Below are 114997 nucleotides of genomic sequence, written 5' to 3'. Positions count from 1 at the left end.
TGATGATGGACGACCCCGCGGCGGTCGCCCGCGCCGTGCTCGGGGAGTCGCCCGCTTGGGACATCGCGGCGGAGAGGACCTAGCCTGACCCCGGGGACGAAACGCGGCAGAAACGCCGTCACGTGATACTGAACGGGCCACAGCGCGGTGGCGCACCCGAGAAGCTCCAGAGCAAGCCGTCTGACCTGCGAGGATAGGGATCATGGATAAGCAGCAGGAGTTCGTGCTTCGGACGCTCGAAGAGCGCGACATCCGCTTCGTGCGCCTGTGGTTCACCGATGTGCTCGGGTTCCTCAAGTCGGTCGCGGTGGCACCCGCCGAACTCGAGCAGGCCTTCGACGAGGGAATGGGCTTCGACGGCTCGGCGATCGAGGGCTTCGCCCGGGTCTACGAGTCCGACATGATCGCCAAGCCGGACCCGAGCACGTTCCAGATCATCCCGTGGCGCGCGGAGGCGCCGGGCACGGCCCGGATGTTCTGCGACATCCTCATGCCGGACGGCTCGCCCTCGTACGCCGACCCGCGCTACGTCCTCAAGCGCATCCTCGCCAAGACCTCCGACCTCGGGTTCACCTTCTACACCCACCCCGAGATCGAGTTCTTCCTCCTCAAGAACAAGCCGGTCGACGGATCGCGGCCCACCCCGGCCGACAACTCCGGCTACTTCGACCACACCCCGCAGAACGTCGGCATGGACTTCCGCCGCCAGGCGATCACCATGCTCGAATCCATGGGCATCTCCGTGGAGTTCTCGCACCACGAGGGGGCGCCGGGCCAGCAGGAGATCGACCTGCGGTACGCGGACGCGCTGTCGACCGCCGACAACATCATGACGTTCCGTCTGGTGATGAAGCAGGTCGCGCTGGAGCAGGGCGTGCAGGCGACGTTCATGCCCAAGCCGTTCTCCGAGCACCCCGGCTCCGGCATGCACACCCACCTCTCCCTGTTCGAGGGCGACCGGAACGCCTTCCACGAGTCGGGCGCCGAGTACCAGCTCTCCAAGGTCGGCAAGTTCTTCATCGCGGGCCTGCTGCGTCACGCGGCCGAGATCTCCGCCGTCACCAACCAGTGGGTGAACTCCTACAAGCGGATCTGGGGCGGCTCGCAGCGCACCGCGGGCGCCGGCGGCGAGGCCCCCTCGTACATCTGCTGGGGCCACAACAACCGCTCCGCGCTGGTCCGCGTCCCCCTCTACAAGCCGGGCAAGACCGGCTCCACCCGCGTCGAGGTCCGCTCCCTGGACTCGGGCGCCAACCCGTACCTGGCGTACGCGGTACTGCTGGCGGCCGGCCTGAAGGGCATCGAGGAGAGCTACGAACTCCCGCCGGGCGCCGACGACGACGTGTGGGCGCTGAGCGACCCGGAGCGCCGCGCGATGGGCATCCAGCCGCTCCCGCAGAACCTCGGCGAGGCGATCACGCTGATGGAGCGCAGCGAACTGGTAGCCGAGACGCTGGGCGAGCACGTCTTCGACTTCTTCCTCCGCAACAAGAAGCAGGAGTGGGAGGAGTACCGCTCGGAGGTCACCGCGTTCGAGCTGCGGAAGAACCTGCCGGTGCTGTAAGGCGGTTGAGCGGCTTCGCGCCGCATCCACGGCTCCGGGCCGGCGGCCATGTGTCGCCGGCCCGGAGCCGTTTCGGCTGCCCTGAGAGGCGCTTCGGACCGGGCCGCTACGACGGGATGAAACTGGCCGAATCCTGTGTAGACCGGATAGATGCCTGAGGCATGTAGTTGGGGGACCGGGATGTCGGGATCTTTCGGAAGCGAGGACTTCATGGCGCAATCCGTCACCTTCCCTCAGGACCGCACGTGTCCGTACCACCCGCCCGCCGCGTACCAACCGCTGCGCGAGAACGGGCCCTTGGCGCGCATCACCCTCTACGACGGCCGCACCGCGTGGAGCGTCACCGAGCACGCGACGGCGCGCGCACTCCTCGTCGACCAGCGTCTCTCCACCGACACCACGCACCAGGACTTCCCCTCCCTCAACGAGCGCTTCGCGGTCGTGCGCAGGAGCCGCCGGGCCGCCCTGCTGGGATTCGACGATCCCGAGCACAACACCCAGCGCAGGAAGCTCATTCCGAGCTTCAGCGTCCGGCGGATCGCCGAGATGCGGCCGCGCGTCCAGGTCGTCGTGGACCAGTTGCTGGACGCGATGGTCGACCAGGGGCCGCCCGCCGATCTGGTGAGTGCCTTCGCCCTCCCCGTACCGTCGATGATCATCTGCGAGCTGCTGGGAGTCCCGTACGCCGATCACGACTTCTTCGAGGAGCAGTCCCGCCGGCTGCTCCGCGGGCCGACCCCTGCGGACGCGGAGGACGCCCGCGAACTGCTCCGGGCCTACCTGGGCGATCTGGTCGAGCACAAACGCCGGGAACCCGGCGACGGACTGCTCGACGACCTCATCGCGCAGCAGATCGCCGACGGAGGCTTCGACCGGGAGGAGATGGTCGACCTGGCCTCGGTCCTGCTGATCGCGGGGCACGAGACGACGGCCAACATGATCTCGCTCGGCACCTTCACCCTGCTGCAGCACCCGCAGCAACTGGACGACCTGCGCGCGGATCCGTCCCTCCTGCCGGCCGCCGTCGAGGAGCTGCTGCGCTTCCTGTCGATCGCGGACGGGATGGTGCGGTTCGCCACGGAGGACATCGAGGTCGCCGGGGGCGTGATCCGGGCCGGCGACGGCGTCGTCTTCCCGACGTCGATCATCAACCGCGACGCCGGCGCGTACGCGTCCCCGGACGAACTCGACTGGCACCGCTCGGCCCGGCACCACGTCGCGTTCGGCTTCGGCATCCACCAGTGCCTCGGGCAGAACCTCGCGCGGATGGAGATGGAGATCGCTCTCGGTACGCTCGTCCGCCGCTTCCCCGGACTGCGGCTCGCGGTGCCCGCCGCCACGATCCCCTTCAAACCCGGGGACACGATTCAGGGGATGATCGAACTCCCCGTGGAGTGGTGAGGCCGGTGACCGTCCACATCGAGGTCGACAAGGACACGTGCATCGGCGCGGGGCAGTGCGCGTTGACCGCCCCGGACGTCTTCACCCAGGACGACGACGGCTTCAGCGAGTTGCTGACCGGCAGCGAGGACGGGGGCGGCGACCCGCTGGTCCGCGACGCCGCCCGCGCCTGCCCCGTCCAGGCCATCTCCGTCACGACCGACTGACCACCCGTCCGCACGCGAGGAGCGCGGGGCGGTTGGCTTCCGCCCGCCACCCCGCGCTCGCCCGGGGCCCATGTCTGGCCGGTCGCTCCGCCCTGTCAGTCCACCTCGGTCACCGGCTCGGTCACCGGCTCGGTCACCGTCTCGGCCCCGCGACGGCGTAGGCCACGGTGCCGGCGACCGCGAGGGCCAGGGCCGTCCAGGTGCCCGTCGCCGCGCCGGGCGGCAGCAGCATCCAATGCGCCGTCTCCAGCGCGACGTTCGTGGGGGACGGGGCGACGAGCGAGAACGACAGCCAGGCGATCGGCACCGTCCACGCGTACTGCGCCCCGCACACCGCCGCCCCGAGGGCGACGAGTCCCATCAGCCCCGCGCCGTCGCGGACGATGAACGCGGTGGTGGCCAGGTCCTCTCCCACGGCCTGCACCGTCAGCAGCACCGACACCACGACCGTGCCGCTCAGCAGCACATGCGCCGCCCGGCGGGGCGCCCAGCGAATCGCGGCCGTCCGGTCGAGCGCGAGGTCCTGCCCGCCGAGCCCGATCGAGACCGCCGTCGCCGCCGCGGTGAGGGCGAGCAGGGGCACCTTCGGGTCGACGGCCCCGCCGCCGGCCCGGGCGAGTGCCGCCACCGCCAGCGCGCTGATCACCACCGCGGCGAGCGAGGCGGGCACCTGCCGCGAACGCGCGTACAGCGTCAGCCACCTCACCGGGACGCACCGCCGGACAGTACGTCGAGCGCGTTGCCCTCGCAGGAGAGCGCGGCGGCGTGCGTCGCGCCGATCCGCGCGCGCTGTTCGGCCCGGGGCAGCGCCCTGAGTTCCTTCCACACCGGTCCGGCATGGGCGAGTTGCTGGGACGCCTTGTGGTCCGTCCCGCCGAGTGGTTCGAGGCTGCCGAGGACCCAGCCTGCCGCGGTGATCTGCGCGGCGATCTCGTCGGGCCTGCCGCTCCAGCCGGAGCCGCGGGGGGAACACGACGGCGCCATGCCCACGGCCACCAGGGCACGGGTCAGCTCCTTCTCCTCGGTGGTGGCGAGGATCCCGTCGTCGAAGTCGACGAGCACGGCCGTGCTCGACCGTTCCGGGGTGGCGTCGCTCGGCTTCAGGGCGGTGCTCTCACGGATGGAGGCCGGCGCCCGGCCGCCCAGGGCGTCGCGCAGAAGACGCAGCGCCTTCCGCCCGGGGCCCGCGAGGTCGTCCAGGCGCGCCTGGTGCGCCTTCGTCACGCACACCGGGCCGTCGCACACCATCGCCGCGGCGGCCTCGTCGACGACGTACGTCCGGCGCGGGTCGGAGGGGAGGACGAGCACTGCGATCAACGCGCCCGCGAGGACGGGCGTCAGGGCGAGCAGCCGGGTCCGCGGGGTCGCGGCGACCAGCAGCCAGAAGCCCGTAGCGGCCATGCCGAGCAGCCAGACCGTCTGCCCGAGGTGTACGGAGGCGGAGAGCGTGAGGAGTATCTCGTGCACCTGCGCGACCGCGGGCGACAGCAGCGAGACGCGGTTCCCCACCGCGGCCTCCGGCACCGCCGTACTGTCCGACACCCGCAGGACGTTGGTGAGAACGAAGGCCGCCACGGCCATCGCGGGCGGAGTGAGAGGGGACGGCAGGGCCCGCCCGGCCCCCATGCCCAGCAGGGCTCCCGCGACGAGTGAGAACGCCCCCACCAGCGAGATCGGCACCCACCCGAGATGTGTGTACGCGGTGTCGCCGAGCACCTGGACCGAGCCGACGAGGACGAGGAGCGCAAAGGCCGAGACCGACGTGAGCGCCGTAGCGCCGGCCGGCACGGCCACGCGGTGCCGGGCCGGCCGCGGCGTGGTCGTCAGCAGTTCGTGCATCCCCGAGCGGCGGTCGCGCAGTCCCTGGAGAGCGCCGAGGCCGACGGCGAGCGGCCACAGGATGATCAGCAGCATGCGGGTCCACATGGCCATGGACGTCCACTGGGCCGTCCACCGCGCGGTGCCGCTCCACCACGCGCCGGGAAGCCCGTAGAGGAATGCCAGCGCCGTCCCGAGGACGACGAGGCCGGCCCACGGTGCGACGGAGCGCTTCAACTCGGTACGCAGCACACGGGTGTTCACCAGGTGCCCCTCTCCTGCTCCGAGCCCTTCAGCAGCGCGGAGTAGCCGCGCTCCAGCGGGCTGTCGCCCACGTGCTCGGGGCCGCCCGCCGCCGCCAGCGAGTCCGGGGTGCCCTGGAAGACCAGCCGGCCCTCCGCGAAGAGCACCACGTCCGTGCAGGCGGCGCCCACGTCCTCCACGAGATGGGTGGAGACCACGACGCATGTGTCCTGGCCCAGTTCCTGCAGCAGTTCGCGGAAGCGCAGCCGCTGTGCGGGGTCCAGTCCGACCGTCGGTTCGTCGAGCAGCAGGAGCGTCGGGTCGTTGACGATGGCCTGGGCGATGCCGACCCGCCGCACCATGCCGCCCGACAGGGCCTTCATCCGCTCGTCGGCGCGGTCCGCCAGGCCGACCCGCTCCACGGCGCGTTGCACCGCCGCTGGGATGTCGGCCTTGGGCACTTCCTTGAGCCACGCCATGTACTCGACGAACTCGCGCACCGTGAAGCGCTTGTAGTAGCCGAACTCCTGCGGCAGGTAGCCGATCCGGCGGCGCAGCGCGCGGTGTTCGTCCAGGCCGGTGGCGGGTTCGCCGAGTAGTTCCAAGGAGCCCTCGGTGGGGCGCAGCACGGTGGCCAGCGTCCGGATGAGGGTGGTCTTGCCGGCTCCGTTGGGGCCGAGCAGACCGTGTACGCCGGTGCCCAGCGACAGGTCGAGCCCGTCGACGGCCATCCGGTTCCTGCCGACTCTCACCTTCAGCCCCGTGGCCCGGATCTCCCAGGCGTAGGACGTCGGTGCGAGGTCGGCCGCGTTCACCGCGGGCATGGTGGTGTGGTCCTTTCCGGTGGTCAACGATGGGCTCCCAGCACGGAGTACGCGCCCCTGCGGGCGATCACGACTCCCGTGCCGAGCGCGAGGATCAGCCCCCACACCGGCAGGCCTGCCGTCTGCAGGGCGAGGGGGGTACGGCCGGCGGCCAGGGTCGGCGCCACGATCACGGCGGCCCACACCGTCACCAGCGCGACGGCCGCGCGGGTCACGCCGACGGCTCCGCCGAGCGCCAGGGTCGCGGAGGTGAAGGCCAGGCAGGGCAGCAGCCACTGCGCGGCCGTCACCCCCGTCAGCCATCCGCCGGCCAGCAGGGCGGGGACGACCACGGCGAGCACGGACGCGGTGCGCCGCAGCACCAGGTGGAGGCCCGCCCTCGGCGCGGAGGCCGTCAGCTCGTAAGCAGGGTCCAGACCGCGCGACCAGGACGCCGCGACGCCGAGCACGGGCAGGACCGGAGCGAACAGCAGGACGAGCGACACCTCGCCCCGGCCCGTGAAGGCGGCCGGGCCGGCCAGGTCGAGCAGGAGCGCGAGCAGGGTCACGCTCGTGACCATGGCCAGCCACGGCACCATGGTCGGTGTCAGCCACCTCGACAGCCGTGCGGACCAGCGCCGTTGACGCCTGATCGGGGTGGCGTCCAGCCGTGGGCCGAGGCCGGACCACACGGTGTCGACCAGCGCCGCCACGTCGGGCGCCTCGGACGTCACGGCGGCCGACAACCGGTCGCGGCACACCCGGCACGTCTCCAAGTGGGCCTCCAGGGCCCAGACTTCGTCGGTGGCGAGGTCCGTGTCACCGCGTGCGTAACCGTCGATGATCCGCCTCGACGCGTGTTCGCCGTTCATGACAGCGCCTCCCTCATCGCGATCCGGGCCCTGCGGGCACGGGTCTTGACCGTGCCTTCGGGCAACCCCAGCAGGACCGCGGTCTCCCGGACGGACAGCCCGTCGAGCACCATGGCCTGGAGCACTTGGGCGAGTTCCGGGGCCAGGCGCCGCAGCGCGTCGCCGACGTCACCGCCGACGGTCGCCGCGAGCGCCTCTTCCTCGGCGGCAGGTGCCACCGGGCGCGGGGCGGCCGCGGGCGGCGGCTCCGCGTGGTGGGCCCTGCGCCGGAAGGCGTCTATCAGACGGCGCGCCGCGATCGTCCACAGCCAGCCGACGGCCGTCCCGCCGACCGCGGCCCCCGCGAAGGCGCCCGCCGCCCGCCACACCGCCAGATACGTCTCCTGCATGACCTCGGCGACGATCTGCTCGTCCGCGCAGCGGCGGCGCAGCCGCACCGCGAGCCACGGCGACGTACGCCGGTACAACTCCTCGAACGCGGCCCGGTCGCCTTTGGCCACGAGCCGGACGAGACGCTCCTCGTCCAGGTCGTGCGGCGCTGCCGCCCTGACTGATCTCACGCCTGGTAGACGTGCGGCCCGTACGGCTGGTTTTGCTGCGGATGTGATCTGCGCCACGGGAGTTGGGGGTTCGGTGCGGGCCGGGGCGACCCGGGGCCGAGGGGCGGTCGTGGGGCGCGCGGCGGCGCCGTGGACGCGGCGACGCGGGGGCGCCGCCGCGGAAATCCGTCGCGCCGCGTGCGGGCGAGCCGTTAGCCTCCGCCCGGGCGGAGCGAGGCACGTGACCCGAGGGAGCCAGGCATGGAGACCGAACGCGTACGGACCGACCGTTTGGGCGTGTTGCTGGACCAGTTCGACTGCGCGAGGGAAACGGCCCAGGTGCGGCTGACGGGCCTCACCGACGAGGAGTACCTCTGGGAGCCGGTGCCGGGCTGCTGGTCGGTCAGGCGCCGCGGCGAGGCGGTGACGCCGAGGGCGTTCGGGCCGGGGGAGTGGGTGCTCGACCAGGGCGCCCCGGAGATCCCGGCGAGCGAGTACGCGGAGGTCGCGCGGCAGGTCGCCGGCGGCATGAGCGTCGCCAAGGTCGCGGAGGACTGGAGCGTGAGCGTCGAGCGGGTCGAGGAGGTCCTCGCCCACACCGGCCCGCCGGAGCCCGACGAGACCCCGGTCACCACCATCGCGTGGCGGCTGGCGCATCTGCACTTCTGCTTCGCGGGCGGATGGGAGTGGACCTTCGGCGAGAAGCGGCACGAGCCGAAGCAACTGGTCGACTTCACACCGTCCGCCGCCGTGGCGCTCGAGCGGTTCTGGGCCGACCTGGACCGCTGGCGCGACAGCGTCGGCACCGTGACCGAGGAACAGCTCGACACCGTCGGCTTCTCCCAGTACCCGTACGGCTCCGATCCGGACGAGCCGTTCATCGGCGTGCTGTGGGGAGCCAACCTCGAACTCATCCACCACATGGCCGAGATCGCGCTGCTCCGCGACCTCTGGCGGGGCCGCTTCGGCACCCGCGCGTAGGCCCTGGCGCGCGCTGTGCCGGATGCTCAACGGGCCGCGGGTGCCCGGGAGTTCGGATGCCTTGAGGCGCGGAGGGTGCGCAGGGCCGCGCGGGCGTCCTGCGGCGTGAGCCAGGTGGCCCACGGAAGATCCGTACGGCCGTCGGCACGGTCCTCCAGCAGGGGGAGCAGCACGTCGCAGTCGCGCTCCGGTGTCCGGAGGGACACCAGCCGCTCGGGGCCCCAGCGGACCTCCAGGTTTCGGGTGTCGGTGCTGATCCAGGGTCCGTACTCGAAGAAGCGCATGCGGTACCACCGGCCGGAGAGCTGTCGTAGGGAGAGCGGGACGGTGCCGCGAGTCCCACGGATGCGCGAAGTCATGCACGGGCACGGCACGTTGGCTCGCGTCCGCGGCCATCCGGCGCCAGGTGCGGGGGCGATGAGGGGGCGGGCCGCCGCAGGAGGGCAATGTCGCGTGGCCGCCGCGTACCGGGGTATGCGGTGCGGGAACGACGCACCACGAGAAGGGACCCCCGCCGTGCTCATGGCTCACCCCGCGGTTCTGACCGATCTCGTCGCCCAGTACGAAGCGCTCGAAGCACTGCGCGCGCACGAGGGCGTTCCCGAGGCGCAGCAGCGGCTCGACGACGTCGTCCGCAACTTGTGCGTGGCGACGGGCGCCCCGGACGTCGAGGCGGCGCTCGTGGTCGCACGGCAGCAGCTCCGTGAGGAGCGTGCCCGGAGCGGGACCCTGGTGGCCGGCTGAGCCGTGGCCCGCGCCGCACGGTGAACTGGCACGCACTCCAGGGCCGTTGAGCGCGCCGGGCCTGACGATCCCTTCCCCGGGCCGACGGTCACCGACCGTCGGCCCGGAGTCGTCAGCGAGGTGTCCGGGGACGGGTGGCGATGGCGCGGAGCCGTTGATCCTGTCGCTTCGCGACGGCTGCCGAGACCGGGTTGGGGTCGTTGGGGGCCCGGCGCATCAGGTACGACGTGAGGGTGCCGCAGGTGCGGACGTCGGTCATCACGCCTCCGGGCGAGGGCCGCCTTCCGCCGGACCACGCGCCGGTGCGGCAGCGGGGGACGGACGGAGCGGTACGGGGCGGGGCACGGCGGCGGTACGGGGCGGGGCGCGCGGCGCCCGGAGCGGTACGGGTCCCGCCCCGAACCGTCATCGCCGTCTCCGGTCCCTGCCCTGTGCCGCCCAGAAGTCGCAGGCCCCCAGCCTCGGGCCCGAAGTCCCGGGCCCCCAGCCCCGGCCCCCCAGGACCGGGGCCCGCCGAGCCCGGGGCCGGCCCGCACCCGGCCTCTCCCTGAGCCCCGCCCCCACCCCGCCCGCAGCGCCTCACGCCGCTGAGCCCGAGCGCCACGCCCGGTGGCCGCGCGTCCGGTCGCCGGGGACGGCTAGGCTCGGCATCGGCCCGTGATCGACAGGAGGCGGCGGTATGTCAATGTCCGTGCCGCAGGGACGCCGGAGCAGCACGTTCACGCAGATGCTCCGGCACGGGTTCACCGACCCCTCCGCCGCGGTCCGGCTGCTCGACACCCCGGAGATCGCACCCGTCCGCTCCGACCCCGTCCTCCTGGACGCGCTCGGCACCACCGCCGACCCCGACCTCGCCCTCCTCGCCCTCGTGCGCCTCGTGGAATCGCTGCAGGAGCACGGATCCGAGGCCCAGAGCCTCCTCGACACGCTCGTCACCGCCAAGCCGCTGCGCGACCGCCTCCTCGGGGTGCTCGGTGCCTCCGAAGCCCTCGGCGACCATCTGGCCCGTCACCCGCTGGACTGGCACGCCCTGGTGACGTACGAGGCGGCTGATCTGCACCCCGGCATCGAGGAGTTCGAGAATCTGCTGGACGGGGTGCCCGATCCGGACGCGCTGCGGGCCGCGTACCGCCGCTGCCTGCTCACCATCGCCGCCCGCGACGTCTGCGGCACCACGGACGTCGCCGACGCCGCCGCCGAACTCGCCGACCTGGCCACCGCCACCCTCCGCGCCGCCCTCGGCCTCGCCGAGGCCGCGGCACCCGAGGACGCGGCTGCCTGCCGGCTGGCCGTCATCGCCATGGGCAAGTGCGGCGGCCACGAGCTCAACTACGTGTCGGACGTGGACGTCATCTTCGTCGCCGAGCCGGTGAACGGCACCGACGAGGCCAAGTCCGTCCAGGCCGCGACCCGCCTCGCCTCCCACATGATGAGGATCTGCTCGGACACCACCGCCGAGGGCACCATCTGGCCCGTGGACGCGAACCTGCGCCCCGAGGGCCGCAACGGGCCCCTGGTCCGTACGCTCTCCAGCCACCTCGCGTACTACCAGCGGTGGGCCAAGACCTGGGAGTTCCAGGCGTTGCTGAAGGCCCGTCCGGTCGCCGGTGACCTCGCCCTCGGCCGCGCCTACGTGGACGCCGTGTCGCCGATGGTCTGGCAGGCCGCCGAGCGCGAGAACTTCGTGGCCGACGTCCAGCAGATGCGCCGTCGCGTCGTCGAGAACATCCCCGCCTCCCAGGTCGAGCGCGAGCTCAAGCTCGGCCCCGGGGGCCTGCGGGACGTGGAGTTCGCCGTGCAGCTCCTCCAGCTGGTGCACGGCCGTTCCGACAGCTCCCTGCGCAGCGGTACGACCCTCGACGCCCTGTCGGCCCTGGCCGCGGGCGGCTACGTGGGGCGGTCCGACGCCGGCGCGCTGGACGCCGCGTACCGATTCCTGCGCACCATGGAGCACCGCATCCAGCTCCACAAGCTGCGCCGCACCCACCTCGTGCCCGAGGAGGAGGCCGACCAGCGCCGCCTCGGCCGCTCCCTGGCCCGCAGCTACGGATGGCCCGTGGGCAAGGAGCCCGTGGCGACGCTGCACGCCGAGTGGCGGCGGCACGCGCGCGAGGTGCAGCGGCTGCACGAGAAGCTTTTCTACCGCCCGCTGCTCAGCGCCGTCGCCGAGCTCGAATCGGCCGAGGCCCGGCTCAGTTCGAGCGCCGCCCGCCAGCGCCTGGAGGCCCTGGGCTACGCCGATCCGGCCTCCGCGCTGCGCCATCTGGAGGCCCTGGCCTCGGGCGTCACCCGCAAGGCCGCCATCCAGCGCACGCTGCTGCCCGTCCTGCTCGGCTGGTTCGCCGACTCCTCCGACCCCGACGCGGGGCTGCTCGGCTTCCGCAAGGTGTCCGACGCCCTGGGCAAGACCCCGTGGTATCTGCGGCTGCTGCGCGACGAGGGCGCCGCCGCGGAGAACCTGGCCCGCGTGCTGTCCGCCGGGCGCCTCGCCCCCGACCTGCTGCTCCGCGCCCCCGAGGCGGTCGCCCTGCTCGGCGACCCCGAGGGCCTGCGGCCCCGCGACCGGGCGCACCTGGAGCAGGAGGTGCTCGCCGCGGTGGGCCGCGCCGACGACGCCGCGCAGGCCGTCACCGCCGCGCGCGGGGTGCGCCGCCGCGAGCTGTTCCGCACCGCGGCCGCCGACATCGTCGGCGCGTACGGCACCGAGGCGAGCCCCGCGGAGGCCGACCAGGGCACCGTGGTCGACATGGTCGGCAGCGCCGTCACCGACCTGAACGCCGCGACCATCGCGGGCGCCCTGCGCGCCGCCGTACGGGACAAGTGGGGCGACGAGCTGCCCGCCCGCTTCGCGGTCATCGGCATGGGCCGCTTCGGCGGCCACGAGCTGTCCTACGGCTCCGACGCCGACGTGCTGTTCGTCCACGAACCGCAGGACGGCGCGTCCGAGCAGGAGGCGTCGCAGGCGGCCTTCGCCGTCGCCAACGAGATGCGCCGACTCCTGCAGCTGCCCACCACGGACCCGCCGCTGCTCATCGACGCCGACCTCCGCCCGGAGGGCAAGTCCGGCCCGCTGGTACGGACCCTGGCCTCGTACGCCGCCTACTACCGGCGCTGGTCGCTGGTCTGGGAGAGCCAGGCCCTGCTGCGCGCCGCTCCCGTCGCGGGCGACCCCGGCCTGGGGGAGAGGTTCGTCGAACTCATCGACCCGCTGCGCTACCCCGAGCAGGGTCTGACGGAGGAGTCCGTCCGCGAGATCCGGCGTCTCAAGGCCCGGATGGAGTCCGAGCGGCTGCCGCGCGGCGCCGACCGGACCCTGCACACCAAGCTGGGCCGCGGCGGGCTCTCCGACGTCGAGTGGACCGTGCAGCTCCTCCAGCTCCAGCACGCCGGAAGCGAACCCGGGCTGCGCACCACCCGTACCCGCCCGGCCCTGCGCGCCGCCCACGCCGCCGGGCTGATCGGCGCCGAGGACGCCGAGGTGCTGGACGAGGCGTGGGTGCTCGCCACCCGGGTGCGCAACGCCGTGATGCTGGTCCGCGGACGGCCCGGCGACACCTTCCCCACCGAGGCAAGGGAACTGGCAGCCGTGGGCCGCTACCTCGGCTACGAACCGGGCCACGTCGGCGACATGCTCGACGACTACCGCCGGGTCACGCGGCGCGCGCGGGCGGTCGTCGAGAAGCTGTTCTACGGGACGTGAGCGCCGAGGTGAGCCCCGTACGCGGGGGAGAGCGGGGGCGAGGGGTCAGACCACGGGCCGCAGTTCGAGCTCCGGTCCCCCCGGGGCGGCGACCCGCCGCGGCAGCCGGTAGGCGACCTTGCCGTACCAGAGGAACGACAGCCCGTACCCGAACGCCAGGCACATCAGCCCGCCGACCGCGTCCAGCCAGAAGTGGTTGGCCGTCGCCACGATCACCAGCAGCGTGAGCGCCGGATACGCCACGCCCAGCGCCTTCGCCCACATCGGCCGGGCCAGCATCGCGATGGTGATGCCGCACCACACCGACCAGCCGATGTGCATCGAGGGCATCGCGGCGTACTGGTTGGACATCGCGGCCAGGTTGCCCGACGCCATCGAGCCCCAGGTCTCGTGCACCAGCACGGTGTCGATGAAGCCCTCGCCCGACATCAGGCGCGGCGGCGCGAGCGGGTAGAAGTAGTAGCCGAGCAGGGCAACGCCCGTGGTGGCGAAGAGAACCAGCCGCGTCGCCGCGTAACGCCCCGGATGCCCGCGGTAGAGCCACACGAGCACACCGATGGTGACGATGAAGTGCAGCGTCGCGTAGTAGTAGTTCATGCCGATGATCAGCCACTCCACCGAATTCACCGCGTGGTTGAGCGTCCTCTCGACGGCGATCCCGAGAATCTCCTCCACCCGCCAGATCCAGTCGGCGTTCCGCAGGGCTTCCGCCTTCTGCTCCGGAACGGCGTTACGGATCAGGGAATACGTCCAGTAGCTGACGGCGATGAGGAGGATCTCGAACCACAGACGCGGTCTGCGGGGGCTGCGCACTCCGTTGATCCAGGCGCGCCGTGACTGTGCCGGGCGGTCCTCGCGCCCCTCGATGGGTGACGGGGTGACCGTCCGTCCCTCCAGAGTCTCCACAGTCGCTTCACCCATAGCGCGACAGTCTGCCAGATGGCGACCTGCTCCCGATCATTCGGCGGTCTACGGTCCCTCTCACTCCACGCTACGCCTGGCGGCCGCCGGCTGCCCTGTCGGTCCCGCGGCCGTCGACCCGCGTACGACCAGCTCAGGCAGGAACACGAACTCGCTGTGCGGCGCCGGGGTGCCCCCGATCTCCTCCAGCAGCGCACGGACCGCCGCCTGCCCCATCGCCGGCACCGGCTGCCGGATCGTCGTCAGCGGAGGGTCGGTGAACGCGATGAGCGGGGAGTCGTCGAAGCCGATGACGGAGACGTCGTCCGGCACCTCCAGGCCGTGCTGCCGGGCCGCCCGGATCGCGCCCAGCGCCATCATGTCGCTGGCGCACACGATCGCCGTGCAGCCCCGGTCGATCAAGGCGGACGCCGCCGCCTGGCCGCCCTCGAGGCTGTACAGCGAGTGCTCCACCAGGGACCGGGCGTCATCGGCGGTCAGACCGAGCTGCTCCTGCATGCTCTGCAGGAAGCCCTCTATCTTGCGCTGCACCGGGACGAACCGCTTCGGGCCCAGCGCCAGGCCGATCCGCTCGTGGCCCAGAGCCGCGAGATGGGTGACGGACAACCGGACCGCGGCCCGGTCGTCCGGCGAGACGAACGGCGCCTGCACCTTGGAGGAGAAGCCGTTGATGAGGACGAACGGCACACCTTGCGCGCGGAGCTGCTCGTACCGCTCGGTGTCCGCCGAGGTGTCCGCGTGCAGCCCGGAGATGAAGATGATCCCGGAGACACCGCGGTCCACCAGCATCTCGGTGAGCTGGTCCTCGGTGAAGCCGCCAGGCGTCTGCGTGGCCAGGACGGGCGTGTAGCCCTGCTGGGTGAGGGCCTGCCCGATGACCTGCGCGAACGCCGGGAAGATCGGGTTCTCCAGCTCCGGGGTGATCAGCCCGACCAGGCCCGCGCTGCGCTGCCGCAGCCGCACCGGGCGCTCGTACCCCAGGACGTCCAGTGCGGCCAGGACGGACTGGCGGGTGGCCGCGGCGACGCCGGGCTTCCCGTTGAGCACCCGGCTGACCGTCGCCTCGCTGACACCCGCCTGGCCTGCGATGTCGGAGAGCCGTGCGGTCACGGGGGTGGACTGTACCGGTCGCATCTCAGACTGCCCACCAGACACAGGTGTCGGCCGGAATGTGGACGCTGCCGCCCGTGAAGTGCAGGGCCGCGGTGGCGAGCACCGGCCGCCCCGGCACGGGTAGTTCGACCTCCCGGTCCAGGGTGTTGAGCGTGCACACGAAGCCCGGGCGGGACACGGCCAGCACCCCGTCCGGGGCGTCCAGCCAGGTCATCGGCCCGTCGCCGAGACCGGGCAGCCGGCGACGCAGCGCCAGCGCCGAGCGGTACAGCTCCAGGGTCGAGCGCGGGTCCCCGGACTGGGCCTCCACCGACAACTCCCGCCAGGCGGCGGGCTGCGGAAGCCAGCTGCCGCCGGGCCCGAACCCGTACGGCGCCTCCTCGCCCGACCAGGGGATCGGCACGCGGCACCCGTCGCGCATGCCGTCCTGCCCACCCGCCTGCCCACCACCACCCTCATCCGATGTGTTGCGCACAGCCGCTTCGTCCCTGCCACGGAAGAACGCCGGGTCCTGGCGCACCTCGTCGGGCAGGTCCGTCACCTCCGGCAGGCCCAGCTCCTCGCCCTGGTAGAGGTACGAGGACCCGGGCAGCGCCAGGGTGAGCAGCGCCGCCGCCCGCGCCCGCCGCAGGCCGGCCTCGCCGCCGCCGTAGCGGGTGGGGTGGCGGACGACGTCGTGGTTGGACAGCACCCAGGTGGTGGGGGCGCCGACCGAGGTGGAGGCGGCCAGCGACTCGTCGATGACGCCGCGCATCGCGTCCGCGTCCCAGGCGCAGGTCAGGAAATGGAAGTTGAACGCCTGGTGCAGCTCGTCGGGGCGCACGTACAGCGCGAGCCGTTCGGAGCTGGGCGCCCACGCCTCGGCGACGCCGATCCGCCCGTCGCCGTAGGAGTCGAGCAACTGGCGCCAGGAGCGGTGGATCTCGTGCACCCCGTCCTGGTCGAAGAACGGCAGCACCTGGGCGCCGATCATCTTCGCCTGCTCGTTGCGGCCGATCGCCGGCAGCCCTTCGGCCTTGACCATGCCGTGGGCGACGTCGATGCGGAACCCGTCGACACCGAGGTCCAGCCAGAACCGCAGGATCGACTCGAACTCCTCGCGGACCTCGGAGTTGTTCCAGTTGAGGTCGGGCTGCTCGGGCGCGAAGAGGTGAAGGTACCACTCGCCGGGCGTGCCGTCCGCGCCGGTCGTACGCGTCCAGGCCGGGCCGCCGAAGACCGACTCCCAGTCGTTGGGCGGCAGTTCGCCGTCCGCGCCCTGGCCCGGCCGGAAGTGGTAGCGGTCCCGGGATGCCGCGCCCGCCCCCTCCGCGAGCGCGGCCCGGAACCACTGGTGCTGGTCGGACGTGTGGTTCGGGACGATGTCCACGATCACCTTCAGGCCCAGCTCGTGGGCGCGCCGCACCAGGTCGTCCGCGTCGGACAGGTCGCCGAACAGCGGGTCCACGGCGCGGTAGTCGGCGACGTCGTAGCCGCCGTCCGCCTGCGGCGAGGCGTAGAAGGGCGTCAGCCAGACGGCGTCGACGCCCAGCTCCGCCAGGTACGGCAGACGGTCGCGGATCCCCCGGAGATCGCCGATCCCGTCGCCGTCGCTGTCCGCGAACGACCGCACGTACACCTGGTAGATGACGGCGTCGCGCCACCAGTCGGCGCACCGCTCGCGTGCGGCCTGCTCACGGACGGACGGGGCGAGGTCCTGGGTCATGTGGTACGTCCCTATCGGGTGGGCCCAACCGGGCTACGACAAGCGGTGGTCTGGTACGGACGGCCTGCGCGATGTGGCGCGGACCGGTGGCGGCGGTCAGCCCTTGGTGCCTCCCGCGGTGAGCCCGGCGACCAGGTGCTTCTGCGCGAAGAAGAACAGCGCTCCGGCCGGCACCATGATCAGTACGGACGAGGCGGTCATCAGGCCCCACTCGGCGCGGTGGGGGCCGACGAAGGTCTGCAGGCCGACGGCGAGGGTGTAGTTCTCCTCGCTGCTCATGAACTGCGTGGCGAAGGCGACTTCGCTCCACGCCGTCAGGAAGGTGTAGAAGGCGGTGACCGCGAGCCCGGGCCGGGCCAGCGGGACGACCAGCCGCCAGAACGTGCCGAACGGGGTGAGGCCGTCGACCCGCCCCGACTCGTCGATCTCCGCGGGGATGGTGTCGAAGTAGCCCTTGAGCATCCAGGCGCAGAACGGCACGGACACCGAGCAGTAGGTGAGGATCAGGCCCCCGTAGGAGTCCAGCAGGCCCAGCTGTCCCAGGATGTTGTAGAGCGGCACGATCAGCACCGCGACCGGGAACATCTGGAAGAGCAGGAACGACCACATCAGCGGCCCGTGCCCGGGGAAGCGCATCCGGGACAGGGCGTAGCCGGCGCTCGCGGCGATGAGGACGCCGACGAGCATGGTGCCGCCCGCGATGACGACCGAGTTGACGAACCAGGTGACGAACTCGGTGTCGTTCAGCACGTGCGTGTAGTTGGTGAGCGTGAACCCGGACATCTCCATGGGGTGCGTCCAGCCGTTCTCACCGCGCAGCGAGACCAGCACGATGAACACGACCGGGAAGAGAGCGACCATCGACGCCAGCACGAGCGTGGTGTGCAGGGCGGCCGACGCGCCCTTGGAACGCTCACCGCGGCGCCGTACGCGTGCCGCCGCGGCAGGTGCCGCGGCCGGTGCGGTGGTCACGGCGGCGGGTGCAGAGGCGGGGGCGCTCATCGGACGGCCTCCTGGCGGTTGAGCATCCTGCGGTAGAAGACGGAGAAGACCAGCAGCAGGGAGAGGATGACGATCCCGTACGAGGCGGAGGCCGCGTAGTCGCGGACGCCCTGGAAGGCGAGCCGGTAGGCGTACGTCACCAGGATCTCGCTCTCGGTCCCGCCGGCCTGGCCGATCACCAGGTAGATGATCGGGAACATGTTGAACGTCCAGATGGTGCCGAGCAGGATGACGGTGCTGCTCACGGGGCGCAGTCCGGGCAGGGTGACGTTGCGGAAGCGCTGCCAGGGGCTTGCGCCGTCCATCTCGGCCGCCTCGTGCAACTCCCGCGGAATGGACTGCAGTCCGCCGAGGATCGCGACCATCATGAAGGGCACACCGAGCCAGGTGTTGACGGTGATGACCGAGATCTTCTGGACGAAGGGATCGCCGAGCCAGTCGACCGCCCCGATGCCCACCTTGCCGAGCAGGGCGTTGAGCACGCCGTTGTCGGAGTTGTACATCAGCTTCCAGGCGAAGGCGGCGACGAACGCGGGGACCGCCCACGGCAGGATCAGCAGGACGCGGTAGAGCGAGCGCCCCTTGACCTGCCGGTTGAGCAGCATGGCCAGGCCCAGGCCGATGGTGTAGTGCAGGAAGACGCAGCTCGCGGTCCAGATCACGGTCCAGGTGAGCCGCGGGTAGAAGGAGCCCTCCTGGCCGGAGAGGATGTTCCAGTAGTTCTCGAGGCCGACGAACTTGTACGTGGACGGGACCTCGAAGTCACCGATCACCCGGCCGATGTTGGCCTCGTTGGCGTCGGTGAAGGACAGGTAGATCCCGCGGCCGAGCGGATAGCCGACGAGCACCCCCAGCACCACCACGACGGGCAGCACCATCGCCCACGCGTACCAGTGGGTGTCGAACGAGCGCCGGGCCCGGGTGAGCAGCGACGGGCGCGGCTGCTTCCGGTCCGGGCCTCCGGCGCCGGCGCTGCCGGAGCTTGCCGGGCTCCCGGGCTTGGTGACGGCTGTGGTCATGGCTCCACGGCTTTCTGCGGGTCGCGGGTCGCGGGTCGCGGTCTACGGGACGGGGGCGGCGGTGCCGGGCCGGTCACCTTCCGGGGCGCCGGGCCGCGGGCGGTGAACTCGCCCCCGTCCGGCGGCCGGTGGGACCGGCCCGGTCCGGCCGGGCGGCGCGTGGGCCGCACCCGCTGGGCGGGAGCGGCCCTCCCCGCTGACGGGGGAGCCCGGGCCGGACCGGGCCGGAGTCGGTGACCCGGCCGCGGATCGCTCGCCTATCCGGCGATCTCGTAGTCCTTGATCAGCTTGGACTTCCACTCCTCGGCCAGGGCGTCGAGCCCGGCCTTCGGGGTGGCCTGCCCGCGCAGGATCTTCACGTAGTGCTGGTCGAAGGCGACGAACAGGTCACCGACACCGGGGATGACCGGGCGCGACTTGGAGGTGGCCAGGGCGTCCTGGAAGGCCTTCTTCGCCGGGTCGGCGGTGACCTCCGCGGTGTAGGCGGACTTGCGCGTCGGCAGGGTGTTGATCTCGGTGGCGGTGAACTCCTGGCTCTTGGCGGAGGACATGAACTTCACGAAGAGGTAGGCCGCGTCCTTGTTCTGCGAGCCGCGGTAGACCGAGTAGTTGTGGCCGCCGATGGGTGCCGCGGCCTTGCCGGAGGAGCCCGCCGGGATCGGGGCGATGCCCAGGTTCTTCTTGTCCTTGAACGCCTTGCCGGTGTAGTCGTCGGCCACCGACCAGGGGCCGTTGACGACCATGGCGACCTTGCCGTCCTTGAAGGACGTCTGCGCCGCGACGTAGCCGTCCGTGGAGGCGGGCTTGAGGGAGACACCGGACTTCACCATGCCGACGGCGGTCTCGATGCCCTTGACGGCCTCGGGCGCGTTGACCGTGATCTTCTTGCCCTTGGTGTCGAGCATGTCGCCGCCCTCGCCGTAGAGGAACGGCAGGGAGAAGTAGCCCTCGGGATTGAGCTGGGTGCCCGCGACGCCCGTCTTCTTCTTGACGGTCTTCGCGGTCCTGACGAACTCCTCCCAGGTGGCCGGGGGCTTCTTGATCCCGGCCTTCTTGAGGAGCTCCTTGTTGTAGAGGAGACCGAGGGTGTCGGTGACCTGGGGGACGCCGACCGTCTCGCCCTTCCACTTGGCGGTGGAGAGGGGGCCTTCGAGGAAGTCGCCCGCGTCGTCCAGTGCCGGGGTGCCGTCCAGGGGCTGGAGGTAGCCGAGGTTGGCGAACCCGGCCGACCAGCCGACGTCGGTGCGGATGACGTCGGGGGCGCCCTTGCCGGACTGGGCCGCGGTCTTGAACTTCTGTTCGGCCGCGTCGAAGGAGACCGGGACCCGCTTGACCTTGATCTTGGGGTACTCGGCCTCGAAGTCCTTGACGAGCTTCTCGTACGTCGGGCCCTCGGCCTCGTTGGAGGTGTCCCACCACGTCACGGTGCCGGTCACGCTGCCCGGGTCCTCGGCGGCCTTGGAGCCGTCGCCTCCGCCGCCCCCGCTGTCCCCACCGCACGCGGTCGCCGCCAGAGCCAGCACGCCGGCCAGGGCGGCGATCGATATGCCTCGACGCATAGTGATCTCCTCATTGAGTGAGGCCCGGCCTGGTCCGTCAGTGCCATCTGCTGCGGCTCGCCTCTCCCACGGCGGCCCCGGGCTGGGAGGAAGCTAACAGGGCTGCAATCTCTTGCGAAAGAGCTTGCAGAAAGAAAACGACGGGATTCCCGGGCTGTTACCTCTTCGTGTCCCGGGGGTTGACCCGGATGTTCGAGGCTCGTACGGTCTCCGCGGCGGCAGGCTTCTGACGGCTTGCTGCAAGAACCATCAGAACAATGGCCTTACGGGCATGGCGCGTTGCCACGAGGCTGCACCGTCACCCGCACCTCCCCCCACAGGAGGATTCATGGCCATATCCGTCGGCGGAACGGCCGGCAAGTCCCTCGTCGTCACGGTCGCCCTCGCGGCGGGCGCCGCGGCCGTCCTCGCCTCACCTGCCGCGACACCCCGGGCCTCGGCGTCCCCGCCCGGGAGCAAGGACGTCACCGCCGTCCTCTTCGAGTGGCGTTTCGACTCGGTTGCCCGGGAATGCAAGGATTCGCTCGGTCCGGCGGGCTACGGGTACGTCCAGGTCTCGCCGCCCCAGGAGCACATCAAGGGCGACCAGTGGTGGACCTCGTACCAGCCGGTCAGCTACAAGATCGCCGGACGGCTCGGCGACCGCGCGGCCTTCACGAACATGGTCGACACCTGCCACGACGCCGGGGTGAAGGTCGTCGCCGACACCGTCATCAACCACATGGCCGCCGACAGTGGCACGGGCACCGGCGGCTCCTCGTACACCAAGTACGACTACCCCGGGATCTACTCGGGCTCCGACATGGACGACTGCCGGTCGGCCATCGACAACTACAAGGACCGGGCGAACGTCCAGAACTGCGAACTCGTCGAACTCGCGGACCTCGACACCGGCGAGGACCGCGTCCGCTCCCGCATCGCCGCCTATCTGAACGACCTGCTCTCCCTCGGCGTCGACGGCTTCCGCATCGACGCCGCCAAGCACATGCCCGCGGACGATCTGCGGGCCGTCAAGGCGAAGTTGAGCGACCCGGACGCCTACTGGAAGCAGGAGGCCATACACGGCGCGGGCGAGGCGGTGTCACCGTCCGAGTACCGGGACACGGGTGACGTCCAGGAGTTCCGCTACGCGCGCGACCTCAAGCGGGTATTCGGCAGCGAGCGGCTGGCGTATCTGAAGAACTACGGCGAGGGCTGGGACTTCATGCCCAGCTCCTCCTCGGCGGTCTTCGTCGCCAACCACGACACCGAGCGCGGCGGCGACACCCTCAGCTACAAGGACGGCGCCGACTACACGCTCGCGCACGTCTTCATGCTGGCGTGGCCGTACGGCGCCCCCGACGTCCACTCCGGCTACGAGTTCACCGACCGCGACGCCGGGCCGCCGAACGGCGGGACGGTGAGCGCCTGTTACCAGGACACATGGAAGTGCCAGCACGCCTGGCCGGAGATCGAGCGGATGGTGGCCTTCCGTAACACCGTGCGGGGCACCGAGGTCACCGACTGGTGGGACAACGGCAACGACGCGATCGCCTTCGGGCGAGGCGACAAGGGGTTCGTCGCCCTCAACCACGAGGGGGAGTCGCTGAAGCGGACGTACCAGACGTCGATGCCGGCGGGGGACTACTGCGATGTGCAGTCGGGCCGCTCGGTGACGGTGGACGGCTCGGGCCGCCTGGAGGCCACGCTGGCCTCGAACACGGCGCTGGCGATCCACGCGGGAGCGCGCTCCTGCGGGTGACGCCGTGACGGCCGCCGCGGCCGATGGCTGCGGCGGCCCGTCCGGGGAAGTCCGCGGGCGGCGTGCGCCGTTCAGGGCGACCGCTGCCCGCCGTCCCGGCAGCGGTACGGACGGCTGATGGGGGTGGCCGGGGGAGCCCGCTGTGTCTGCGGGCCCCGCGGGGGGCGCCACGCAAGGGGCCGGGGGCGCGGCATCGGTCCACGCAGGTGTGGTGAGCGGCGGGGGAGCTGCTGCTCGCGTCGGCTGCGTCGGTCCGGTGATGAACCGGGGCGGTCGGTCGCGCGGGGACGGTCGGTTCGCGGTGCGCTCCCACGCCCACGGGGGCCGCGTGCCAACTCCCGCCCAGCCGCGCCGATATGGGCGGCTCAGGTGGATGCCCGGCGCCGGGGGTGCGCCGGTTGCCGGAACCACCGGTCTCGGCGGGGTTCGGTCGCGGCGTCCGTGGTCGCGGTCGCGGTTGCGGGCCGTGGTCGCGGCAGGTCCGGCGCCGCGGGCCGGCGACAGCAGGCGTTCCGCCCCCGGCGCTCAGCGGCGGTCGTGAAAGTCCGGCGCGCAGCGCCGGTGACGGGGCCGCGGCGAAGGGAAGGTCCGCCGCGGCGAGAGGAAGGTCCGCCGCGGAGAGCAAGGTCCGCCGCGGCGGAAGCAGTGAAGCCAGCAACTCCCCTCCCTCCGAAGGAGATGTCACGCCGATGAGACGCATCCGCACGACCGGGCGCGGAACCGCGCTCGCCACCGCCGCGGCAGCACTGCTCGCCCTGCTGCCGTCCGGCGGGCCGCCCACCGCGCAGGCGGCCGTCTCCGCGCCACCCCCGCCGTCCGATGCCGCGCTCGCCGCGCAGCCCGCCCGGCACGACCTCACGCGCGAGCAGTTCTACTTCGTCCTCCCCGACCGCTTCGCCAACGGCTCCGCCGCCAACGACCGCGGCGGGCTCACCGGCGGCCGTCTCGACACCGGCTTCGACCCCACCGACAAGGGCTTCTACCAGGGCGGCGACCTCAAGGGCCTCACCGAGAAGCTCGACTACATCAAGGGGCTGGGCACGACCGCCATCTGGATGGCGCCCATCTTCAAGAACAAGCCGGTCCAGGGTGAGGGCAAGGACGCGAGCGCCGCCTACCACGGCTACTGGATCACCGACTTCACCCAGGTCGACCCGCACTTCGGGACCAACGCCGAGCTGGAGACGCTGATCGAGACGGCCCACGCCAAGGGCATGAAGGTCTTCTTCGACGTCATCACCAACCACACCGCCGACACCGTCGACCACGCGGAGAAGGAGTACGGCTACCGCCCCAAGGGCGCGTACCCGTATCTCGACCGCGAGGGCCGCCCGTTCGACGACCGCGCCGGGATGCGGCGCGTGGACGAGGACTCGTTCCCGTACACGCCGAAGCGGCGGACAGATGAGACGAAGGTGCCCGCCTGGCTCAACGACCCGGCGCTCTACCACAATCGGGGCGACTCCACCTTCGCCGGGGAGAGCAGCGAGTACGGCGACTTCGCGGGCCTGGACGACCTGTGGACCGAGCGTCCCGAGGTCGTGTCCGGGATGGAGAAGATCTACCAGCGCTGGGTCCGCGACTTCGACATCGACGGCTTCCGCATCGACACCGTCAAACACGTCGACCTCGACTTCTGGACCCAGTGGGCCACCGCCCTCGACGCCTACGCCGCACGCCACGGCCGCGAGGACTTCTTCATGTTCGGCGAGGTCTACGCGGCGGACCCCGCCGTCACCTCGCCCTATGTGACGCGCGGCCGGCTGGACGCCACCCTCGACTTCCCCTTCCAGGACGCGGCCCGCGCCTTCGCCTCCCAGGGCGGCCCCGCGGCGAAGCTGTCCGGCGTCCTCGCGCAGGACTACCGCTACACCAGTGACAAGGCCAACGCCTATGAACAGGTCACCTTCCTCGGCAACCACGACATGGGACGGATCGGGACGTTCCTGAAGCAGGACAACCCCGAGGCGAGCGACGCCGAACTGGTGCGCCGGGCGCGGCTGGCCAACGAGCTGATGTTCCTCGGCCGCGGCAACCCCGTCGTCTACTACGGCGACGAGCAGGGCTTCACGGGAGCGGGCGGCGACAAGGACGCCCGGCAGTCCCTCTTCGCGTCGAAGACCGACGACTATCTCGACGACGACCAGATCGGCACGGACCGGACGCACGCCACCGACGCGTACGACCCCCGTCACCCGCTCTACCGGTCGATCGCCGCGCTGGCGAAGCTCACGACGAAGCACCCGGCGCTGCGCGACGGTGTCCAGACCGAGCGCTACGCGGCGAAGGGCGCGGGCGTCTACGCCTACTCGCGTCACGATGCGCGCGAGCGGACCGAGTACGTGGTCGCGGTCAACAACGCCACCGAGGCGCAGCGGGCCGACATTCCCACCGGCGCCGCCGGGATGAGGTTCCGCCCGGTCTACGGCGCTCAGGGCGAAGGCTCCACGACGGGGCAGGACCGGAAGCTGTCCGTCGAGGTCCCCGCGCTGTCCGCCGTCGTGTACAAGGCGGAGAAGAAGCTCCCGGCGCCGGCGTCGAACCCGTCGGTGAGCCTGGACGCCCCGGCCGACGGAGCCACCGGCACCGTCGAGGTGTCGGCCGATGTGGACGGCGGCGGCCTGAACCGCGTCGTCTTCGCCGCCCAGGTCGGCAACCGGAAGTGGAAGGTGCTCGGATCGGCCGACCACGCCCCGTACAAGGTGACCCACCACATCGCCGGCAACGTCTCCGCCGGAACTCCCGTGCACTACAAGGCCGTTGTCGTCGACAGCGCGGGCCGCACCGCGAGCGCGCCCGCCTCGACGACGACCGGGCAGGCCCCTGAGCCGCCGAAGCCGGGCGCCGTCCAGCGCGCGTACGCGATCGTCCACTACCAGCGCCCGGACGGCGACTACGACGGCTACCGGTTGACGACGGGCGGCTCCACGGCGGAGTTCACCGGCCGCGACGCGTACGGCGCCTTCGCCTGGGTGAAGGTGGAGGACGGTGCCACCGAGATCCCGTTCACCGTCGAGAGGAACGGCACGGCCGACGGCCCGCAACGTAACCTCGACCTCGCGCGCACCGGCGAGGTGTGGATCGAGCAGGGCAAGGACGGGCTGGAGGAGAAGGCCCCCGACGGCGCCTATCCGCCGCAGGACACCAAGACAGCCGTCCTCCACTACCACCGCGCCGACGGGGACTACGACGGCTGGGGCCTGCACACCTGGACCGGTGCCGCCGAGCCCACCGACTGGTCGGAGCCGCTGAAGCCGGTGCGCCGGGACGCGTACGGCGTGACCTTCGAAGTGCCGCTCGCCGAGGGCGCGAAGTCCCTCAGCTACATCGTCCACAAGGGCGACGAGAAGGACCTGCCCGACGACCAGTCGCTGGACCTGGCGACCTACGGCCACGAGGTGTGGCAGCTCTCCGGCGAGCAGCAGTATCTGCTGCCGAGCACGGGCCGCGCCCCCGACCTCGACCTGGACAAGGCCGAGGCGCAGTGGATCGACCGCGACACCGTGGTGTGGAAGACGAAGACCACCGGCGCCGCGAGCACCCAGCTCGTCCACGCGCCCGAGGGCGGCATCACCGTCGAGGACGGGGCGCTGAGCGACGAGGGCCACTGGCTGCGGCTGAACCCGTCGGAGCTGACCGGCGCCCAGAAGAAGGCGTATCCGCATCTGAAGGACCACCCCGCCTTCACCGTCGACCCGCGCGACCGGGACCGCGTACGGGACGCGCTGCGCGGGCAGATCGTGGCGACCCGGCGCGCCGCGACAGGGGCGCTCCTCGCCGCGACCGGCGTCCAGACCCCGGGGGTGCTGGACGATCTCTACGCGAAGAAGGCCGAGCGGGCGAAGCTCGGCCCGGTCTTCCGCGACGGCCGTCCCACCCTGTCCGTCTGGGCGCCGACAGCCCGCACGGTCTCCCTCGAACTCGACGGCAGGACCGTGCCGATGCGGCGTGAGCGGGGCAGCGGCGTCTGGAGCGTCACCGGCGAGCGGAGCTGGACCGGGAAGCCGTACCGCTATGTGGTCGACGTCTGGGCCCCGTCCGTCGGGAAGCGGGTGACGAACAAGGTCACCGACCCGTACGCGACCGCCCTGACCGCTGACTCCCGTCGCAGCCTGGTCGTGGACCTCGCGGACCCCGCCCTCGCGCCCCAGGGCTGGAACTCCCTGAAGAAGCCCGCCGTGACTCCCTTGCGCGGTGCGCAGATCCAGGAGCTGCACATCCGCGACTTCTCGGTCGCCGACCGGACGTCCGGGCACCGCGGGCAGTACCTCGCCTTCACCGACCGGGGTTCGGCCGGGATGCGGCACCTGCGGAAACTGGCCCGCTCCGGCACCTCGTACGTCCATCTCCTCCCGGCCTTCGACGTCGGCACGATCCCGGAGCGGAAGGCGGACCAGCAGAAGCCCGGCTGCGACCTGGCGTCGTACGCGCCGGACTCGGAGAAGCAGCAGGAGTGCGTGGGCAGGACGGCCGCGAAGGACGCATACAACTGGGGCTACGACCCGCTGCACTACACCGTCCCCGAAGGCTCCTACGCGAGTGATCCCGACGGCACGCGCCGCACGGTGGAGTTCCGGCGGATGGTGCAGGGCCTCAACGGCTCAGGGCTGCGGGCCGTGATGGACGTCGTCTACAACCACACCGTGGCGAACGGCCAGGACGACAAGTCCGTGCTGGACAGAATCGTCCCCGGCTACTACCAGCGCCTGCTGGACGACGGCTCGGTCGCCACCTCCACGTGCTGTGCCAACACCGCGCCCGAGCACGCCATGATGGGCAAGCTCGTCGTCGACTCCGTCGTCACCTGGGCCAAGCAGTACAAGGTCGACGGCTTCCGCTTCGACCTCATGGGCCACCACCCCAAGGCCAACCTCCTCGCCGTCCGCAAGGCCCTCGACGCCCTCACCCCGGAGAAGGACGGCGTCGACGGCAAGAGGATCGTCCTGTACGGGGAGGGCTGGAACTTCGGGGAGATCGCCGACGACGCCCGCTTCGAGCAGGCCACGCAGAAGAACATGGCGGGCACCGGCATCGCGACCTTCTCCGACCGGGCGCGCGACGCGGTGCGCGGCGGCGGGCCGTTCGACGACGACCCGCGCGTCCAGGGCTTCGCCTCCGGCCTGTTCACCGACCCCAACGGGTCGAAGGCGAACGGCACCCGCGAGGAGCAGAGGGAGCGGCTGCTGCACTACCAGGACCTGATCAAGGTGGGCCTGACGGGCAACCTCGCCGGGTACTCCTTCACCGACAGCAGCGGGAAGAAGGTCACCGGCGCGGACGTCGACTACAACGGCGCCCCGGCCGGCTACGCGGCCGCACCCGGCGACGCCCTCGCCTACGCCGACGCCCACGACAACGAATCCCTCTACGACGCGCTCGCGTTCAAGCTCCCGCAGTCCACGCGGGCGCGGGACCGGGCCAGGATGCAGGTCCTGGCGATGGCCACGGCCGCCCTCTCGCAGGGCCCGGCGCTCTCCCAGGCGGGCACGGACCTGCTCCGCTCCAAGTCCCTGGACCGCAACTCCTACGACAGCGGCGACTGGTTCAACGCCGTCCACTGGACGTGCGGGGACGCGGGCAACGGCTTCGGCCGCGGACTGCCGCCGTCGGCCGACAACGAGCCCAAGTGGCCGTACGCGGCACCGTTGCTGGCCGACCCGGCGCTGCGCCCCGGCTGCGGCACGGTCACCGCGGCCTCGGGCGCGTACCAGGACATGCTGAGGATCCGTACGACGGAGAAGGCGTTCGACCTGGCGTCGGCGGATGCCGTGCAGTCGGCGTTGTCCTTCCCGCTCTCGGGCCAGGACAACGGGGAGACGCCGGGCGTCATCACGATGCGGCTCGGCGACCTGGTCGTCGTCCTCAACGCGACACCGGACCGGCAGAAGCAGCGGATCGCCTCGCTCGCGGGAACGCGGTACGCGGTGCACGCGATGCAGGCGCGCGGATCGGACGCGGTGGTGAAGTCCTCGTCCTACGCGGAGGATTCGGGCACCTTCACCGTCCCGGCGCGCACGGTGGCGGTCTTCGAGCGCCGCTGAACGGAGCGGCGCCCGCCCCGGCGGGGCGCCGCTCAGCCCCGGCCGCCGTTGCCACGGCCGGACGGCCGGGTCCCGGGAAGCTGCTCATGCGGCGGACGGCCTCATGGGCGTGGACGGCGATCGCGGCCGAGATGCCCGGGCGCCCTTCGGCGGTCCGATCCGTCATGGGTGCTCGTTCAGCCTCCGCGTTTCACATGCGCCGGGGTCCGGCTACGGGGTCGTCTCCTGCTCGTCACGCCGCATGGACGGTCAGGCGAAGAGGAGTGTCGGCTCGGCGAGAATGTCGCGGCTCAGCTCGCTCCTGTAGATGAGGTCGATGCTGCCGAAGCGGGCCTCGGCGTAGTCCAGTCCGAGGGCGGACACGGCTCGGCGCACGTCTTCCTCGGACGTGCTCTCGATCTCCAGAAAGGTGGGGAGATCGGGCCAGGTGTCGAAGTCGTAGGTGACTCCCTTGAGTTGCCACTCCTCGCGGTAGTTCTGCTGGAAGCGCACCTGGCGGAGGCCGAGGGCCTTGAGGAGTTCAGCGGTCTTCTCCAGGTCGCTGACCTCGATCTCGATCTCGGTGGTGCCGTTGATGTGAGTGGCGTCGGTGACCTGTTTGAGGGTCAGCGTGGTTTTCCCGCCCTCGTCCCGGAGGCGGAGCCACTGCTCGCCCTGGACGGCGTCGTTCTCGAAGATCAGACGTGTGAACAGGGTCTTGGGGAAGACCTGCTCGGCACCCTCGCTGCGCAGCCGGTCGCGTACGGCGGCGACGTCGATCTCCAGGAATGTGGCTTCGTATTCGTGCTGCGCCATGACTCTCCTCTGCTGGGTACTTGCCCGGGTACTCGGGTCGTGGAAGTCCTGCTCGCGCCATCATCGGACCTCGCTGCAGCCGCCGCTGCGCACGAACTGTTCCACGGGAAAGCAGAGGTCCGTGCGCCGAATGCAGACGCCGACATGAAAGGTGCCTTGGGTTCGCGACAGAGCCGGAGTTCCGGAGCAATCCTCCTTGCGGTCAACCGCGTTGTTGTCCCGGCGCAGTCCTGACGGGCGGACGTTGTGCCCGTCCAGCAGTACGTCGATGGCGTCAAGCGGTTGCTCTCCGCCCGCCAGAAGTGATCCGATCGGTGCGTGTCACCCGAGCATGGTCGGTGACCACACGACGGAAGAGGGCGTGCCCCGTCCGACCGGTATGCCGTAGGCACCAGTCCTGAGCCCCTTCCTGCTCACCCTGGCCGCCGGAATCCTCACCGCAGCCGGGTGCGGCGCAGAACGCTTCGAAGGTCACTCCTCCGTCCGGCGCGTGCCGGATGCTGTGCTCGACGAAGCGCATGACCGCGCGACTCATGCGCGTCCCCCGTGCACGTGGTTGCGGATCTCGATGTTGAGGTCGGACACGCGGGAGAAATCCCCGCGCATCCTCGCTTCGGTGCGCTGGCCGTCCAGGGCCAGGCACACACCGCAACCGGCCGTAGGCGTCGGATCCGGTTCCAGCCCCAGTGGCAGCTCGACCGGCGCTGTCGTGTACCTCGTCGGTTCGCTCACGTGCCACCCCTGCATGACTCGGCTGGGCCGTCTTTCATCGGACGGCCAGTCAACGGCTGGAGGCGCGTTCAGCTCTCGCTCATCACCTCGGCCGTCGATGATCTGACACGACGGACACCGGCTGTTTCACCCGGTGCGTGATCGCCGGAGGCCCGGGAGCCGGTGGCCCGGGAGCCCGGGGAGCCGGGGAGCCGGGGAGGCGGGGAGCCGGAGAGCCCGGGGAGCCGCGCGACTATCGCAGACGCCGGTGCCCGTCGGCGGAGACCTTCTCCGTGACGCCGTGGTGGTCGAGGTGTTCCAGCAGGGGGACGACGACGCGTCGCGGCGCGTCGAGGGCGGCGCGTGCCTCGCTCACCCGGAACGGCGGGGCCAGCCCGCGGAGTACGGCGACGGCCCGCTCCACCGCGTCGGGGGTGAGATGGACGCCCTGGGCGAGGCGTACGAGTACGCCGTGCCGGTTCAGCGCGTGCAACTCGTCCCTGCTGACGCCGAGTTCGCGCCAGCGCTGCTCGGTCGGCGTGCGGGGGCCCGCCACGGCGAGTTCCCGGCGGGCGATGTCCGCGGCCCGGCGCAGACCGGCCGGGAGAGGGGCACCGGCCAGGGCGATGCGGCCGTGACGCTCCGTCAGCCGGGGTGAGGTGAGGAGGTCGATCACCCCGGCGTCGGGGAGGCCGAGCGCGTCCCGGACCCGGGCCCGCGTCAGCTCCGGGGCGCCGGCGGGCTCCTTCTCGTGAGCCTGGACAAGGGCCAGCAGCCTTTCGGTGAGGGTGTGCCGGTGCGCGGGGTCGATCCGCCATTGCGGCTCGTCGGGGTCCTCCGGCAGCGGGACGCCGAGCCGCCGGAGGTCCGCACTGCGCGCCAGGCCGCGGTGTGCCAGTTCGTCGGACAGCACCGGCCGCCCGGTCGCGGATTCCAGGACCGTCCTGCGCCGTGCGGCGGCCCCGCGGCCGGAGAAGGGGGCGGGCATCGGGTCCAGGACGGTCGCGCCCAGCACCACGCGCGAGGACGGGTCGCGCACCGCCAGCCGGTCACCCACGTGCAACGGCACGGGCGCGGACAACCGGAGCCGCGCGAGGTCGTCGGCGAGCCGGCGCAGCCGGGCCGGGCGGCGGGCCGTCCCGATGTGGCACATGACCGCCTCGGGCAGTGCCGGTGGCTGCGCGTTGCCAGTCCCGTGCAGCCGTATGTCGGTTTCTGTGGTGGTGACCCAGGCGTCAGGAGTGAGCAGGGCGGTGCCGCGGGGCACCGCGTCGAGCGTGACGCGCCGCAGGTTGACCGCGACCCGCGTGGGCCCCGTGGCGTCCGCCACCGCCCGTTCGCACACATGGAGTTCGCGTACGACTCCGACCGAGTCCTGCGTACGCGCGGGGCACAGCTCGACCCGGTCCCCGGCGCGGAGTGTTCCGGTGGGCAGCGTGCCGGTGACCACGGTGCCCGCCCCGGGGAGGCTGAACGCCCGGTCCACCCACAGCCGTACCGGGCCGGGGGCGGGCGGGAACGCCGGGGCGAGCCGGCCGAGCGCGGTGCGCAGCGCGTCGAGGCCGTCTCCGGTGCGCGCGCTCGTCGCCACCGTGGCCGCGACGGGCAGGCCGCGCGCCCGCAGTCGGCGGCGGGCGGCGGCCGCGGCGGGCTCCGGATCGGCGAGGTCGCTGCGGGTGATCACCAGGATCAGGTGCGGTACGGCGAGAGCGGCCAGGACGTCGGCGTGCTCCGCGCTCTGCGCGGCCCAGCCCTCGTCCGCCGCGACCACGAGCAACGCGGCGCGTACGGGGCCGAGTCCGGCCAGCATCGTGTGCAGATAGCGCTCGTGGCCCGGCACGTCGACGAAGGCCGCGCGCGGTCCGCCCGGCAGGTCGCACCAGGCGAACCCCAGGTCCAGGGTCAGTCCCCGGCGCCGCTCCTCGGCGAGCCGGTCCGGGTCACGACCCGTCAGGGCACGGATCAGGGAGCTCTTGCCGTGGTCGACATGCCCGGCCGTGGCGACCACGATCATGAGGCGGCCCGTACCGCGTCGACGACCCGCTGGTCCTGGAGGGGATCGATCGTCCGCAGGTCCAGGAGGCACCGTCCGTCCGTCACCCGGCCGACGACGGGCGGTGTCCCGGTGCGGAGCGGCGCGGCGTACGACGCCGGCAGGCTGAGGGCCACACTCGGCAGCGTGACCTCCGGCGCGCCTCCGCCGCCGACCCTGGCCGAGGAGTCCACCACACGGGCGTCCGCACCGGGGAGCCGGTCCGCCATCCGGTGGGCGCGGGCCCGCAGTTCGGCCGGATCGGCGCGCAGCGCCTGTACGACGGGTGGGTGCGGGCCGCGGAGGGTCGCCTCGAGGGCGGCGAGCGTGAGTTTGTCCGTACGGAGCGCGCGGGCCAGCGGGTTGCGCGCCAACTGCTGTACGAGAGTGGCGTCCCCGAAGATCAGTCCGGCCTGCGGGCCGCCCAGCAGCTTGTCGCCGCTCGCGGTCACCAGCGCCGCGCCGCACCGCAGGGCGCTCTGCACATCCGGCTCCCCGGGCAGCACCGGCGCGGGCCGCAGCAGGCCCGATCCGACGTCGACGACGACCGGTGCGTCCAGCGCGGACAGGGCGGCCACGCCGACCGACCGCACGAAGCCCGTCACCACGAAGTTGGACGGATGCACCTTCAGGACGAAGGCGGTCTCGGGCCCGATCGCGGACGCGTAGTCCTCGGGCGTGGTCCGGTTCGTCGTGCCGACCTCGCGCAGCCGGGCGCCGGTGCTCTCGATCAGCTCGGGGAGCCGGAACCCGTCGCCGATGGCGACCAGTTCACCCCTGCTGATCACGATCTCCCGGCCCCGGGCCAGGGTGAGCGCGGCCAGCGCCAGCGCCGCGGCGTTGTTGTTCACCACGTGCACGTCGCCGGCCTCGGGCACGGCCGCCAGCAGCGCCTCGCGTACGCCCCGGCCACGCCGGGCCCGGGTGCCGGACGCGAGATCGAACTCGACGTCGGTGCACCCGGCGGCCGCGACGACGGAATCGACGGCCGCCGGTCCCAGCGGTGCTCGGCCGAGGTTGGTGTGCACGATGACGCCGGTCGCGTTGATGACCGCCCGCAGGCGGCTCACCGTCTCCGGCAGGGTCCGCAATGCCTCGGCCAGCGCCTCGTCCGGTGCGATCTCGCCTTGCCGCACCCGCTCCTGCGCCGCCCGCACGACGGACTTGACCGCGGCCCGCCCCAACCGGTCGACGGCGGGGCGCAGTTCGGGCGCCGCCAGCAGCGTGTCGGTGCGCGGCACCCGGCGCCTCGGGTCAGCCATGGACGCCGCCCGGGGCAGAGGTCTGGCGGAGGCGGACGGGAATCGAACCCGCCTGGCCGGGAACCCCGGCCACGTCGGTTTTGAAGACCGCGGGCGCCACCAGGCGCCGTACGCCTCCCTGTTGAGAATATACCGCTATACGGAGAACATATGGTTGTGTGGGGGTATGGAGTCGATGGACCGAACCCCGATCCGCCTGACGCAGTACGGGCGCGGCGGTGGATGCGCCTGCAAGATCCCCCCGGGAGAGCTGGAGGAGGTGCTCTCCGGACTGCCCCAGCTCTCGCAGAACCTGGTGGTCGGCGCGGAACACGGGGACGACGCGGCCGTCGTCGCCCTCGACGCGTCGACCGGCGTGGTGGCGACCACCGACTTCTTCACGCCCGTCGTCGACGACCCGTACACCTGGGGCCGTATCGCGGCGGCCAACGCGCTCTCCGACGTCTACGCCATGGGCGGCCGGCCCGTGCTGGCGGTCAACCTCCTGTGCTGGCCCCGCGAGACGCTGCCCATGGAGTGGGCCGCCGAGGTACTGCGGGGCGGGGCGGACGTGGCGCGCGCCGCGGGATGCCCCGTCGGCGGCGGGCACAGCGTCGACGACGCGGAACCCAAGTACGGCATGGCCGTGACCGGTGTCGTCGACCTCGACCGCCTCATGCGCAACGACGCCGGCCGCGCCGGCCTGCCGCTCTCGCTGACCAAGCCGCTGGGCATCGGGGTGCTCAACACCCGCCACAAGGCGACGGGTGAGGTCTTCCCGCAGGCGATCGCGGCGATGACGGAACTCAACGACCGCGCCGGTGCGGCGGCGGTCGAGGCGGGGGCTCGGTGCGCCACCGATGTCACGGGGTTCGGTCTGCTGGGGCATCTCTACAAGCTCGTCCGGGCGAGTGGGGTCTCGGCGGTACTGCACGCCGATGCGGTCGGTTATCTGGAGGGGGCGAGGGACGCGGTGGAGGACGGGTTCGTGAGCGGTGGCACCCGGCGCAACCTGTCCTGGGTCGAACCCCACGTGGACTTCGGGTCCCTGGGCGAGGACGACCGGCTGCTGCTGGCCGATGTGCAGACCTCAGGAGGGCTCCTTGTCGCCGGAGAGGTGCCGGGCGCGCCGGTGATCGGCGAGTTGGTGCCCGCCGGTCCCGCCGCGATCACCGTCCGCTGACCGTCCGGCATCCGCGAGCAGCGGCAGCCCGACCACGAGGACGGCCGCCACCACCAGGCCCCCGGCCGCGACGGTGATCACCCATACGGACGCCGGGACGGGGGCCGGGGTTCCGTCCCTGCTCGCGGCGGCGGTCAGCAGGCCGCCGAGGCCGCCGGAGCAGATCGCCGCCGCACGCACGACGGTGTGCGGGCCCAACCGGTCCCGGCTGTCCAGACAGCCGCAGCGCGGGCGCCGGCCACGCGCGAGCTGCGCCCCCGCGTACGCGGTGAAGACCGCGCCCAGCAGGACCGTGCCGAGCGCCGGCACCTGGAGGGGCAGCGGACCGGGCCGGGCCGACGGCGGCAGCAGATGCATCAACACGCCCAAGCCCAGGGCGAGTTCGACGAGCGGTACCGCCCACGCCAGGCGTCCGGCGTGGGCGGCGACGACACGTCCGTGCTCGGCCAGGGTCAGGGCGAACGCCGGGCGGTGGCGCAGCTTCCACCCCCCGGCGCTCAGCAGGACGAACCCGCTGCCGGTTGCGCCGACGGCGCCGAGCAGCGTCCAGTCCATCGTCCTTCTCCTCTGTTCCTCTAGGTGAGCAGCGGAAGGACCAGAACCGCCTGGCCCGCGGCGAAGGCGAGCACGAGCGTGGCCTTCAGCCACCGCTCCCAGGAGATCCAGGCCAGGTCCCAGTCACCGCTCTCGACTCCGTAGTACTGCGAGCCGATGGTCATCACGGCCCGGCCGAGACCGAACGCGGCACCGGCCGCGAGCGCCGTGAGGGGCCCGGCGAGCCCCGCCACCAGCACGAGAGCCGCGTAGGGCAGCCCGGACGGCACATAGGTGCGCATCCCTGTGCCCATTTCGATCCCGAACTGCAGTGGGCCGAAGAACCGGCCGTGCCGGAACACGGTCTCGGGGACCAGCCGAGCATTCTGCGGCAGGGAGAACGCCGGCCACCCGAACTCCCGGGCGGCCAGGACCACCAGGACGACGACGGTGGCCACGGCCACGGCGGTCACCGGCAGCACCGCGCGCAGCACGGAACCCACCAGCATCACACCGAGACCACTGATCACTCCGCCCAGCACGAGGCCGAGCGAGAACGCGTACGGGGGAAGACCTCGCCAGACCGACGAGCTCAGCACGGAGGCCGAGTTGCGGCTTCACGTGGAGCCGCTGGTCGCGAACCCCGCCGCGGCGCCGATCAGCAGCCAGGGCCACACCGCGTCCGTCCCGCCGGAGGGCAGCGGCAGTGACGTGGCGACACCGGCGACCGCGGCGGTCACGAGCACCGCAGCCGCCGTCGCCGGGTGCCATGTCAGACGGGCCGGAGTCATGACACCTTCGCCCGGCAGATGCTGAACACGGCCCGGGTCTCCTGGCCGTCGACCGTCACCGTCATGTTGCCGTCGGAGCACCGGTACACGCTGCCGTCCGGCGTCTTCCACTTCCAGGCGTTCTTGTACCCGACGCCCTCCGAGCCGCAGGACGTGGAGACCGGCGTGTACTGGGTGACCTTGTTGCCCTCCGTCACCTGGTCCGCGCGGTACCAGCCGGCGGTGTCGCAGTAGTCGTTGGAGATCTCCTCACCACCGAAACAGGCACCCGGGGCGTCCTTGAACTGGCCGCCCGAGTCCGCCTCTTCCGCGTAGCCGCCGTCCGGGTACGCGTCGGAGCAGTCGTTCTTGTCCCAGCCCTGCAGTCCGCCCGGACCCTCCTCGGCGAAGGCCCGTCCGCTGTTGCCCCAGGTGAGGGAGAGCGCCCCCACGGTGAGCGCCGACGCGGCCATGCCGCGCAGCACGCTCCTGCGGGAGGCGGGCTTCTTCAGGCCGCTCAGGGCCGCGGTGGGCCGCGGCGGCTCACCGTCGAAACTCTGGTGGGCCAAGGGTATTTCGGCCAGGGATGACGTCATCACGACGACCTTTCCAGTTCGGGGGAGGGGGCGCCGACCGCGAGCGCGGCGGCGATGTCGCGCTCGTTGCTCGGCAGGTGCAGCGAACCGACACTGCCGTCGGCGCCGACGGTGAGGATCACGGGCGGGCTCAGGTGGGCCAGCGAGGACCACGCGTCGCGGTCCTGGACGACCTCCACGGCGCCGGGCAGCGACGACCACGTGTCCGGCGGCTCGTAGGTGAGAAGCACGGGCCGGAACTCCGGTGTCGCGCGCTCCGCGAGGACCGCGGCGGCGTGCCGGCACAGGGGGCAGGTCGCGTCGGCGACCAGAACCGTCCGCTCCCGGCCCGGCGCGGCGACGCGTTCCACGAACGACGCGGGGAGCACCAGCTCGGCGGGTGGCGCGGCGGTGGCGGCCCGTTCGTCGAGCCGCCTCCGCAGCATCCGCACCTCGCGCAGCACCGCGGCGAGAGCGAGATACAGGATGACGATGGCGATCCAGCTCAGGATCACCAGGGCAAGGGTGGGAGACATGAGCAGCGCTTCGCCTCAGCCGGTGGCCCAGGCGGCGTCGATGCCGTCCATCCAGTCGAGCAAAGCGGAGGTGCCGAGCGAGGATCCCGGGTCGATGCGCACCTCGGCTGCGCCCTTCTTCCCGGCGACGACGTACAGGTAGTCGTGCTCGCTGGCGGAGCCGGAGCGCCCGGGCAGCGGAACGCGCCACAGCTCGCCGTGCCGGGTCGACTTGCCGCGGTGCCCGGGCACGATCCGCCGGGTCTGCCGCGGACCGGGGACGACGATCGTGCCCCGGTCGGCCACGACGACGGCCAGCTGCTCCAGCGCGGTGTCGCCCTGGGTGAAGCGCTCCGGGCGCACCCGCAGCCCGCGCGGGTGGTCCTCGATCTCCAGCGTGCCGAACAGCCCGATCAGCGTCCGCCGGCTGGGCGGGGGACCGGTGAAGACCGTCATCAGCTCGTGGTAGCGCTCCTTGAGGGTGACGATCGTGGTGTTGCCGTCCGGGCTTGCGGCGACGACGGTCTCCCGACCCTTGACGACGAACCGGTCCGTCGGGGCCGCTTCGATCACATGCTTGCGCACGAAGTCGTGATGGCCGCGCTTACCGATCTGGAACGCGCGGCTGTACGCGCCGCCGACGAATCGCACGTTGGACGCGACCGCCCGTACAGGCGCGTCGTCGGTGAGACGCAAGGACAGTCTGTCTCCACTCGGAGCCATGAGTTGCATGGTCGAACTCGGCACTGGGCCACCTCCAATGACATGGGCGGCGGAAGAGTCATTCACCGTGTGGAAGCGCGGAATGCCGCCGCTCGATCAGCTTCCACGGCGCGGCTCTTCGGTGCCTCTCGGCGGGTACCGAAGTATTTTCCCGTCGTGTGTGCGCGGGATCGGGATTTCCTTTTCGGTTGCCCGGAGCGGGGATGAGATAGATCACAGCCGGTGCGGTGTGAACGGCTCAACTGAGCAATGGCCCGGTGCATCCATTCAGAAGAGAACCGCCGACTCGGAAGAGAACCGCCGACAATTGCCGTCAGGATGTGGCCCATTGATGCGCCGGGAAACAGAATCCGTGTATCTCGCGGGCCGTGAGGACGCATGGTGCGCGATCGACGACCTGCGGGCCGGCGCCTGGGACGGACACGGCACGGGTGTCCTCGTCCAGGGCGCACCGGGCGTGGGCAGGACGGCGCTGCTCCGCGCCGTGTGCGAACGGGCCCAGCGCGCGGGGGCGTTCGTCGTGGAAGCCGCGGCCGATCCGCTCGAGGCCGACTGCCCGTTCGGCGTCGTACGGCAGTTACTCGGCGGCGACGACGGACCCTGGTCCGCGGCCGGACCGGCGGAGCTGTTCGAGCGGACGATCGGGCTGGCCGCGGGCCGGCCGCTGGTCGTCGCGGTGGACGATCTGCGCTGGGCCGACGACGCGTCGGCACGCTGGCTCGCGTATCTGCTGCGCAGGATCCGCCGCCGGCAGGTCCTCGTCGTCGCCACCGCGAGCCTGCCGGCGGGGACCATCGACGCCGAACTGCTGAGCCGCTTCGACCGGGAGATCACCCTCGGCGGACTGGGCGCCGGAGCGGTCACCGACATCGCCGGCGAGCTGCTGGGCACCCCGGTCGAGAAGGAGTTCGGCGAGGCGTGCCACCGGGCCACGGACGGCAACCCGGCCCTGCTGCTTGGCGTCCTGCGTGCGCTGCGCCGGGCGGGACGGCCCGCGTCCGAAGAGGGCCTGAACGACGTCCTGGCGAGCCCTCGGCCGGAAGCGCTGACCTGGCTGCACCGGACCCTGAGGCACTGCGGTCAGGGCGCCCGCGAACTGGCCGAGGCGGTCGCGGTGTTCGGCGAGCCGGTCGACCTGGACCTGGCCGCCGCCACCGCCGGGCTCCCGGTCGCACGCGCGGCGGCACTGGCGGACGAACTGGCCGCGGCCCGGCTGCTGTTCTGGTGCGAGAACCGTGTGTCGCTGCGTCCGCCCCTGGTCCGGGCGGCCGTACGCGGCGGACTCGCCCCCGGCACCCGTCGGCTGCTGCACACCAGGGCGGCGCGGCTGCTGCACGCTCAGGGGGCGCCCGCCGGGGACATCGCGGACCAGCTCCTGCGGTCCGATCCGCTCGGCGAGCCCTGGGCGGCCGACGTCCTGTGCGCGGTGGCCGCGCAGGCCACGGCCGAGGGCGCGCCGGACCGCGCGCTGGACTGTCTGCGCTCGGCGCTCCGCGAGCCGGTGGACTCCCGCAGACGTGCCGAACTGATGGTGCTCATGGGGTCGGTGCAGCCCCCGGGAGACATCGGATCGGCCGTCGGCTATCTGCGCCGGGCCCTGGACGTCACCTCCGACGTCGCGGTGCGGGCCGGTGCCGCACGGCGGCTGGCCGGACTGCTCTGCCTGAGCGAGCGGTACGGGGAGGGCATGAGCGTCCTGCGCACGGTGGCCGCACCGACGCGGGAACACGCCCCCGACGTGGCGCTGGACCTGGAGGTCGAGGAGGCCCTGCTGAGGGTCTTCCATCTGCCGTCGCCGCACACCGCGCTGGACCGGCTCGCCGACCGCGCCGGGGCCGCGGACGGTCGCGAGACGGACGATCGCTCCGATCGCTCCGACCGCGTCGACCGCGCCGAAGTCGCCGACCGCACCGACCCGGCCGGGGGGCCGGAGCACGACGCGCTGGGCATCGTACGGTCGGTCCGCGCGATGATGTCGGGACGGCAGCGCTCGCAGGCCGTCCGCCTCGCGTCCCGGGCCCTGGACCTGGGCCTCCCGGTGGTGAACGAGGCCTCCCTCCACCACCCGATGAACGTTCTGACGCTCGCCGTGGCAGGCGAACTCGACCTCGCCGCCCGCCACGCCGACGCCGCGGTCGCCCAGGCACGGCGCACCCGTTCCGCGCTGGGCGGCGCCCGGGCGCTCGCGGTGCGCAGCGAGGTGAACTACCGGCTGGGGCGGCTGGACGAGTGCCGGAGCGACGCGCAGGCGTGCCGCGAGACGCTGCGCCAGTTCGGCCCGCCCCGTGCGGACGGCCTGGCGATGGCGGCGTCCGCACGGCTGGTGGACGTCCTGGTGGACAAGGGCGACCTGGACGGGGCGGAGCGGGTGGTCGCCGACGAACTCGCGGGGAACGCCGTGACCGAGAGCCTGCTGGGCACCTGGCTGCTCGCCGGGCGCGGCCGGCTGCACCTGGCCCGGGGCCGGTTCCGCGAAGGGGTGGAGGACCTGCGGGAGACGGGCCGCCGGCTGGACTCCTGGCAGGTGACCAACCCGGCGGTCATCCCCTGGCGGTCCCTGGCCGGAGCGGGGTACGCGGCCCTGGGGAAGCCGGGGGTGGCCCGCGACCTCATCGACGCGGAGCTGGCCCTGGCCCGCCGGTGGGGCAGTGCGCGGGCCGTCGGCGTAGCGCTGGGAGCGGCGGGCGCCGTGGCGAAGGGGAACGCGGCGGTCGTCCCGTTGCAGGAGGCCGTGGCCGTGCTGGCCCGTTCCGATGCGGCGCTGGAGCACGCGCGTTCCCTCGCGGACCTCGGCACCGCGCTGCGCAGGACCAACCGCCTCGCCGACGCCCGTCACCATCTGCGGCATGCCGCGAGCTCCGCGGAGCAGTGCGGCGCGACCGCGCTGGTGCGGCACGCCCGCGCGGAGCTGATCGCGGCGGGGGCCCGGCCGCGCAGCCGGTCGCACTTCGGACTCGACTCCCTCACCCCCACCGAGCGCCGTGTGGCGACGCTGGCGGCGCGGGGGTTGAGCAACCGGGAGATCTCCGAGCGCCTCTTCGTCGTACGCCGCACCGTGGAGCTGCACTTGAGCAGCGCCTACCGCAAGCTCGGCATCCGGGGGCGCGCCGATCTGCCGGCGAGGATGCCCGCGGACCGGGCCTGAGCCTCACGGACGCGGCCGAGGAGCCGGCCCCACCGAATATCCCCGTCCCGTCGCCGAATTCGCGGTCGGGCGGTCTCTCGCGGCGCACCGTCTCCTCGTTTCCGGTGGCGGCGGTCGTGCACGACGGCACGGCCGGAATAAGTTACCGATTGGTTCGGGGAACCCGCGGGAACGCGCCTCCCTCTCATGAGCCGTCAGCGGGGAATGGGGTTCCAAGACGGTATTTCTGTCGCGGTCACATCAAGAAATGCGGGGCGTCGCCGGAGGGAACACGGAATCCGGCCGCGGCCCCTCGCCGGTGTCCGAAAACAAGCATCGGAAATACGTCACCGGGCGAGACCGGCACCGGTGGTGGGCCATTGCTCCCGGTGAATCCGCGCACGAAGGGTGTGCGGCCCGCCCCTTCCCGCCGTGCCCGCGAAGCGCGGAGCGGGGCGCCAACAGCCCTGTGGGTGCGGGGTGGACAGGGCGGTACGGAACCGTGGCCGCCGTCGAGGTGACCATCGGAGGATTCGCTCGTTCTGCTGAACGTGACGTCACCGGAAGCGACAGCCACGCCCTCATCCGTCCCGTCCGGGCCCGTGGGGCTCGAGCAGGCCGAGGCCGCGCTCGTCGGGCACTACCCGCGGCTGGTGCGGATCGCGTATCTCGTCCTGCCGCCCGGTGCCGCACGGAACCAGCGGCTGCTCACCGCGCACGCGCTGGTGCAGCGCGCCCTGCCGCGGGGGCGCGCCGCCCGCGGACTGCCCGTCGCGCCGGAGGAGGCCGGGCTTCCCGCGCCGCGCACCGAGGGGGACGGCGCGACGGAGCCGCCGGGCTACGCCTACGTACGGCTGCGGGTGCTGCGGGCCGCGCTCAAGGCCGGACGGCCGCGGCGGCGCTGGGGGCTTCCGCGCCTCACCGACCTGCCTCCGCTGCTGCCGCACGTCTGGGGCCTCCGCCTCCACCCCCGGCCCGGAGGGGCCGATGAACTCGCCCTGGACCAGGCACTGTCCTCGGTCTCGGCCGCCGCCAGGGCCGCGCACGTGCTGCGTGGCCTGGAGCGGCTGACCGACCCCGAGGTGCGGCGGCTGCTGGAGTCGGCGGGTGCCGAGGACGCCGGGGCGGCGCTGGCCGAGGCCGACCGGATGCCGGCGCCGGGCGGCAGCAGGGACGAACTGCTCCTGGAATCACCGGAGTTCGATCCGTGCTCCCTCCAGGCCCGGCCCACCGATCTGCTCCGCCGCCGCCAGCATCTGCGCGCCGCCGTCGCCGCCACCGTCGCCGTCGCCGTGTGCGGCACACTCCTCGGTCTGCCGGGCGAGGGCTGGGGCCCGGACGGAGCGGCGGCACCGCCGTACGCCCGTAACCCCGCCTCGGAGAAGGCGCTCGACGCGGCGGCGCTGACCAAGGCGGCGCCCGGCGCATGGCGGACGGCCGACCGTACGGACTTCACCGCCTGGCCCGCCCGCGGCGACCGCGTCGGCGACCGCGGCCTGTTGCGGCGGGCGCTCGCCGTCTGGGCGCGCCCGGGCCCCGAGGTGCGGGTGTCCGCCACCCCGGGCACCCCGTCGGGACCGCCGCCGGGCCCGGCCCAGTTGCTGTACGCGGGCGAGGTCGACCGGGCCGCGGTGGTGCTGCTGTACGACGGGCTGCGGGTGGTGCGGTACGCCGAGGCCGGGCAGGGCGGGGGCGGCGGCGCGGTCCTGGACTTCGCGCGGGCGGACGGCGCGGCGTCGGCCACCGCCGCGGCGCTCGTCGTCGGCCGCAGCGAGCACAACGTCCGCTATCTGACGGCCCCATGGGTCTCCGGGGCGCGGCTGCGCGATCTGCTGCGGCCGCGGGACGACGGGCGGTCGCTCGGGCGCACCGGGGACGGGGTCACCGACGCGATGCCCAGCCCCGCGGCCGCGACCACCTGCCGCACCTGGCCCGCCCTGGAGTTGCGCACCCCGGACGCGGCCGGTGGCGGCCGCGTCCCCCATCTGCTCACCGACCTCGGGGAGCTGGCCCCGGCGCGCCTGACGTACGGCAGTCCGCAGCGGCCGGCGCGCGATGTGTCAGGGCACGCGGCGCGCGCGGCCTGGGCGCGTACGGCCTGCCACCTCCCGGCCGTGCGCGCGACGGGGGTACGGGCCGTGAACTCCTGGCAGTTCGCGGAGCAGCGGCTGCCGGACGGGGGCGGGACGGCGGCGTGGGTGTGCACCCGCGCGGAGACCTGGCGCGGAAGCGGCAGCCGCGTCATGGCGCAGTTCCAGCCGCCGGCGCGGGCGGTGGGCGTGCCGAGTGCGGTGACCGCCCAGGCGGAGGACACCCCGGCCTGCGGCCCGCACGCCCCGCGCGTCCTGTCCGGTGTGCTGTGGCAGTCGCGGAAGGGGACGTGGTACGTGCTGGCCGCGGGCAGCGAACAGGTCGCGTCCATCGCGGCATCGGGCGGGGTGAAGGGGCGCGCGCGGGGCAACGTCCTGGCGCTGACGGCGAAAGCGGGCGCTCGCTCGGAACTCGACGCGCGCCTCGAGAACGGGGAGCGGCTGGGCGCCCTGCGCTGATTCCGGCCAACTGCCGCTGAACTGCGCACTTTGGGCCGCATGGCTCAAGCAGGGGTGTTCCGGTCGTAGATTGGCTCCCCTGCCGCTGGCGCCGGGAGGGCGGTTAGGGTATGCGCATGACGACTGGGGTGGCGCGCCGACGCCGAATGGGCGTGGAGGAGCGGCGCGAGCAACTGATAGCCGTGGCGCAGGAGCTTTTCAGCCAACGGCCCCCCGGCGAGGTCTCGATCGACGACATAGCCACCGCCGCCGGAATCTCCCGGCCGCTCGTCTACCACTACTTCCCCGGCAAGCACAGCCTCTACGACGAGGTGGTGCGCCGCGCGGCCGGTGAGCTGACCGGCCGGTTCGCCGAACCGAACGACGGCCCGCCCGGAGCGCGTCTGCTGCGTGTCATCCGCCGCTTCTTCGACTTCGTCGACGAGCACGGGCCGGGCTTCGAGGCCCTGTTGCGCGGCAGCAGTTCCACGGTCGGCTCGGAGCGGACGACCGCGATGATCGACGAGGTGCGCCGCTCCGCGTACGACCACATGCTGGAGCACCTCGACGTCACCGACCCCGGTCCCCGGCTCGCCCTGGCGGTCCGCTCGTGGATCGGGCTGTGCGAGACGACGGCCCTGACATGGCTCGACGGGCGGCCCATCCCGCGTACGGAGCTGGAGTTGCAGCTCGTCCACGACTTCATGGCACTCGTCGTGGTGAGCGCCGCGCACGACGACGAGTGCGGCGAACTGGCGCGGCGGATCGTGGAACAGGAGCCCGACGGCACCTTCGCGGCCCTGGTGCAGCGGCTGCTCTCCCTGCTGCCCGCGCCCTCCGAGGCTCCGGCCGCACCCCTGGGCTGAACCGGCCGGCACGTCGGCGGTACGGCCGCCGGAGTGCCCGGGGTTCGGCGCAACCCGGGGAACCCGGGCGCCCGTTGCGGGGCTGTGTGCTCAGGGCTGCGCGAGCAGTTCGATCGCCACCACCGCCACGCCGATCGCCGTGTCGACGACGCCGCTCACCACCGCCGTGGCCGGGCGGGCGCCCATGCGCCGCCCGCCCGGATACCCCCAGCAGAAGCGCGAGACCGACCCGCACAAGCGGAGATATGCGGCGCCGACTCCAGCGAGAGGGCGCCCGGCGCCGAGAGGCCCGTCATCACCAACGGCCGACCGCGCTCAGCATCAGCGGGCTGGTGACGTACAGCATCCGGGCCGCTCGCGCCGGTCCGCCGCCCGGCCGTGGACCGCGCGGTGCGCCTGGTCGTCCGCGACGAGGGTGGCCGGCCAGAGGGCGGCGGCCGTGGCGATGACCACGGCCGCCGCGTCCCAGCGCGAGGCGTCCTCGGTGCCGGCGAGCGCCACGACCACCGCGAGCATGGTGATCGTGGAGCAGATCCGCTCCTTCAGCCACTCCGCCGCGGCCCCCTGTCTCCGCCGCGGGCCGCGGCAGTTCGCCGGGTTGCGGTGCCGGGAGGTCGCCGGGCGGAGGGGGTTCATCCGGTGGAGCCCGCGGCGCCTCCCGCAGGACCGGTCCTCCAGCCGCTGAACTCCACCGTCCCGCGCGTCCCGTTCCCGCCGTTCGCCGCCGACATGAACAGACCCACGTCCTGCGACGGCGCCGCGCCGGGCACCGCCACCGTGCCGACCGTGCGCCACGCCGCCCCGTCGTCAGCCGAGCACTCGCCCGTGTACGCACCGGAGTCCGGGTCGCGCGTCAGCCGCAGCATCACCGGTGCCCGCACCCCCGTGAGGCGCTGGTAGGTGTCGAGCGTGCCGTCACCGTTCGCGTCGTACGTCAGCACCACGCCGTTGGCCGGTGTCACCGACAGATTGAGGAAGCCGGGGGAACCGGCCGTGGCCAGGCTGTTGCGGACGACGATGCCGCACCGCGCCCACGGCCCGGTCACGGTCTGCGTGTCGACCCGTACGGTCACCGTCGTGCCGGCGGTCAGTGCGCCCTCGCGGTACGCGGCGCCGAACTCGGCCGTGCCCTTCCACAGGTCCGCGCCGGCCCCGTCGATGCCGATGCGCTCACCGAGCTGCCCGAACACCGCCGCATTGGTTGTCACCGTCCGCCAGCCCGCCGCCAGCGGTCCCGCCACGAACAGCGTGCCGGGGCGGACGACCCGGACCCGCTCCTGGCCCTCCGGCCCGTAGACGGTGGCCAGTTCGTACGGCAGCGGCTTCAGCGGCCGGTCCAGCGGGCCGGCCGGGGCAGCGGCCTGCCAGCGGACCGTGCCGCTGCCGCCGGGCTCGACCCGCGGCAGCGACGTCGCCCCCTCGGGCTCGGCGTCCACCCCGCTCAGCCGGAAGTCCACGCGCCCGGTTGCGGCGAGGCCGTTGACGTTGCGGAAGTCGGCCGAGACCCGCGCGGTGCCGCCCGGCGGCAGCGTCGACGGCTCGGCCGTGACCGTCACCAGACCCTGGTACGGGGCGGCGGCCAGCACATCGCGCACATGCCGCGCCGTACGGTACGCGTCGCCCGTCGGCCGCAGCGGATAACTCTTCCGCTCCCGGGTCCACGGCTCCTCGATCGCGTACCAGTCGAAGGACTTCGGCGGGCGGTTCGCGGCGAGCGCGTCCTCCAGCTCCTCCAGGAAGGCCCGCCACTGCGGGAGGTGGAAGTCACCGATGAGGCCCTGCCAGTCGCGGTTGGCGTAGTTGGCCAGCCGCCCGCCGTCCGCCGTTCCCCGGTCCGCCCACGTGGTGACGAGGACCCGCGCCGTCCGCTCCAGCACCGCCGATTCCGCCTCGCCGGACGCCATCCGCTTGGCGTCCTCCAGCCAGGGCCCGAGCAGGAACATCCGGTGCGACCCGGTCACTTCCTCGCTGAGCGCCATCAGCCGCAGCCACAGCCGGGCCAGGGCGCGGAAGGTGTCCCGGTCCCCCAGCTCGAACGCCGTCCGGAGCTGGGGGAGGAGCTGCCACGAGCGGTTGGCGAGCGCCTGCCGCGCGGCGTCGGCCAGGTCGTAGCGGTACGCGTCCGAGCCGCGCAGCCCCGCCCGCACCCCCAGCAGCGCCGCGAACGCCGCGTCGAATCCGGCCGGGTCGAAGGCCGGGGTGTGCGTGGCGTAGTGCGTTCCGGAGGCGGCGGTGAGGCTGGGGCGGGAGGCGAAGACGGAGTCGTGCGGGCGGCCGTCCCGGCTGCTGATCTCGTACGCGGTGCCGCGCAGCGCCGCGAACGCCTCGCGCGCCCGCGCGTCCCGCCCGCCGTACCGCAGATCGGCGTAGCCGTCGAACCAGGCGGCGCGGTCGACCGGTTCGTCCCGCCAGGCCAGCTCGCTGAACAGCTCCAGTGCGGCCGGGTCCCGCTCCACGGCCTCCGGCATGTACGCGACGCCCCGCAGCATGCTGCCCGGCTTGTCCCGCCAGACCGTGAACCGCTCGGCCCACCGGTGGGTCTTGGCGCCGATCGTCGTGCGCCCGCCGAAGTTGGGGATGGTGCCGAACGCGTACGGGGTGTTGCCCCAGTCCTCCTCGCGGTCGGTGACCGAGTCCAGGTCCGACAGCCCGTCGACGACCAGCATGCGGTCCTTGTCCACCGCGTCGAGGAGGTCGCGGCGCGGGTTCTCCTGCCAGCCGAGGATCATCCACACCGCGCCCGGCCGGGACTCCTGCAGCGAACGCTCGACGGCGCGCGCCGCGTCCGGCACGGGCACGTCCCCGGGGTTGCCGCCCTCGTGCAGCAGATCCATCTTGAAGTGGCCCGCCGGGCCGAAGAGATCTTCCTGGTGGCGGTAGAAGGCGGCGGCCACCCGGCGGAAGACGTCCGTCCGCGGGTCGAGCCAGTCCGGCCGCTTCAGCCCCTGCCAGTTCCCCTGCGGGATCGTCCTGCCCCTGGGGTTGCGGTCGGCGAAGCCGTCCGGGACGGTGCCGAAGTAGCCGGGGAGCACGGGCGCCATGCCCAGCTCGCGCAGCCGGGCGCTGATCCTCCGCCCGAGGTCGGCCCGGCGGGCGAGGAGTTCCGGGCTGAGCGGCCCGCCGTAGGCGCTCATGTTCTGCAGCAGCCACCACGGCTGGTGGGACGGGGCGGGCAGCCAGGTGCGGGCCTCGGTGTCGGAGTAGCCGAAGTCCTTGAGCAGCCGGTGGTAGACGGCCTCCTGCCCCGGGGTGACCAGGAGCTGGTTGAAGCCGTGCAGCGCCATGACGTCGATGAGCCGCTCCCAGCGCGGCCAGTCGGCGTACGGCGCGGTGTAGCCGTCGTGGGTGTCGTTGAACGCGAAGCGACTGGGCACCGTCGCCTTGCGCTCCAGGGGGCGCCCGGGCGCGGGCAGCCGGTCCGGCAGGTCGAGCTGGGTGCCGGCCCAGGAGATGTGCGCCCCGCACACGTACTTGAGGTACCAGTGGACGCCCGTCAGGAGCACCGCCGGGCTGGTGCCCGCCACCTCGATACGGCCTGCCGAGCCGGACACCCGGAACCGTTCGCCCGTCCGGCCCCCGGTCAGCGCCGTCAGACGGAACTGGTCGGCGTGGTGCGGGAGCAGACGCCCCAGCGAGGCGCGCGCCGGGGCGGTGGAGAAGGGGCCGGGGGCCGCGGCGCCCGCGGGCGGGGCGGCGCCGAGTGCCGCGGCTGCGCCGAGCGCCCCCGCGGTCCCGAGAAGTGTCCGTCTGGCCACGGTGCGGCGATGCGGATCGGTCACGTGCGCTCCCCACTGTGCGTAACGATGCGGGTGGTGCGGCGTCATGTGCATGCGGGGTGCACGTTAATGAGACGGGCCGAGGGGGAGCAACGGGGCGCGCGAAGGGACCACTCCGCGGAAGACTGAGCAATCCGCCGGTCATTCCCGTACGGGGTGGTGGCGGCGTGTGCCGCCGTCCGGAAGTGGTCCTGTCAGGAGGTCATCGATGCGAGCACCCAGGCGTTTGTCGAGCCGTGCCGCCGCCCTGTCCGCTGTGCTGCTGCTGTCCGCCGGGTGCGGACTCATGGACGACGGCGACAAGGTGCCGAAGACGGCGACCGGGTCCGTGGAGCAGCTGGCGAAGAAGGCCGAGTGCAAGCCGGACATCCAGGTCGACGCGAAGGATCTCCGGCAGGGCTTCTGCAACGCCGGGAACAAGAGGAAGTACGTGCTGGCGACGTTCACGTCGAACGAGGGCCAGCAGAACTGGCTGAGCAGCGCGCAGGCGTACGGCGGCTCGTACCTCGTCGGTCCCAAGTGGGTCGCCGCGGGAGACGCGGACGTCATCGGCGACCTCCGCGGCAAGCTCGGCGGCAATGTGGAGAAGGCGCCCGACCACGACGAGCACGGCGGCGGCGCGGAGCACGGCGGGAAGGACCACGGCGGCAAGGCCGAGGAGCACGGCGAAGGCGACCACCACTCCGGTTGACCATTCCCCTCCCGCCACGGCCGCGTGCCGCGCGGGGCGGAAGCCCCGCCGGGCGCCAGGACCACGAGAAGCCCCCCGCACCTCTCAGGTGCGGGGGGCTTCCTCCGTTGCTGCCGGCACGTCCTGTCGGCCGGGGGTCAGGGGATCAGTTGCAGTCGCGGCCTTCGTTGATGCAGGACACGGCCTCCGCCATCAGGTCCTCGGAGAAGACGTTGATGAAGTCGTTGTGGTCCGTGATCGGATTGTGCAACTGCTCAGGGAAGGAGTCGACAGCGAAGTTCGGTTCCGGCGCGACGTCGTAGACGAGCCGGATCTGCAGCTGCGGAATCGCCTGGAAGCCGTTGTTGCAGGAGCCGTCCTCGTTGGCGAAGTCGACGTGCGTGCGGTGGTTGGCGCTGTCGGTGTTCTGGCCGTCCCAGCAGCTCTGGAACTTGGCCGTGCGGACCACCTGCTCGCCCTCGGGGCAGAGCGGGTACTTGTCCTTGAGCTGGACCTTGTCCTCGAAGCCCGTGCAGCTCCATGAGGCGTTGGCATTGGCGTCGCCGTTCGTCAGTGCCTTGGCGTCACCGGTGATGATGCGCAGGAAGCGCGGCATCTCCACGACCTCGCCGGACGCATTGCCCGTGAACTTGATCTCCGCCTGGGCCGGCGTCTGGATCTCGCCGATGTTGCCGTCCGCACCGCCACCGGGTTCGTTCGCGTCGGCCTCCTGCTGACCGTTCTGCACACGCAGCACCGGCCAGTAGTACGTGGACTGGTCGTCCTGGTTCTGGCAGCTCGTCTCGCCGTTGGCGAGATCGTCGTCGGAGATGAAGCCGCCGGTCTCCTGGTTGCCCACGTAGTCGTGCGTGTGCTGGGCACCGTTGCTCACGCCGGGCGCGGCGATCACGTTGTCCGAGTTGCGGTTGCCGTTCTCGTTGACGCCGCATTCGGTGGTGAAGGTGCCGGTCGACGCGCCTTCCTGCTCCTGCGGTGCCTGGACGTTCGGCTGCACCTGGGTGATGTCGACGAAGTCCTCGGGGGAGGGGCCGCCGGCCTGCTGGCCGCCGTCCTGTCCGTCACCCTGGTCCTGACCGTCACCTTGGTCCTGGCCGTCGCCCTGGTCCTGGCCGTCGCCCTGGTCCTCGCCCTGGTCCTGGCCGTCCTGCGGGTCGGTGCCGCCCTCCTGGACCTGGCACTCGGCCATACCGCCCAGGTCCTCCGGAGCCTGGCCGTCGTTGTTGTTCATGGACTGCGAGATGCGGTCGATGGCGGCCGCACGCTCGTCCTCCAGGGGCCCGAGAACGGAGTTCTGTACCCAGCTCGGGTCCTCCTGGGCGGCCTGCCGGTTCTGCACCATCTTCTGGTACGCCTCGCCGACCTGGCGGTCCATCAGCGCGAGATTGCGGTCGACCTCCTCCCGCGACTGCTGCGGCACCTCGGTGATCTGGTCCCGCACTTCAGGACAGTCGATCGTGGAGGCGTTTCCGACAGGCTGTTCCTGAGCGGAGTCGCCCCCCTGGCCGGCATTGGCCGAGACATTGATGGCGATCAGTCCGCCACCTCCCAGCAGAAGGGCGGCCGCCGCGGCGACGGCCCTTCCAGCCACTGGGGAGCGTTTGTGCGATGTGAGTTTCATGGAACCCCTCTACGTCGTTCCGGAAGATGGGGGGCCTCCCGGTTCGGAGAAGCTCCGTTTCATACGGGCCCGCACTCGACCGTGTTCAGTGACGTATGAGGTTCGTGGGAATCGCCAACAGCAAACTCCCGCAGGGCAGGTCAAATCCCGGCAGCCCGCCTACCCCTGGTCGAGATAGGCGAGAACGGCCAATACCCGGCGGTTGTCGTCGTCCGACGGCGGCAGGCCCAACTTCCCGAAGATGTTGGAGGTGTGCTTGGCCACCGCCCGCTCGGTGACGAACAGCTGTGTCGCGATCGCGGCGTTCGACCTGCCCTGCGCCATGAGCTGCATGACGTCGAGCTCCCGCGGAGTCAGCCCGCCGACCGGCCGGTCCTGGCTGCGCCGTGACAGCAACTGCGAGATCACCTGGGGATCCATCGCCGTGCCGCCCGCCGCCACCCGCCGCACCGCGTCGATGAACTGGTCCGCGTCGAACACCCGGTCCTTGAGGAGATACCCCACTCCGCCGTTTCCATCCGCCAGAAGCTCACGTGCGTACAACTGCTCCACATGCTGGGAGAGCACGAGCACCGGCAGCCCGGGGATCCGCCGCCGCGCGGCGAGCGCGCACTGCAGCCCCTCGTCGGAGAACGACGGCGGCAGCCGGACGTCCACGACCGCGACGTCCGGCTTCAGCCGGTCCAGGGCCTCGGTCAGCTCGGGGCCGCTCTCCACGGCCGCCGCGATCTCGAAGCCGTACGCCTCGAGCATGCGCACCAGCCCGTCCCTGAGCAGGAACAGGTCCTCCGCGACGACTACCCGCACGGTGATCTCCCCCGGTCCGTCCTTCTCGTCCTGCTGGTCCCGAGCGGCCACGGTAACCGCAGCCGGCCGGTCCGCCCCCGGGACGGGATCACTCAATCAGTACTACTCAGCCGCACCGGTCGGGATCACCCGGTGCGGGTGATGCTCCCGGAGGGCCCGACGGCGTCCGCTGGGTGGGACGGAACACCGGAGACCGGGGACCGCCGGAAGCGTCCGGGATGCCGGAAGCGACCGGGGACGCCGGAAGGGAGAGTTCGGATGGCGCAGAAGATGACGCCCCAGGAGGGCATCGGCGGTCTCGCCGCGGGCGACGTGCCGGTGCTGGAGACCCTGGCGCAGATGACGGTCGACACCTTCGAACGCTCGGGCCTGGACGTGGAGGAGTACCTGCTCGCCAGGATCGCCGCGCTGGTGGCCCTGGACGCCGCCCCGGCCTCGTACCTGCTCCACGTCGGCGCGGCCGGTGAGCTGGGCGTACCGCTGGAACGGGTCCAGGGCACCCTCACCGCCATCGCGCCCGTGGTGGGCAGCGCCCGGGTCGTGTCGGCCGCGGGCAAGATCGCCGAAGCCTTCGAACTGCCCATGAACGGTGGCCGCAAGGCCGCCTAGCGAGGGACCGCGGTCCGCAAAGCCGCGGACCCGGAGGCAGCCGGGGGTGCGACGCTCCGGCAGTCAGTGCAGCTCGCACGGGATCTCCATCGTCACCATCGTGGGGCCCCCGGGCGGGCTGCTGACTGCCAGGACACCGTCGAACGTGCCCAGCCTCCGCTCCACCCCGGCGAGCCCGCCGTCCGGCGAGAGGCTCGCCCCGCCGCACCCGTTGTCGGTGACGGCCATCCGCAGCATGCCCGACGGGGCGTCGTGGTGGATGTCGATCCACACCAGGTCCGCCTCCGCGTGCTTGGCCGTGTTCGTCAGGACCTCGCTGACCGCGAAGTACGCCGCCGACTCCAGCGGCGCCTCCGCCCGGCCCGTCAGCTCCACCGACACCTCCACCGGGACCGGCATGCGCAGCGCCAGCGCCCGTACGGCGTCGCCGAGGCCGCGTTCGGCCAGCACCGGCGGGTGGATGCCGCGCACCAGATCGCGCAGCTCGGTCAGCGCCTCCGCCGAGGACTCGCGCGCCTTGGCCAGCAGCGCCTTCGCCTGCGCCGGATCCTTCTCCAGCAGCGCCTCGATCGTCCCCAGGCTCATGCCCATGGCGACGAGCCGCGCCTGGGCGCCGTCGTGAAGATCCCTCTCGATGCGGCGCAGTTCGGCCGCCGAGCTGTCCACCGCGTCGTGCCGGGTGGCGGTGAGATGCTCCACGCGCTGGGCGAGCGACGCCTTCGTCGGTGACAGGAGGGCGGCGCACAGCCGGAAGTGCAGCCGCAGCAGCGCCGGGTTCACCACGAGGCTCAGGGCGACGAGACCCGTGCCGAGGGCGGCCGCACCGACCGCGGACGCCTGGTCGGTGACGTGGACGAAGCCGTACCAGTTGCCGCCCCAGTCCGCCCACACCTGCCACAGGCCGGCGACCACGACGTAGCCCAGGACCCCGTAGGACAGCAGGGCGGCCGGGAGCAGCGACGTGACGTAGCCCGCCGTCATGTCGACGAGAAGCCACTGCAGATCCCGCCAGGTCGCCGGGTCCTTCAGCAGGTGGATGCACCGCTCGACCTGCCCGACGACACCACGCCGCAGGTCCGCGGGCATCGGCCGGTACGCGGCGGGAACGCGGATGCCGGCCCAGTGGTGGGCGAGCGAACGGCGCTGATCGGCCCACAGGCGAACGGCGGCCAGCGCGGGCGGGGTGGTGAGGACACCGACACCGAGGAGGATGAAGGAGATCGAGAGGACCGCGAGGACGAACAGCGTGATCGACACGACCAGCGTCCCGATCGAGACCACCAGCCCCTGGAGCGCCGCCAGCAGCGACTCCCGCACTCGCCTCATGCCCCTCATGCCACCGACTCCCGCACCGCGCCCCGCGCCCGTCCCTCGGGCGGCCCCTCAGTCTGACCTCGGAGGGCGGGCCAGGTCACGGGGTCGTTCCCCCCTTCCTGGGGTGTAGCCAGCACCACCTTCCGCGGGCCGCCGCACCTCGATGCCCTGAGGCGGGGCGGTCCCGGGGGGAAGTTCCTCCCCTTACCCGGGGGAACTCCCTCCACTTAGCGGGGCAATTCGTCCCGGCCGCCCCGCCGGTGCCTCCGGGGTGGCAGCATGTCCGGCCATGACGCACGCCCGGTCGCCCGTGCGACCCGTACGCGCCGCGGTCTTCGCGGCGGTGTGCGTGGTGCTCGCCGGGACCGGACACGCTGTGACCTCCGGTGATCACATTCCGTGGCAGGCGCTGCTCGCTGCCTTCGGCGTCATGACGGCCGCCGCCTGGCTCGCCGCCGGACGCCGCCGCGGCCTCCTGTCCATCGGCGGCGGACTGCTGGCCGTCCAGGCAGCCCTGCACCTGGCCTTCGCCGAGGGGCAGCGGCCACGGCACGCGCACACCGCGGACACGATGGGCAGCATGCCCGGCATGAGCCGCGCGGCGGCCGACGGCGTCGGCGGGACCCTGGCGGCGCACGGCGCCGGAGCGGCAGGCCACATGAACCATGACGCCGCACCCGGCCCCCTGGCCGAGGGATCGACCGCCATGCTCGCCGCCCACCTGCTCGCGGCCGTGTGCTGCGCCCTGTGGCTGTGGCGGGGAGAGGCGGCGTTCTTCCGTCTCCTGCGCTGCCTGGACGCCCTCGCCTTCACACCGCTGCGGCTGCTGACCGCGGCGGATGCGTGGCGTACGGCCGTACGCCGTCCCGTACGCCCCCGGCCCCGTGCCCGGAACGCCCGGCGGCCCGTGGACGTCCTGCTCGCCCATGTCCTCTCCCGGCGCGGGCCGCCTCACCGCGCGGTGCCCCGTGACACCGCGCCCACCCGCCTGCCCGCGGCCGCGATCTGACCCGATCCGGCGGCCCGTTCGTCCGGCAGGCACGACCGGTGGGCGTGGCACCGCCGTACCCGGCAGAGACCACTGCCGGGAGCAGGCCCGCCCAACGGCCCGGTCCCTCCGTCCGTCGCCGTGGCGCGCCTCCACCTGCCACTGCCGCGTACCCGCCTGTGCGGAACGCGGCCGCCACACCGAAGGACACCCATGTCTGTCGACGACCCCGTCCAGGGGACCGAGAGAACCGTTCCTGCTCCGGCCGACGATCCCGCTGCAGGACCTGCCGACGCTCCCGCCGAGGGCCCTCGCGGCGGCTGGTCCGTCCTGCGCCCGCTCGTCCTGCGGCTCCACTTCTACGCCGGGCTGCTGGTCGCACCCTTCCTCCTCGTCGCCGCCGTGACCGGCCTCCTCTACGCCGCCTCCATCCAGATCGAGAAGGTCGTCTACGCCGACGAACTCACCGTCCCCGTAGGGGAGTCGACCGTCCCTGTGGCCCGTCAGGTGGAGTCCGCGCTCGACGCGCACCCCGACGGGAAGCTCACCGCCGTCTGGCCGTCCGCCGAGGACGGCGCCACCACGCGTGTCCTGCTCAGCGCCCCCGGCGTGGAGGAGGGCAAGTCGCTCGCCGTCTTCGTCGACCCGTACACCGCGGAGGTCCGCGGCTCACTGGAGAGCTACGGCAGTTCGGGAGCGCTGCCGTTCCGCGCATGGGTCTCGGAGCTGCACCGCCACCTCCACCTCGGCGAACCCGGCCGTGTCTACAGCGAGATGGCGGCGAGCTGGCTGTGGGTGGTCGCCCTCGGCGGTCTGCTGCTGTGGATCGGGCGCCGGCGCACGGCACGCGGAAGCCGCGGCGTCCGAGGTCTCCTGCTGCCCGAACGCGGTGCGACGGGGCGGCGGCGCACCCTGTCCTGGCACGGGGCGGTCGGCATCTGGGCCTTCCTGGGCCTGCTGTTCCTCTCCGCGACCGGTCTGACCTGGTCGACGTACGCCGGGGCGAACATCGACGTCCTGCGCACCGAACTGCGCGGCGCCACCCCGGCGATCAACGCCTCGCTGGACGGCGGCACGGCGGGCGCCGGGCACGGCGACCACGCGGGCGGACACGGCGGAGAGGGGGACGGCGGGCAGGACAAGGGTCCGGACATCGGCCTCGACCGCGTCCTCGAGATCGCCGACGAGCGGAAGCTGACGGGGAGCCCCGTCGAGATCGCCGTACCGACCGAGCCGGGCACGGCGTACGTCGTCAAGCAGACCGACAAGCAGTGGCCGGTGCACCTCGACGCGATGGCCGTGGACCCGGGCACCGGCGAGGTCACCGACGAACTCCGCTTCGCCGACCACCCGTTGCTCGCCCAGCTCACCCGCTACGGCATCGACGCGCACATGGGGCTCACGTTCGGACTGGCCAACCAGCTCGCCCTGATGGGCCTCTCGCTGGGGCTGATCCTGCTGATCGTGTGGGGCTACGTGATGTGGTGGCAGCGCCGTCCCACGAAGTCCCGCCGTCGCGGTGCCGGCCGGCCGATGCCGCGAGGGGCGTGGCGCCGGGTGCCACTGCCGGTGCTCCTGCCGCTGGCGGGGGTGGCGGCGGTGGCCGGGTGGTTCGTCCCGCTGCTGGGGATCAGCCTGGTGGCCTTCCTGGCCGTGGACATCGTGCTGGGCGCGGTGGGCCGCCGCCGCGGGGCGCCCGCGGCCTGACGACCCCGGCTGTCCGGCAACTGTCCCCGTACGCAGGGTAGTTCGGGTCCCGATCCCCCGGTCCGGGGGATCGGGACCCGCCTGTGTGCGGGGCTGTTAGACGGCGGTGGGCGGCACGTACTTGTAGCCGACGCGCCGCACGGTCACGATCGACTCGCGGTACGCGGCGCCCAGCTTGCGGCGGAGGCGGGCGATGTGGACGTCGACGGTCCGGCCGTCGCCCACGTGGCCGTAGCCCCATACCGTCGTGACCAGGTGGTCGCGGCTGTGCACTCGCTGCGGGTGGGCGACGAGATGGGCGAGCAGTTCGAACTCGAGATATGTCAGGTCCAGCGGACGGCCGTCGACGTGCACCGTGCGCCGCTCCTCGTCGATCCGCAGCGGGCCGGAGTCCTCGCCGACTGCGGCCCCGAGGGGGCCGACGGTTCCGGAGCTGACGGTTCCAGGACCGACGGAGCCGGGGGCGACGGGCGCGGGGGCGACGGATCCGGGGGCGACGGGTGCGGGGGCGGCGCCGGCCGACGGCGCTGCTGACGCCGGTGCGACGGTGAGCCCCGCGACCGGCTCGTCGGCCGGTACGAGCACCAGGTAGCCGACCATCGGCGGCCGGCCCGGCAGCGCCGGCAGCGTGTGCTGCGGCGCCGGAACCCAAGTGGCCCCGGGCGGGAGGAAGTCCGGCAGATGGACCACCTCGTCCCGGTCGACGGCACGGAGCCGGTGACGGCCCAGCGTCGCGGACGCGGCGCCGGCCGGAAGCGGGGGCACGGAGGAAGCGGAGGAGACGGGGGACACGGGCGACACGGGGGCTGCGGTGGCGGAAGAGGCCGACAGGGAACGAGTGGTGGTCATGGCGAGCTCAGCTCTTTTCGCGCGAGAGGTCGTCGGTGGACGTTCGTGCGCGCGGGCCTTGTGCCGATGCGTCAGGAGAGACCGGACCGGCGGCCGACGGGGTGCCGTAGCCGGGGGATCGGCGGTGGCGCGTGTGCCGGGCGGACGGCGGCCGGGTCAGCGGCGGAAAGGGGCCTGCGCGGAGAGCGCGCGGCAACACACCCGGTCGAAGTCGTGATCCTGCCGGGAAGGCCAGAACGGCTCGAGGTCACTGTGCCCCGGCGACGTGTTCTGGTAGGAGGTCATGGCCCTATTGAAGCAGAACGCGCCCCGGACGGAAGCCGCTCGCTCACCAGGTGATACGGAAGACCAGGTGACACCTGACACACGGCGGACACAGGACGCCCGAACTCCCCGATCGGGTACCGCGCTGAGGTGCCGCGCCTGCCGGGGGACGAGGCGGACGCCCCGGCCGCCGGTGGCCTCCGCGGGCCGGTGGCGGCCGCGCGCCCGGTGCCGCGAGGGCGGCTCGGCTCGTACGCGGTGCGGTCGTGCCCGCGCGCGATGCGGCTCCGGGGTTCGCGCGCGATGCGGCCCGGGGGTTCGTGTTCGTACGCGGTGCGGACGTGACCTCGCACCGTGCGGTCGTTTCGCGCGCGATGCGGCTCGGGGGGGGCGTGTTCGCACGGGGTGCCTCACCGGTTCATCCGCGGTGCGATGTTGCCGCGCCGACCCGCCCCGCGCCGCGTACGAGCAGGGCCGCGCAGGTGACATGACTCGTGCGGCACCGGACGGCGGGGTTAGGCTGCGCGCCGGCCGGTGACCGGCGCGGGACCCGCGCCGTCCACCGGGGCAATGGCGAAGGACGACCCCGACGAACCATGGCGCGCACGGGCGCCCGACCGCCGGTGAACCGGCGGTCGGGCGTACGCGGCGCGGGCGCGACGAAAGGCGGCATCCCCATGCGCATCGGACTGCTCGGTACGGGCCCCTGGGCGGAGGCCGTGCACGCGCCCGCGCTCGACGCCCACCCCGACGTCGAGTTCGCCGGAGTATGGGGCCGACGGCCCGCGGCGGCCGGAGCGATCGCGGACCGGCACGGCACGCGCGCGTTTCCCGACCCCGACGCGCTGTTCGCCGATGTGGACGCCGTCGCCGTCGCCCTTCCCCCGGACGTCCAGGCCCCGCTCGCCGCCCGCGCCGCGGAGGCGGGGTGTCATCTGCTCCTGGACAAGCCCGTGGCGACGACCGTCGAGGACGCCCGCCTCGCCGCAGAGGCGGCCGAACGCGCCCGGGTCGCCTCGGTCGTCTTCTTCACGCTGCGCTTCGACCCGGTCGCGGCGGCCTGGATCGATGAACAGGCCGCGCTGGGCGGCTGGTTCACCGGGCGGGCGGACTGGCTCGGCTCCGTGTTCGCCGGCGACGGAACCGGGCCCTTCGCCGCCTCGCCATGGCGCAGGGAGAAGGGCGCCCTCTGGGATGTCGGCCCGCACGCCCTGTCGGTGCTGCTGCCCCTGCTCGGCGACGCCACCACCCCGGCCGGGGGTGGCGGGTTGGCCGCCGAACGCGGACCCGGTGACACCGTGCACGTGGTGCTGCGGCACGAGAGCGGCGCGTCCAGCACGGCCGCGCTCAGCCTGACCGCACCGCCCGCCGCCTCCGGGGTGTCCGTCGAACTGCGCGGCGAGCACGGCACGGTGTCGCTGCCGCAGGGGGACGGCGAGGTGGTGACGACCTACCGGCGCGCGGTCGACGCCCTGCTGGCCGCAGCCCGCACCGGCACGCCGCACCCGTGCGACATCCGCTTCGGCCTGCGGGTGACGGAGATCCTCGCCGCGGCCGAACGGGCCCTGCCCAAGGACTGAGCTAGGCCCTCCCTCGCCGGGCTCTTCGGGGCTCTCCCGCGCCGGGCTCTCGCCACTCCCGGTGGCGCCGGTCCCGGTGGCGTCGGTCCCGGCGCCACTGCGGTATCACTCCCGCACGAGACAGAACGGGTGGCCCGCCGGGTCCGCGTAGACCCGCCAACTCCGGCTGTCGTCACCCGCGTCCAGCACGGTGGCGCCGAGCGCCCGCACCTCCCGTTCCGCGGCGTCGAGGTCCTCCACCCCGACGTCGAGGTGGAACTGCTGCGGATGCGCGGGGTCGGGCCACTGGGGCGGACGGTGGTCCGGTGCCCGCTGGAAGGCGAGGACCTGGCCGCCGGTGTGGAGCGTCGACCAGTCGTCGTCCAGCGACCAGCCGGGGTCGGGCCGGTCGACCTCTCCGCCGAGAACGCCCTGGTAGAAGCGGGCGAGTGCCTGGGGATCCGGACAGTCCAGGGCCACGCACTGCAGTCTGCCGATCATGTGAGTCCCACTCTCCATCCTGGTCGGCGGCATCGGCCGCGTGACCGTCACCGAACGCGGGGACGGTCACGCGGCCGAGCGTAGACCGGGGGTCCGACAGTCGCGCTCCGGCCGCGCCGCGCGGCATGGCAACCCAAGCCGACCCTGGGTGGCATCGCACCGGAAGCCGACCCGGGGCGGCTTCGCGCCGGAAGCCGACCCGGCGGCGCACCGGAAGCCGGACCCGGTCGGGATCGCACCCGGAGCCGGTGCCTGGCCGGATGCCGCGGCTGGCGGACACTCGCCCCACCCTGGGGACGCAAGCCGGTCAGAGGCTGACCTCGACGGTCAGTGCCCCCTCGCCCTCCCGCCGTTCCACGACGCCGATCCGCCCCGCCGCGCGCACATCGGCGTCGACCAGGGCGAAGCGTTCAAGATCGGTCGGCGGCCCGGAGACGACCGCCCTGGCCACATCGGTCCGCATCGACACCTTCGCCTCGGACTTCGCCCTCCGGACCGCCGCGATCACCTCCGAAGCGGTGGCCAGCAGCGCGCCGTCGCCCCCCGCGGCCAGTGCGCGCAGGGCTTCGGCGTCCGGCCAGGCGGCGCGGTGCACCGAGCCCTCCGCCCGCCACGACCACACCTCTTCCGTGACGAAGGGCAGGACGGGTGCGAAGAGCCGGAGCAGCGTGTCGAGGGCCGCCGCCAGGGCGGCACGGGCCGAGTCCGTACCCGCGGTGTCCCGCCCCGCGGTGTCCCGACCCGCGGCGTTCGTACCGGCCGCATCCGTACCCACGGCTTCCGTACCCACGGCTTCCGTACCCGCCGAGTCCGAAGCCGTCGGCTCCGTACGGGCCCCCGCACCGTAGGCGCGGTCCTTGACCAGCTCCACGTAGTCGTCGCAGAAGCGCCAGAAGAACTGCTCCGTGCGCTCCAGAGCGCGGGCGTAGTCGAAACGATCGAACGCCGCCGTGACGTCCTCGACAGCCCCCGCCAGTTCCGCGAGCATCGCCCGGTCCAGCGGCTCCGTGACCTCCGCCGTCCGCGGCGCATCGCCGAAACTCAAGGCGAACCGGCTCGCGTTGAGGATCTTCATCGCCAGCCGCCGGCCGACCTTCATCTGCCCGACGTCGAAGGCCGTGTCCGTGCCGGGCCGCCCGCCCGCCGCCCAGTACCGGACCGCGTCCGAGCCGTGCTGCACGAGGAGATCGACGGGTGTGACGACATTGCCCTTGCTCTTGGACATCTTCTTGCGGTCCGGATCGAGGATCCAGCCCGAGATGGTCGCGTGCTTCCACGGCAGCACCCCGTGCTCGGCGTGCGCCCGGACGACCGTGGAGAACAGCCAGGTACGGATGATCTCGTGGGCCTGCGGGCGCAGGTCCATCGGGAAGACCCGCTCGAAGAGATCCGGGTCCTCCAGCCACCGCCCGGCGATCTGCGGGGTGAGCGAGGAGGTGGCCCAGGTGTCCATGACGTCGGGGTCGCCGGTGAAGCCGTGCGGCGCGCCGCGCTGCTCCTCGGCGTACCCGGGCGGGGCCTCCGACCCCGGATCGACGGGCAGGGCGGCCTCGTCGGGGACGATCGGCCGCGTGTGGTCGGGGCGGCCTGCGCCGTCGAGCGGGTACCAGACCGGGATCGGCACCCCGAAGAAACGCTGGCGGCTGATCAGCCAGTCGCCGTTGAGACCGCTGACCCAGTTCTCGTACCGCACGCGCATGTGGTCCGGGTGCCAGCTCAACTCCCGTCCGCGGGCGAGGAGTTCGTCGCGGAGCGCGGCGTCCCGACCGCCGTTGCGCAGATACCACTGGCGGGTGGTGACGATCTCCAGCGGCCTGTCGCCCTTCTCGAAGAACTTCACCGCGTGCGTGACCGGCCGGGGCTCGCCCTCCATGTCGCCGCTCTCGCGCAGCATCTCCACGATCCGCTCGCGGGCGGTGTGCGCGGTCGCGCCGGCGAGGCGGGCGTACGCGGCGCGGGCCCGTTCCGACTCCAGGCCGGCGGGCGGCTCGGCCATGAAGCGCCCGTCCCAGCCGATGACGGGGCGTGTGGCGAGCCGCAGTTCGCGCCACCACGTGACGTCGGTGGTGTCGCCGAAGGTGCACACCATGGCGATCCCGGAGCCTTTCTCCGGGTCGGCCGCCTCATGGGCCACGACCGGGACGTCGACGCCGAAGAGGGGCGTACGGACGGTCGTGCCGAACAACTCCCGGTAGCGGGCGTCGCCGGGGTGCGCGACGAGGGCGACGCAGGCGGGGAGCAGTTCGGGGCGGGTCGTCTCGATCATGACCCGGAGCCCGTCGGTCCGCGAGGAGCCGGGGTCCGCGGACGCGGTGCGTGCGCCGCCGGCAGCCGTACCGCCGGAAGTCGCGTCGGCGGCGGGGGCGTGGAACGCCAGACGGTGGTACGCGGCCGGGCGCTCCCGGTCCTCCAACTCCGCCTGCGCGACCGCCGTACGGAAGGTGACGTCCCACAGCGTCGGCGCCTCCGCCACGTACGCCTCACCGCGGGCCAGTCCGCGCAGGAAGGCGAGCTGGGAGGTGGCGCGCGCCTCGTCGCTGATCGTCCGGTAGGCGCGCGTCCAGTCGACGGACAGGCCGAGACGGCGCCACAGGTCCTCGAAGGCCTTCTCGTCTTCGGCGGTCAGGCGCTCGCACAGCTCGATGAAGTTCCGCCGGGAGACGGGGAGTTGATCCTTCCCGGCCTTGCCGGGCCTCTCGGGCGGGACGAAGCCGGGGTCGTAGGGCAGGCCGGGATCGCAGCGGACACCGAAGTGATTCTGCACGCGCCGCTCGGTGGGCAGGCCGTTGTCGTCCCAGCCCATGGGATAGAAGACTTCCTTGCCCCGCATGCGCTGGTAGCGGGCGATGGCGTCGGTGTGCGTGTACGAGAAGACATGGCCGACGTGGAGGGAGCCGCTGACCGTGGGCGGCGGGGTGTCGATCGAGAAGACCTGCTCGCGCGGCTTCGACCGGTCGAATACATAGGTGCCGCACGCGTCCCACCGTTGCGACCACTTCTCTTCCAGCCCCTCGAGACGGGGCTTCTCGGGAACGCCCGCTGCCGTTCCGGCCGGGCGGTGGGAATGCGTCATACGTCCGCATGCTAGCCACGCGGGTGGGGGCGCGCGCGACCCATTTGCGGGCGGCCGCGACGCGCCGTCGAGGCGGCGGCCGTGATCCGTGCATCGAGCCGCAGCGATCCGCCGAAAAGCCGTTGCCCGCCCGGCACGACCCCGGCTACCGTCGCCGGGCCCCGTTCCCGCCGCAGTCCCCGTGCCCGGTGGACCCCTGATCAGGAGGAGGTGTGCAGCAGATGCGCACACGTGTCGCGCTGTCGAGCCCCGGTTCCGACCTCATTCGCCACCTCCTGACGGAGTCACCTTGTCGCTGCGTATCACCCCACTGACCGACCCCGAGCCGAGCCCGTCGTCCCGCCGCCTGGCGTGGCTGGCCTCCCACGCCGAGGGCACGCCGGTCGGCTCGGCGTTCCTGCGCCTGTTCACCGGCCCGGGCCAGGACCACCTGGCCGAACTCGACGTCCACGTCCACCCGGTCGAGCGCAACCAGGGCGCGGGGGCGCTGCTGCTCGACGCGGCCGTGCGTGCCGCCGGCGACGACGGCCGGCGGTCGGTCGTCGCCCAGGCCGAGCACGGCTCACCGGGCGACCGCTTCCTCGCCGGCCACGGCTTCCGCGCCGTCCTGGCCCTGACGGTCGCCCGCCTCCCGCTCGCCGCCGTGGACACCGGTGCCCTCGCAGCGGTCACCGACGAGGACCGTCCCGGCTACCGGCTGGTGGCCTGGGACGGCACGGTCCCCGACCACCTCGCGGAGACGTTCACGGCGTCACGCCGCGCCATGGACGACATGCCGATGGGCGAGACCGACCGCGGGACGGTGTCCTGGGACGTGGACCGCGTACGGGCGGTGGCCGAGGTGGTCGCCCGCCGCGGCGACCACCTGCACACCGTCGCGGCCGTCGACACCTCCGACGGATCGATCGCCGGTTTCACCGAACTGGTCGTCCCCGGCGACGGCACCGGCGACGGCCTGCACTACGGCACGGGCGTACTGCCGGAACACCGCGGGCGCGGCCTCGGCCGCTGGATGAAGGCCGCCTCGATCCGCCACGCCCGCGACCGCCACCCCGCGCTCGCGGGCCTGGTCACGGACACGGCCGACGACAACGGGCCGATGCGCGCGATCAACGAGGCGCTGGGGTACGTACCGACGCAGCGCACGATCGAGTACCGGCGGGATCTCGTACGCCACTGAGCTCCGGCCTGCCTGTCGGCCGCGCAGCGCGGCACCGTGCCGTGCCGCGCGGCGCCGTGCCGCGCCGCTCCTCGCGGGGCGGCGCGGCACGGCATACCGGGGGCAGAGGGCTCAGGACGCGCGGCGGGCGATGGTGACGATCTCCCGGCTCGCAGGCGTGATCGGTCCGCGGTCCCAGTCGCCGTACCGGCCCTCGACAGTGAGGCCCGCCCCGGCCAGAAGGCCGTCGAGAGCCTCGACACCGAGGAACCTCAGGCGCGTTCGGTGGGTGCGGAGCACGGCGCCACCGGGCTCGGCCGTGATCTCGCGGAAGGAGACCACGTCCCCGGCGACGGACTCGACCTCGTGCCACACGCGGAGGGGACGCCCGGCGGCGTCGGTGACCTCGGACGCGTTCGTGGGGTTCCAGTCCTCCCAGGCCCGCGCCTGCGGATGCCGGGTCTCGAACGCGAACCGGCCGCCGACGCGCAGCGCTCTGCGGATCGCCGCGAGCGACGTCCGCAGTTCGTCGTCGGTGACGAGGCACTGGAAGGCATGGCTGACCATGAGCGCGAGCTCGAACTCGGCGTCCCACGCCGCATCCGCCGCGCCGCCATCGACCCACTCGACATCGGCCCGGCGCCGGGCCCTCGCGAGCGCGGCGCGATCGGGATCGAGCCCGACGAGCCGACCCCGGTGCCCGCGCTCCCGTGCGCGGTGCAGCATGGCACCGGTCCCGCAGCCGACGTCCAGGACCGACCCCGCGGACATGAGCAGCCCCTCGAAGAACCGGTCGGCGGGCCACTGCTCGGGATCCCACGGGTTCAACCGGTCGTAGAGCCCGGCGGCATCGGCGTCGGAGTACACGCCGCCAGTATCCCGGCCACGACACGAGCCCACCGTGCGCCGTGCGAACTCTCCGACGCGCACCGAGGGGTCCGGCGGGGCGCCGACCGACGGAATTGAGTAGGTGCTCCCCACTGAACACCCAGGCTTCCCCACTAGCGTCTTAGTCGGTAAGGCAAATGCCCATAGCTGCCCTGACCAGGGCGAGAGACGCGCAGGGGAGACGACATGCTGGGGGAGAAGCCGGTGAATCGCCGAAGCTTGATCAAGGCGGCAGGGAAGGCCGGAGCGGGAGCCCTGGCGGTGACCGCGCTGGGCGGAGCCATGGCGCGGGCCGCCTCCACGGAACCGCGGGCGGCATCGGCCAAGCCCCGGATCCACGTGGGGTCCGATCCGGGGATCGGGCGATGGTCCCACGCCAAGTCCACCAGTCACGAGGCCGGTTGGACCGATCAGTTCCAGGGCATGTGCACGGACGGCACGTACTGGTACGCCGTTTCCAACGAGGGCGACAACCAGCGTCTCCACAAGCTGACCCTGGACTTCTCGAGCACCGTGGCGAGCCTCTCCGCACCGCGCGGGAGCGACCACATCGGTGCGCCGACGTTCGATCCGCAGCGGCGGCAGATCTACGTCCCCATCGAGGGCCCGGAGCCCGAGCTGATCTGGAAGGTCTCCACGGGCCTGAGCACGGTCGGGATCGTTCCGCTCGCCGGACGCACCCCCGGCTCCCCGGCGCCGCAGCGCTGGAAGTGCCCCTGGATCGCCCTCAATCCGTCCGACGGGCTCGTCTACAGCTCCGTGTTCGGCGACCCGGAGCGGAACGATCTCGACAAGTACGTGGACCGCGTCTGGGCGTACGACCGCGACACCGGGCTGCTGAAGAAGGAGATCCGGCTGCCCAGCAAGGTGTACGCCGTCCAGGGCGGCACCTTCGGGAACGGCGGCAGGAATCTCTACCTGGCCTCCGACTACGAAGAGGCCGGCAACGAGAGGAAGCACGTCTACGCGTACGACTTCTCCGCCGCCCGCGACGGCAGCGCCGTACGGTCCTGGGGGAAGGTCGCCATCCCGGACGCGGACGACGAGGTGGAGTGCGTCGTCTTCGCCCACCTCACGTGGCGGAACGCACGCGACACCCACATCACGGTCGGCATCCTGGACGACGGTGTCTTCTCGGGTTCGACGGACAACGTCTACTTCCGGCACCTCGCGGTGCCGTCACCGGGGTTGATCTGACACGGCCGAGACCGCGCCCCTCGACGGCCATCGGCCGCCGAGGGGCGGTCCCGGCCGACGATCGGCCGAAGGTCAGCGCAAACGTCCTCGTCCCAGCAGTGCCTCACGACGTGACCAGCCTGCGGACGTCGTCGATGCGCCTCGAAGTGACGGGCCTGTGGTGACGAGGGAGACGGGCAGGAAAACAACGTACGGCCTCCGCAGCCGGGCTGCGGAGGCCGTACGCAAGACGGCCCGGCCGGAGCGGAAACCCGCTCCGGCCGACGGCGATCCTAGATGTCGAAGTACAGCTCGAACTCGTGCGGGTGCGGCCGGAGCTGCATCGGCGCGATCTCGTTCGTGCGCTTGTAGTCGATCCAGGTCTCGATCAGGTCGGCGGTGAAGACACCGCCGGCCTGCAGGTACTCGTTGTCGTCCTCGAGCGCGTCGAGCACCGCCGGCAGGGAGGTCGGGACCTGCGGGACGCCCGCGTGCTCCTCCGGAGCGAGCTCGTAGAGGTCCTTGTCGATCGGCTCGGCCGGCTCGATCTTGTTCTTGACGCCGTCCAGGCCGGCCAGGAGGAGGGCCGAGAAGGCGAGGTACGGGTTCGAGGACGGGTCCGGGGCGCGGAACTCCACGCGCTTGGCCTTCGGGTTCGAGCCCGTGATCGGGATGCGCATCGCGGCGGAGCGGTTGCGCTGCGAGTACACCATGTTCACCGGCGCCTCGAAGCCCGGCACCAGGCGGTGGTACGAGTTCACCGTCGGGTTGGTGAAGGCCAGCAGCGACGGAGCGTGCTTGAGGATGCCGCCGATGTAGTAGCGGGCGGTGTCGGACAGGCCCGCGTAGCCCTGCTCGTCGTAGAACAGCGGTTCGCCACCGGACCACAGCGACTGGTGGACGTGCATGCCCGAGCCGTTGTCGCCGAAGATCGGCTTCGGCATGAAGGTCGCGGTCTTGCCGTTGCGCCAGGCGACGTTCTTCACGATGTACTTGAAGAGCATGAGGTCGTCGGCCGCGGCGAGCAGCGTGTTGAACTTGTAGTTGATCTCGGCCTGGCCGGCGGTGCCGACCTCGTGGTGCTGGCGCTCGACCTGCAGGCCGGCCTTGTTCAGCTCCAGGGAGATCTCGGCGCGCAGGTCGGCGAAGTGGTCGACCGGCGGGGCCGGGAAGTAGCCGCCCTTGTAGCGGACCTTGTAACCGCGGTTGCCCTCCAGGGCGCCGGTGTTCCAGGCGCCGGCCTCGGAGTCGATGTGGTAGAAGGACTCGTTCGACTTGGTCTCGAAGCGCACGGAGTCGAAGACGTAGAACTCGGCCTCGGGGCCGAAGTACGCGGTGTCCGCGATGCCGGAGGAGGCGAGGTAGGCCTCGGCCTTCTTGGCGATGTTCCGCGGGTCGCGGCTGTACTGCTCACCCGTGATCGGGTCGTGGATGAAGAAGTTGATGTTGAGGTGCTTGTCCTTGCGGAACGGGTCGACGCGGGCCGTCGACAGGTCCGGGACGAGCGCCATGTCCGACTCGTGGATCGCCTGGAATCCCCGGATCGACGAGCCGTCGAACATCAGCTGCTCGGCCGGGTCGAACGCCTCCGCCGGCACCGTGAAGTGCTGCATGATGCCGGGCAGGTCGCAGAACCGGACGTCTACGAACTTGATGTCCTCGTCCGCGATGAACTTCTTCGCGTCGTCGGCGTTCTGAAACATCCAACTCCTCCTAGCCCGCCGCCAGGGAGGGGCGGGATTGCTTCGATCGCGTTGGCCAGTGCGGTGGCACGCTGGCACGACCTTAGGATTCCGGGATTTCCCGGTCATGACCCCATTGTTTCGCCGAGGTTAACCGGGCGACCCGGTCGATGCCGAGCCGTATACACCATAAAACACCGAATGTACTGGTTTGACCTGCCGCCCCGCGCGCCGGAGGCCGTACGTGCTCCCAGTACCGTGGTCGCGTGGACAACAGGCAGGCAATCGGATCGTGGCTCTCCGGCCCCCGCGCGACGGCCGAGGACATGGGCGTCGACTTCGGGTACCGGGGCAAGCGGCTCGGCCTCCCGGAGGAAGGGCCCGGCTCGATCGCGCCGCTCGGACGGCGCTTCGGGGCCCTCTTCATCGACTGGGTCCTGTGCGGCCTCATCGCGTACGGGCTCTTCGCCCGCGGGGACCAGCAGACCGCCGGCAATGTGACACTGCTGGTCTTCCTCGTGCTCAGCGTGCTGACCGTGGGCACCATCGGCAGCACTCCCGGCAAGCGGCTGCTCGGCCTGCGCGTGATCTCCGTGGACGGTACGCGGCTGCCGTTCGGGCGGGTGCTCGCACGCTCTGTGGCGCTGGTGCTGCTCGTCCCGGCCCTGATCTGGGACCGCGACGGCCGCGGACTCCACGACCGGCTGGGCCGGGCCGTCCAGGTCCGTATCTGATCCGCGGATCGGGTGCGGGGGATCGGAGGACCGGATACAGCGGGGTCCTGATCTCGCGGGTCGGACACGGCGATACGCGGGTGCCGGCACGGGCGCGGACACGGCGATACGCGGGTGGCCGTACGGGCGCGCGGGACGGAGAACGCGACGGTGGGGCCGGGACGGAGAACGCGACGGTGGGGCGGTCCGGAACCAGGTTCCGGACCGCCCCACCCGCACAACTCTCGACGGCGAGGTCAGCGCATCTTGCCGCCGCGCGGCATCCGCATCCCCTTGGGCATCGGGCCCTTCGGCAGCGGCATGTTGCTCATCAGGTCGCCCATCGCCCGCAGGCGGTCGTTGACGATGGTCACCTGGTTCCCCGGCAGCACGCGCGGAAGCTTCATCAGCGTGGTGCGCAGCTTCTTCAGCTCCACCTGGCCCTCGGCCTCGCCCACGATCACGTCGTGCACGGGCACGTCGACCACGATGCGCGCCATCTTCTTCTTCTCGGACGCCAGCAGGCCCTTCAGCCGGTTCGGGTTGCCCTCACCGACGAGCACGATGCCCGCCTTGCCCACGGCACGGTGCACGACGTCCTGGCTGCGGTTCATCGCGACCGCCGGGGTGACGGTCCAGCCCCGGCCCACGTTCTCCAGCACCGCTGCCGCCGCGCCCGGCTGGCCCTCCATCTGACCGAAGGCGGCCCGCTCGGCGCGGCGGCCGAAGATGATCGCCATGGCGAGGAAGGCCAGCAGGAAGCCGAGAAGCCCCAGGTAGACCGGGTGTCCGATGGCGAAGCCGATCGCGAGGAGAACACCGAAGGTGACGACTCCCACGGCCCCGACCACCAGGCCGACCTTGGAGTCGACCCGCTTGGTCATCTGGTACGTCAGGGCGATCTGCTTCAGACGCCCGGGATTCTCGGATGATTCCTGCCTCGCCATGCCCCAGAGTCTACGTGGCCTGCGGAGCGCGGTGGGCCACGGCCTCCAGTACGTGCTGGGCCTCACGGCGGTCGTTGGCGCGGCGCCGGTCCTCCAGCACCGCGTTCCAGGCGTTGCGGCGCGCGGTGCGCGCACCGTTGCGCATCAGTACGGCTTCGACGGCGCGCACGGCTTCGGTGAAAGTCGGAATGGCGTTGGCGCGTACGGGCGCGGCCTGCATGGCGTCAGTCCCCCTCGCGGCGTTTGGGGCGGGAAAGCGGCTCCCACCAGACTCATTGATGGGTGTTACCAGGACGTGACCGGGGGGTCAAACACCAATGAAACCCATACGTGGAGCCGCCACATTCTGATGCGCTCCGAACGGGGGACCGGCCGGGACGGGGCCCGGCGACGGCGCCGCAGGTCCGCCCCCGCGCCGCAAGATCGGCTCCCGGGAAGACGCCTCGGCGGGACGGGCGGCGGGCGGCGCCGGGCCGAGTGACGCATCTCGCGTCGCAGGGCGTCCGCGTCCGCTCCCGCATGAGCGCCGTGCGCACCCGGACACCCGCATCCCTGCGCACCTGCGGGCACCCGCATCCGCAGGTGCCCGCATGCGTCCCGCGTCCACGCTGCCGTACGTACCTGTGCACCGGTGGTCCTGCGCACCCGCGTCCGCGCGTGCTCCCGCGCGGACGCGCGCGAACCCGTCGGACCGGTCAGACCGCCTGTCGCGATGCGACCTCGGCGCGGCGCTCCTTCGCCTGCTGGAAGAGACGCCCCGCGCGGTACGAGGAGCGGACCAGAGGCCCGGACATCACGCCGGAGAAGCCGATCTCCTCGGCCTCCTCCTTCAGCTCCACGAACTCCTGCGGCTTCACCCAGCGCTCCACCGGGTGGTGCCGGACCGAGGGGCGCAGGTACTGGGTGATGGTGATCAGCTCGCAGCCCGCGTTGTGCAGGTCCTGCAGCGCCTGGCTGATCTCCTCGCGCTCCTCGCCCATGCCCAGGATCAGGTTGGACTTGGTGACCAGGCCGTCCTCGCGGGCCTTGGTGATCACCTCGAGCGAGCGCTCGTAGCGGAATGCCGGGCGGATGCGCTTGAAGATCCGGGGCACGGTCTCGACGTTGTGCGCCAGCACCTCGGGGCGGGAGGAGAAGACCTCGGCGAGCTGCTCGGGCACGGCGTTGAAGTCGGGGATCAGCAGCTCGACCTTCGTACGGCCCGCCTCGCGCTCCGCCGTCATGGTGTGGATCTGCCGCACGGTCTCCGCGTAGAGCCAGGCGCCGCCGTCCTCGAGGTCGTCGCGCGCGACACCGGTGATCGTGGCGTAGTTGAGGTCCATGGTCACCACGGACTCGCCCACGCGGCGCGGCTCGTCGCGGTCCAGCGCCTGCGGCTTGCCGGTGTCGATCTGACAGAAGTCGCAGCGCCGGGTGCACTGGTCGCCGCCGATGAGGAAGGTCGCCTCGCGGTCCTCCCAGCACTCGTAGATGTTGGGGCAGCCGGCCTCCTGACACACGGTGTGCAGGCCCTCACGCTTCACCAGGCTCTGCAGCTCGGTGTACTCGGGGCCCATCTTCGCCCGGGTCTTGATCCACTCCGGCTTGCGCTCGATGGGGGTCTGGCTGTTCCGGACCTCCAGGCGCAGCATCTTGCGACCGTCGGGTGCGACTGCGGACACGTCCGGCACTTCCTTTGCTAGCGCGGCATTCGATTCTTCGGCGAACACCAGGGTACGCCCGTCATTCGTACGCTCTTACGCCCCTGGCAACCGTGAGGGCAGAGGGCGCATTCCCGCGGTCCATGCGCCGGGCGTCAGACCGCGCGCGGCAGCGGTTCCGCGGCTTCCAGCACCGCTCTGAGGTGCTTCTCGGCCACCGGCAGCACCTCGGCGACGGAGATCCGGCGCCCCAGCTCGTTGGAGAGCGAGGTCACACCGGCGTCGCGGATGCCGCAGGGCACGATCCGGTCGAACCAGGTGTTGTCGGGGTCGCAGTTCAGCGCGAAACCGTGCATCGTCACGCCCTTGGCGACGCGGATCCCGATCGCGGCGAGCTTGCGGTCCTCGCCGCGCTGCCCGGCGTTCGACGGGGCGTACTCCGGTCCGCTGAGGCGCGGGTCGAACTCTTCGTCCTCCACCAGCCGGGGATCGAAGTCCAGCGACAGGCCGCCCAGGGACGTCCGCTGCTCGACCGGATCGCCCAGCACCCAGACGCCGCTGCGCCCTTCGATCCGGGTCGTCTCCAGGCCGAACGCGGCGCAGGTGCGGATGAGCGCGTCCTCGAGGCGGCGTACGTGGGCGACCACGTCCACCGGGCGCGGCAGTTTCATGATCGGGTAGCCGACGAGCTGGCCCGGGCCGTGCCAGGTGATCTTGCCGCCGCGGTCGACGTCGACGACGGGCGTCCCGTCGAGGGGGCGCTCGCTGTCCTCCGTGCGCCGCCCGGCCGTGTAGACCGGAGGGTGCTCCAGGAGCAGGCAGGTGTCCGGGATCTCGTCCGCGAAGCGGGCCGCGTGGACGCGGCGCTGTTCCTGCCACGCCTCCTGGTACTCGACGGCGTCCTCCCCGAAGCCCAGGTGGACAAAGCGCAGCTCGCGCGGCTCATCACTCCGCGGCTCACTCACGGCAGCTCCTCTTTCCCGCGTCCCGGAATGCCATCTCCGCCTCCGGGACCTCCCGGGGCGCCGAACGCGCCCATGCCACTGTACGGCGGCCCCGTCACCGCGCCCCAGGCGGCTGTGGACAAAGCTGCGGGCCGTCGCCGACACCGGCCCGGGCTCCCGGCGACACGGACCCGGGCCACTGCCCGTCCGGGATTCGGCCGCTGTCCTCCGGCCCGGCGCGGCTGCCGGTCCGGGCCGCTCGGTGACGTCCCCGCGCCTCTGTCGCCCCCGCGGCACGTGCTCACACGATCGGATGAATGCACGACATCGGCGCAGGCAACGGCCGCGAGGACCGCTAAATTCGCGCCGTTCCACGAGGGCGTCCGAGCCCGGAAGGCAGGAGATCGCACAGCCGATGACGGATCGACCCCAGCAACGCACTCCCAACCGTCAGCTCGCCGCGTTCATCGCAGAAGCCGGGTTCTCCAACGCCGGGCTTGCCCGGAGAGTCGACCAGCTCGGCCTCGAGCACGGTCTCGACCTGCGCTACGACAAGACCTCGGTGACCCGTTGGCTTCGCGGGCAGCAACCGCGCGGCACCACGCCCGCGCTGATCGCCGAGGTGTTCTCCCGCCGCCTGGGGCGGCGGTTGTCCGCCCAGGACCTCGGGCTCGACGCCTGCGGCCCCGTCTACGCGGGGCTGGAGTTCGCGGCCTCGCCCGCCGAGGCCGTCGACATCGTCAGCGGTCTGTGGCGCAAGGACTCCGGCAGCCATGCCGAACTCCGCAAGATCGCATTCACCCCGGCCAGCCTCGTGGTGCCCAGCAGGGACTGGCTCATCGGCCGTCCCGACGACCGCGTCGCCCGCAGCGCCGAGCCCGCGTCCGCGTCCGCCACGGCCCCGGCCTCCGGTGGCTCGGCGGAGGCCGTGGTCCGACCGCCCGCACGCGCCCGTACGCTCGTGCCCCGGCAGCGGCAGACGGCGCCCGCCGAGTCCGGCCAGAAGGTCTCGACGGGGGACATCGCCGCGCTCCGTTCGGTGGGGGAGCTCTTCCGCACCCTCGACCAGGCATACGGCGGCGGCCACGCGCGCCAGGCCCTGGTGCGCTACCTCGAGCACGAGGCCGAGCCGATGCTGCGCGGTTCGTACGGCGAGACGACCGGGCGGCGGCTCTTCGCGGCCGTCGCCGACCTGACCCGGCTGGCCGGCTGGACGTCGTACGACATCGCCGCACACGGCCTGGCCCAGCGCTACTTCGTCCAGGCCCTGCGGCTCTCGCAGGCCGCGGGCGACCGGCACTACGGTGCCTATGTGCTGCTGACGATGAGCCGGCAGGCGGTCTACCTCGGGCACGGGCGGGAGGCCGTGCAACTCGCCCGCGTCGCCCAGCAGGGCGCAGGGAGCGGTCCTCCGCCGGTGGTGCAGGCGCTGCTGCACGCCGTGGAGGCGCGCGGGCACGCCGTCATGGGCGAGGTGCGGGCCTGCACGGCGTCGCTGGCCCGTGCCGAGCGCGCCCTGGAGCAGGCCAAGCCGGGCGACGACGTCCCGCACTGGGCCCGCTTCTTCGACGAGGCCCAGCTCGCGGACGACTTCGGCCACTGTCACCGCGACCTCCAGCAGTACCGCGCCGCCGCGCAGCACGCGGAGCGCTCGCTGCAACTGCGGACCGCGGGGTACGCGAGGAGCCGGCTGTTCTGCCGTGTCGTGCTGGCTTCGGCGCGGCTCGGACTCGGCGAGCTGGACCAGGCTTGCGTGCTGGGTGCGGAAGCCGCGGCGCAGGCGGCGGAGATGCGCTCGACCCGGGCCGCGGAGTACGTGCGTGAATTCGAGCGGCGGCTCGAACCGTACAAGGACACCGCGGCGGTGCGGTCCTTCCGGGAGCGGGTGGCCGCGCTGAACTGAGCGCCGCCGGTGGGGGGTTGACCCGCCGCGACGCTGTGGCGGGCGACCCCGGCGCACGGGGCCGGCGTACGACGGCTGGTCCACGACGGCCGGTCCGCGGGCCGGTGTGCGGCGGGCGGTTCGGTGTTCGCCGGGCGGTCCGCGGCCCGGAGCGCGGCGAGCGGCCTGCGGCGTACCGCGTCCGGTTCGGCGCCACCGGCTGGGTGCGGCGCTCCACGGACCTGCGGCGACGCGGGCGACCCGGCGCCTCGTACGCGCCGCGGGGGAGTGGGGCCGCCCGGCGCCGGGGCGCCGGGCGTTCCGTCAGGCGGCCGTGGGCAGGGCCGCCGGTGTCTCGGCGTGCGGGAGCCCGAAGTCGCGGAGTGCCGCGGCCGCCGCGCGCCCGCCCGAGACGATCGCTCCCTGCACGCTGCTGGTGTCGCGGTGGTCCCCGCACACATACAGCCCGGCCAGTACGCGTACCGGGCGCCGCCGGTCGTGCGGTGCCCGCATCGCCGGGACCGCCTCCGGGTCGTGGTGCGCGGCGACGAGCTGCCAGCCGTCGGCCTGCGCGCCGTACAACTCGCCGAGGTGGACGCGGGCCGCCTTGTCGAGCGTGGACAGCGGTTCGCGCGCGGCGCCGCCGAGGACGACCGAGGTGACCAGGGTCCGCCCGCGCGGAGCGCGCGACCGGTCGGCCGCCGTGGCCACGACCGTGTGCGAGACGGGCCCCTGCCGGTCCGCGTCGACCACGAGCGCGGGCTCGGCCATGGGAGGGGCGTCCGTGGTGTGGTGCAGCACGGTCGTCGGGTGGAAGTCCGGCAGCCGCAGCCCCGGGAGCAGCTCCGCCGCCGCCCGCGCTCCGGTCGCCACCACCACGGCACGGCAGGCGAGCCGTCCGTGCTCGGCGGTCTCGACGGACGTGGTGGATGCGGACACGGCGCGCACCCCGGTCCGTACGGTGCCGGGCGGCAGGGCCTCCGCCATCAGCTCCGGCACGGTCGAGGCCCCGCCCGCGGGCACACTGAGCCTGCTCCGGGCGAACGCCTGCAGGGCCAGGTCCGCACAGCGGCTGGAGGTGATGAGCTCCGGGTCGCTGAGCAGGGCGGCGAGCAGCGGGCGCAGAAAGCCCTCGACCGTACGGGAGGGCAGACCGCGGGCGCCGAGCGCCTGGGCGGCGGGCACCTCGGGACGGGCGAGCACCCGGTCCGTGGGCATGGCGGCGAGGCGGTTCAGGAACGAGGCGACCCGGGCCTGGTCGAGCGCCCCGCCCAGCGGCGACCGGGCGGCCGAGGCAAGGGCACGGGCGGCGGTCAGCGGGCCGCGTGCGCCGCGCGGCTCGGCGAACCGCTGGCTGCGCCCGCCCTGACGCACCAGCACCCCGTGCGAGAGCGGCCGGAGCGCCAGCTTCTCCAGGCCCGGCGTACGGCGCAGCTCCGCGGAGGAGGGGGTGAGGAAGTGCGCGGTGCGGTCGAGCCGGAAGCCGTCCACCCTGTCGGTCGACATGCGTCCCCCGACGTACGGTGCCGCTTCCAGGACGGTGACGCCGAGTCCGGCGTCGGTCAGGCGGCGGGCCGCGGCGAGGCCGGCCACGCCCGCGCCCACGACGATGACGTCCGTCCGATCTGTGTTGTGCCGTGCTGGGCTGCTGAGCACGTCCCCTCCCCGAGGTCGGCTGTGTCCCGCGCTGGCGACCTGCGGTCGCAGGATCGCAGGGACCTCATGCCCTCAACGGCCATGGGAAATGCTCCGGTTCTGGACTGGTGTACGGAGGAATCCAGCCGGATCCTGAAAGCGCTGTCCCGCGCTGTGACGCAGGTCGCGGGGCTGCCGCGTTTCATCGCCGGTTCCTCCCGCCGGGCCCGCACGGCGCCGCCGCCCGCTTCCGCCCGCTCTCCCCGCGCCGGCAGCCGTGGCTCCGTGCCGGCACCCCCGGCACCCCTGGATCCGTGCCCGTCGTGCCCTCACCGCCGCAGGGCGGCCCGCAGGGCGCTCTCGGTCGTCGGGTGGGCGAACGAGAAGCCGGAATCCAGCAGCTTCCTCGGCAGCACCCGCTTGCTGCCGAGGATGTCCTCGGAGAACTCGCGCAGCGTGAACCGCAGCACCTGCGCCGGTACGGGGAAGACGGTCGGCCGGTGCAGCAGACGTCCCAGCACGTCGGTCACCTCGCGGTTGGTGACCGGTTCCGGCAGCGTGCAGTTGACGGGCCCCGACAGTGCCTCGGTGTCCAGGATGTGCCGGATCGCCGCGACCTCGTCCTCCAGTGAGATCAGGCTCCAGAACTGCCGCCCGTCGCCCAGCCGTCCGCCCAGACCCAGCTTGAAGATCGGGAACAGCCGCCGGCCGAACGCCCCGCCCCGCGCGGAGACGACCGGCGCGGTACGAGTGAAGACCGTACGGATGCCCGCGTCGGCGGCGGGCGCGGCAGCCTCCTCCCACGCGACGCACAGGTCCGCCATGAAGCCGTCGCCGGGTGGCGCGCTCTCGTCGGTCTCCCGGTCTCCGGTGTCGCCGTAGAAGCCCACCGCGCTGCCGCTGACCAGCACCCGCGGCGGGGTGTCGAGCGAGGCGACGGCCTCGGCGATCGCGGCGGTGCCGAGCAGTCTGCTGTCGCGGATCTCCTTGCGGTAGGCGGGAGTCCAGTAGCGGTCGCCGACGCCCGCGGCCGCCAGGTGCACCACGGCCTCGCAGCCCGCGATGCCCGACGCGTCGACGTGCTGCCGCCGCGGATCCCAGGCGGCCTCGTCCGCGGCCTTCGGCTCCCGCCGCACGAGCCGGACCACCTCGTGTCCGTCCGAACGCAACGACCGTACGAGTGCGGTGCCGATGAGGCCGGACGAGCCGGTGATCGCGATACGCATGCGAGCCATCCTGCCCGGGCGCGGACCCGTGATGCCACAGGCCGAGCGGCGGGTGGCACAGTGTCTCCCATGTCCGACTCCGGCATACGACCCGTCATACGCCGCGCCGTCCGCGCCGACGACACCGCGCTGTCCGCGCTGGACCGCCGCACGTGGTCCACGCTGCACGCCGTGCTTCCCGGACCTCCCGAGCCGGGCGACCCCTTCTTCGACGTGACGCACCCGCCGTCCCACTTCCTCGTCGCGGAGTACGGGGACCGGGTCGCCGGTTACGTCCGGCTCGTGACCCCCACCCCTCTCCCCGCCAACGCACACGTCCGGCAGATCCAGGGGCTGGCCGTGGACACCTGGGCCCGCAGGCACGGCATCGCGCGGTCGCTGCTCGACGCGGCCTGCGAGGACGCCCGGCGGCAGGGCGCGAGCCGCATCACGCTGCGGGTGCTCGGCCACAACGCCCCGGCACGGCGCCTGTACGAGTCGTCGGGCTTCGTCGTCGAGGGCGTGCTGCCGGGGGAGTTCCTGATCGAGGGGCGCTACGTGGACGACGTGCTGATGGGGCGCAGCCTCACCCTCTGACGGGAGTCCGAGCCCGCGGGCGTCAACGGGCGCGGGCGTCAACGGGCCGCGGCCCGGCGGCTGCTGAGGGCCGGGTACTGAGGGGCCGGGCACTGAGGGGCCGGGCACTGAGGGGCCGGGTACTGACCGGCCGGGTGCTTCGGCGGAAGGCGAAGACCCTCAGGGCCGGAACGCGTCCCACAGCTTGGGGAACCGCTCCTCCAGCGCCCGGTCGTCCTCGAAGTTCAGCGCCGTGCCCTGCGGCTCGCGCGCCGGCTGCGGCAGCCCGAGGTCCGGGGTCTCGATCCCGGTGAGCTGCTCGTACGCCTCGTCCGCCGCGTAGCCCAGCTCCTCCGCGTCGCCGTCGACCTCCTCGTCGAAGTCGTCGAGCAGCTCGGCGAGGGCGTCCGGGTCGTGCATCGCGCCCTCGAAGACCTCACGGCCCTGGCCGATCAGCCAGCAGCGGAAGTTGTCGAAGGCGTCGTCGCTGGCTCCGCCGAGGAGGACCCAGGCGGCGCCCCAGACGTCCCAGCGGTAGGCCCGGTTGAAGCGGGCCTCGAAGTGACGGGCGAAGTCCAGCACGGCGTCGGGATCGAACTGCACCAGCCGGTCCACCACCAGGTCGGCCTGCTCCTCCGGGTCGCCTTCGGCGGCCTCGCGGGTGCTGTCGATGATCTCCCAGAACTCCGTCTCGTCCATCACCCGACCAGCATCGGCCCTCGCCCCCCGCCCCGCACCCGGAGCCGCCCGGATGCGGCTGTGTCGTTATGCGGGCCGCGGTCCGGAGCGTTGTACGGGGGTGTGGCGCAGGGCACGCCACACCGCGTACGGAAACACGACAGGAGATGTCCGGTTCCGGTGACAGGGTCGGTGCGCACACGACAGCGGGCACGGCGAAAGGAATGACACGTGAGCGAAGAGCGCGCACTGACCGGGAAGGTCGCCCTCGTCGCGGGAGCGACCCGCGGCGCCGGACGCGCCATGGCGGTGGAGCTCGGGCGGGCCGGTGCCACGGTCTACGCCACCGGCCGGACGACCCGCGACCGCGTCAGCGAGGTCGGCCGTGCGACCGAGACCATCGAGGAGACCGCGGAGCTGATCACGGCCGCGGGCGGCGAGGGCATCGCGGTGCCGACCGACCACCTCGACCGCGAGCAGGTGCGGGCCCTCGTCGAGCGCATCGACCGCGACCACGGCCGGCTCGACGTCCTTGTCAACGACATCTGGGGCGGGGAGCACCTGCTCGAGCACATCGAGGAGCCGAAGAAGCCCTGGGAGTGCGACCTCGACAAGGGCCTGCGGATGCTGGAGCTGGGGGTGAAGACCCACATCATCACCAGCCACGCCGCCCTGCCGCTGCTGGTCCGGCGGCCGGGCGGGCTGGTCGTCGAGGTGACCGACGGCACGGCCGAGACCAATGCCCGGTACCGGGAGAACTTCTTCTACGACCTCACCAAGTACGCCCCGATCCGGATGGCCCTCGGCCTCGCCGAGGAGCTGAAGGACCTGGGCTGCACCGCCGTCTCCCTCACCCCCGGTTTCCTGCGCTCCGAGCAGATGCTCGACGCCTTCGGCGTCACCGAGGAGAACTGGCGCGAGGGCATCCAGGTGGTACGCAGCTTCTGCATCTCGGAGTCGCCGCTCTACGTCGGCCGGGCCCTGGCCGCTCTCGCCACGGACCCCGACGTCGCGCGCTGGAACGGACAGTCGCTCTCCAGCGGCCAACTGGCCCAGGTCTACGGCTTCACCGACGCCGACGGCACGCGCCCCGACGCCTGGCGGTACATCGAGGAGGTCGAGCGGGCCGGCCTGGACAAGGACGACACCGGCTACCGCTGATCCCGGCCGCCGCCGGATCCTCGCGGCATCTCCCCCTCCTCCGCATCGGTGGTGCGGGGAGGTCCCGCCCGGTCGTGACGTGCGGTGCCGTCGTGAGGTGCGGCCCGATCGTGAGGTGCGCCTCCGTCGTACAGCGCGGCGGTACGGGCCGCGGACTCGGCGAAGCGGCGGCGCAGCTCCGGCGGCTCCAGCACCTCGACCTCCGGACCCAGCGCGGCGAGCTGGGCGAACGCGACCGTCAGCGACTCGACGGGCAGGGTGATCGTCACCCACCCGTCCGGCCCGGGCCGCGCGGCATCCACCGCCTCCCGGCCCGCCGCGCGGTCGGTCACGTACGGAAGCCGGGCCGCCCCGGCTTCGGTGAGCCGCAGGACGACCGTCTCCCGCAGGATGGAGCGCGCGAACGCCTCCGCGCGCTCCGCCCAGAACGCCTCCAGGTCGAAGGACTCGTCCCGGACGAAGCGCTCGGGTCCGGGCGCCACCTCCGTGAACCGGTCCACGCGGTAGACGCGGTGGGCCGCGCGGACCTCGGCATCGCCGCCGTGCGGCGCTTCCTCCCCGGCAGCCGTGCCGTTAGCGGACGCCCCGGCCGGGCGCGCCGCCAGATACCAGACCCCGGCCTTCAGCACGAGACCGTACGGCTCCAGCTCCCGGGCCACCTCGCCGCCGCTCCTGCGGTAGCGGACGCGGAGGGTGCGGTCGTCCCAGACGGCGTTCGCGATGTCCGGCAGCAGCTCCGGGGTCTCCGGCTCCTGCCACCAGCCAGGTGCGTCGAGGTGGAAGCGCTGTGCGGCGCTGGCGGGGGCGTCGCTCAGTTCCGGCAGCAGCGCCGCCGCCACCTTCAGACGCGCCGCCGACCCCGCGTCGTCGAGGCCCAGTTCACGCAGGGCCGTGGGCACCCCGGAGAGGAAGAGCGCCTCGGCCTCCCGGCGGCCCATGCCCGTCAGCCGGGTGCGGTAGCCGCCGATGAGGCGGTATCCGCCCGCGCGGCCCCGGTGTGCGTACACCGGCACCCCGGCCTCGGAGAGGGCGAGGACGTCGCGCGCGACGGTCCGCTCCGAGACCTCGAGCTGCTGCGCCAGTTCGGCGGCCGTCATCGACGGCCGGGACTGGAGCAGCAGCACCAGTTTGATCAGCCGTGCCGCACGCATGGAGCCATCATGCCGGGCACCTCTGACAGCGCGGGCAGGAGCGGAGACCCGGCGGTGCCGGAAGAGAGGGAGGAGGGCGGACGACGGCGCCCCCGCCCGGAGCGATCCGGACGGGGGCGCCGCTGCGTACGCGGTCCTGCGAGGGCGTCAGAGGCCGAGGTCGACCTCGAACTCGCCCGCCTCCAGGATCTCCTTGACGGCCACCAGGTAGCGGGCGGCGTCGGCGCCGTCCACCAGGCGGTGGTCGTAGGAGAGCGACAGGTACGTCATGTTCCGCACGGCGATGGTCTCGCCCAGCTCCGGGTGGTCGACGACCACCGGGCGCTTGACGGTCGCACCGATGCCGAGCAGGGCCGCCTGGTTCGGCGGCACGATGACCGTGTCGAACAGCGCACCGCGCGAGCCGGTGTTGCTGATCGTGAAGGTCGCGCCGGACAGCTCGTCCGGAGTGATCTTGTTGCCACGGACCTTGCTCGCCAGCTCCGCGGTCTTCTTGGAGAGACCGGCGATGTTGAGGTCGCCCGCACCCTTGATGACCGGGGTCATCAGACCCTTCTCGGAGTCCACCGCGATACCGATGTTCTCGGTGTCGAAGTAGGTGATGGTGCCTTCGTCCTCGTTGATCCGGGCGTTGATGACCGGGTGGGCCTTCAGCGCCTGGGCGGCGGCCTTGACGAAGAACGGCATCGGCGAGAGCTTGACGCCCTCACGCTGCGCGAAGCTGTCCTTGGCCCGGGCCCGCAGCCGCATGATCTTCGTGACGTCCACCTCGACGACCGAGGTGAGCTGGGCCTGCTCGTGCAGCGCCTTCATCATGTTGTCGCCGATGACCTTGCGCATGCGGGTCATCTTCACCGTCTGCCCGCGCAGCGGGGACGGCTCGACGGGGGCGGCCTTGGCGGCGGGGGCAGCGGCGGCCGGAGCCGGGGTCGCGGCCTTCTGCGCCTCGGCGGCGGCGATGACGTCCTGCTTGCGGATGCGGCCACCGACACCGGTGCCCTTCACCGCGGCCAGGTCCACGCCGTTCTCGGCGGCGAGCTTGCGCACGAGCGGAGTGACGTACGCGCCCGCGCTCTCGCCCGCCGGAGCGGACGGGGCCGGGATGGACGGCGCGGCCGGAGCCGGAGCCGGGGCCGGTGCCTTGGGGGCAGCGGTGGCCGGAGCCGCGGCCGGCGCGGGCGCCGGGGCGGGAGCCGGAGCCTCCGCCTTCGGGGCCTCGGCCTTCGGAGCCTCCGCGGCCGGTGCGGGCGCCGGGGCCTCGGGGGCCGGGGCGGCGGCCGGAGCGCCACCGGCGGCACCGATGACGGCCAGCTTGGCGCCGACCTCCGCGGTCTCGTCCTCGCCGACGAGGATCTCGAGCACGGTGCCCGCGACCGGGGCCGGGATCTCGGTGTCGACCTTGTCGGTGGAGACCTCGAGCAGCGGCTCGTCGGCGTCGACCGACTCGCCGACCTGCTTCAGCCAGCGGGTCACGGTGCCCTCGGTCACCGACTCGCCCAGCGCGGGCAGGACGACCTCGGTGCCCTCGGCGGAGCCGCCCGCCGGAGCGGCGGCCGGGGCAGGGGCGGGTGCCTCGGCCTCAGCGGCCGGGGCGGGGGCGGGCTCGGGCTGAGCGGCAGGCTCGGGAGCGGCCTCGGCCGCCGGGGCCGCAGCCTCCGCGGGCGCACCGCTGCCGTCGTCGATGACGGCCAGTTCGGCGCCCACCTCGACGGTCTCGTCCTCGGCCACCTTGATGGAGGAGAGCACACCGGCCGCGGGGGCCGGGATCTCCGTGTCGACCTTGTCGGTCGAGACCTCGAGCAGCGGCTCGTCGGCCTCGACGCGTTCGCCCTCCGCCTTCAGCCAGCGGGTGACGGTGCCCTCGGTCACGCTCTCGCCGAGCGCCGGCAGGGTTACGGAAACCGCCATGGTTTCGGTTGCTCCTTAACGATCTGTGCGGATGGGTCGCGCCCGAGGACTAGTCGTGGGAGTGCAGAGGCTTGCCCGCCAGCGCGAGGTGAGCCTCGCCGAGCGCCTCGTTCTGCGTCGGGTGCGCGTGGATGAGCTGCGCGACCTCGGCGGGCAGCGCCTCCCAGTTGTAGATGAGCTGCGCCTCGCCGACCTGTTCGCCCATACGGTCACCGACCATGTGGACGCCCACGACGGCGCCGTCCCGCACCTGGACGAGCTTGATCTCGCCCGCGGTCTTGAGGATCTTGCTCTTGCCGTTGCCCGCCAGGCTGTACTTGAGGGCGACGACCTTGTCCGAGCCGTAGAGCTCCTTGGCCTTGGCCTCGGTGATGCCCACCGACGCGACCTCCGGGTGGCAGTACGTGACGCGCGGCACACCGTCGTAGTCGATCGGCACGGTCTTGATGCCCGCCAGCCGCTCGGCGACGAGGATGCCCTCCGCGAAGCCCACGTGTGCGAGCTGCAGCGTCGGGACGAGGTCACCGACGGCCGAGATCGACTCCACGTTGGTCTGCATGTACTCGTCGACGAGAACGAAGCCGCGGTCCATGGCGACCCCGGCCTCCTCGTAACCCAGGCCCTGGGAGACCGGGCCGCGGCCGACGGCGACGAGCAGCACCTCGGCCTCGAAGGTCTTGCCGTTCTCCAGCGTGACCTTCACACCGTCCGCGGTGTACTCCACGCCCTGGAAACGGGAGCCGAGGGAGAACTTGATGCCGCGCTTGCGGAAGGCGCGCTCGAGCTGCTTGGAGCTGTCCTCGTCCTCGACGGGGACGAGGTGGGGCAGCGCCTCGACGATGGTGACCTCGGACCCGAAGGACTTCCAGGCGGAGGCGAACTCGACGCCGATGACGCCGCCGCCCAGCACGATCGCGGACTTCGGCACGCGGTCGAGGACGAGGGCGTGGTCGGAGGAGATGACACGGTTGCCGTCGATCTCCAGGCCCGGCAGCGACTTCGGCACGGAGCCGGTCGACAGCAGGATGTGGCGGCCTTCGTAGCGCTCGCCGTTCACATCCACCGAGGTGGGCGAGGAGAGACGGCCCTCACCGGTCACGTAGGTGATCTTGCGGGAGGCGACCAGACCCTGCAGACCCTTGTACAGGCCCGAGATCACGCCGTCCTTGTACTTGTGGACGCCGGCCATGTCGATGCCCTCGAAAGAGGTCTTCACACCGAACTCGGAGCCCTCGCGAGCCTGGTCCGCGAGCTCACCGGCGTGGAGCAGAGCCTTTGTGGGGATGCATCCGCGGTGCAGGCAGGTCCCGCCCAGCTTGTCCTTCTCGATCAGTGCGACGTCCAGGCCCAGCTGTGCCCCGCGCAGAGCGGCGGCGTAACCACCGCTGCCGCCTCCGAGGATCACTAGGTCGAAAACGGTGCTGGCGTCGTTCGCCACGTCACGTCCTCCATGCATGGTGCGCCGGAGCCGGTCACGGCGACCGGGCGGCGGCTGTGGTTCGGCCGCTTTTCTGTCGGCCCTCGGGTCGGCTCGCTCGGTAAGTGAGCCGGGGCCCTGTCCTGCCGACACAACATCTTCGCACTTGTTCGGAGGAGGCGGGACGCGGGGCCACGGTCTGAGACAGGTCCGGGGACCTGGCACTTCGGTTACTCGAGCGTACGTCGTACGGATTTCGTCGAGGGCGAACGCGAAGCGGCCCCGGACGACCTGGGGCGATGCCGCCCCGGCCGCCGGAACGCGTCCGCGGTCCGTGCGCCGGGCCCTCGGCGTGCACGCGGCCCCGGGCGCGAGGCCCGGGGCCGTGACGTGACCGACGTGACGGATCGCTCAGGCGAGGTCGCCGGCCGCCGTGCGCTCGACGAGCCGCAGCAGGGTGCGGACCGAGGAGCCGGTGCCGCCCTTGGGGGTGTAGCCGTACGGGGCGCCCTCGTGGAAGGCCGGGCCCGCGATGTCCAGGTGGGCCCAGGTGATGCCGTCGGCGACGAACTCCTTCAGGAACAGCCCGGCCACCAGACCGCCGCCCATCCGCTCTCCCATGTTGGCGATGTCGGCGACCGGCGAGTCCATGCCCTTGCGCAGTTCGGCCGGCATCGGCATCGGCCAGGACTGCTCGCCGACCTCGTCGGCGATCTCGTGGATCGCGGTGCGGTACGCGTCGTCGTTCGCCATGATCCCGAACGTGCGGTTGCCCAGGGCCAGCACCATGGCGCCGGTCAGGGTCGCCACGTCCACGAGCGCGTCCGGCTTCTCCTCGCAGGCGCGGGTGATCGCGTCGGCCAGGACGAGCCGGCCCTCGGCGTCGGTGTTGAGCACCTCGACGGTCTTGCCGCCGTACATCGAGAGCACGTCGCCGGGGCGGGTCGCGGTGCCCGACGGCATGTTCTCGGCGAGCGCGAGCCAGCCGGTGACGTTGACCTGGAGGCCGAGGCGGGCGGCGGCCACGACGGTGGCGAAGACGGCGGCCGCGCCGCTCATGTCGCACTTCATCGTCTCGTTGTGGCCGGCCGGCTTCAGCGAGATGCCGCCCGAGTCGTACGTGATGCCCTTGCCGACGAGGGCGACGGTCTTCTTCGCCTTCGGGTGGGTCCAGGCGAGGCGCACCAGGCGGGGCGGGTTGGCCGAACCCTGGCCGACGCCCATCAGGCCGCCGTAGCCGCCCTTGGTGAGTGCCTTCTCGTCCATCACCTCGGCCTTGAGCCCGAACTCCTTGGCGGCGGCCTGCGTGGCGGCGGCGAAGGACTTGGGGGTCAGGTCGTTGGAGGGGGTGTTGATGAGGTCGCGGGCGCGGTGCACCTCGGCGGCGAGCGCGCTCGCCCGCTCCATGGCGGCCTTGAAGGCCTTGTCGCGGGACTTGCCACCCAGCAGGGCGACCTCGGCGAGCGGCGCCTTCTTGTCGTTCTTCTTCGAGCCGGCCTTGCCGTTGCCGTTGCTGCGGTAGGTGTTGAAGGCGTACGCACCGAGCAGCGCGCCCTCGGCGACCGCCCCGGCGTCCTCGGCGCTGGTGACGGGGAGCGCGAACGCGCCCTTCTTCGACCCGGACAGCGCGCGGGCCGCGGACCCGGCGGCGCGCCGCAGGGTCTCCGTGTCGAAGCCGTCGCCCTTCGCGGGGGCTTCACCGAGACCGACCGCCAGCACGACCGGGGCCTTCAGGCCCGACGGGGCGTGGAGCTTGGTCACCTCGCCCTCGCCGCCGGAGGCGCCGAGGGTCTCCAGGACGGCGGCCAGCTTCCCGTCGAACGCCTTGTCCACGGCCTCGGCGCCTGGCGCGACGACGGGCCCCTTCTCGCCCTTGGCGACGCCGATGACGACGGCGTCGGCGCGGAGCGTCGCCGCTGAGGAGGTGCTGATAGTCAGAGCAGTCACGGGTTGAGGTCCTCTTCCGTTGCATTCCTCGGCCAGTCGGTGGGCCGGCCGCCGCGAGCCCGGACGGGCCGCCGCAACTGCCGCGCACGGCCCCGGGCGCTGCGAGCATCGTATTCCGACGGCCGGACAGGGGTCCCGCCCGGCAAGGGTGCACGGCCTGGGCGCGGGCCCGGGGCGACCGCCCGCGCGGTACGGGGAGTGTGCCGCCGCGGGCTCCCTGGCCCGAACGTGCGTTTGTGGTGGGGAAGTTCCGTCGCGGTCGCTTCGCGCTACGAATGAGGCGTCAGGCGACGGCGAGCGCGAGCAGGGCGGCCGTCGCGGCGGTCTCGGCGAGTGCCCCGAACACATCGCCGGTCACGCCGCCGAGACGGCGCCGGCAGTGGCGCAGCAGGAGTTCGGCCGCACCGAGCGCGACCAGCACGGCCGGCCCGTACCGCACGGCGCCGTACGGTCCGAGGGCGGCGCCCGCGGCCGTGCAGGCCGCCACCGTGACGCCGACCGCGAGCGCGGCGCTCCGCACGGGGACCGCGCCCGCGACCGCGGCGCCGAGGCCGCCGGGCCGGGCCGCCGGGACGCCGCTGCGCGAGGCGAGGGTGAGGGCCGACCTGGCCGCGACCGCGGCGACGACGGCGGCGAGGACGCCGTGCCCGGCGCCCGCCCCGAACAGCTCGTACAGGGCCGCGACCTGGGCCAGCAGGACGAGGACCAGGGTGACGACGCCGAACGGACCGATGTCCGACTGCTTCATGATCCGCAGGGCGTCATCGGCGGGCCTGCCGCTGCCGAGCCCGTCGGCGGTGTCGGCCAGACCGTCCAGGTGCAGGCCGCGGGTGAGCACCGCCGGTACGGCCACGGCGGCCACCGCCGCGAGCAACGCTCCGCCGCCCAGGGCGTACAGCAGCCCGGAGGCGACGGCCGCGCAGAGGCCGACGGCCGCACCGGCCACGGGCGCGCAGAGCATTCCCGCGCGGGCGGCCTCCCGGTCCCAGCGCGCCACGGTGACCCGGAAGACCGTCAGGGTGCCGAAGGCGAACCGCAGCCCCTCGCCCCAGGTGGCGGCCGAGCCGGAGGCCGTGCCGTCGCCCGGCTCCGGCGGCTCCGGTGGGCCGGCCGCGGCGGGCCCCGAGGTCGTGTCGCTCATCGCGCGCAGGCTATCCGGCAGCGAGCCGCGGGCCGCGCGCAGGCTGCCCGGCAGCGAGCCGCGAACCGTGACCGGGCCGTACCCCAACGCGCAGTGACCGTCCCGCAGGCCGCGGCGCACCGCGGGCAGTACATTGCCGTCTAGCGCAAATCTGTAGAAAAGGGATCAGTTCGACGCGGGGGAGCGGATGTCATGGGCGGCTGGTGGGACCGCAACATCGTGGAGCCCGGCAAGCTGCCGCTGTTCCTCGCCCTCACGGCCTTCATCCTCACCTTCCTCATCACCCGGACCATCACGCGGATGATCCGGGCGGGGAAGGGCCCGTTCCGCAACGTCACACCGGGCGGGATGCACATCCACCACGTCGTCCCCGGCATCATCCTCACCGTCATCGGCGGCTTCGGCGTGATCGGCGGCTACGGGCACGGCTTCGGCAGCGGGCTCTCCGCGGTCCTGTTCGGCGTGGGGGTGGGGCTCGTCCTCGACGAGTTCGCGCTCGTGCTGCACCTCGCCGACGTCTACTGGACCGAGCAGGGGCGGCAGAGCGTCGAGGTCGTCGTACTCACCGCCGCGCTGGTCGGCCTCATGCTGCTCGGCTTCGTCCCGTTCGGCGTCAACGGCGTGACCGACGAGGAGCAGGCGGACCGCCTCACCGTGATCGCGAACATCTGCCTCAACTTCCTCATCGCCTTGATCGCTCTGGTGAAGGGGAAGCTGAGACTCGCCGTCATCGGCGCGTTCATCCCGTACTTCTCCCTCGTCGGCGCCGTACGCCTCGCCCGGCCCACCTCGCCCTGGGCCAAGCGCTTCTACAGGGAACGCCCGAAGGCGAGAGCCCGGTCGCGGATCCGGGCGTACCGCCACGACAAACGGTGGGACAGGCTCGGCCGGCGCTTCCAGGACCTGGTGGCTGGTGCCCCCAGCCGCTGACGTGCCAGGCGCAGCGCGCCGCGTTCGCGCACCGTGCCGTACGCCGCCCGCGCCGCGCACAGCACCAGCACGGCCGCGATGGCGGCCAGATGCTCCTTGCCCGCAAGATTGGGCTCGAGGATCACCTCGACGGTCATCGCCGTCACCACGACCCCGCCCGTGATCCAGGCGCGGAGGTGCCACGCCAGGTGGACGGCGAGGCCGACGACGGCCGCCGAGGGGCCGGTGTCGGTGACCAGCGCGTCGGTGGCGGGCAGGCCGAGGAAGCCGTCCGGCCCGACGGCGACGCCGTACCGCGCGTACAGCGTCCCGGCGGCGGTCGCCAGCAGGGCGACCGCCAGCGTCCGGCGCCACCCGAGGCAGATCTGCCCGATGCCGAAGACGATGAGGATCTGGGCGAGGGCACCCCAGACGGGGAGGTCGGGGGCGGGGACGAAGAGCGACAGCGGGGTGCGCAGGGCGGCGAGCCACCACGGCTGCCCGGCCCGTACGGCACCGATGTCCTGGACGGGCTGGAAGCCCCACGGCTGGGACTGGAGGAGCTGGAACAGCCCTGTCAGACACGCCGCCGCGACGGCCAGCGGGATCGCGCCGAGGACGAGCGGCCGCCGGGTCAGGAGCGCTTCGCGCACGGGGCCGAGGACCGTGTCCCACTCGGTGCGGGCTGCGTGCATGAGGCGCGCACCGGCCCGGGAGACCCGGCCCGTCCGACCCTCCGGAGTGCCTTCCGCGCGCCGTGCCGTGCCGGGCTCCCCGTCACCCGCAACGCGTCCCCCGGCGCCCCGGCTCGCGCCTCGCGCGCGATCCGGGCCACCCGGGAGCTCAACTCCCTTGTTCCGCGGCTCGGATGCCGTGTCGCACCAGGCACCTCCGCCTCTTCGCCGTGCGGACCAGGTGGACGGCTCGGCTCCGTGCGGCGCGTAACGAACGGCGCATTCCGCATGCTTGGGATGCACGTGGACTTCTCCCCCTGACGAGCGACCGTACGGAATCGGTGGTGGGGGAGAAGCCGGGTGCACGGCGCCGCGGTCACGCCGTCACCGGCGAGGTCACGCCGTCACCGGCGCGGTCCGCGGCGCGGCATACCGTGCGCTCGTACCCGCGGACCGGTGGGCCCGCGGCGCAGGTCAGTCGAGCTCGGGCTCCTGCGGTGTCCCGTCCGGGCCCGTGTCCGGGCGCTCGGGCAGTTCCGCCGCCAGGGAGGCCGCCGCCTGCACGAGTGGCAGAGCGAGCAGCGCCCCCGTTCCCTCGCCCACAGTGACGCCGTGGTCGAGCAGAGGGTTGAGTGCCATCCGGTCCAGCGCCTTGGCCTGCCCCGGTTCGCCGCTCGCCTGTCCCGCCAGCCACCAGTCCGGTGCCCGGAACGCCACGCGCTGCGCGACCAGGGCGCACGCCGCCGACACGACCCCGTCGAGGATCACGGGCGTACGGCGCACCGCGCACTGCAGCAGGAACCCGGTCATCGCCGCGACATCGGCACCGCCCGTCGCGGCGAGCAGTTCGAGCTGATCGCCGAGGACCGGCCGCGCCCGGCGCAGCGCGTCACGGATCGCGGCGCACTTGCGCATCCAGGCCAGGTCGTCGATCCCGGCCCCGCCCCTGCCGGTGACGACCGACGCGTCCGTGCCGCAGAGGGCGGCGATCAGCGCGCCCGCGACCGTGGTCCCGCCGACGCTCAGATCGCCGAGCACGACGAGGTCGGTCCCCGAGTCCGCCTCCTCGTCCGCCACCGCCATCCCGGCGCGCACAGCCTGCTCGGCCTCCTCGGCCGTGAGGGCGTCCTCGATGTCGATCCGGCCGGAGCCCCGGCGGACACGGTGCCGTACGACGTCCTCGGGCAACTCCTCCTGATCGCAGTCCACGGCCATGTCCACCACGCGTACGGGGACACCGAACCGGCGGGCCAGTACGGCCACGGGGCTCTCGCCGTCGAGGACGGACCGCACCAGGTCCCTGGTGGTCCCCGCCGGGCGGGCGGAGACACCGAGCCCGGCCACGCCGTGGTCACCGGCGAACAGCACGACACGTGGCTGCTCGACCGGTTTCACCGGCACCGCGCTCTGCGCGGCGGAGAGCCAGTCGCCCAGCTCGTCCAGGCGCCCCAGGGCACCGGGGGGCACGATCAGGCGCTCGCGCCGCTCCTCGGCGTCCCGCCGCACCCCGCCGTCGGGTCGTTCGATCAGATTGCCGAAGTCGTCGAGATTCAGGCCGCTCACGCGCTGAACCCTACCGTCGCGGAACGGGCCGCCGCCGGGCCGGGTGCGCCCGCGGCAACGTCCCCCGCCCGCCCCGGTTCGCGGCCCCAATTCGCCGTCCCCGCACGGCGGGCCCGGCCCGCGGCGGCGCTCACGGGGCGTCAGCGCGGGCGGAGCGGGAGCGGCTGGCCCGCCACCACGAGCAGCAGATGCTCGCACTCGGCCCCGAAGGCCGCGTTGAGGCGCCCGAGTTCGTCGCGGAACCGCCGCCCCGCCGAGGTCGCCGGATGCACCCCGGAGCCCACCTCGTTCGACACGGCGACGACCCGGCGCGTCGTGGCCCGTACCGCCTGCGTCAACGCGTCCGTCCGCTCGTGCAGTTCGCGCCGCGCCACACCGGAGGCCCACCGCTCCTCGTCCCACGCCCCGGCCCGGTCCATGGCATCGGTCAGCCACAGCGCCAGGCAGTCGATGAGCAGCGGCGGCCCCTCCTCGGCCAGCAGCGGCACCAGCTCGCAGGTCTCGGCCGTACGCCAGGAGCGAGGGCGCCGCTCGCGGTGCAGGGCGACCCGCTCCGCCCAGTCGTCGTCGCCCTCGCGCGTGCCGCCGGTCGCCACGTAGACCACGTCGGGGAACGACTCCAGCCGGCGCTCCGCCTCCACCGACTTGCCGGAACGGGCGCCGCCGAGGACCAGCGTGCGGCGCGGCAGGTCAGGGACCGCGTGGAAGTCACCGGCCACCAGCGTCTCCCCGTCCGGTACGGCCCGCGATCCCGCGGCCGCCAGCCTGCGCTGCAGCTCGGCCCCCGGCGGCACGTCGTGGTCGAGGTGGACGGCCACCACATCCGTGGTCGCCGCGACGGCGCCCGCCCCGCGCAGCCGCGCGAGCGCGTCGGGCCGCCCGACGACGTCGAGGACGGCCAGGTCGTACGGCTGGTGGCCCTCGGACTCGCCCGCGGGCGCCGCACCCGGGGGGAGGTAGAGCAGCCGGTCGCCCTCCGGGCCCGTCACCGCGTAGCCCGTGCCCGGCACGTCCACGGCGATGGCCTGCACCTGGTGGCCGCTGATCAGGGTGATCTCGCGCCCGTCCGGGACCCGCTCGGGCGCGGGCAGTCCTGCCGGTGCCTCGACGGCGGGCCCGTTCTGCGGATGGGACAGCAGGACCTGCCGTACGCCGGTCACTGTCTGTCCGGCGCGGGCGGCGGCCAGCGCGGCACCCGGTGTGAGGTCGAGCAGCAGCGAACCGTCCACCAGCAGCGCGGTCGGGGCCCGCGCCTCGTCGCCGACCGCGGCCGCGCAGGCGGCGCAGGGGCAGCCTGGGCGGGGCAGGCCGCCGGGCGTTCCGGTCCCGAGCAGAGTGATGTCCACGTCCCTGATCGTCTCGCGTCGCCGAGCGCCGGGCGCGCCGGGGCACCCGGGTACGGACCGCCGTACGTCCCCCGCGGCCGGCACCGATCGGCCGGGTGGTGACCGGCCGGCGTCCCGGCGCCGGCCCGGCCGGGCCGGTTAGGCTGCGTCAGGCATGCACGCGGAGGGACTTCAGAGGGACGCAGGGAGGCGCACATGGCGTGGACGTGGCGGTTCGAGAAGGCCGACGGCACCGAGACCGTGCCCGCGGTCGAGCCCGAGGAGTTCAGCACCCAAGGGGACGCCGAGTCCTGGGTCGGCGAGGTGTGGAAGGACTTGGCGGACGGCGGTGCGGACCAGGTGTCGCTCTTCGAGGACGGCACCAAGATCTACGGCCCGATGAGCCTGCACGCGGAGGAGGCGGCGCAGGAGTCGGAGGAGTCGGAGGCGTCGGAGGCGTCCGAGGTCTGACCGCCCGCGGGGCGGACAGCAAGGGGCGCGGCCGCCGTGGCGGCCGCGCCCCTCGCGCATGATCAGGCGACCGTGACCGGTTATCCCCTGACCCTTCGTACGTGATCAGGCGCCGGTGAACCGGGTACGTGATCAGGCGCCGGTGAACCGGTGTCCGTGGTGCGGTCGGGCCCCGCTCAGCCGCGTACGCCGCACAGATGCAGCAGCGCCGCCACCGCGCGGTACGGGTCGGTGCGCCCGGCCCGCTCCTCCGCGGCGAGCATCCGCTCCCCGTCGGCGGAGCGCGGCAGCGGGACCGTGCCGGCGGAGTGCGGCAGCCCCTCGCCGGCACCGCCCGGGCCCGCGAAGACCCGTACGCCGTACCAGGTGTGCAGCGGGGCGCCGATCCCCGCCAGGGTGGCGGTGAGCGCTCCGAGCCGGTCGGCCCGCAGCTTCAGACCGCCGGTGCCCGTGGAGACGGGGGAGTCGAACGCGGTGAGAGCGCCCTCCCAGTCACCCGCGAGACCGTGCCGCATGGCCAGCGCGTCGGCGTTCCGCACCAGCAGCGACAGGAGTCCGCCCGGGGCGAGCACCCGGGCCAGGCCCGCCAGCATCGCATCGGGCTCCGCTATGTACATCAGCACGCCGTGGCACAGCACGACGTCGAAGCTGCCCGGCAGGAAGTGGACGCCCGTGTCGCGGCCCGCGCCCTCGATGAACCGCACCCGCTCCCGTATGCCCTCCGGCTCCGTCACCAGATCGGCGCGCAGCGCGGCGAGGGTCCGCGGGTCGGACTCCAGAATCGTGATCTTGTGGCCCGCGCGGGCCAGGCGCAGCGCCTGGGAACCGCCCCGGGTCTGCGGCTCCGGCGCTCCCGGGCCCAGCCCCACGTCGAGGATCCGCAGCCGCTGCCCCACCGGGAAGCGGCCCGCTATCTGCTCCTCGAGCTGGCGGGCCACCAGCTCGTGCCGCACCGCGGCGTCCGGGTCGAGAAGATCCTCCAGCCCGCCGACCGCGGCCTCGCGGGGGGCGGGCGGAGCGCTCAGGGCCGCTCTCCGCGCTTGACCTGCGGCTTGGGCAGGCGAAGCCGGCGCATCTGCAGGGTGCGCATCAGGGCGTACGGCACGGCGCCACGCAGGTTCTCGTTCGGGAAGCGGGTGCGGAGCTGCTTCTTCAGGCGGATGGCGACACCGATCGAGTCGATGACGATCATGACGATGACACCCAGCCACAGCAGCAGCGAGATGTTCTTGATCGACGGCGACGGCAGCATGCTCAGGACCAGGATGAGCACGGCGAGCGGCAGGAAGAACTCCGCGACGGCGAAGCGCGAGTCGACGAAGTCGCGGGCGAAGCGCCGGACGGGGCCCTTGTCCCGGACCGGCAGATAGCGCTCGTCACCGCTCGCCAGCGCCTCGCGCTGCCGGGCCATGTCCGCGCGGCGTGCCTCGCGGGTGCGCTTGGCCGCGTCCTTGCGGTTGGTCGGCGTCGACGCCAGGCTGCGGCGCTGGGACTGGGCCTCGCTGCGCTTGGGGGTGGGGCGACCCTTGGGTGCCTGCGGGTCGCGTGGCTGCTGTGGCTGGTCCGCGGTCATCCTGGTGACGGCGGCCTGCTCATCCTTGGAACGGCTTCGGAACACAAAGCCCAAGGGTACGGGTTCCGGCGCCGCCGACCCACAGGCCCCACGGGCACGATCCGGCAACGGCGCGCCGGACCTACGGCGGACGTACCCCGGTCCCACCTACTCCCTGCGCCGGAGAAAACCGTTCCGTGATCGTCCTGCAGGAGGAGCGCATGGGGGGCGGAACAGTGCGGTAATAGAGGCAGGACCCGTACTGTTGGGTCTAGAGACGTGCTGCAGTCCGAGCCCGGAAGAAGGGGGCGCGCGAGGCCCATGAGCGGTGTCATGAAGCGGATGGGGATGATCTTCCGCGCGAAGGCCAACAAAGCCCTGGACCGGGCCGAGGACCCGCGCGAGACCCTCGACTACTCGTACCAGAAGCAGCTCGAGCTGCTTCAGAAGGTCCGCCGGGGCGTGGCGGACGTGGCCACCTCCCGCAAGCGGCTCGAGCTGCAGCTCGGCCAGCTCCAGGGACAGTCGGCGAAGCTCGAGGACCAGGGCCGCAAGGCGCTCGCCCTGGGCCGGGAGGACCTGGCGCGCGAGGCGCTCTCCCGCCGTGCCGCGCTCCAGCAGCAGGTCACCGACCTCGAGACGCAGCACCAGACGCTGACGGGCGAGGAGGAGAAGCTGACGCTGGCGGCGCAGCGGCTCCAGGCCAAGGTCGACGCATTCCGCACGAAGAAGGAGACGATCAAGGCCACCTACACCGCCGCGCAGGCGCAGACCCGGATCGGCGAGGCCTTCTCCGGCATCTCCGAGGAGATGGGCGACGTCGGCATGGCGATCCAGCGGGCCGAGGACAAGACGGCCCAGCTCCAGGCGCGCGCGGGCGCGATCGACGAGCTGCTCGCCTCCGGCGCGCTCGACGACCAGAGCGGTATGGCCAAGGACGACATCGCGGCCGAGCTGGACCGGCTCTCGGGCGGCACGGACGTCGAGCTGGAGCTGCAGCGGATGAAGGCCGAGCTGGCGGGCGGCAGCGGTTCGCAGCAGGCTATTGAGGGAGGCCCGGAGCAGCAGGCGGCGCCGCAGCAGTCCGAGGAACGGCCGCGGTTCGACAAGAGCTAGGCGCCGGCCACGCAGGGAGCCGTGGCCGGGCGCCGGCGCGCACCGGACGTATCGGGAGGTCGTCATGATCGTGCGGATCATGGGGGAGGGCCAGGTGGAGCTGGCGGACCGTCATTTCGCCGAGCTCAACAAGCTGGACGACGAACTGCTCGCCGAGATGGAGAGCGGGGACGACGCGGGCTTCCGGCGGACCCTCACCGCGCTGCTCAACGAGGTCCGTGAGCTGGGTGAGCCGCTGCCCGACGACTCCCTCGAACCGTCCGAACTGATCCTTCCGGCTCCGGACGCGACGCTCGAAGAGGTCAGGGAGATGCTGAGCGAGGACGGGCTGATCCCGGGCTGACCCGCGGTCGCCCGTCGGCCTCGGCGCGCGACACCGCCCGACCCCGTACGCGTCCTGGCGTGAGCACGTCTTCGGTACGCGGGCACAGCAGCACCCGGCGATGGCCAGGTTCCCGGACGGGGACCTGGCCATCGCCGCGTCATGGGCCGCGGGCGGGAGGACGGGAGCGGCGCTCGCTCCGGAACGGAAACCCGCCTCCCGATACGGACGACGACCCCCGGAACGGAACGGGGTCGATCCGGCCATATCGGCGGGATATCGAGTGCGCCGGCCGCCTCGGGCACATCCGTGCGCGTCCGCGCGTCCACGCCCGCTGTCGAGGTGCCCCCGGCACCGCTTACCGTTGCTTGTCGTGACCTCCCTCGCCGTCGGACAGGGCCTCGCCCGTCCCCAGCGCTGGCTGCGCGCCCATCCGCTGGCCCTCGACGCCGCCGTGGCCGCGGTCGTGCTCGCCATCATCCTCGTCGGCATGGTGACCGAGCCCCACGGCCCGCACGGCCGGCAGTACGGCGAGCGCAGCCCCGAGGCGGCGAGCGTCGCCCTCGCCGTCCTCGCCGCCGGTGCGCTCGTGCTGCGCCGCCGGATGCCGCAGCGGGTCCTCACCGTCACCAGCGTCCTGTCCCTGGCCGAGCTGGTCGTCGTCCGCGGTGACGACACCTCGCCCGTCGCCATCACCGCGGCCGTGGCCGTCTACACCGTGGCCTCCAGGACCGACCGCTCGACGACCTGGCGGGTCGGGCTGCTCACGGCCGTGGGACTCACGGCCACCGCCATGCTCTTCGGCGCCCGGCCCTGGTACGTCCAGCAGAACGTCGGGATCTTCGCGTGGACGGGTATGGCCGCGGCCGCCGGCGACGCGGTCCGCAGCCGCCGCGCCTTCGTCGACGCCATCCGGGAGCGTGCGGAGCGCGCCGAGCGGACCCGCGAGGAGGAGGCCCGCCGCCGCGTCGCCGAGGAGCGCATGCGGATCGCCCGCGAGCTGCACGACGTGGTGGCGCACCACATCGCGCTGGTCAACGTGCAGGCCGGGGTGGCGGCCCATGTCATGGACAACCGTCCGGACCAGGCCAAGGAGGCGCTGGCGCACGTACGGGAGGCCAGCCGTTCCGCGCTGACCGAACTCCGCGCCACGGTGGGGCTGTTGCGCCAGTTCGGCGACCCCGAGGCCCCGACCGAACCCGCCCCGGGCCTCGGCCTCCTCGATCAGCTCATCGACTCCTTCGCGCGCGCCGGCCTGCCGGTCGAGGTCGAGGTGGCCTCGGAGGTGCCCAGGGCCGGGGGCCAGGGGCCGTGGCACAGCCGGCGTGCCGAGGACGCGGCGGAGGCCATCGGCGACCTGCCGAAGGGCGTCGACCTGACCGCGTACCGCGTGGTGCAGGAAGCCCTCACCAACACCCAGAAGCATGCGGGCGAGCGGGCACGGGCCGTCGTCCGTATCGCCCGGGCCCGTCAGTCCCTGGAGATCACGGTCCTCGACGACGGCGCCGGGGAGCCCGCGCAGACGGACCTGGCCGCCGCCGCGGGGCCGGAGCGGGGCGTACGGACCGAGCCACGCGCCGCGGGGGCGCTCGCGAAGGCCACCAAGGCCGCCAATCCGAAGGGCACGAACGCGAAGGGCACGAGCGGCAAGGCCGCGAACGGCAAGGGCGTGAACGCGAAGGGCGCCGGCCTGAAATCCGCCAACTCCAAGGCGGCGAACGGGAAGGACACGACCCCGGACCGTACGAGGACCGACCTCCCGGCCCCGGACCGTGGCGTGAGCGACCACCCCGCCCCCGACCGTACGGACAGTGCGGTCGGCGCGGACATCCGCCGCCCCGACTCCGGCGGCGGCCACGGCCTGATGGGCATGCGGGAACGCGCCGCCGTCCTGGGCGGCGTGTGCGAGACCGGCCCGCGCCACGGCGGCGGATTCCGCGTCCACGTACGCTTGCCGCTCACGGACACGCAGGCCGGGGAGGCCGCGCGGAAGGGGGCTACGTGACGATCCGGGTGGTGCTCGCGGACGACCAGGCGCTGCTGCGCAGCGCGTTCCGCATCCTCGTCGACTCCGAACCCGACATGGAGGTCGTGGGGGAGGCGTCCGACGGCGCGGAGGCGGTCCGGGTGGTACGCGAACGCGGGGCCGACGTCGTCCTCATGGACATCCGGATGCCCGGCACGGACGGCATGGCCGCCACCCGGGAGATCAGCGCCGACCCGGCGCTCGACGGCGTCCGCGTGGTGATGCTGACGACGTTCGAGGTGGACGAGTACGTGGTGCAGTCGCTGCGCGCGGGTGCCTCGGGCTTCCTCGGCAAGGGCGCTGAGCCGGAGGAGATGCTCGCGGCCATCCGCGTCGCCGCCGCGGGCGAGGCGCTGCTGTCGCCCGCCGCCACCAAGGGCCTGATCGCCAAGTTCCTTGCGCAGCCCGAGGGTTCGGACTCCGCCGAGGAGCGGGGCGACGGCGCCGAGCGGCTGGCGGCGCTGACCGGGCGCGAGCGCGAGGTCCTCGTCCTCGTCGCGGGCGGGCTCTCCAACGACGAGATCGCCGAGCGGCTGGCCGTGAGCCCGCTGACCGTGAAGACCCATGTGAACCGGGCGATGGCCAAGCTCGGCGCCCGCGACCGCGCCCAGCTCGTGGTGATCGCGTACGAGACCGGGCTGGTCCGCCCCAGGGTGGACTGACGGGCAGGGCACCGGGGACGGATCGCCGCGCCCGCTCACGTGCCGGCCGGCGGCCCGTTCGCGCCCTGACCGGGGCCGTTTCCGGCGCTGTCCGGGGGCCGTTGACGCTCCGACCCCTGGCCGTGCTCGGGCCGTCCCGAGCCGGTCGCAGGGCCGGTCACCGGAGGGGCCGAGAGACCGGTACGTCGAAGGGAGGACCGACGGGGGAGAGGGCCGTACTGCGCTCGCGGTAGTCGGCCTGGCCGATAACCGACCTGGGAGCGACGGAATCGCGTCTTCCGTGGCTGATCGTATAAGCGCGGCATAAGACCGCTTCACGACCGGCAACAGAAGAGAGACCTCCACCCATGTCCTGGCTGTCGAGAATCAGCCTCGTACAACGGGGTTTGATCGCCCTCATGGCGCTCATCGCCATCGCCTTCGGAGCGGTCGCGATACCCCAGCTCAAGCAGCAGTTGCTGCCGTCCATCGAGCTGCCGATGGTGTCGGTGCTGGCCCCGTACCAGGGTGCGTCCCCCGATGTCGTCGAGAAGCAGGTCGTCCAGCCGCTCGAGGACAGCATCGAGTCGGTCGACGGCATCACCGGCGTCACGGCGACGGCGAGCGAGGGCTCGGCCGTGATCATGGCTCAGTTCGACTACGGCAACGGCACTGATCAGCTCGTCGCCGACGTCCAGCAGGCCGTGAACCGGGCGCGCGCCGAACTGCCGGACGACGTCGACCCGCAGGTCGTCGCCGGCTCGACGGACGACATGCCCGCCGTCGTCCTCGCCGCCACCTCCGGCAAGGACCAGCAGGCGCTCGCCGACCAGCTCGACCGTTCCGTCGTCCCGGCCCTCAAGGACATCGAGGGCGTCGGCCAGGTCACGATCGACGGCGTCCAGGACCGCATCGTGTCGGTCACGCCGGACGAGAAGAAGACGGCCCGGGCGGGACTCTCGGCAGCGGCTCTGGGCCAGGCGCTGGAAGCAGGTGGCGCCTCGGTGCCTGCCGGTTCGTTCGCCGAGGACGGCAAGAGCAGGACCGTGCAGGTCGGTAGCGGCTTCTCGTCGGTGCGCCAGATCGAGGACCTGCGCGTCTCCGCGGCGGCCGCCGCGGCAGGCGGCCAGAGCGGCGGCGGCCAGGGCGGCGGTCAGGGCGGCGAGAGCGGCCAGGCCGCCGGCGGCGGCACGGGTGCCGGCGCGTCCCCCAAGGCCGTACGGCTCGGTGACGTCGCCGAGGTGAAGGACGAGTCCGCCACCCCGGTCTCCATCACCCGGACCAACGGCGAGCCCAGCCTCGGCGTCGTCCTGACGATGGGCCAGGACGGCAGCGCCGTCGACATCTCCGAGGCCGTCCAGGACAAGCTGCCCGAGCTGCGCAAGGACCTCGGCTCCGATGCGGAGCTGACCGTCGTCAGCGACCAGGGCCCCGCGGTCTCCAAGTCCATCGACAGCCTCACCACCGAGGGCATGCTCGGCCTCCTCATGGCCGTCGTCGTGATCCTGGTCTTCCTCGTGTCGCTGCGGTCCACGCTGGTGACCGCGGTGTCCATCCCGCTGTCCGTCGTGATCACCCTGATCGTGCTGTGGACCCGGGATCTCTCGCTCAACATGCTCACGCTCGGCGCGCTGACGATCGCCATCGGCCGCGTCGTCGACGACTCGATCGTCGTCCTGGAGAACATCAAGCGGCACCTCTCGTACGGCGAGGAGCGCCAGAAGGCCATCCTCGAAGCGGTCAAGGAGGTCTCCGGAGCGATCACCTCCTCGACGCTCACCACCGTCGCCGTCTTCCTGCCGATCGGTGTCGTCGGCGGCATGACCGGCGCGCTGTTCGGCCCGTTCTCGCTGACCGTCACGGTCGCCCTGCTCGCCTCGCTGATCGTGTCGCTCACGGTCGTGCCGGTGCTCTCGTACTGGTTCCTGCGCGCCCCCAAGGGCTCGGCGGGCATGGACCCGGACGAGCTGCGCCGCCTCTCGGAGGAGAAGGAGTCCCGCAGCCTGCTCCAGCGGATGTACGTGCCGGTGCTGCGCTTCGCCACCCGCCGCCGCTTCACCAGCATCCTGATCGCGGTCGTGGTGTTCGTCGGCACGCTCGGCATGGCACCGCTGCTGAAGACCAACTTCTTCGACGCGGGCGACCAAGACACCCTCTCGATCCGGCAGGAGCTCGAAGCGGGCACCAGCCTGGGGGCGGCCGACGCCGCATCGCAGAAGGTCGAGAAGCTGCTCGACGGCGTCCGCGAGGTCAAGGACTACCAGGTCACGGTCGGTTCGTCCGGTCTCATGGCGGCCTTCGGCGGCGGTACGGGCGCCAACCAGGCCACGTACCAGGTCAAGTTGCGCAGCTCCGACGACTCCGACGCCGCCATCGAGAAGATCCGCGACGGCCTGGACGGCCTCGGCAAGAGCGCCGGCCAGACAACCGTGCAGGCGGGCGACGGCTTCGGCAGCCAGGACCTCAGCGTCGTGGTCAAGGCCGCGGACGCCGATGTGCTGAAGAAGGCGTCCGAGCAGGTGCGCGCCGAGGTCGCGAAGCTCGACGACGTCACCGACGTCCAGAGCGACCTGGCGCAGAGCGTCCCGCGCATCTCCGTCACGGCGAACTCCAAAGCAGCCGGCTACGGCTACTCCGACGCCACCCTCGGGCAGGCCGTCACCCAGGCCGTACGCGGCACCACCACCGGCAAGGCGGTGCTCGGCGAGACCGAGCGCGACGTCGTCCTCAAGGCGGAGAAGCCCGCGACGACCGAGGCCCAGCTGCGGAACCTCGAACTGGCCACGCCCGCCGGCACGGTGAAGCTCGGCCGCATCGCCGACGTGAAGACCGTCCCCGGGCCGGTCCAGATGACCCGGATCGACGGATCGCGCGCGGCGACCATCAAGGCCAAGGCCACCGGCGACAACACCGGCGAGGTGAGCACCCAGCTCCAGTCGAAGATCGACAAGCTGAAGCTGCCCGACGGCGCCACCGCGGACATCGGCGGTGTCTCCCAGGACCAGGACGAGGCGTTCTCCTCGCTCGGCCTGGCCATGCTGGCGGCCATCGCGATCGTCTTCATGCTGCTGGTCGCGACCTTCAAGTCGCTGGTGCAGCCGCTGATCCTGCTGATCTCCATCCCGTTCGCGGCGACGGGCGCGATCGGTCTGCTCGTCGCCACGGGCACGCCGATGGGCGTCCCGGCCCTGATCGGCATGCTGATGCTGATCGGCATCGTGGTGACCAACGCCATCGTGCTGATCGACCTCGTCAACCAGTACCGGGCGCAGGGTTACGGCGTCGTCGAGGCCGTCGTCGAGGGCGGACGCCACCGTCTGCGGCCGATCCTGATGACCGCGCTGGCCACCATCTGCGCACTGCTGCCGATGGCGCTGGCGATCACCGGTGACGGCGGCTTCATCTCGCAGCCGCTGGCGGTCGTGGTGATCGGCGGTCTGGTCACCTCCACGCTGCTCACGCTGCTGCTGGTGCCGACGCTGTACGCCATGGTCGAGCTCCGCAAGGAGCGCCGTCGCACCAAGCGCGCCGCGAAGCGCGCGAAGGCGGCGGGCGACGCGGCGGCGCCGGAGCGGGAGTCGGAGCCGGCGGGCGTCTGACCGGTACCGCGTCCGAACCGTTCAAAGGGCGGTCCCCGCAGCCTCGTTGAGGCCGCGGGGACCGCCCCCGTCGCGTACGGGCCCCGTGATCCCGTACGTGACGCATCGGCCCGCGCCGGGTCCGCGGGCCGCCCTCGATGGGGCGGCCCGGGCTTCGTGCGCGGGTGGTGTCCGCTACGGCAGCGCGAGCATCCGCTCCAGCGCCAGCTTGGCGAACTTCTCCGTCTCCGGGTCCACCTGGATCCGGTTGACCGTCTTGCCGTCCGCCAGCGACTCCAGCGCCCAGACGAGGTGCGGGAGGTCGATCCGGTTCATCGTCGAGCAGAAGCACACCGTGCGGTCGAGGAAGACGATTTCCTTGTCCTCGTCGGCGAAACGGTTCGCCAGGCGCCGTACGAGGTTCAGCTCCGTACCGATCGCCCACTTCGATCCGGCGGGCGCCGCCTCCAGGGCCTTGATGATGTACTCCGTCGAGCCGACGAAGTCAGCGGCCGCGACGACCTCGTTCTTGCACTCGGGGTGCACCAGCACGTTCACGCCCGGGATCCGCTCCCGTACGTCCCGCACCGACTCCAGCGAGAACCGGCCGTGCACCGAGCAGTGACCGCGCCAGAGGATCATCTTCGCGGCGCGCAGCTCCTCGGGGCTCACACCGCCGCCCGGCTTGTGCGGGTTGTAGACGACGCAGTCCTCGAGCGACATCCCCATGTCACGGACCGCCGTGTTCCGCCCCAGGTGCTGGTCGGGCAGGAAGAGGACCTTCTCGCCCTGCTCGAACGCCCAGTCCAGCGCGCGCTTGGCGTTGGACGAGGTGCAGATGGTCCCGCCGTGCCGGCCCGTGAACGCCTTGATGTCCGCCGAGGAGTTCATGTACGAGACGGGGACGGTGAGTTCGGCCACCCCGGCCTCGGTCAGCACGTCCCAGCACTCGGCGACCTGCTCGGCCGTGGCCATGTCGGCCATCGAGCAGCCGGCGGCGAGGTCGGGCAGTACGACCTGCTGGTCGTCGGCGGTCAGGATGTCCGCGGACTCGGCCATGAAGTGCACACCGCAGAAGACGATGTACTCGGCCTCCGGACGCGCGGCGGCTTCCCGGGCGAGCTTGAAGGAGTCACCGGTGACGTCCGCGAACTGGATGACCTCGTCACGCTGGTAGTGGTGGCCGAGCACGAAGACCTTGTCCCCGAGCCGAGCCTTGGCCGCCCGGGCGCGCTCCACCAGGTCCGGGTCGGACGGGGAGGGCAGGTCGCCGGGGCACTCGACACCGCGCTCGCTCTTCGGGTCGGCCTCGCGGCCGAGCAGGAGCAGGGCGAGCGGCGTCGGCTGGACATCGAGGGGTTGGGCGGTGGTCACTGACACGCACCCTTTCTGTGTTCCGCAGACGCACCTTTTCGTCTGATTGACGCTATCTATCATAACCGCTTCGCGTCAGTTTGACGACGGGCATCGCGTCGATGTGACGCATTCCCGGGACGCCCGCCCGGAGCCGTACCGTGGTCACGGCACAGCGTCGCGACCGTACGGCGCGAGGTGTGCGAGCATGAACGCGGAAGTGAACGTGCCAGGCCCGGAATGAATCCGCGGCCCCGTTGGTTCTGACCGACGGCAAGCAGTCCGAACAACCCGGGAGAGAGCAGATGTCCGTTCAGGACGAGAAGACCAGCGTGAGCGACGGCATCATTCTGTCCGACGCCGCCGCGTCGAAGGTCAAGAGCCTGCTGGAGCAGGAGGGCCGCGATGACCTCGCGCTGCGCGTCGCCGTCCAGCCCGGTGGCTGCTCCGGCCTGCGCTACCAGCTCTTCTTCGACGAGCGTTCGCTCGACGGCGATGTCGTGAAGGACTTCGACGGCGTGAAGGTCGTCACCGACCGGATGAGCGCTCCGTACCTGATCGGTGCCTCCATCGACTTCGTCGACACCATCGAGAAGCAGGGCTTCACCATCGACAACCCCAACGCGACCGGCTCCTGCGCCTGCGGCGACTCCTTCCACTAGGAGCCCGGGTTCCTACCCAGGAGTCCCGGGTCCGCCCGGGCTCCGGGCCGGAGCCGGACGCGCGGTGCGTACGACGCACCGGCACCACGCACGCCGAAGGCGGCGGACCATCCTCGGTCCGCCGCCTTCGGCGTGCGTGGTCGTGAAGCCCGGCCCTGCGGTGAAGCCCGGCCCCGCGTGTCACCGGGCCTCGGGCCCGGCCTTGCCGGAACCCTTCGTCACGGCCTTGCCGGTCGACGCGTCCATGAGCTCACGGTCGCCCAGCGGCTTGTCCAGCGTGACCTTCTCCTCGTACTCCTTGGCCATCTTCACGCACACCTGGCCCGGCTTCTTCTCCTTGCCGGTGACGCGGACGACGACCTTGTCGGACAGCGAGGTGTCGGCCTTGGCGCTGTAGGTGTGGCACACCCCGCCCCAGAAGCGCAGCGTCACCGTCTTGCCGTCGGCGCTGTAGGACGTCACCCGCGGGGACGCCCCGGGCTTGCCCGGCTCGGACGTCTGCTCGTCACCGCCCGGCTCGGACGGCGCCGGCGTGGACTCCTCGATGTACTTGTCCTTCACCGCGGGGTGCGTGACCGTGTACGTCGCCGCGTCCGCCGCGGCACCCGTCGGCCGGACCTCGAACATCCATGAGGGCACCAGCGTCTCGCGCCCCTCCACGAACTGGACGGCGAGACCGAAGACGGCGTCCTTGACCTCCAGTGGCTTCGCCGGCGCCGCGGGCTTCCCGCCCGGCTTGGCCTTCTTCGGCTCGGCGCACGGCGGCGTCTCCGCCTCACCCTCCTTGTGGGGCACCGCCGAGGCGCACTCGGGGATGCCGACCGTGCCGCCACTGCTCGACTTGTTGAGCCGCTTCAGCGTGTCCTCGGCCGTGAGCACCGGGTAGTCGGCGCCCTTGGCCAGCTCGGTGAGGTGGCCGTTGCCGGCGACGACCTGGCCGTCGGCACCCACCTGCAGGCCGGTCTGCCAGCCGTGCGTGGGCAGGTCGTCCTTCACCGGGTTGGCGTTCACCTCACGGATGGCGCCCGTCGTACGGCTCGCGTCCAGCTTGGCGCCCGTCAGACCCATCGTCTTGAGCACCGGCCCGGCCACGGACTTCGCCCGCTCCTCGGAGACGGGGTCCTTGCCGTGGCCCTCGGTGCCGTCCTGCCCGTCGCCGGGGGCGGGGCAGCGCGGGCTCGTGGAGCCCTCGGCGCCGGTGCCCTGTCCGTCCTTCGGTCCGCTCATCGGCGGCTCGGCGCACCCGGAGGCGTTGCCGTAGCGCAGGAAGGTCCAGGTGCCCGGGGCCTTCTTGCTGACGCTCAGCGTCGGCCCGGAGGCGTCACGGTTCAGCCCGAACTTCCATGATCCGCTGACGTCCCGGGGCGCTCCCTTGACGCCCAGGGCGTCGGCCAGCTTCTCGGCCTGCGCCCGGGTCACGCCGCTGCGCGCCTCGTAGACCGGCGCCGAGCCAGGCCCGTCGGGCAGGTCGCCCAGGGCGCGGTAACGGCTGCCGTTCGGGTTGGGCTCGCCCGGGGCGATGCCGCGGCCGTCCTCGGCGGAGGACTGACCGTAGCCGTCCAGCCGCAGCGGCGGCGGTTCGCCCTCGCCCGAGGACGACGTGTCGTCGCCCCCGCCGTCCGAAGCGGTCGAGGCCCAGTACGCGCCGCCGCCACCGGCCAGCAGCACTGCGACCGCCACCGAGGCGGCCACAAGACCGGAGCGACGCCGCCCCGGGGCGGCCGTACGGGTCTCGGGGGCCGGTGCGCTCTTCGAGGTGTCCTCGGTCCGGTCCTCGCCGTCCGGGGTGGGGGGAGTGTTCTCGGTGCTCACCGTTCAGCTCCTTCGGCTCCGCTCGACACTTCTCAATGTCGGGTCCCTCATCCGGGGACGCGGATTGGACGGAGCAGAGGAGCGTGTGGTTCCCGTGGGGTTCCGGTCAGTCGCCGTACTCGGACATTCCGTCCAGGAGATGGGCCGACGCGGGCGGCACCGTGACGCCCTGGATCCGAGACGGCGACACGTGCTCGGCGGGGGCGGAACGGGCGGCGGAGGCCCAGTGCGGGGCCATGCGGGCACAGTCGCCCCGCAGCTCGTCCATCGACTCCGGCTCGGCCGTGACGGACGGAACGGAGGAATCGGCGTGCTTGGTCATGGGCACTCCCGGTCCGAGGGGTCGGCAACGCCGCAGACCCCGACACCATGAACGGTAAGCAGCCCCGGGGGACCGAGAAAGACCTACTATCGGGTAGTTTTGCCGCGTCGGAACGGAGCGTGGGGAGCCGGTAGCGTGGATGCCGGTCCTTTCACCGCTCGTTCGCAGCGCGATCGTCCACTCATCCCTTCACTCGCCGCAGGAGCAGATCCGTCGTGCGCATCGCTGTCACCGGCTCCATCGCCACCGACCATCTGATGACCTTTCCCGGCCGATTCGCCGACCAATTGGTCGCGGACCAGCTGCATACGGTCTCGCTCTCCTTCCTGGTCGACACCCTCGACGTGCGCCGTGGCGGCGTCGGGCCGAACATCTGCTACGGCATGGGCCTTCTCGGTCTGCGCCCCATCCTCGTCGGCGCCGCGGGCGACGACTTCGCCGAGTACCGCGCCTGGCTGGACCGCCACGGGGTCGACACCTCCTCGGTCCACATCTCCGAGATGCTCCACACGGCGCGGTTCGTCTGCACCACCGACGCCGACCACAACCAGATCGCGTCCTTCTACACCGGCGCGATGAGCGAGGCCCGCAACATCGAGCTGAAGCCGGTCGCGGACCGCGTCGGCGGCCTCGAGATGGTGCTGATCGGCGCCGACGACCCCGAGGCGATGATCCGCCACACCGAGGAGTGCCGTTCGCGCGGCATCCCCTTCGCCGCGGACCCCTCGCAGCAGCTCGCACGCATGGAGGGCGACGACATCCGCGTCCTCGTCGAGGGCGCCGCGTACCTCTTCACCAACGAGTACGAGAAGGCCCTGATCGAGTCCAAGACCGGCTGGACGGCGGACGAGATCCTCGCCAAGGTCGGCACGCGCGTGACGACGCTCGGCGCCAAGGGCGTCCGCATCGAGCGCCAGGGCGAGCAGCCGCTCGAGGTCGGCTGCCCCGAGGAGGAGAGCAAGGCCGACCCGACCGGTGTGGGCGACGCCTTCCGCGCGGGCTTCCTGGCGGGCGTCTCCTGGAAGCTGCCGCTGGAGCGGTCGGCCCAGCTCGGCTGCATGCTGGCCACGCTGGTGATCGAGACGATCGGGACGCAGGAGTACGAGCTGCGGCGCGGCCACTTCATGGACCGCTTCACCAAGGCGTACGGCCACGAGGCCGCCGCCGAGGTCAAGGCGCACCTGTCCTGACGCGCCCCGGGGGCCGCGGGTGAACCGCGGCCCCGGGGATCTTCCGCCCACCCGCCCGACGAGGGTGGGTGGGCGGACGCCACGGCTGACCGTTGTTGCATTCCGTAGATCAGGGCTGCCGGTTCGTGTGGGGGTTGTTGTCCGGGTGGCGGCCCGGCGGCGGGTGTTCGAGCATCGGGCATGGGCCGGGCCTGGCTGAGCCGGGCGTCCGAGGGTGGTGTCGTCGCCCGGTTGCGCAACAGACCGACCAGGGCATCGGTCGAGCCGGACCCGGGGGACCTGTTTTCGCATTGCTTGACCGGAGGCAAGCATTTTCACCACGGGTGCCCGAGGGAAGCGCGGGGCCCGAGCGCGCCTGGGGACCCCGCAGGGACACCGGGCTTACCTGCGGACGCGGACCTTGGCCCCGCCCCAGCCGCCCCGATGCTCCTTCCTTGCGCCGCAGGCGCGAGACGAGAGCGTCCATGGCGTCCTCCTGGACATCGGTTGAGCCGGACCGGGGACCCGTTGGTGAATCGCTTGACCAGCGGCAAGTAATTTCGTTCCGGGGAGTCCGAGTTCAGGAGCGTCGGCGTACCAGATAGGCCGTGCCCCGGTCGGCCGGGCGCTCGCCGACGTACTCCTGGTCCCGCATCGCGCACCAGGCGGGGAAGTCCAGCCGCGCCGCCTCGTCGTCCGAGAGGACGGCCACGATCTCGCCGATCCCGATGTCCCCGATGACTTTGGCGAGTTCGATGACCGGGACCGGGCAGCGCTTGCCGAGCGAGTCGACGGTGAGGGCGGGCGTCTCGTCGCCGCGAGCGTCCGCGCCCGCTCCGGGCTCCGCGCCGCCCGCCTCGGGCTCCGCGTCCGCTCCGGTGTCCGCGTCCGCCCGGGGTTCCGCCTCCGGTTCCGCGGCGGCTGCTTCCGCCGCGGGGGCTGCCGCGACGGCCACCGGCCCGCCGGACGGAGCGCCGAGCTGCTCGCGTACGCCCCGTACCGCCTCCGGCAGCACGGCCAGGAACCGCTCCACGTCCTCCTCCCGCGTACCGGACGGCAGCGACACCCGGACGTTTCCCTCCGAGAGCACCCCCATCGCCTTCAGCACATGGCTCGGCGTCAGCGTGCTGGACGTGCACGACGACCCCGAGGAGACCGAGAAACCCGCACGGTCCAGCTCGTGCAGCAGTGTCTCTCCGTCGACATAGAGACAGGAAAAGGTGACGAGATGGGGCAGCCGCCGCACGGGGTCGCCCACGACCTCGACGTCCGGCACCAGTTCGGGCACCCGCCGCCGGATCCGGTCCACCAGCCCCCGCAGCCGCTCGCGCTCCTCGGCCGCCTCCTGCTGCACGGCCCGGAGCGAGGCGGCCGCGGCCACGATCACCGGGATGTTCTCGAAACCGGGCGCGCGACCCGACTCCCGTTCGTCCGCGGGCCCTTGGGCCGCGAACCGCACCCCCTTGCGTACGACGAGCAGGCCCGCCCCGGGCGGCCCGCCCCACTTGTGGGCGCTCGCGGTCAGCAGCGACCAGTCGCCCTCCACCCGCCCCCACGGCAGCGACTGCGCGGCGTCCACCAGCAGCGGCACACCCGCCCCTGCGCACACACGCGCGACCTCGGCCACCGGCTGCTCGGTGCCCACCTCGTGGTTGGCGGACTGCAGGCAGGCCAGGGCGGTGTCAGGGCGCAGCGCCGCCGCGTACGCCGGCGCGTCCACCCGGCCCGCCCGGTCCACGGCGACCTCGTCGCTCTCGCCGCCGGCTGCCCGGTGCGTCTCGGCGGCGTGCAGGACGGAGGAGTGCTCGACGGCGGAGACGACCAGGTGCCGGCCGGTACGGCGCCTCCCGGCCAGGGCACCGGCGACCCCGCTGTGCACGGCGCGGGTACCGGAGGGAGTGAAGACCAGTTCGTCGGGCCGGCAGCCGACGGCCTCGGCCGCGGCCTCGCGGGCGGCGTCAAGCAGCAGCCGCGCACGTCGCCCTTCCCGGTACAGCCTGGCCGGGTCGGCCCACCCCTCGTCGAGCGAGGCCACCAGCGCCTGGCGGGCGACGGGATGGAGCGGAGCGGACGACGCGGAATCGAAGTAGACCACGTATGAACGCTAACGCGGCCCGGGCGCGGTCCGGCCGCGGACCGCCCGCCACCAGGCACGCGGTGGTCGCGACCCGGGGCGCACGCCGTCGAGGGGGGCTCGTGGCGCGGTGCGTGCACCAACGGGACGCGGGCCGGTCGCGGCCGTCCGTGCGGGGAACCGGATGGGCCCGCGGTCGTGGACGAGGACCGGCGCCAGGGGGCACCGTCCGCGGCTTGCCGGAGCGGTGGGGGACGCTCACGCGGCACGGTGCCGCGGCGTGCCGACTGCGCTGCTCACGCGCTATGCGAGGGCGTGTCAGAAGGCGAGCGGGGCGGCCCGTTCCACCCCTTCGGGGCGCGGCGCGCCGCGTTGGGCACCCTCCCCGCGCGACCCCAAATTGCGTCCAGTAGGGTTTGGTCCGCATAAACATCAAACCCCTGCCCGCGACAGGGCCGGCGACCGACCAGCGAGACGGCCGCAGCCGGCCGCGCGGGCGAGACTCTCGGGAAGGCGCTACGTGAGTCCCAACGGCTCCGACCGCTCGTCGCGGCGCCCGATGCGGCGGAAGCTGCCGCAGGCGCTGGCCGCGGGCCTGGTCCTTGCGACCGCCACCGGTTGCACATATAAGGACTTTCCCCGCCTCGGTATGCCAACCCCTGTCACGGAGGAGGCGCCGCGGATCCTCTTCCTCTGGCAGGGCTCATGGGCGGCTGCGCTCGCCACGGGCGTGCTGGTGTGGGGTCTGATCCTGTGGAGCGTCATCTTCCACAGGAGGTCCAGGACCAAGGTCGAGGTTCCTCCGCAGACGCGGTACAACATGCCGATCGAGGCCCTCTACACCGTGGTCCCGATCATCATCGTCGCGGTGCTCTTCTACTTCACCGCCCGCGATGAGAGCGAGCTGCTGAAGACCTCCAAGAAGCCGGACCACGTCATCAACGTCGTGGGCTACCAGTGGAGCTGGGGCTTCAACTACATGGAGAACGTCGACGGCGACCTGAGCACTCCCGCCAAGGTCCCCGCCGCGGTCAGCACCATCCCGGACAAGCGGCTCGAGGCCGTGCCCAAGGGCGCCGAGGGCGTCTACGACACGGGCACGCCGGGCGAGTGGACGAAGGGCAACCCGAGCCCGGGTCCGACCCTGTGGCTGCCGAAGGGCGAGACGGTCCAGTTCATCCTGACCTCGCGTGACGTCATCCACTCGTTCTGGGTGCTGCCGTTCCTGTTCAAGCAGGACGTCATCCCCGGCCACACCAACGTCTTCCAGGTCACTCCGGACAAGGAAGGCACGTTCCGGGGCAAGTGCGCCGAGCTCTGCGGTGTCGACCACGCACGCATGCTCTTCAACGTCAAGGTCGTCTCCCCCGAGCGGTACCGGGCGCACCTGAAGGACCTGGCGAAGCAGGGCCAGACCGGCTACATCAAGTCCGGCATTCCCCAGACTGATGCCGCCAAGAATGCGGAGACGAACGAAGAATGAGCATCCTCAACGAACCCCAGGGTGCCGCCGGGACGGACTCCTACGAGGACGAGCTGCCGCCGCACCGCAGGGAGCCCGGCAACGTCGTGGTCAAGTGGCTGACGACCACCGACCACAAGACGATCGGCACGCTCTACCTCGCCACCTCGTTCGTCTTCTTCGTGATCGGCGGCGTGATGGCGCTGCTGATGCGCGCCGAACTGGCCCGCCCCGGCACGCAGATCATGTCGAACGAGCAGTTCAACCAGGCGTTCACGATGCACGGCACCGTGATGCTGCTGATGTTCGCGACGCCGCTGTTCGCCGGCTTCGCGAACTGGATCATGCCGCTGCAGATCGGCGCGCCCGATGTGGCGTTCCCGCGGCTGAACATGTTCGCCTACTGGCTCTACCTCTTCGGTTCGCTCATCGCGGTCGGTGGATTCCTCACCCCGCAGGGCGCCGCGGACTTCGGCTGGTTCGCCTACTCCCCGCTCTCGGACGCGGTCCGTTCCCCGGGTGTGGGCGCCGACATGTGGATCATGGGTCTGGCCTTCTCCGGCTTCGGCACGATCCTCGGCTCGGTCAACTTCATCACCACCATCATCTGCATGCGCGCCCCCGGCATGACGATGTTCCGGATGCCGATCTTCACCTGGAACGTCCTGCTGACCGGTGTGCTGGTGCTCATCGCGTTCCCGGTGCTGGCGGCCGCGCTGCTCGCGCTGGAGGCGGACCGGAAGTTCGGATCGCACATCTTCGACGCGGCCAACGGAGGGGCGTTGCTCTGGCAACATCTCTTCTGGTTCTTCGGCCATCCAGAGGTGTACATCATCGCGCTGCCGTTCTTCGGCATCGTCTCCGAGGTCATCCCGGTCTTCAGCCGTAAGCCGATGTTCGGCTACATCGGTCTGATCGCCGCCACGGTCTCGATCGCCGGCCTCTCGGTCACGGTGTGGGCGCACCACATGTACGTCACAGGCGGCGTGCTCCTACCGTTCTTCTCGTTCATGACCTTCCTGATCGCGGTACCGACCGGTGTGAAGTTCTTCAACTGGATCGGCACCATGTGGAAGGGCAGTCTCAGTTTCGAGACCCCGATGCTGTGGTCCGTCGGCTTCCTGATCACCTTCCTCTTCGGTGGCCTGACGGGTGTCATCCTGGCCTCGCCGCCGCTGGACTTCCACGTCTCGGACTCGTACTTCGTCGTCGCCCACTTCCACTACGTGGTGTTCGGCACCGTCGTCTTCGCGATGTTCGCCGGCTTCCACTTCTGGTGGCCGAAGTGGACCGGCAAGATGCTGGACGAGCGGCTCGGCAAGATCACGTTCTGGACGCTGTTCATCGGCTTCCACGGCACGTTCCTGGTCCAGCACTGGCTGGGCGCGGAGGGCATGCCGCGGCGTTACGCGGACTACCTCGCCGCGGACGGCTTCACCACGCTGAACACGATCTCGTCGATCAGCTCGTTCCTGCTCGGCGCCTCGATCCTGCCGTTCCTCTACAACGTCTGGAAGACGGCCAAGTACGGCAAGAAGGTCGAGGTCGACGACCCGTGGGGCTACGGCCGCTCGCTGGAGTGGGCGACCTCCTGCCCGCCGCCGCGCCACAACTTCCTCACCCTGCCGCGGATCCGTTCCGAATCCCCGGCGTTCGACCTGCATCACCCCGAGATCGCGGCGCTGGACGAGCTCCAGTTCCACGCGGGTGAGAAGGAGCTCGCGGGCGGCAAGGGCAAGGAGGCCGGGAAGTGAAGATCCAGGGTCGCATGTTCATCTGGCTGGCCGTCTTCATCCTGGCCATGGCCATCGTCTACGGCGTGTGGTCGAAGGAGCCGGTGGGCACCACGGCGCTCTTCCTGGCCTTCGGCCTGTCCATCATGATCGGCTACTACCTGGCCTTCACGGCTCGCCGGGTGGACACCGGGGCGCAGGACAACAAGGAGGCGGACGTCGCCGACGACGCCGGCGACCTGGGCTTCTTCAGCCCGCACAGCTGGCAGCCGCTCTCCCTGGCCATGGGTGGCGCGCTGGCCTTCATGGGCGTCGTCTTCGGCTGGTGGCTGCTGTACTTCTCGCTGCCGGTCATCCTCGTGGGCCTGTGGGGCTGGGTCTTCGAGTACTACCGGGGCGAGAACCGCACCCAGTAGCGCACCCCGCGCACGCAGGACACCGGGCCCGGGCAACCTCTCAGGTTGCCCGGGCCCCACCCGTTTGCACCCATCCGACGCGCCGATTCATCCCGGTTTTCTTATTTTGTGACCATGAGTCACACCTCTCGAATCCGGACGGCAGCAGGGTGCGCTCTGCTGATAGCCCCGCTGGCGATATTCGCCGGCGCCTGCGACGACGGTCACCCGCTCTCGGCCACGCCGTACGACGCGGCCGACCAGATAGCCTTCAACGCGGATGACGGCGGCAAGATAGACCCCGACAAGCCGCTGGAGATATCCGCCAAGGACGACGACGGCAGGATCACCGACGTGACCGCCACGGACGCCGCAGGGCGCTACGTGCGCGGCGAACTCTCCGCCGACGGCACCCGCTGGCGCAGCACCTCCCCGCTGGCCGCAGGCGCCCACTACACCGTCCGGGTGAGTACCGAGGACGATGACGGCGCTCCCGGCCGACGCACGATCGGCTTCGACACCACGCCCGCCGGCAAGCAGCTGAAGGTCACTCTCGGACCGGACAGCGGCACCTACGGCGTCGGCCAGCCCGTCACCGCGGAGCTGAGCCACTCGGTCAAGAGCCCCGAGGAGCGCGCGACCGTCGAGCGCGCGCTGAAGGTCGACTCCCAGCCCCACGTCGAGGGCGGCTGGACCTGGGCCAACGACAAGACCCTGCACTTCCGCCCCCGCGAGTACTGGCCGGCCGGGGCCACGGTCGAGGTACGCAGTCAGCTCGACGGCATCAAGGTAGGGAAGCGCTACGGCGGCTCGGCCAAGCCTCTGAAGCTGACCATCGGCGACCGCGTCGAGGCGATCACCGACGCCGCCGCCCACACGCTGACGGTCAAGCGCAACGGCAAAGTCATCCGAACGATTCCGGTGACCACGGGCAAGCCCGGCTACGACACCCGCAACGGGGTCAAGGTCATCCTTGCCAAGGAATCCTTCGTACGGATGACCAGCGCGAGCATCGGCGCCTCGGACTTCTACGACCTTCCGGTCTACTGGGCGACCCGTGTGACCTGGAGCGGTGAGTACCTGCACGCCGCCCCGTGGTCCACCGGATCGCAGGGGGCCGCGAACGTCAGCCACGGCTGCACGGGCATGAGCACCGAGGCCGCGAAGTGGTTCTTCGACACCGTCAAGGTCGGGGACGTCGTCCAAGTGGTCGGCAGCAACGGCGACATGATGACGCCGTTCGACAACGGCTTCGGCGACTGGAACGTGGACTGGGCGAAGTGGCGCAAGGGCAGCGCCGTGGTCCCCGCGGGGAGCCACGTCGACAGCACTCCCGCCGACTCCGCCCGCCTGCGGCCCTCGGTCTGAGGGCCGAGGCCTGACGGCTCACGGCCCTGAGGGCGCGGCTCCGAAGGGTCAGGCCTCGACGGCGAGGCGCGTCCGCAGAAGCCCGGCCAGCGCCTCCGCGAACTCCACCGGGTCGATCGGGTGCGTGACCGCCGCGTCCGCCCGGCTCCAGGTCGCCAGCCAGGCGTCCTGCGGGCGCCCGATCAGCAGCAGGACGGGCGGGCAGCGGAAGATCTCGTCCTTGATCTGCCGGCAGATGCCCATGCCGCCCGAGGGCGTCGCCTCGCCGTCCAGAACACAGACGTCGATCCCGCCGGCCTCCAGGGCGTCCAGGACGGCCGGCTGGGTCGCGCACTCGACGAACTCGACGTCGGGGAGACCGGGAGCGGGGCGCCGCCCCGTCGCCAGCCGTACCTGCTCGCGGGTGCCCGCGTCATCGCTGTAGACCAGCACCGTGGCAGTCGGCTGCATCGTTCCTCCGTGTCGTCGACGTTGGGTCCGCCTGGCGGAGCCTACTCCGCCGAAGGCCCTGTCGAGGAGGGGTCCGAAGTGCTGACACACCGAACGGTACCCCCCGGAGTGAGGGCGGGATAAGCGACCGACATAATGTCGGTCGTGGCGACAGCAACGACAGTAGACACCGGGCACGCGCACCCGTCGGTCAATCGGCCGAACCTCACCAGCGTCGGAACCATCATCTGGCTGAGTTCCGAGCTGATGTTCTTCGCGGCCCTCTTCGCGATGTACTTCACCCTGCGATCGGTGACCGGTCCCGAGCACTGGAAGGACATGGCCGACGCCCTGAACTTCCCGTTCTCGGCGACGAACACCACGATCCTGGTGCTCTCCTCCCTCACCTGCCAGCTCGGCGTCTTCGCCGCCGAGCGCGGTGACGTGAAGAAGCTGCGCATGTGGTTCGTGATCACCTTCGTCATGGGCGCCGTCTTCATCGGCGGTCAGATCTACGAGTACACGGAGCTGGTCAAGCACGAGGGTCTCTCGCTCTCGTCCGACCCGTACGGCTCGGTGTTCTACCTGACCACCGGTTTCCACGGACTCCATGTGACGGGCGGTCTGTTCGCCTTCCTCCTGGTCCTCGGCAGGACGTACGCGGCCAGGAGGTTCACCCACGAACAGGCCACGGCGGCCATCGTCGTGTCCTACTACTGGCACTTCGTCGATGTCGTCTGGATCGGCCTCTTCGCCACGATCTACATGATCAAGTAACGGGCCGTCCGGTCCGCCGGACCCGCGTTACCGCACAGACATACCCAAAGCATCGACGCAGAAGATCCTGACACCGGGGTAATCCGTGAAAAAGCTCTCCGCACGACGGCGCCATCCGCTGGCGGCGCTCGTCGTCCTACTCTTCGCGCTGGCGGTCACCGGGGGGCTGTACGCAGCGTTCGCGCCCGCGGACAAGGCGCAGGCGCAAGACACCGCCCAGACCCTTGCCATCGAGGAGGGCAAGAAGCTCTATGCCGTCGGCTGCGCGAGTTGCCACGGCACCGGCGGTCAGGGCTCCTCTGACGGCCCGAGCCTGGTCGGCGTCGGCTCCGCCGCCGTCGACTTCCAGGTCGGCACCGGCCGCATGCCGGCGCAGCAGCCCGGCGCGCAGGTGCCGGAGAAGCCGAAGGTGTACTCGCAGGCCGAGATCGATCAGCTCGGCGCGTACATCGCCTCGCTCGGAGCGGGCCCGATCACTCCGACCAAGGAGCAGTACGACCCGAGCGGCGCGGACATCGCCAACGGCGGTCAGCTCTTCCGGACCAACTGCGCGCAGTGCCACAACTTCACCGGCAAGGGCGGCGCCCTGACCGGCGGCAAATACGCCCCGGAGCTGGAAGGCGTCGACCCCAAGCACGTCTACGAGGCCATGCAGACGGGCCCGCAGCAGATGCCGTCCTTCCCGGACACGACGATGCCCGAGCAGGACAAGCGCGACATCATCGCGTACCTCAAGGCAGTCGGTGAGGACGACTCTCCCTCTCCCGGTGGCTTCGAGCTGGGCGGGCTCGGCCCGGTCAGTGAGGGCCTGTTCGGCTGGATCTTCGGCCTGGGCGTGATGATCGCCGCCGCCGTCTGGGTCGCCGCGCACACCGCAAAGGCCAAGAAGTCATGAGTGAGACTGGATCCAACAAAGACGTGTCCGAAGAAAACCTGCCGAGCGAGCAGGCCAAGGCCGGGGCCGGCACGCTGGCCCGCGCCGAGGACCCGTTCGCCGACCCCGGGCTGCCGCCCCATCAGCCGCGCATCCAGGACATCGACGAGCGGGCCGCCAGGCGGTCCGAGCGGACGGTCGCGCTGCTCTTCACGGTCTCGATGCTGGCCACGATCGCGTTCATCGCGGCGTACGTGACCATCGGCATCGAGGACATCGTGTACGTGTGGCCGATCGGCCACATCAGCGCGCTGAACTTCGCGCTCGGCACCACCCTGGGCATCGCCCTCTTCTGCATCGGCGCCGGCGCCGTCCACTGGGCGCGCACGCTGATGTCGGACGTGGAGACCGCGGACGACCGGCACCCGATCGAGGCGTCGCCCGAGGTCAAGGCCAAGGTGATGTCCGACTTCCAGCAGGGCGCCAAGGAGTCGGGCTTCGGCCGCCGCAAGCTGATCCGCAACACCATGTTCGGCGCGCTGGCCATGGTGCCGCTCTCCGGCGTGGTGCTGCTGCGCGATCTCGGCCCGCTGCCCGAGGACAAGCTCCGCCACACGCTGTGGTCCAAGGGCAAGCTGCTCATCAACCAGAACACCGATGAGCCGCTGCGTCCCGAGGACGTGATGGTCGGTTCGCTGACCTTCGCCAAGCCCGAGGGCCTGGAGGAGGACGCGCACGAGTACCAGACCCAGATCGCCAAGGCCGCGCTGATGATCGTCCGGCTGCAGCCGGAGAACATCAAGGACAAGCGCGAGCTCGACTGGTCGCACCAGGGCATCGTGGCGTACTCGAAGATCTGCACCCACGTCGGTTGCCCGATCAGCCTGTACGAGCAGCAGACGCACCACGTGCTCTGCCCCTGCCACCAGTCCACGTTCGACCTCTCGGACGGCGGCCGGGTCATCTTCGGCCCTGCCGGTCACGCGCTGCCTCAGCTGCGGATCGGTGTGAACAAGGACGGTTACCTCGAAGCGCTCGGCGACTTCGAGGAGCCGGTCGGCCCGAGCTTCTGGGAGCGCGGATGAGTACGGCAACCGACAAGCGTCGTCAGGCGCCGCGCGGTGAGCGGATCGCGGACTGGGCGGACGGCCGGCTGGGCATCTACGGCCTGGCGAAGAGCAATATGCGCAAGATCTTCCCGGACCACTGGTCGTT

At 72.3% G+C, this 114997-nt stretch carries 94 protein-coding genes, 1 tRNA gene and 2 pseudogenes (1 of these 97 cut by a window edge); 40 read left to right on the top strand and 57 right to left on the bottom strand.

All coding sequences use genetic code 11. The features are described 5' to 3' along the window. The 4 genes from ABZ822_RS20945 to ABZ822_RS20930 form a co-directional block, all read left to right on the top strand. Positions 1 to 83, top strand: the end of a protein-coding gene (locus ABZ822_RS20945; RefSeq protein WP_360856015.1) for an alpha/beta hydrolase. 814 nt of this gene lie to the left of the window's left edge; 83 of the gene's 897 nt are visible here — the last part of the coding sequence; the start codon falls outside the window, past its left edge; it ends in the stop codon at positions 81 to 83. A 119-nt stretch (positions 84 to 202) separates the two neighbouring features. After that, on the top strand, positions 203 to 1564 hold the full coding sequence (glnA, locus tag ABZ822_RS20940) for a type I glutamate--ammonia ligase (RefSeq protein WP_360856012.1): 1362 nt from the start codon (positions 203 to 205) through the stop codon (positions 1562 to 1564). 210 nt (positions 1565 to 1774) lie between these two features. Continuing rightward, the gene (locus ABZ822_RS20935) at positions 1775 to 2965 is read left to right on the top strand and encodes a cytochrome P450 (protein ID WP_360856009.1); all 1191 of its coding nucleotides are present in this window, start codon (positions 1775 to 1777) and stop codon (positions 2963 to 2965) included. A gap of 5 nt (positions 2966 to 2970) precedes the next feature. Beyond that, positions 2971 to 3171, top strand: a complete 201-nt coding sequence (locus ABZ822_RS20930; RefSeq protein ID WP_360856006.1) for a ferredoxin — start codon at positions 2971 to 2973, stop codon at positions 3169 to 3171. A 133-nt stretch (positions 3172 to 3304) separates the two neighbouring features. Here ABZ822_RS20930 and ABZ822_RS20925 read toward each other — a convergent pair whose 3' ends face one another. Genes ABZ822_RS20925 through ABZ822_RS20905 form a run of 5 tightly spaced genes read right to left on the bottom strand, consistent with a single transcriptional unit; the run spans position 3305 to position 7467 of the window. After that, entirely contained in the window at positions 3305 to 3877 is a 573-nt protein-coding gene (locus ABZ822_RS20925) for a hypothetical protein (RefSeq protein WP_360856003.1), read from the bottom strand. Next, a complete protein-coding gene (locus ABZ822_RS20920; RefSeq protein WP_360856000.1) occupies positions 3874 to 5253 on the bottom strand; it encodes a hypothetical protein in 1380 nt (459 codons plus the stop codon). The genes ABZ822_RS20925 and ABZ822_RS20920 overlap by 4 nt, the downstream gene beginning before the upstream one ends. Further along, positions 5250 to 6056, bottom strand: a complete 807-nt coding sequence (locus tag ABZ822_RS20915; protein ID WP_360856264.1) for an ABC transporter ATP-binding protein — start codon at positions 6054 to 6056, stop codon at positions 5250 to 5252. The genes ABZ822_RS20920 and ABZ822_RS20915 overlap by 4 nt, the downstream gene beginning before the upstream one ends. A 23-nt stretch (positions 6057 to 6079) precedes the next feature. Beyond that, positions 6080 to 6907, bottom strand: coding sequence for a zf-HC2 domain-containing protein (locus ABZ822_RS20910; RefSeq protein WP_360855997.1), 828 nt, complete (start codon positions 6905 to 6907; stop codon positions 6080 to 6082). Further along, a complete protein-coding gene (locus ABZ822_RS20905; RefSeq protein ID WP_360855994.1) occupies positions 6904 to 7467 on the bottom strand; it encodes an RNA polymerase sigma factor in 564 nt (187 codons plus the stop codon). The genes ABZ822_RS20910 and ABZ822_RS20905 overlap by 4 nt, the downstream gene beginning before the upstream one ends. Before the next feature lie 240 nt (positions 7468 to 7707). Here ABZ822_RS20905 and ABZ822_RS20900 point away from each other — a divergent pair, with 240 nt between their 5' ends. After that, positions 7708 to 8427, top strand: coding sequence for a DinB family protein (locus tag ABZ822_RS20900; protein WP_360855991.1), 720 nt, complete (start codon positions 7708 to 7710; stop codon positions 8425 to 8427). A 26-nt stretch (positions 8428 to 8453) separates the two neighbouring features. Here ABZ822_RS20900 and ABZ822_RS20895 read toward each other — a convergent pair whose 3' ends face one another. Then, a complete protein-coding gene (locus ABZ822_RS20895) occupies positions 8454 to 8786 on the bottom strand; it encodes a hypothetical protein (protein ID WP_360855988.1) in 333 nt (110 codons plus the stop codon). 157 nt (positions 8787 to 8943) lie between these two features. Between ABZ822_RS20895 and ABZ822_RS20890 the strand changes: the two genes are divergently transcribed. Together ABZ822_RS20890 and ABZ822_RS20885 are read left to right on the top strand one after the other, a co-directional pair. Then, complete coding sequence (locus ABZ822_RS20890) at positions 8944 to 9171, top strand: DUF5133 domain-containing protein (RefSeq protein ID WP_360855985.1); 228 nt, start codon at positions 8944 to 8946, stop codon at positions 9169 to 9171. A 685-nt stretch (positions 9172 to 9856) separates the two neighbouring features. After that, on the top strand, positions 9857 to 12871 hold the full coding sequence (locus tag ABZ822_RS20885) for a bifunctional [glutamine synthetase] adenylyltransferase/[glutamine synthetase]-adenylyl-L-tyrosine phosphorylase (protein WP_360856261.1): 3015 nt from the start codon (positions 9857 to 9859) through the stop codon (positions 12869 to 12871). A 45-nt stretch (positions 12872 to 12916) separates the two neighbouring features. Here the strand turns inward: ABZ822_RS20885 and ABZ822_RS20880 are convergent, their stop codons facing one another. The 6 genes from ABZ822_RS20880 to ABZ822_RS20855 all read right to left on the bottom strand — a co-directional run bounded on the left by ABZ822_RS20880 (position 12917) and on the right by ABZ822_RS20855 (position 20190). After that, positions 12917 to 13792 (bottom strand): phosphatase PAP2 family protein, encoded by an 876-nt coding sequence (locus ABZ822_RS20880; RefSeq protein WP_360855982.1) that lies wholly within the window; start codon positions 13790 to 13792, stop codon positions 12917 to 12919. A 60-nt stretch (positions 13793 to 13852) separates the two neighbouring features. After that, the gene (locus tag ABZ822_RS20875) at positions 13853 to 14902 is read right to left on the bottom strand and encodes a LacI family DNA-binding transcriptional regulator (RefSeq protein WP_360855979.1); all 1050 of its coding nucleotides are present in this window, start codon (positions 14900 to 14902) and stop codon (positions 13853 to 13855) included. A gap of 25 nt (positions 14903 to 14927) precedes the next feature. Then, the gene (locus ABZ822_RS20870) at positions 14928 to 16610 is read right to left on the bottom strand and encodes a glycoside hydrolase family 13 protein (RefSeq protein ID WP_360855976.1); all 1683 of its coding nucleotides are present in this window, start codon (positions 16608 to 16610) and stop codon (positions 14928 to 14930) included. A gap of 96 nt (positions 16611 to 16706) precedes the next feature. Further along, entirely contained in the window at positions 16707 to 17612 is a 906-nt protein-coding gene (locus tag ABZ822_RS20865; protein WP_360855973.1) for a sugar ABC transporter permease, read from the bottom strand. Continuing rightward, entirely contained in the window at positions 17609 to 18490 is an 882-nt protein-coding gene (locus tag ABZ822_RS20860; RefSeq protein WP_360856258.1) for a sugar ABC transporter permease, read from the bottom strand. Before ABZ822_RS20860 ends, ABZ822_RS20865 begins: the two co-directional genes overlap by 4 nt. Before the next feature lie 398 nt (positions 18491 to 18888). Further along, on the bottom strand, positions 18889 to 20190 hold the full coding sequence (locus tag ABZ822_RS20855; RefSeq protein WP_360855970.1) for an extracellular solute-binding protein: 1302 nt from the start codon (positions 20188 to 20190) through the stop codon (positions 18889 to 18891). A gap of 328 nt (positions 20191 to 20518) precedes the next feature. Between ABZ822_RS20855 and ABZ822_RS20850 the strand changes: the two are divergent. Beyond that, a pseudogene (locus ABZ822_RS20850) lies at positions 20519 to 21925 on the top strand (alpha-amylase family protein); the annotation flags it as partial. 695 nt (positions 21926 to 22620) lie between these two features. Further along, entirely contained in the window at positions 22621 to 27972 is a 5352-nt protein-coding gene (pulA, locus tag ABZ822_RS20845) for a pullulanase-type alpha-1,6-glucosidase (protein ID WP_360855967.1), read from the top strand. Positions 27973 to 28221: 249 nt separating this feature from the next. Here the strand turns inward: pulA and ABZ822_RS20840 are convergent, their stop codons facing one another. The 5 genes from ABZ822_RS20840 to ABZ822_RS20820 form a co-directional block, all read right to left on the bottom strand. Beyond that, entirely contained in the window at positions 28222 to 28767 is a 546-nt protein-coding gene (locus ABZ822_RS20840; protein WP_360855964.1) for a CYTH domain-containing protein, read from the bottom strand. Between the two features lie 531 nt (positions 28768 to 29298). Next, positions 29299 to 29499 carry a hypothetical protein gene (locus ABZ822_RS20835; RefSeq protein ID WP_360855961.1) on the bottom strand — a complete coding sequence of 67 codons (201 nt, stop codon included), beginning with the start codon at positions 29497 to 29499 and terminating at the stop codon, positions 29299 to 29301. 232 nt (positions 29500 to 29731) lie between these two features. Further along, entirely contained in the window at positions 29732 to 31492 is a 1761-nt protein-coding gene (gene selB, locus ABZ822_RS20830) for a selenocysteine-specific translation elongation factor (RefSeq protein WP_360855958.1), read from the bottom strand. Then, positions 31489 to 32772: an L-seryl-tRNA(Sec) selenium transferase gene (gene selA / locus ABZ822_RS20825; protein WP_360855955.1), complete on the bottom strand. Its 1284-nt coding sequence runs from the start codon at positions 32770 to 32772 to the stop codon at positions 31489 to 31491. Before selA ends, selB begins: the two co-directional genes overlap by 4 nt. A 23-nt stretch (positions 32773 to 32795) precedes the next feature. Next, positions 32796 to 32890: transfer RNA gene (locus ABZ822_RS20820), tRNA-Sec, on the bottom strand. Between the two features lie 48 nt (positions 32891 to 32938). On the opposite strand from ABZ822_RS20820, the gene selD reads away from it, so the two are divergent. After that, the gene (gene selD, locus ABZ822_RS20815) at positions 32939 to 33934 is read left to right on the top strand and encodes a selenide, water dikinase SelD (RefSeq protein WP_360855952.1); all 996 of its coding nucleotides are present in this window, start codon (positions 32939 to 32941) and stop codon (positions 33932 to 33934) included. On the opposite strand, the gene ABZ822_RS20810 is transcribed toward selD, so the two are convergent. The 6 genes from ABZ822_RS20810 to ABZ822_RS20785 are packed head-to-tail and all read right to left on the bottom strand — an operon-like array spanning position 33842 to position 37051. Then, the gene (locus ABZ822_RS20810; protein ID WP_360855949.1) at positions 33842 to 34489 is read right to left on the bottom strand and encodes a MauE/DoxX family redox-associated membrane protein; all 648 of its coding nucleotides are present in this window, start codon (positions 34487 to 34489) and stop codon (positions 33842 to 33844) included. The two genes, selD and ABZ822_RS20810, sit on opposite strands and share 93 nt — an antisense overlap. 20 nt (positions 34490 to 34509) lie before the next feature. Beyond that, positions 34510 to 35067: a hypothetical protein gene (locus ABZ822_RS20805; RefSeq protein WP_360855946.1), complete on the bottom strand. Its 558-nt coding sequence runs from the start codon at positions 35065 to 35067 to the stop codon at positions 34510 to 34512. Between the two features lie 18 nt (positions 35068 to 35085). Further along, positions 35086 to 35259 (bottom strand): hypothetical protein, encoded by a 174-nt coding sequence (locus tag ABZ822_RS20800; protein ID WP_360855943.1) that lies wholly within the window; start codon positions 35257 to 35259, stop codon positions 35086 to 35088. Next, positions 35256 to 35834 carry a hypothetical protein gene (locus tag ABZ822_RS20795; RefSeq protein ID WP_360855940.1) on the bottom strand — a complete coding sequence of 193 codons (579 nt, stop codon included), beginning with the start codon at positions 35832 to 35834 and terminating at the stop codon, positions 35256 to 35258. Before ABZ822_RS20795 ends, ABZ822_RS20800 begins: the two co-directional genes overlap by 4 nt. Then, positions 35834 to 36349: a hypothetical protein gene (locus tag ABZ822_RS20790; protein ID WP_360855937.1), complete on the bottom strand. Its 516-nt coding sequence runs from the start codon at positions 36347 to 36349 to the stop codon at positions 35834 to 35836. Before ABZ822_RS20790 ends, ABZ822_RS20795 begins: the two co-directional genes overlap by 1 nt. A gap of 15 nt (positions 36350 to 36364) precedes the next feature. After that, entirely contained in the window at positions 36365 to 37051 is a 687-nt protein-coding gene (locus ABZ822_RS20785) for a hypothetical protein (protein WP_360855934.1), read from the bottom strand. A 331-nt stretch (positions 37052 to 37382) separates the two neighbouring features. On the opposite strand from ABZ822_RS20785, the gene ABZ822_RS20780 reads away from it, so the two are divergent. The 3 genes from ABZ822_RS20780 (at position 37383) to ABZ822_RS20770 (ending at position 43569) form a co-directional block, all read left to right on the top strand. After that, entirely contained in the window at positions 37383 to 40196 is a 2814-nt protein-coding gene (locus tag ABZ822_RS20780; protein WP_360855931.1) for an AAA family ATPase, read from the top strand. Positions 40197 to 40777: 581 nt separating this feature from the next. Continuing rightward, positions 40778 to 42724: a hypothetical protein gene (locus ABZ822_RS20775; protein ID WP_360855928.1), complete on the top strand. Its 1947-nt coding sequence runs from the start codon at positions 40778 to 40780 to the stop codon at positions 42722 to 42724. 116 nt (positions 42725 to 42840) lie between these two features. Beyond that, complete coding sequence (locus ABZ822_RS20770; protein WP_360855924.1) at positions 42841 to 43569, top strand: TetR/AcrR family transcriptional regulator; 729 nt, start codon at positions 42841 to 42843, stop codon at positions 43567 to 43569. A 90-nt stretch (positions 43570 to 43659) separates the two neighbouring features. Here ABZ822_RS20770 and ABZ822_RS20765 read toward each other — a convergent pair whose 3' ends face one another. The 3 genes from ABZ822_RS20765 to ABZ822_RS20755 form a co-directional block, all read right to left on the bottom strand. Beyond that, a complete protein-coding gene (locus ABZ822_RS20765) occupies positions 43660 to 43806 on the bottom strand; it encodes a hypothetical protein (protein WP_360855921.1) in 147 nt (48 codons plus the stop codon). An 84-nt stretch (positions 43807 to 43890) separates the two neighbouring features. After that, positions 43891 to 44205, bottom strand: a complete 315-nt coding sequence (locus ABZ822_RS20760) for a hypothetical protein (RefSeq protein ID WP_360855918.1) — start codon at positions 44203 to 44205, stop codon at positions 43891 to 43893. Next, complete coding sequence (locus ABZ822_RS20755; protein WP_360855915.1) at positions 44202 to 47348, bottom strand: alpha-N-acetylglucosaminidase; 3147 nt, start codon at positions 47346 to 47348, stop codon at positions 44202 to 44204. Before ABZ822_RS20755 ends, ABZ822_RS20760 begins: the two co-directional genes overlap by 4 nt. A 205-nt stretch (positions 47349 to 47553) precedes the next feature. Here ABZ822_RS20755 and ABZ822_RS20750 point away from each other — a divergent pair, with 205 nt between their 5' ends. Next, positions 47554 to 48036, top strand: a complete 483-nt coding sequence (locus ABZ822_RS20750; RefSeq protein WP_360855912.1) for a hypothetical protein — start codon at positions 47554 to 47556, stop codon at positions 48034 to 48036. Between the two features lie 145 nt (positions 48037 to 48181). On the opposite strand, the gene ABZ822_RS20745 is transcribed toward ABZ822_RS20750, so the two are convergent. After that, complete coding sequence (locus tag ABZ822_RS20745) at positions 48182 to 49654, bottom strand: DUF1996 domain-containing protein (protein ID WP_360855909.1); 1473 nt, start codon at positions 49652 to 49654, stop codon at positions 48182 to 48184. Positions 49655 to 49813: 159 nt separating this feature from the next. Then, positions 49814 to 50461, bottom strand: coding sequence for a response regulator transcription factor (locus tag ABZ822_RS20740; protein WP_360856255.1), 648 nt, complete (start codon positions 50459 to 50461; stop codon positions 49814 to 49816). A gap of 258 nt (positions 50462 to 50719) precedes the next feature. Here ABZ822_RS20740 and ABZ822_RS20735 point away from each other — a divergent pair, with 258 nt between their 5' ends. Beyond that, positions 50720 to 51070 carry a carboxymuconolactone decarboxylase family protein gene (locus ABZ822_RS20735; protein ID WP_360855906.1) on the top strand — a complete coding sequence of 117 codons (351 nt, stop codon included), beginning with the start codon at positions 50720 to 50722 and terminating at the stop codon, positions 51068 to 51070. 63 nt (positions 51071 to 51133) lie between these two features. Here the strand turns inward: ABZ822_RS20735 and ABZ822_RS20730 are convergent, their stop codons facing one another. Continuing rightward, positions 51134 to 52405, bottom strand: coding sequence for a histidine kinase (locus tag ABZ822_RS20730; RefSeq protein WP_360855903.1), 1272 nt, complete (start codon positions 52403 to 52405; stop codon positions 51134 to 51136). Between the two features lie 268 nt (positions 52406 to 52673). Between ABZ822_RS20730 and ABZ822_RS20725 the strand changes: the two genes are divergently transcribed. Together ABZ822_RS20725 and ABZ822_RS20720 are read left to right on the top strand one after the other, a co-directional pair. Beyond that, positions 52674 to 53393, top strand: coding sequence for a hypothetical protein (locus ABZ822_RS20725; RefSeq protein WP_360855900.1), 720 nt, complete (start codon positions 52674 to 52676; stop codon positions 53391 to 53393). A 192-nt stretch (positions 53394 to 53585) separates the two neighbouring features. Continuing rightward, entirely contained in the window at positions 53586 to 55079 is a 1494-nt protein-coding gene (locus ABZ822_RS20720) for a PepSY domain-containing protein (RefSeq protein ID WP_360855898.1), read from the top strand. A 96-nt stretch (positions 55080 to 55175) separates the two neighbouring features. Here the strand turns inward: ABZ822_RS20720 and ABZ822_RS20715 are convergent, their stop codons facing one another. Beyond that, the gene (locus ABZ822_RS20715) at positions 55176 to 55928 is read right to left on the bottom strand and encodes a winged helix-turn-helix domain-containing protein (protein ID WP_360855896.1); all 753 of its coding nucleotides are present in this window, start codon (positions 55926 to 55928) and stop codon (positions 55176 to 55178) included. Between the two features lie 156 nt (positions 55929 to 56084). After that, the gene (locus ABZ822_RS20710; RefSeq protein WP_360855893.1) at positions 56085 to 56213 is read right to left on the bottom strand and encodes a hypothetical protein; all 129 of its coding nucleotides are present in this window, start codon (positions 56211 to 56213) and stop codon (positions 56085 to 56087) included. A gap of 656 nt (positions 56214 to 56869) precedes the next feature. Between ABZ822_RS20710 and ABZ822_RS20705 the strand changes: the two genes are divergently transcribed. Then, entirely contained in the window at positions 56870 to 57772 is a 903-nt protein-coding gene (locus tag ABZ822_RS20705) for a Gfo/Idh/MocA family oxidoreductase (RefSeq protein WP_360855890.1), read from the top strand. A 105-nt stretch (positions 57773 to 57877) separates the two neighbouring features. Here the strand turns inward: ABZ822_RS20705 and ABZ822_RS20700 are convergent, their stop codons facing one another. Both ABZ822_RS20700 and ABZ822_RS20695 read right to left on the bottom strand, forming a co-directional pair. Next, entirely contained in the window at positions 57878 to 58252 is a 375-nt protein-coding gene (locus ABZ822_RS20700; RefSeq protein ID WP_360855887.1) for a VOC family protein, read from the bottom strand. A gap of 307 nt (positions 58253 to 58559) precedes the next feature. Continuing rightward, a complete protein-coding gene (locus tag ABZ822_RS20695; protein ID WP_360855884.1) occupies positions 58560 to 61325 on the bottom strand; it encodes a valine--tRNA ligase in 2766 nt (921 codons plus the stop codon). A 289-nt stretch (positions 61326 to 61614) separates the two neighbouring features. Here ABZ822_RS20695 and ABZ822_RS20690 point away from each other — a divergent pair, with 289 nt between their 5' ends. Beyond that, complete coding sequence (locus ABZ822_RS20690; protein ID WP_360855881.1) at positions 61615 to 62505, top strand: GNAT family N-acetyltransferase; 891 nt, start codon at positions 61615 to 61617, stop codon at positions 62503 to 62505. Positions 62506 to 62616: 111 nt separating this feature from the next. Here the strand turns inward: ABZ822_RS20690 and ABZ822_RS20685 are convergent, their stop codons facing one another. Next, positions 62617 to 63351 carry a class I SAM-dependent methyltransferase gene (locus ABZ822_RS20685; protein ID WP_360855878.1) on the bottom strand — a complete coding sequence of 245 codons (735 nt, stop codon included), beginning with the start codon at positions 63349 to 63351 and terminating at the stop codon, positions 62617 to 62619. A gap of 225 nt (positions 63352 to 63576) precedes the next feature. Here ABZ822_RS20685 and ABZ822_RS20680 point away from each other — a divergent pair, with 225 nt between their 5' ends. Further along, positions 63577 to 64569 carry a hypothetical protein gene (locus ABZ822_RS20680; RefSeq protein WP_360855875.1) on the top strand — a complete coding sequence of 331 codons (993 nt, stop codon included), beginning with the start codon at positions 63577 to 63579 and terminating at the stop codon, positions 64567 to 64569. Between the two features lie 272 nt (positions 64570 to 64841). Here ABZ822_RS20680 and glnA (ABZ822_RS20675) read toward each other — a convergent pair whose 3' ends face one another. After that, complete coding sequence (gene glnA / locus ABZ822_RS20675; protein WP_360855872.1) at positions 64842 to 66251, bottom strand: type I glutamate--ammonia ligase; 1410 nt, start codon at positions 66249 to 66251, stop codon at positions 64842 to 64844. Positions 66252 to 66496: 245 nt separating this feature from the next. Between glnA (ABZ822_RS20675) and ABZ822_RS20670 the strand changes: the two genes are divergently transcribed. Beyond that, complete coding sequence (locus ABZ822_RS20670) at positions 66497 to 66964, top strand: RDD family protein (RefSeq protein WP_360855869.1); 468 nt, start codon at positions 66497 to 66499, stop codon at positions 66962 to 66964. Between the two features lie 236 nt (positions 66965 to 67200). Here ABZ822_RS20670 and ABZ822_RS20665 read toward each other — a convergent pair whose 3' ends face one another. From ABZ822_RS20665 to lipB, 4 genes are all read right to left on the bottom strand, one after another. Next, on the bottom strand, positions 67201 to 67890 hold the full coding sequence (locus ABZ822_RS20665) for a DUF4191 domain-containing protein (RefSeq protein ID WP_360855866.1): 690 nt from the start codon (positions 67888 to 67890) through the stop codon (positions 67201 to 67203). A 10-nt stretch (positions 67891 to 67900) separates the two neighbouring features. Next, positions 67901 to 68110, bottom strand: a complete 210-nt coding sequence (locus tag ABZ822_RS20660) for a hypothetical protein (RefSeq protein WP_360855863.1) — start codon at positions 68108 to 68110, stop codon at positions 67901 to 67903. Between the two features lie 475 nt (positions 68111 to 68585). Continuing rightward, positions 68586 to 69551, bottom strand: a complete 966-nt coding sequence (lipA, locus tag ABZ822_RS20655) for a lipoyl synthase (protein ID WP_360855860.1) — start codon at positions 69549 to 69551, stop codon at positions 68586 to 68588. A 134-nt stretch (positions 69552 to 69685) separates the two neighbouring features. Continuing rightward, complete coding sequence (lipB, locus tag ABZ822_RS20650) at positions 69686 to 70495, bottom strand: lipoyl(octanoyl) transferase LipB (protein WP_360855857.1); 810 nt, start codon at positions 70493 to 70495, stop codon at positions 69686 to 69688. 394 nt (positions 70496 to 70889) lie between these two features. Between lipB and ABZ822_RS20645 the strand changes: the two genes are divergently transcribed. After that, positions 70890 to 72377 carry a regulator gene (locus ABZ822_RS20645; RefSeq protein WP_360855854.1) on the top strand — a complete coding sequence of 496 codons (1488 nt, stop codon included), beginning with the start codon at positions 70890 to 70892 and terminating at the stop codon, positions 72375 to 72377. 303 nt (positions 72378 to 72680) lie between these two features. On the opposite strand, the gene ABZ822_RS20640 is transcribed toward ABZ822_RS20645, so the two are convergent. Both ABZ822_RS20640 and ABZ822_RS20635 read right to left on the bottom strand, forming a co-directional pair. Further along, positions 72681 to 74012 (bottom strand): NAD(P)/FAD-dependent oxidoreductase, encoded by a 1332-nt coding sequence (locus ABZ822_RS20640; protein WP_360855851.1) that lies wholly within the window; start codon positions 74010 to 74012, stop codon positions 72681 to 72683. Positions 74013 to 74320: 308 nt separating this feature from the next. Continuing rightward, positions 74321 to 75226 (bottom strand): TIGR01777 family oxidoreductase, encoded by a 906-nt coding sequence (locus ABZ822_RS20635; RefSeq protein WP_360855848.1) that lies wholly within the window; start codon positions 75224 to 75226, stop codon positions 74321 to 74323. Positions 75227 to 75286: 60 nt separating this feature from the next. On the opposite strand from ABZ822_RS20635, the gene ABZ822_RS20630 reads away from it, so the two are divergent. Next, positions 75287 to 75793 carry a GNAT family N-acetyltransferase gene (locus ABZ822_RS20630; protein ID WP_360855845.1) on the top strand — a complete coding sequence of 169 codons (507 nt, stop codon included), beginning with the start codon at positions 75287 to 75289 and terminating at the stop codon, positions 75791 to 75793. A gap of 159 nt (positions 75794 to 75952) precedes the next feature. On the opposite strand, the gene ABZ822_RS20625 is transcribed toward ABZ822_RS20630, so the two are convergent. Continuing rightward, complete coding sequence (locus ABZ822_RS20625) at positions 75953 to 76471, bottom strand: DUF4240 domain-containing protein (protein ID WP_360856252.1); 519 nt, start codon at positions 76469 to 76471, stop codon at positions 75953 to 75955. Positions 76472 to 76681: 210 nt separating this feature from the next. On the opposite strand from ABZ822_RS20625, the gene ABZ822_RS20620 reads away from it, so the two are divergent. Continuing rightward, positions 76682 to 77611, top strand: coding sequence for an SDR family oxidoreductase (locus tag ABZ822_RS20620; protein ID WP_360855842.1), 930 nt, complete (start codon positions 76682 to 76684; stop codon positions 77609 to 77611). Here the strand turns inward: ABZ822_RS20620 and ABZ822_RS20615 are convergent. The 5 genes from ABZ822_RS20615 to ABZ822_RS20595 form a co-directional block, all read right to left on the bottom strand. Then, a complete protein-coding gene (locus ABZ822_RS20615; RefSeq protein ID WP_360855839.1) occupies positions 77602 to 78762 on the bottom strand; it encodes a WYL domain-containing protein in 1161 nt (386 codons plus the stop codon). The two genes, ABZ822_RS20620 and ABZ822_RS20615, sit on opposite strands and share 10 nt — an antisense overlap. A 147-nt stretch (positions 78763 to 78909) precedes the next feature. Next, positions 78910 to 80670: a 2-oxoglutarate dehydrogenase, E2 component, dihydrolipoamide succinyltransferase gene (sucB, locus tag ABZ822_RS20610; protein ID WP_360855836.1), complete on the bottom strand. Its 1761-nt coding sequence runs from the start codon at positions 80668 to 80670 to the stop codon at positions 78910 to 78912. 49 nt (positions 80671 to 80719) lie between these two features. Continuing rightward, positions 80720 to 82108, bottom strand: a complete 1389-nt coding sequence (gene lpdA, locus ABZ822_RS20605; protein ID WP_360855833.1) for a dihydrolipoyl dehydrogenase — start codon at positions 82106 to 82108, stop codon at positions 80720 to 80722. Between the two features lie 390 nt (positions 82109 to 82498). Next, complete coding sequence (locus ABZ822_RS20600; protein ID WP_360855830.1) at positions 82499 to 84034, bottom strand: leucyl aminopeptidase; 1536 nt, start codon at positions 84032 to 84034, stop codon at positions 82499 to 82501. A gap of 283 nt (positions 84035 to 84317) precedes the next feature. After that, on the bottom strand, positions 84318 to 85175 hold the full coding sequence (locus ABZ822_RS20595; RefSeq protein WP_360855827.1) for an adenosylcobinamide-GDP ribazoletransferase: 858 nt from the start codon (positions 85173 to 85175) through the stop codon (positions 84318 to 84320). Between the two features lie 192 nt (positions 85176 to 85367). Between ABZ822_RS20595 and ABZ822_RS20590 the strand changes: the two genes are divergently transcribed. After that, positions 85368 to 86105: a hypothetical protein gene (locus tag ABZ822_RS20590; RefSeq protein ID WP_360855824.1), complete on the top strand. Its 738-nt coding sequence runs from the start codon at positions 85368 to 85370 to the stop codon at positions 86103 to 86105. 50 nt (positions 86106 to 86155) lie between these two features. Here the strand turns inward: ABZ822_RS20590 and ABZ822_RS20585 are convergent. The 3 genes and pseudogenes from ABZ822_RS20585 to ABZ822_RS20575 form a co-directional block, all read right to left on the bottom strand. Next, a pseudogene (locus tag ABZ822_RS20585) lies at positions 86156 to 86779 on the bottom strand (hypothetical protein); the annotation flags it as partial. 453 nt (positions 86780 to 87232) lie between these two features. Further along, positions 87233 to 88312: a nicotinate-nucleotide--dimethylbenzimidazole phosphoribosyltransferase gene (gene cobT, locus ABZ822_RS20580; protein ID WP_360856249.1), complete on the bottom strand. Its 1080-nt coding sequence runs from the start codon at positions 88310 to 88312 to the stop codon at positions 87233 to 87235. A gap of 149 nt (positions 88313 to 88461) precedes the next feature. Continuing rightward, positions 88462 to 89667: a bifunctional adenosylcobinamide kinase/adenosylcobinamide-phosphate guanylyltransferase gene (locus ABZ822_RS20575; RefSeq protein ID WP_360855821.1), complete on the bottom strand. Its 1206-nt coding sequence runs from the start codon at positions 89665 to 89667 to the stop codon at positions 88462 to 88464. Between the two features lie 195 nt (positions 89668 to 89862). On the opposite strand from ABZ822_RS20575, the gene ABZ822_RS20570 reads away from it, so the two are divergent. Further along, positions 89863 to 90117, top strand: coding sequence for a hypothetical protein (locus ABZ822_RS20570; protein ID WP_360855818.1), 255 nt, complete (start codon positions 89863 to 89865; stop codon positions 90115 to 90117). Between the two features lie 176 nt (positions 90118 to 90293). Here ABZ822_RS20570 and ABZ822_RS20565 read toward each other — a convergent pair whose 3' ends face one another. Together ABZ822_RS20565 and ABZ822_RS20560 are read right to left on the bottom strand one after the other, a co-directional pair. Continuing rightward, entirely contained in the window at positions 90294 to 91070 is a 777-nt protein-coding gene (locus ABZ822_RS20565) for a methyltransferase domain-containing protein (RefSeq protein WP_360855815.1), read from the bottom strand. A gap of 68 nt (positions 91071 to 91138) precedes the next feature. Further along, positions 91139 to 91735, bottom strand: coding sequence for a DUF3043 domain-containing protein (locus ABZ822_RS20560; RefSeq protein ID WP_360855811.1), 597 nt, complete (start codon positions 91733 to 91735; stop codon positions 91139 to 91141). A 255-nt stretch (positions 91736 to 91990) separates the two neighbouring features. On the opposite strand from ABZ822_RS20560, the gene ABZ822_RS20555 reads away from it, so the two are divergent. The 5 genes from ABZ822_RS20555 to ABZ822_RS20535 all read left to right on the top strand — a co-directional run bounded on the left by ABZ822_RS20555 (position 91991) and on the right by ABZ822_RS20535 (position 99373). Beyond that, positions 91991 to 92785, top strand: a complete 795-nt coding sequence (locus ABZ822_RS20555) for a PspA/IM30 family protein (RefSeq protein WP_360855808.1) — start codon at positions 91991 to 91993, stop codon at positions 92783 to 92785. Positions 92786 to 92849: 64 nt separating this feature from the next. After that, positions 92850 to 93128, top strand: coding sequence for a hypothetical protein (locus ABZ822_RS20550; protein ID WP_360855805.1), 279 nt, complete (start codon positions 92850 to 92852; stop codon positions 93126 to 93128). Positions 93129 to 93480: 352 nt separating this feature from the next. Next, complete coding sequence (locus ABZ822_RS20545) at positions 93481 to 95112, top strand: histidine kinase (RefSeq protein ID WP_360855802.1); 1632 nt, start codon at positions 93481 to 93483, stop codon at positions 95110 to 95112. Beyond that, positions 95109 to 95795, top strand: coding sequence for a response regulator transcription factor (locus ABZ822_RS20540; protein ID WP_360855799.1), 687 nt, complete (start codon positions 95109 to 95111; stop codon positions 95793 to 95795). Before ABZ822_RS20545 ends, ABZ822_RS20540 begins: the two co-directional genes overlap by 4 nt. A 347-nt stretch (positions 95796 to 96142) precedes the next feature. After that, the gene (locus ABZ822_RS20535) at positions 96143 to 99373 is read left to right on the top strand and encodes an efflux RND transporter permease subunit (protein WP_360855795.1); all 3231 of its coding nucleotides are present in this window, start codon (positions 96143 to 96145) and stop codon (positions 99371 to 99373) included. Positions 99374 to 99547: 174 nt separating this feature from the next. On the opposite strand, the gene nadA is transcribed toward ABZ822_RS20535, so the two are convergent. After that, on the bottom strand, positions 99548 to 100726 hold the full coding sequence (gene nadA / locus ABZ822_RS20530; protein ID WP_360855792.1) for a quinolinate synthase NadA: 1179 nt from the start codon (positions 100724 to 100726) through the stop codon (positions 99548 to 99550). A 284-nt stretch (positions 100727 to 101010) separates the two neighbouring features. Here nadA and erpA point away from each other — a divergent pair, with 284 nt between their 5' ends. After that, positions 101011 to 101367 (top strand): iron-sulfur cluster insertion protein ErpA, encoded by a 357-nt coding sequence (erpA, locus tag ABZ822_RS20525; protein ID WP_360855789.1) that lies wholly within the window; start codon positions 101011 to 101013, stop codon positions 101365 to 101367. A 180-nt stretch (positions 101368 to 101547) separates the two neighbouring features. Here erpA and ABZ822_RS20520 read toward each other — a convergent pair whose 3' ends face one another. Further along, the gene (locus ABZ822_RS20520) at positions 101548 to 103179 is read right to left on the bottom strand and encodes a hypothetical protein (RefSeq protein ID WP_360855786.1); all 1632 of its coding nucleotides are present in this window, start codon (positions 103177 to 103179) and stop codon (positions 101548 to 101550) included. Between the two features lie 106 nt (positions 103180 to 103285). Further along, a complete protein-coding gene (locus ABZ822_RS20515) occupies positions 103286 to 103501 on the bottom strand; it encodes a hypothetical protein (RefSeq protein ID WP_360856285.1) in 216 nt (71 codons plus the stop codon). A 215-nt stretch (positions 103502 to 103716) separates the two neighbouring features. Here ABZ822_RS20515 and ABZ822_RS20510 point away from each other — a divergent pair, with 215 nt between their 5' ends. Then, entirely contained in the window at positions 103717 to 104691 is a 975-nt protein-coding gene (locus tag ABZ822_RS20510) for a carbohydrate kinase family protein (RefSeq protein ID WP_360855783.1), read from the top strand. A 559-nt stretch (positions 104692 to 105250) separates the two neighbouring features. Here the strand turns inward: ABZ822_RS20510 and ABZ822_RS20505 are convergent. After that, on the bottom strand, positions 105251 to 106765 hold the full coding sequence (locus tag ABZ822_RS20505; RefSeq protein WP_360855780.1) for an aminotransferase class V-fold PLP-dependent enzyme: 1515 nt from the start codon (positions 106763 to 106765) through the stop codon (positions 105251 to 105253). Positions 106766 to 107264: 499 nt separating this feature from the next. Between ABZ822_RS20505 and coxB the strand changes: the two genes are divergently transcribed. The 4 genes from coxB (at position 107265) to ABZ822_RS20485 (ending at position 111702) form a co-directional block, all read left to right on the top strand. Further along, positions 107265 to 108227 carry a cytochrome c oxidase subunit II gene (gene coxB, locus ABZ822_RS20500; protein ID WP_360855778.1) on the top strand — a complete coding sequence of 321 codons (963 nt, stop codon included), beginning with the start codon at positions 107265 to 107267 and terminating at the stop codon, positions 108225 to 108227. Continuing rightward, entirely contained in the window at positions 108224 to 109960 is a 1737-nt protein-coding gene (gene ctaD / locus ABZ822_RS20495; RefSeq protein ID WP_360855774.1) for a cytochrome c oxidase subunit I, read from the top strand. Before coxB ends, ctaD begins: the two co-directional genes overlap by 4 nt. Then, positions 109957 to 110355 (top strand): cytochrome c oxidase subunit 4, encoded by a 399-nt coding sequence (locus ABZ822_RS20490; RefSeq protein ID WP_360855771.1) that lies wholly within the window; start codon positions 109957 to 109959, stop codon positions 110353 to 110355. Before ctaD ends, ABZ822_RS20490 begins: the two co-directional genes overlap by 4 nt. Positions 110356 to 110469: 114 nt before the next feature. After that, complete coding sequence (locus ABZ822_RS20485; protein WP_360855768.1) at positions 110470 to 111702, top strand: Ig-like domain-containing protein; 1233 nt, start codon at positions 110470 to 110472, stop codon at positions 111700 to 111702. A gap of 48 nt (positions 111703 to 111750) precedes the next feature. Here ABZ822_RS20485 and ABZ822_RS20480 read toward each other — a convergent pair whose 3' ends face one another. Next, on the bottom strand, positions 111751 to 112152 hold the full coding sequence (locus ABZ822_RS20480) for a hypothetical protein (protein WP_360855765.1): 402 nt from the start codon (positions 112150 to 112152) through the stop codon (positions 111751 to 111753). Between the two features lie 135 nt (positions 112153 to 112287). Between ABZ822_RS20480 and ABZ822_RS20475 the strand changes: the two genes are divergently transcribed. The 3 genes from ABZ822_RS20475 (at position 112288) to ABZ822_RS20465 (ending at position 114867) form a co-directional block, all read left to right on the top strand. Then, the gene (locus ABZ822_RS20475; RefSeq protein WP_360855762.1) at positions 112288 to 112908 is read left to right on the top strand and encodes a heme-copper oxidase subunit III; all 621 of its coding nucleotides are present in this window, start codon (positions 112288 to 112290) and stop codon (positions 112906 to 112908) included. A gap of 85 nt (positions 112909 to 112993) precedes the next feature. Continuing rightward, positions 112994 to 113803 (top strand): c-type cytochrome, encoded by an 810-nt coding sequence (locus tag ABZ822_RS20470; protein ID WP_360855759.1) that lies wholly within the window; start codon positions 112994 to 112996, stop codon positions 113801 to 113803. Next, positions 113800 to 114867 carry a Rieske 2Fe-2S domain-containing protein gene (locus ABZ822_RS20465; RefSeq protein ID WP_360855756.1) on the top strand — a complete coding sequence of 356 codons (1068 nt, stop codon included), beginning with the start codon at positions 113800 to 113802 and terminating at the stop codon, positions 114865 to 114867. Before ABZ822_RS20470 ends, ABZ822_RS20465 begins: the two co-directional genes overlap by 4 nt. The last annotated feature ends 130 nt before the right edge of the window (positions 114868 to 114997 follow it).

The sequence above is a fragment of the Streptomyces sp. NPDC047108 genome (assembly GCF_040643575.1).
Lineage (GTDB): Bacteria > Actinomycetota > Actinomycetes > Streptomycetales > Streptomycetaceae > Streptomyces.
This window is presented reverse-complemented; position numbering and strand designations above follow the sequence as displayed.

Excerpts from the sequence above, each read along its gene's own strand:
- glnA (WP_360856012.1), top strand. The coding sequence starts at position 203 with ATGGATAAGCAGCAGGAGTTCGTGCTTCGGACGCTCGAAGAGCGCGAC.
- ABZ822_RS20935 (WP_360856009.1), top strand. The coding sequence starts at position 1,775 with ATGGCGCAATCCGTCACCTTCCCTCAGGACCGCACGTGTCCGTACCAC.
- ABZ822_RS20915 (WP_360856264.1), bottom strand. The coding sequence starts at position 6,056 with ATGCCCGCGGTGAACGCGGCCGACCTCGCACCGACGTCCTACGCCTGG.
- ABZ822_RS20910 (WP_360855997.1), bottom strand. The coding sequence starts at position 6,907 with ATGAACGGCGAACACGCGTCGAGGCGGATCATCGACGGTTACGCACGC.
- ABZ822_RS20900 (WP_360855991.1), top strand. The coding sequence starts at position 7,708 with ATGGAGACCGAACGCGTACGGACCGACCGTTTGGGCGTGTTGCTGGAC.
- ABZ822_RS20895 (WP_360855988.1), bottom strand. The coding sequence starts at position 8,786 with ATGACTTCGCGCATCCGTGGGACTCGCGGCACCGTCCCGCTCTCCCTA.
- ABZ822_RS20885 (WP_360856261.1), top strand. The coding sequence starts at position 9,857 with ATGTCCGTGCCGCAGGGACGCCGGAGCAGCACGTTCACGCAGATGCTC.
- ABZ822_RS20880 (WP_360855982.1), bottom strand. The coding sequence starts at position 13,792 with ATGGGTGAAGCGACTGTGGAGACTCTGGAGGGACGGACGGTCACCCCG.
- ABZ822_RS20870 (WP_360855976.1), bottom strand. The coding sequence starts at position 16,610 with ATGACCCAGGACCTCGCCCCGTCCGTCCGTGAGCAGGCCGCACGCGAG.
- ABZ822_RS20865 (WP_360855973.1), bottom strand. The coding sequence starts at position 17,612 with ATGAGCGCCCCCGCCTCTGCACCCGCCGCCGTGACCACCGCACCGGCC.
- ABZ822_RS20860 (WP_360856258.1), bottom strand. The coding sequence starts at position 18,490 with ATGGTGCTGCCCGTCGTGGTGGTGCTGGGGGTGCTCGTCGGCTATCCG.
- ABZ822_RS20855 (WP_360855970.1), bottom strand. The coding sequence starts at position 20,190 with ATGCGTCGAGGCATATCGATCGCCGCCCTGGCCGGCGTGCTGGCTCTG.
- pulA (WP_360855967.1), top strand. The coding sequence starts at position 22,621 with ATGAGACGCATCCGCACGACCGGGCGCGGAACCGCGCTCGCCACCGCC.
- ABZ822_RS20840 (WP_360855964.1), bottom strand. The coding sequence starts at position 28,767 with ATGGCGCAGCACGAATACGAAGCCACATTCCTGGAGATCGACGTCGCC.
- selB (WP_360855958.1), bottom strand. The coding sequence starts at position 31,492 with ATGATCGTGGTCGCCACGGCCGGGCATGTCGACCACGGCAAGAGCTCC.
- selA (WP_360855955.1), bottom strand. The coding sequence starts at position 32,772 with ATGGCTGACCCGAGGCGCCGGGTGCCGCGCACCGACACGCTGCTGGCG.
- selD (WP_360855952.1), top strand. The coding sequence starts at position 32,939 with ATGGAGTCGATGGACCGAACCCCGATCCGCCTGACGCAGTACGGGCGC.
- ABZ822_RS20810 (WP_360855949.1), bottom strand. The coding sequence starts at position 34,489 with ATGGACTGGACGCTGCTCGGCGCCGTCGGCGCAACCGGCAGCGGGTTC.
- ABZ822_RS20800 (WP_360855943.1), bottom strand. The coding sequence starts at position 35,259 with ATGACTCCGGCCCGTCTGACATGGCACCCGGCGACGGCGGCTGCGGTG.
- ABZ822_RS20795 (WP_360855940.1), bottom strand. The coding sequence starts at position 35,834 with ATGACGTCATCCCTGGCCGAAATACCCTTGGCCCACCAGAGTTTCGAC.
- ABZ822_RS20790 (WP_360855937.1), bottom strand. The coding sequence starts at position 36,349 with ATGTCTCCCACCCTTGCCCTGGTGATCCTGAGCTGGATCGCCATCGTC.
- ABZ822_RS20785 (WP_360855934.1), bottom strand. The coding sequence starts at position 37,051 with ATGGCTCCGAGTGGAGACAGACTGTCCTTGCGTCTCACCGACGACGCG.
- ABZ822_RS20780 (WP_360855931.1), top strand. The coding sequence starts at position 37,383 with ATGCGCCGGGAAACAGAATCCGTGTATCTCGCGGGCCGTGAGGACGCA.
- ABZ822_RS20770 (WP_360855924.1), top strand. The coding sequence starts at position 42,841 with ATGACGACTGGGGTGGCGCGCCGACGCCGAATGGGCGTGGAGGAGCGG.
- ABZ822_RS20760 (WP_360855918.1), bottom strand. The coding sequence starts at position 44,205 with ATGAACCCCCTCCGCCCGGCGACCTCCCGGCACCGCAACCCGGCGAAC.
- ABZ822_RS20750 (WP_360855912.1), top strand. The coding sequence starts at position 47,554 with ATGCGAGCACCCAGGCGTTTGTCGAGCCGTGCCGCCGCCCTGTCCGCT.
- ABZ822_RS20745 (WP_360855909.1), bottom strand. The coding sequence starts at position 49,654 with ATGAAACTCACATCGCACAAACGCTCCCCAGTGGCTGGAAGGGCCGTC.
- ABZ822_RS20735 (WP_360855906.1), top strand. The coding sequence starts at position 50,720 with ATGGCGCAGAAGATGACGCCCCAGGAGGGCATCGGCGGTCTCGCCGCG.
- ABZ822_RS20730 (WP_360855903.1), bottom strand. The coding sequence starts at position 52,405 with ATGAGGGGCATGAGGCGAGTGCGGGAGTCGCTGCTGGCGGCGCTCCAG.
- ABZ822_RS20725 (WP_360855900.1), top strand. The coding sequence starts at position 52,674 with ATGACGCACGCCCGGTCGCCCGTGCGACCCGTACGCGCCGCGGTCTTC.
- ABZ822_RS20720 (WP_360855898.1), top strand. The coding sequence starts at position 53,586 with ATGTCTGTCGACGACCCCGTCCAGGGGACCGAGAGAACCGTTCCTGCT.
- ABZ822_RS20715 (WP_360855896.1), bottom strand. The coding sequence starts at position 55,928 with ATGACCACCACTCGTTCCCTGTCGGCCTCTTCCGCCACCGCAGCCCCC.
- ABZ822_RS20710 (WP_360855893.1), bottom strand. The coding sequence starts at position 56,213 with ATGACCTCCTACCAGAACACGTCGCCGGGGCACAGTGACCTCGAGCCG.
- ABZ822_RS20705 (WP_360855890.1), top strand. The coding sequence starts at position 56,870 with ATGCGCATCGGACTGCTCGGTACGGGCCCCTGGGCGGAGGCCGTGCAC.
- ABZ822_RS20700 (WP_360855887.1), bottom strand. The coding sequence starts at position 58,252 with ATGATCGGCAGACTGCAGTGCGTGGCCCTGGACTGTCCGGATCCCCAG.
- ABZ822_RS20695 (WP_360855884.1), bottom strand. The coding sequence starts at position 61,325 with ATGACGCATTCCCACCGCCCGGCCGGAACGGCAGCGGGCGTTCCCGAG.
- glnA (WP_360855872.1), bottom strand. The coding sequence starts at position 66,251 with ATGTTTCAGAACGCCGACGACGCGAAGAAGTTCATCGCGGACGAGGAC.
- ABZ822_RS20665 (WP_360855866.1), bottom strand. The coding sequence starts at position 67,890 with ATGGCGAGGCAGGAATCATCCGAGAATCCCGGGCGTCTGAAGCAGATC.
- ABZ822_RS20660 (WP_360855863.1), bottom strand. The coding sequence starts at position 68,110 with ATGCAGGCCGCGCCCGTACGCGCCAACGCCATTCCGACTTTCACCGAA.
- ABZ822_RS20645 (WP_360855854.1), top strand. The coding sequence starts at position 70,890 with ATGACGGATCGACCCCAGCAACGCACTCCCAACCGTCAGCTCGCCGCG.
- ABZ822_RS20635 (WP_360855848.1), bottom strand. The coding sequence starts at position 75,226 with ATGGCTCGCATGCGTATCGCGATCACCGGCTCGTCCGGCCTCATCGGC.
- ABZ822_RS20630 (WP_360855845.1), top strand. The coding sequence starts at position 75,287 with ATGTCCGACTCCGGCATACGACCCGTCATACGCCGCGCCGTCCGCGCC.
- ABZ822_RS20625 (WP_360856252.1), bottom strand. The coding sequence starts at position 76,471 with ATGGACGAGACGGAGTTCTGGGAGATCATCGACAGCACCCGCGAGGCC.
- ABZ822_RS20615 (WP_360855839.1), bottom strand. The coding sequence starts at position 78,762 with ATGCGTGCGGCACGGCTGATCAAACTGGTGCTGCTGCTCCAGTCCCGG.
- sucB (WP_360855836.1), bottom strand. The coding sequence starts at position 80,670 with ATGGCGGTTTCCGTAACCCTGCCGGCGCTCGGCGAGAGCGTGACCGAG.
- ABZ822_RS20595 (WP_360855827.1), bottom strand. The coding sequence starts at position 85,175 with ATGAGCGACACGACCTCGGGGCCCGCCGCGGCCGGCCCACCGGAGCCG.
- ABZ822_RS20590 (WP_360855824.1), top strand. The coding sequence starts at position 85,368 with ATGGGCGGCTGGTGGGACCGCAACATCGTGGAGCCCGGCAAGCTGCCG.
- ABZ822_RS20570 (WP_360855818.1), top strand. The coding sequence starts at position 89,863 with ATGGCGTGGACGTGGCGGTTCGAGAAGGCCGACGGCACCGAGACCGTG.
- ABZ822_RS20555 (WP_360855808.1), top strand. The coding sequence starts at position 91,991 with ATGAGCGGTGTCATGAAGCGGATGGGGATGATCTTCCGCGCGAAGGCC.
- ABZ822_RS20550 (WP_360855805.1), top strand. The coding sequence starts at position 92,850 with ATGATCGTGCGGATCATGGGGGAGGGCCAGGTGGAGCTGGCGGACCGT.
- ABZ822_RS20535 (WP_360855795.1), top strand. The coding sequence starts at position 96,143 with ATGTCCTGGCTGTCGAGAATCAGCCTCGTACAACGGGGTTTGATCGCC.
- erpA (WP_360855789.1), top strand. The coding sequence starts at position 101,011 with ATGTCCGTTCAGGACGAGAAGACCAGCGTGAGCGACGGCATCATTCTG.
- ABZ822_RS20515 (WP_360856285.1), bottom strand. The coding sequence starts at position 103,501 with ATGACCAAGCACGCCGATTCCTCCGTTCCGTCCGTCACGGCCGAGCCG.
- ctaD (WP_360855774.1), top strand. The coding sequence starts at position 108,224 with ATGAGCATCCTCAACGAACCCCAGGGTGCCGCCGGGACGGACTCCTAC.
- ABZ822_RS20485 (WP_360855768.1), top strand. The coding sequence starts at position 110,470 with ATGAGTCACACCTCTCGAATCCGGACGGCAGCAGGGTGCGCTCTGCTG.
- ABZ822_RS20480 (WP_360855765.1), bottom strand. The coding sequence starts at position 112,152 with ATGCAGCCGACTGCCACGGTGCTGGTCTACAGCGATGACGCGGGCACC.
- ABZ822_RS20475 (WP_360855762.1), top strand. The coding sequence starts at position 112,288 with ATGTCGGTCGTGGCGACAGCAACGACAGTAGACACCGGGCACGCGCAC.
- ABZ822_RS20465 (WP_360855756.1), top strand. The coding sequence starts at position 113,800 with ATGAGTGAGACTGGATCCAACAAAGACGTGTCCGAAGAAAACCTGCCG.